The organism is Maribacter taeanensis (assembly GCF_047345145.1).
In the GTDB taxonomy this organism is placed as follows: Bacteria; Bacteroidota; Bacteroidia; order Flavobacteriales; family Flavobacteriaceae; genus Maribacter_C.
Map to the genome: position 1 here is coordinate 115343 of NZ_JBLFER010000001.1, position 115343 is coordinate 230685.

The 115343-nt window shown below is 37.8% G+C and carries 88 protein-coding genes (2 of these 88 running past the window's edge); 44 read left to right on the plus strand and 44 right to left on the minus strand.

Features of this window, described 5'->3' with window-relative positions:
• The 5 genes from ACKWCD_RS00490 to ACKWCD_RS00510 form a co-directional block, all read right to left on the minus strand.
• Window positions 1-994, minus strand: the 5' portion of a protein-coding gene (locus ACKWCD_RS00490) for an SGNH/GDSL hydrolase family protein (RefSeq protein WP_413981957.1). 158 nt of this gene lie to the left of the window's left edge; 994 of the gene's 1152 nt are visible here — the first part of the coding sequence; its start codon is at window positions 992-994; its stop codon lies beyond the left edge, outside the window.
• 55 nt (window positions 995-1049) lie between these two features.
• Window positions 1050-2909: a carbamoyltransferase family protein gene (locus ACKWCD_RS00495; RefSeq protein ID WP_413981958.1), complete on the minus strand. Its 1860-nt coding sequence runs from the start codon at window positions 2907-2909 to the stop codon at window positions 1050-1052.
• Window positions 2910-2926: 17 nt separating this feature from the next.
• Window positions 2927-3076 (minus strand): DUF5989 family protein, encoded by a 150-nt coding sequence (locus tag ACKWCD_RS00500; RefSeq protein WP_413981959.1) that lies wholly within the window; start codon window positions 3074-3076, stop codon window positions 2927-2929.
• A gap of 20 nt (window positions 3077-3096) precedes the next feature.
• Window positions 3097-3498 carry an SxtJ family membrane protein gene (locus ACKWCD_RS00505; RefSeq protein WP_413981960.1) on the minus strand — a complete coding sequence of 134 codons (402 nt, stop codon included), beginning with the start codon at window positions 3496-3498 and terminating at the stop codon, window positions 3097-3099.
• A gap of 248 nt (window positions 3499-3746) precedes the next feature.
• Window positions 3747-5402 (minus strand): glucosamine inositolphosphorylceramide transferase family protein, encoded by a 1656-nt coding sequence (locus tag ACKWCD_RS00510; RefSeq protein WP_413981961.1) that lies wholly within the window; start codon window positions 5400-5402, stop codon window positions 3747-3749.
• Between the two features lie 821 nt (window positions 5403-6223).
• On the opposite strand from ACKWCD_RS00510, the gene ACKWCD_RS00515 reads away from it, so the two are divergent.
• The 3 genes from ACKWCD_RS00515 (at window position 6224) to wecB (ending at window position 10064) form a co-directional block, all read left to right on the plus strand.
• Window positions 6224-7642, plus strand: a complete 1419-nt coding sequence (locus tag ACKWCD_RS00515; protein ID WP_413982997.1) for a lipopolysaccharide biosynthesis protein — start codon at window positions 6224-6226, stop codon at window positions 7640-7642.
• 258 nt (window positions 7643-7900) lie between these two features.
• Complete coding sequence (locus ACKWCD_RS00520; RefSeq protein ID WP_413981962.1) at window positions 7901-8947, plus strand: glycosyltransferase family protein; 1047 nt, start codon at window positions 7901-7903, stop codon at window positions 8945-8947.
• The gene (gene wecB, locus ACKWCD_RS00525; protein WP_413981963.1) at window positions 8937-10064 is read left to right on the plus strand and encodes a non-hydrolyzing UDP-N-acetylglucosamine 2-epimerase; all 1128 of its coding nucleotides are present in this window, start codon (window positions 8937-8939) and stop codon (window positions 10062-10064) included. Before ACKWCD_RS00520 ends, wecB begins: the two co-directional genes overlap by 11 nt.
• Before the next feature lie 19 nt (window positions 10065-10083).
• Here wecB and ACKWCD_RS00530 read toward each other — a convergent pair whose 3' ends face one another.
• The 6 genes from ACKWCD_RS00530 to cysQ all read right to left on the minus strand — a co-directional run bounded on the left by ACKWCD_RS00530 (window position 10084) and on the right by cysQ (window position 15082).
• Window positions 10084-10860, minus strand: coding sequence for a sulfotransferase family protein (locus ACKWCD_RS00530; protein WP_413981964.1), 777 nt, complete (start codon window positions 10858-10860; stop codon window positions 10084-10086).
• 192 nt (window positions 10861-11052) lie between these two features.
• Window positions 11053-12309 carry a sulfate adenylyltransferase subunit 1 gene (locus ACKWCD_RS00535; RefSeq protein WP_413981965.1) on the minus strand — a complete coding sequence of 419 codons (1257 nt, stop codon included), beginning with the start codon at window positions 12307-12309 and terminating at the stop codon, window positions 11053-11055.
• A gap of 61 nt (window positions 12310-12370) precedes the next feature.
• Entirely contained in the window at window positions 12371-13276 is a 906-nt protein-coding gene (gene cysD / locus ACKWCD_RS00540; protein WP_413981966.1) for a sulfate adenylyltransferase subunit CysD, read from the minus strand.
• Window positions 13277-13288: 12 nt separating this feature from the next.
• Entirely contained in the window at window positions 13289-13873 is a 585-nt protein-coding gene (cysC, locus tag ACKWCD_RS00545) for an adenylyl-sulfate kinase (RefSeq protein ID WP_413981967.1), read from the minus strand.
• A complete protein-coding gene (locus ACKWCD_RS00550) occupies window positions 13866-14285 on the minus strand; it encodes a DUF2061 domain-containing protein (protein ID WP_413981968.1) in 420 nt (139 codons plus the stop codon). The genes cysC and ACKWCD_RS00550 overlap by 8 nt, the downstream gene beginning before the upstream one ends.
• Window positions 14285-15082, minus strand: coding sequence for a 3'(2'),5'-bisphosphate nucleotidase CysQ (gene cysQ / locus ACKWCD_RS00555; protein WP_413981969.1), 798 nt, complete (start codon window positions 15080-15082; stop codon window positions 14285-14287). Before cysQ ends, ACKWCD_RS00550 begins: the two co-directional genes overlap by 1 nt.
• A gap of 473 nt (window positions 15083-15555) precedes the next feature.
• On the opposite strand from cysQ, the gene ACKWCD_RS00560 reads away from it, so the two are divergent.
• The 15 genes from ACKWCD_RS00560 to ACKWCD_RS00630 all read left to right on the plus strand — a co-directional run bounded on the left by ACKWCD_RS00560 (window position 15556) and on the right by ACKWCD_RS00630 (window position 38946).
• Window positions 15556-17028 carry a hypothetical protein gene (locus ACKWCD_RS00560; RefSeq protein ID WP_413981970.1) on the plus strand — a complete coding sequence of 491 codons (1473 nt, stop codon included), beginning with the start codon at window positions 15556-15558 and terminating at the stop codon, window positions 17026-17028.
• Between the two features lie 453 nt (window positions 17029-17481).
• Complete coding sequence (locus ACKWCD_RS00565) at window positions 17482-19896, plus strand: GumC family protein (RefSeq protein ID WP_413981971.1); 2415 nt, start codon at window positions 17482-17484, stop codon at window positions 19894-19896.
• 54 nt (window positions 19897-19950) lie between these two features.
• Window positions 19951-20649: an acyltransferase gene (locus tag ACKWCD_RS00570; protein ID WP_413981972.1), complete on the plus strand. Its 699-nt coding sequence runs from the start codon at window positions 19951-19953 to the stop codon at window positions 20647-20649.
• A 54-nt stretch (window positions 20650-20703) separates the two neighbouring features.
• On the plus strand, window positions 20704-22074 hold the full coding sequence (locus ACKWCD_RS00575) for a lipopolysaccharide biosynthesis protein (protein ID WP_413981973.1): 1371 nt from the start codon (window positions 20704-20706) through the stop codon (window positions 22072-22074).
• A 25-nt stretch (window positions 22075-22099) separates the two neighbouring features.
• A complete protein-coding gene (locus tag ACKWCD_RS00580) occupies window positions 22100-23293 on the plus strand; it encodes a glycosyltransferase (RefSeq protein ID WP_413981974.1) in 1194 nt (397 codons plus the stop codon).
• Entirely contained in the window at window positions 23286-24524 is a 1239-nt protein-coding gene (locus tag ACKWCD_RS00585) for a glycosyltransferase (RefSeq protein WP_413981975.1), read from the plus strand. The genes ACKWCD_RS00580 and ACKWCD_RS00585 overlap by 8 nt, the downstream gene beginning before the upstream one ends.
• Before the next feature lies 1 nt (window position 24525).
• Window positions 24526-25824: a hypothetical protein gene (locus tag ACKWCD_RS00590; RefSeq protein ID WP_413981976.1), complete on the plus strand. Its 1299-nt coding sequence runs from the start codon at window positions 24526-24528 to the stop codon at window positions 25822-25824.
• Window positions 25825-25848: 24 nt separating this feature from the next.
• Complete coding sequence (locus ACKWCD_RS00595) at window positions 25849-27183, plus strand: glycosyltransferase family protein (RefSeq protein WP_413981977.1); 1335 nt, start codon at window positions 25849-25851, stop codon at window positions 27181-27183.
• Window positions 27184-27492: 309 nt separating this feature from the next.
• A complete protein-coding gene (locus ACKWCD_RS00600) occupies window positions 27493-30147 on the plus strand; it encodes a beta strand repeat-containing protein (protein ID WP_413981978.1) in 2655 nt (884 codons plus the stop codon).
• 113 nt (window positions 30148-30260) lie between these two features.
• A complete protein-coding gene (locus ACKWCD_RS00605) occupies window positions 30261-31181 on the plus strand; it encodes a glycosyltransferase family 2 protein (RefSeq protein ID WP_413981979.1) in 921 nt (306 codons plus the stop codon).
• 375 nt (window positions 31182-31556) lie between these two features.
• Window positions 31557-32309 (plus strand): WecB/TagA/CpsF family glycosyltransferase, encoded by a 753-nt coding sequence (locus tag ACKWCD_RS00610; protein ID WP_413981980.1) that lies wholly within the window; start codon window positions 31557-31559, stop codon window positions 32307-32309.
• Between the two features lie 341 nt (window positions 32310-32650).
• Window positions 32651-33193, plus strand: a complete 543-nt coding sequence (locus ACKWCD_RS00615; protein WP_413981981.1) for an acyltransferase — start codon at window positions 32651-32653, stop codon at window positions 33191-33193.
• 179 nt (window positions 33194-33372) lie between these two features.
• Window positions 33373-34233, plus strand: coding sequence for an acyl-CoA thioesterase (locus ACKWCD_RS00620; protein ID WP_413981982.1), 861 nt, complete (start codon window positions 33373-33375; stop codon window positions 34231-34233).
• A 71-nt stretch (window positions 34234-34304) separates the two neighbouring features.
• Complete coding sequence (locus tag ACKWCD_RS00625) at window positions 34305-35855, plus strand: long-chain-fatty-acid--CoA ligase (RefSeq protein WP_413981983.1); 1551 nt, start codon at window positions 34305-34307, stop codon at window positions 35853-35855.
• Between the two features lie 235 nt (window positions 35856-36090).
• Window positions 36091-38946, plus strand: coding sequence for a TonB-dependent receptor domain-containing protein (locus tag ACKWCD_RS00630; RefSeq protein WP_413981984.1), 2856 nt, complete (start codon window positions 36091-36093; stop codon window positions 38944-38946).
• 54 nt (window positions 38947-39000) lie between these two features.
• Here the strand turns inward: ACKWCD_RS00630 and ACKWCD_RS00635 are convergent, their stop codons facing one another.
• From ACKWCD_RS00635 to ACKWCD_RS00645, 3 genes are read right to left on the minus strand one after another with little or no spacing between them, the layout of a single operon-like run.
• On the minus strand, window positions 39001-40941 hold the full coding sequence (locus tag ACKWCD_RS00635) for an OmpA family protein (protein WP_413981985.1): 1941 nt from the start codon (window positions 40939-40941) through the stop codon (window positions 39001-39003).
• Window positions 40942-40954: 13 nt separating this feature from the next.
• Complete coding sequence (locus tag ACKWCD_RS00640; RefSeq protein WP_413981986.1) at window positions 40955-41893, minus strand: PorP/SprF family type IX secretion system membrane protein; 939 nt, start codon at window positions 41891-41893, stop codon at window positions 40955-40957.
• Window positions 41894-41920: 27 nt separating this feature from the next.
• Window positions 41921-55813, minus strand: a complete 13893-nt coding sequence (locus tag ACKWCD_RS00645; RefSeq protein ID WP_413981987.1) for a CshA/CshB family fibrillar adhesin-related protein — start codon at window positions 55811-55813, stop codon at window positions 41921-41923.
• 997 nt (window positions 55814-56810) lie between these two features.
• On the opposite strand from ACKWCD_RS00645, the gene ACKWCD_RS00650 reads away from it, so the two are divergent.
• Complete coding sequence (locus ACKWCD_RS00650) at window positions 56811-58874, plus strand: thioredoxin domain-containing protein (protein ID WP_413981988.1); 2064 nt, start codon at window positions 56811-56813, stop codon at window positions 58872-58874.
• Between the two features lie 40 nt (window positions 58875-58914).
• On the opposite strand, the gene ACKWCD_RS00655 is transcribed toward ACKWCD_RS00650, so the two are convergent.
• Window positions 58915-59793, minus strand: a complete 879-nt coding sequence (locus tag ACKWCD_RS00655; protein WP_413981989.1) for a phytanoyl-CoA dioxygenase family protein — start codon at window positions 59791-59793, stop codon at window positions 58915-58917.
• A 264-nt stretch (window positions 59794-60057) separates the two neighbouring features.
• Between ACKWCD_RS00655 and ACKWCD_RS00660 the strand changes: the two genes are divergently transcribed.
• Genes ACKWCD_RS00660 through galK form a run of 4 tightly spaced genes read left to right on the plus strand, consistent with a single transcriptional unit; the run spans window position 60058 to window position 65313 of the window.
• On the plus strand, window positions 60058-61395 hold the full coding sequence (locus ACKWCD_RS00660; protein WP_413981990.1) for a Gfo/Idh/MocA family protein: 1338 nt from the start codon (window positions 60058-60060) through the stop codon (window positions 61393-61395).
• Window positions 61396-61413: 18 nt separating this feature from the next.
• Window positions 61414-62991: an arylsulfatase gene (locus ACKWCD_RS00665; protein WP_413981991.1), complete on the plus strand. Its 1578-nt coding sequence runs from the start codon at window positions 61414-61416 to the stop codon at window positions 62989-62991.
• A gap of 35 nt (window positions 62992-63026) precedes the next feature.
• Window positions 63027-64175, plus strand: a complete 1149-nt coding sequence (locus ACKWCD_RS00670; RefSeq protein ID WP_413981992.1) for a formylglycine-generating enzyme family protein — start codon at window positions 63027-63029, stop codon at window positions 64173-64175.
• Window positions 64176-64182: 7 nt separating this feature from the next.
• A complete protein-coding gene (gene galK / locus ACKWCD_RS00675; protein WP_413981993.1) occupies window positions 64183-65313 on the plus strand; it encodes a galactokinase in 1131 nt (376 codons plus the stop codon).
• Here galK and ACKWCD_RS00680 read toward each other — a convergent pair.
• Complete coding sequence (locus ACKWCD_RS00680; RefSeq protein WP_413981994.1) at window positions 65310-66023, minus strand: LytR/AlgR family response regulator transcription factor; 714 nt, start codon at window positions 66021-66023, stop codon at window positions 65310-65312. The genes galK and ACKWCD_RS00680 overlap by 4 nt on opposite strands.
• Window positions 66024-66381: 358 nt before the next feature.
• On the opposite strand from ACKWCD_RS00680, the gene trxB reads away from it, so the two are divergent.
• Window positions 66382-67368, plus strand: coding sequence for a thioredoxin-disulfide reductase (gene trxB, locus ACKWCD_RS00685; RefSeq protein ID WP_413981995.1), 987 nt, complete (start codon window positions 66382-66384; stop codon window positions 67366-67368).
• Window positions 67369-67448: 80 nt separating this feature from the next.
• Here trxB and ACKWCD_RS00690 read toward each other — a convergent pair whose 3' ends face one another.
• The 8 genes from ACKWCD_RS00690 to ACKWCD_RS00725 all read right to left on the minus strand — a co-directional run bounded on the left by ACKWCD_RS00690 (window position 67449) and on the right by ACKWCD_RS00725 (window position 74419).
• Window positions 67449-67898, minus strand: coding sequence for a hypothetical protein (locus tag ACKWCD_RS00690; protein WP_413981996.1), 450 nt, complete (start codon window positions 67896-67898; stop codon window positions 67449-67451).
• 130 nt (window positions 67899-68028) lie between these two features.
• On the minus strand, window positions 68029-69069 hold the full coding sequence (locus ACKWCD_RS00695; protein ID WP_413981997.1) for an aminotransferase class I/II-fold pyridoxal phosphate-dependent enzyme: 1041 nt from the start codon (window positions 69067-69069) through the stop codon (window positions 68029-68031).
• Entirely contained in the window at window positions 69066-70079 is a 1014-nt protein-coding gene (locus ACKWCD_RS00700) for a dipeptide epimerase (RefSeq protein WP_413981998.1), read from the minus strand. The genes ACKWCD_RS00695 and ACKWCD_RS00700 overlap by 4 nt, the downstream gene beginning before the upstream one ends.
• 101 nt (window positions 70080-70180) lie before the next feature.
• Window positions 70181-70912: a head GIN domain-containing protein gene (locus tag ACKWCD_RS00705; protein ID WP_413981999.1), complete on the minus strand. Its 732-nt coding sequence runs from the start codon at window positions 70910-70912 to the stop codon at window positions 70181-70183.
• 149 nt (window positions 70913-71061) lie between these two features.
• On the minus strand, window positions 71062-72864 hold the full coding sequence (locus ACKWCD_RS00710) for a PspC domain-containing protein (protein WP_413982000.1): 1803 nt from the start codon (window positions 72862-72864) through the stop codon (window positions 71062-71064).
• A gap of 56 nt (window positions 72865-72920) precedes the next feature.
• Window positions 72921-73250 carry a PadR family transcriptional regulator gene (locus ACKWCD_RS00715; protein ID WP_138658582.1) on the minus strand — a complete coding sequence of 110 codons (330 nt, stop codon included), beginning with the start codon at window positions 73248-73250 and terminating at the stop codon, window positions 72921-72923.
• 177 nt (window positions 73251-73427) lie between these two features.
• Window positions 73428-73946: a nuclear transport factor 2 family protein gene (locus ACKWCD_RS00720; protein WP_413982001.1), complete on the minus strand. Its 519-nt coding sequence runs from the start codon at window positions 73944-73946 to the stop codon at window positions 73428-73430.
• Window positions 73946-74419 (minus strand): DUF4870 domain-containing protein, encoded by a 474-nt coding sequence (locus ACKWCD_RS00725; RefSeq protein ID WP_413982002.1) that lies wholly within the window; start codon window positions 74417-74419, stop codon window positions 73946-73948. Before ACKWCD_RS00725 ends, ACKWCD_RS00720 begins: the two co-directional genes overlap by 1 nt.
• Before the next feature lie 189 nt (window positions 74420-74608).
• Here ACKWCD_RS00725 and ACKWCD_RS00730 point away from each other — a divergent pair, with 189 nt between their 5' ends.
• The 3 genes from ACKWCD_RS00730 to ACKWCD_RS00740 all read left to right on the plus strand — a co-directional run bounded on the left by ACKWCD_RS00730 (window position 74609) and on the right by ACKWCD_RS00740 (window position 76899).
• Window positions 74609-75064: a DUF4442 domain-containing protein gene (locus ACKWCD_RS00730; protein WP_413982003.1), complete on the plus strand. Its 456-nt coding sequence runs from the start codon at window positions 74609-74611 to the stop codon at window positions 75062-75064.
• Window positions 75065-75201: 137 nt separating this feature from the next.
• Window positions 75202-75999 (plus strand): TIGR00266 family protein, encoded by a 798-nt coding sequence (locus ACKWCD_RS00735; RefSeq protein WP_413982004.1) that lies wholly within the window; start codon window positions 75202-75204, stop codon window positions 75997-75999.
• A 246-nt stretch (window positions 76000-76245) separates the two neighbouring features.
• Complete coding sequence (locus ACKWCD_RS00740) at window positions 76246-76899, plus strand: DUF2461 domain-containing protein (protein WP_413982998.1); 654 nt, start codon at window positions 76246-76248, stop codon at window positions 76897-76899.
• Between the two features lie 28 nt (window positions 76900-76927).
• Here ACKWCD_RS00740 and ACKWCD_RS00745 read toward each other — a convergent pair whose 3' ends face one another.
• The 5 genes from ACKWCD_RS00745 to ACKWCD_RS00765 form a co-directional block, all read right to left on the minus strand.
• Entirely contained in the window at window positions 76928-78010 is a 1083-nt protein-coding gene (locus ACKWCD_RS00745; protein ID WP_413982005.1) for a serine hydrolase domain-containing protein, read from the minus strand.
• 61 nt (window positions 78011-78071) lie between these two features.
• Window positions 78072-78863: a LytTR family DNA-binding domain-containing protein gene (locus tag ACKWCD_RS00750; protein ID WP_413982006.1), complete on the minus strand. Its 792-nt coding sequence runs from the start codon at window positions 78861-78863 to the stop codon at window positions 78072-78074.
• Window positions 78864-78893: 30 nt separating this feature from the next.
• On the minus strand, window positions 78894-79934 hold the full coding sequence (locus tag ACKWCD_RS00755) for a bestrophin family protein (protein WP_413982007.1): 1041 nt from the start codon (window positions 79932-79934) through the stop codon (window positions 78894-78896).
• 3 nt (window positions 79935-79937) lie between these two features.
• Window positions 79938-81128, minus strand: coding sequence for an enoyl-ACP reductase FabV (gene fabV / locus ACKWCD_RS00760; protein WP_413982008.1), 1191 nt, complete (start codon window positions 81126-81128; stop codon window positions 79938-79940).
• 24 nt (window positions 81129-81152) lie between these two features.
• On the minus strand, window positions 81153-82724 hold the full coding sequence (locus ACKWCD_RS00765; RefSeq protein WP_413982009.1) for a M81 family metallopeptidase: 1572 nt from the start codon (window positions 82722-82724) through the stop codon (window positions 81153-81155).
• A 101-nt stretch (window positions 82725-82825) separates the two neighbouring features.
• On the opposite strand from ACKWCD_RS00765, the gene nudK reads away from it, so the two are divergent.
• Both nudK and ACKWCD_RS00775 read left to right on the plus strand, forming a co-directional pair.
• On the plus strand, window positions 82826-83410 hold the full coding sequence (gene nudK / locus ACKWCD_RS00770) for a GDP-mannose pyrophosphatase NudK (protein ID WP_413982010.1): 585 nt from the start codon (window positions 82826-82828) through the stop codon (window positions 83408-83410).
• A 21-nt stretch (window positions 83411-83431) separates the two neighbouring features.
• Window positions 83432-83935 carry a peptide-methionine (S)-S-oxide reductase gene (locus ACKWCD_RS00775; protein WP_413982011.1) on the plus strand — a complete coding sequence of 168 codons (504 nt, stop codon included), beginning with the start codon at window positions 83432-83434 and terminating at the stop codon, window positions 83933-83935.
• On the opposite strand, the gene ACKWCD_RS00780 is transcribed toward ACKWCD_RS00775, so the two are convergent.
• Complete coding sequence (locus ACKWCD_RS00780) at window positions 83932-85197, minus strand: D-alanyl-D-alanine carboxypeptidase/D-alanyl-D-alanine-endopeptidase (RefSeq protein WP_413982012.1); 1266 nt, start codon at window positions 85195-85197, stop codon at window positions 83932-83934. The two genes, ACKWCD_RS00775 and ACKWCD_RS00780, sit on opposite strands and share 4 nt — an antisense overlap.
• A 165-nt stretch (window positions 85198-85362) precedes the next feature.
• Between ACKWCD_RS00780 and ACKWCD_RS00785 the strand changes: the two genes are divergently transcribed.
• Window positions 85363-85560: a hypothetical protein gene (locus tag ACKWCD_RS00785; RefSeq protein WP_413982013.1), complete on the plus strand. Its 198-nt coding sequence runs from the start codon at window positions 85363-85365 to the stop codon at window positions 85558-85560.
• 29 nt (window positions 85561-85589) lie between these two features.
• Here ACKWCD_RS00785 and ACKWCD_RS00790 read toward each other — a convergent pair whose 3' ends face one another.
• A complete protein-coding gene (locus tag ACKWCD_RS00790; RefSeq protein ID WP_413982014.1) occupies window positions 85590-86531 on the minus strand; it encodes a LysR substrate-binding domain-containing protein in 942 nt (313 codons plus the stop codon).
• Window positions 86532-86657: 126 nt separating this feature from the next.
• Window positions 86658-87077, minus strand: a complete 420-nt coding sequence (locus tag ACKWCD_RS00795; RefSeq protein WP_413982015.1) for a DUF2141 domain-containing protein — start codon at window positions 87075-87077, stop codon at window positions 86658-86660.
• A gap of 316 nt (window positions 87078-87393) precedes the next feature.
• Between ACKWCD_RS00795 and ACKWCD_RS00800 the strand changes: the two genes are divergently transcribed.
• Window positions 87394-89556, plus strand: a complete 2163-nt coding sequence (locus tag ACKWCD_RS00800) for a TonB-dependent receptor (protein WP_413982016.1) — start codon at window positions 87394-87396, stop codon at window positions 89554-89556.
• A gap of 115 nt (window positions 89557-89671) precedes the next feature.
• On the opposite strand, the gene ACKWCD_RS00805 is transcribed toward ACKWCD_RS00800, so the two are convergent.
• Window positions 89672-90277: a carboxymuconolactone decarboxylase family protein gene (locus ACKWCD_RS00805; protein ID WP_413982017.1), complete on the minus strand. Its 606-nt coding sequence runs from the start codon at window positions 90275-90277 to the stop codon at window positions 89672-89674.
• A gap of 114 nt (window positions 90278-90391) precedes the next feature.
• Here ACKWCD_RS00805 and ACKWCD_RS00810 point away from each other — a divergent pair, with 114 nt between their 5' ends.
• From ACKWCD_RS00810 to ACKWCD_RS00850, 9 genes are all read left to right on the plus strand, one after another.
• Window positions 90392-91285 carry an AAA family ATPase gene (locus ACKWCD_RS00810; protein WP_413982018.1) on the plus strand — a complete coding sequence of 298 codons (894 nt, stop codon included), beginning with the start codon at window positions 90392-90394 and terminating at the stop codon, window positions 91283-91285.
• 257 nt (window positions 91286-91542) lie between these two features.
• Complete coding sequence (locus tag ACKWCD_RS00815) at window positions 91543-92715, plus strand: vWA domain-containing protein (protein WP_413982019.1); 1173 nt, start codon at window positions 91543-91545, stop codon at window positions 92713-92715.
• Between the two features lie 258 nt (window positions 92716-92973).
• Window positions 92974-93438, plus strand: a complete 465-nt coding sequence (locus ACKWCD_RS00820; protein WP_413982020.1) for a (2Fe-2S)-binding protein — start codon at window positions 92974-92976, stop codon at window positions 93436-93438.
• A 3-nt stretch (window positions 93439-93441) separates the two neighbouring features.
• Entirely contained in the window at window positions 93442-95802 is a 2361-nt protein-coding gene (locus ACKWCD_RS00825) for a xanthine dehydrogenase family protein molybdopterin-binding subunit (RefSeq protein WP_413982021.1), read from the plus strand.
• 146 nt (window positions 95803-95948) lie between these two features.
• The gene (locus tag ACKWCD_RS00830) at window positions 95949-96755 is read left to right on the plus strand and encodes an FAD binding domain-containing protein (protein WP_413982022.1); all 807 of its coding nucleotides are present in this window, start codon (window positions 95949-95951) and stop codon (window positions 96753-96755) included.
• 182 nt (window positions 96756-96937) lie between these two features.
• Window positions 96938-97642, plus strand: coding sequence for a hypothetical protein (locus ACKWCD_RS00835; protein ID WP_413982023.1), 705 nt, complete (start codon window positions 96938-96940; stop codon window positions 97640-97642).
• Window positions 97643-97778: 136 nt separating this feature from the next.
• Window positions 97779-98837 (plus strand): succinylglutamate desuccinylase/aspartoacylase family protein, encoded by a 1059-nt coding sequence (locus ACKWCD_RS00840; protein ID WP_413982024.1) that lies wholly within the window; start codon window positions 97779-97781, stop codon window positions 98835-98837.
• 7 nt (window positions 98838-98844) lie between these two features.
• On the plus strand, window positions 98845-99978 hold the full coding sequence (locus ACKWCD_RS00845; RefSeq protein WP_413982025.1) for an amidohydrolase: 1134 nt from the start codon (window positions 98845-98847) through the stop codon (window positions 99976-99978).
• A gap of 11 nt (window positions 99979-99989) precedes the next feature.
• Entirely contained in the window at window positions 99990-100232 is a 243-nt protein-coding gene (locus ACKWCD_RS00850) for a hypothetical protein (RefSeq protein ID WP_413982026.1), read from the plus strand.
• Window positions 100233-100291: 59 nt separating this feature from the next.
• Here the strand turns inward: ACKWCD_RS00850 and ACKWCD_RS00855 are convergent, their stop codons facing one another.
• Window positions 100292-100627, minus strand: a complete 336-nt coding sequence (locus tag ACKWCD_RS00855; RefSeq protein ID WP_413982027.1) for a winged helix-turn-helix transcriptional regulator — start codon at window positions 100625-100627, stop codon at window positions 100292-100294.
• A 90-nt stretch (window positions 100628-100717) separates the two neighbouring features.
• Here ACKWCD_RS00855 and ACKWCD_RS00860 point away from each other — a divergent pair, with 90 nt between their 5' ends.
• Window positions 100718-101317, plus strand: a complete 600-nt coding sequence (locus ACKWCD_RS00860) for a nitroreductase family protein (protein ID WP_413982028.1) — start codon at window positions 100718-100720, stop codon at window positions 101315-101317.
• Between the two features lie 118 nt (window positions 101318-101435).
• Here ACKWCD_RS00860 and ACKWCD_RS00865 read toward each other — a convergent pair whose 3' ends face one another.
• Window positions 101436-102233 carry a hypothetical protein gene (locus tag ACKWCD_RS00865; RefSeq protein ID WP_413982029.1) on the minus strand — a complete coding sequence of 266 codons (798 nt, stop codon included), beginning with the start codon at window positions 102231-102233 and terminating at the stop codon, window positions 101436-101438.
• Between the two features lie 57 nt (window positions 102234-102290).
• Window positions 102291-102782 carry a CIA30 family protein gene (locus ACKWCD_RS00870; RefSeq protein ID WP_413982030.1) on the minus strand — a complete coding sequence of 164 codons (492 nt, stop codon included), beginning with the start codon at window positions 102780-102782 and terminating at the stop codon, window positions 102291-102293.
• Window positions 102783-102904: 122 nt separating this feature from the next.
• On the opposite strand from ACKWCD_RS00870, the gene ACKWCD_RS00875 reads away from it, so the two are divergent.
• Window positions 102905-104017: a glycosyl hydrolase gene (locus ACKWCD_RS00875; protein ID WP_413982031.1), complete on the plus strand. Its 1113-nt coding sequence runs from the start codon at window positions 102905-102907 to the stop codon at window positions 104015-104017.
• On the opposite strand, the gene ACKWCD_RS00880 is transcribed toward ACKWCD_RS00875, so the two are convergent.
• Window positions 104004-104378, minus strand: coding sequence for a TfoX/Sxy family protein (locus tag ACKWCD_RS00880; RefSeq protein WP_413982032.1), 375 nt, complete (start codon window positions 104376-104378; stop codon window positions 104004-104006). The genes ACKWCD_RS00875 and ACKWCD_RS00880 overlap by 14 nt on opposite strands.
• Window positions 104379-104524: 146 nt before the next feature.
• Here ACKWCD_RS00880 and ACKWCD_RS00885 point away from each other — a divergent pair, with 146 nt between their 5' ends.
• Window positions 104525-105619: an adenylate/guanylate cyclase domain-containing protein gene (locus ACKWCD_RS00885; protein ID WP_413982033.1), complete on the plus strand. Its 1095-nt coding sequence runs from the start codon at window positions 104525-104527 to the stop codon at window positions 105617-105619.
• Window positions 105620-105622: 3 nt separating this feature from the next.
• Here the strand turns inward: ACKWCD_RS00885 and ACKWCD_RS00890 are convergent, their stop codons facing one another.
• From ACKWCD_RS00890 to ACKWCD_RS00900, 3 genes are read right to left on the minus strand one after another with little or no spacing between them, the layout of a single operon-like run.
• Complete coding sequence (locus tag ACKWCD_RS00890; RefSeq protein ID WP_413982034.1) at window positions 105623-106564, minus strand: sugar phosphate isomerase/epimerase family protein; 942 nt, start codon at window positions 106562-106564, stop codon at window positions 105623-105625.
• Between the two features lie 11 nt (window positions 106565-106575).
• The gene (locus ACKWCD_RS00895; RefSeq protein WP_413982035.1) at window positions 106576-107946 is read right to left on the minus strand and encodes a glycoside hydrolase family 113; all 1371 of its coding nucleotides are present in this window, start codon (window positions 107944-107946) and stop codon (window positions 106576-106578) included.
• Between the two features lies 1 nt (window position 107947).
• Window positions 107948-108559 (minus strand): FMN-binding negative transcriptional regulator, encoded by a 612-nt coding sequence (locus ACKWCD_RS00900; protein ID WP_413982036.1) that lies wholly within the window; start codon window positions 108557-108559, stop codon window positions 107948-107950.
• A gap of 53 nt (window positions 108560-108612) precedes the next feature.
• On the opposite strand from ACKWCD_RS00900, the gene ACKWCD_RS00905 reads away from it, so the two are divergent.
• On the plus strand, window positions 108613-109005 hold the full coding sequence (locus ACKWCD_RS00905) for a glyoxalase superfamily protein (protein ID WP_413982037.1): 393 nt from the start codon (window positions 108613-108615) through the stop codon (window positions 109003-109005).
• Here ACKWCD_RS00905 and ACKWCD_RS00910 read toward each other — a convergent pair.
• From ACKWCD_RS00910 to ACKWCD_RS00925, 4 genes are all read right to left on the minus strand, one after another.
• On the minus strand, window positions 109002-111113 hold the full coding sequence (locus ACKWCD_RS00910; RefSeq protein WP_413982038.1) for a PDC sensor domain-containing protein: 2112 nt from the start codon (window positions 111111-111113) through the stop codon (window positions 109002-109004). The genes ACKWCD_RS00905 and ACKWCD_RS00910 overlap by 4 nt on opposite strands.
• A gap of 2 nt (window positions 111114-111115) precedes the next feature.
• Complete coding sequence (locus ACKWCD_RS00915; RefSeq protein WP_413982039.1) at window positions 111116-112330, minus strand: hypothetical protein; 1215 nt, start codon at window positions 112328-112330, stop codon at window positions 111116-111118.
• Window positions 112331-112409: 79 nt separating this feature from the next.
• Window positions 112410-113864, minus strand: a complete 1455-nt coding sequence (locus ACKWCD_RS00920; RefSeq protein WP_413982040.1) for a mechanosensitive ion channel domain-containing protein — start codon at window positions 113862-113864, stop codon at window positions 112410-112412.
• Window positions 113861-115343, minus strand: partial view of an adenylate/guanylate cyclase domain-containing protein gene (locus ACKWCD_RS00925; RefSeq protein ID WP_413982041.1) — the 3' portion only. Its footprint extends 617 nt past the window's final position; 1483 of the gene's 2100 nt are visible here — the last part of the coding sequence; the start codon falls outside the window, past its right edge; its stop codon occupies window positions 113861-113863. Before ACKWCD_RS00925 ends, ACKWCD_RS00920 begins: the two co-directional genes overlap by 4 nt.

Genomic DNA, 115343 nt, shown 5'->3' on the forward strand with positions numbered 1-115343 from the left:
GATTTTTTTTATAATCATTGTTCATAGGCTGTGTTAAATCAAAATATTCAAAATTGTACTTTGAACAATGCTTTTCTAAAATTTCATTTAAAAATAAAATGGAAGAATTCTCTAATGTGTTATTGTAGATATCGTTCCTCGGTGCATCAATTACGAAAATTATTCTTTTACCAGGATTCTCTTCGTACAACTTAGCTAAAATGTAATCTACAGATTGTATAATGAGCCCTTTGTTTTCAATAGCTTTGGTAACCTCAATATTTGCATTGAATTTCTTTTGACCGTTATCTTTTTTTCCAAAATTTCTAATGGTTCTATCAATGTGTAAATTGATATAGAGATATCTAATGAAAGCACTCTTATTGAGCATTCTCTTTTTCCAGTTGTATTGCTTAAAAGACTTATTAGGTTTGGGTAAGTTTTCAGTTATTGTACTATCGTTTATGTTTAATGTCAACATATGTTTAACCTCTGGATTCAGTTCAGAAATGTTCTCATCAAAGTCATTATGTACTACATTAAATATAAATGTGTCAGGGTTAAAATGTTTCTTTATATATCTACTGTAATTTAGATATTCTGAGAGTGGGGCACCAGATTTCCCGAAACTATAAACATCATAGTTGGATTTTAATTCGTTTCGCAATAAAGAAGGATAAGATTTATCTACATCTACTTGATATGCTTCAATATAGGAGTCGCCAATTATTGCTATTAGGGGTTTTTCCCTTTGTGTTGTATAATCAATTGGTGAATTCCAACCGTAGTTATTTATTCTCCACTGACCCCGTTGTTGTGCTGCCTTTCCGATGGTAAATACGCCTTCCTTTTTTGAGTTCGTATCGAAGCGATAAATCAATTCTTTTTCATCAAAGAAATCCATAGGGGGGTCTGCAGCTGGAATAACCACCCTGAAAAATAGTTCAAGTAGTAGGAGGAGTACAATAAGCGTTGGGACTGTTATTCGAAAAAAATTCCTTAATGCTTTTTTCATATCTCTTCGTATTGAACATAAAAAAGTTCACTTTTACCGATACTAAAATGTTAGGTTAATCTAGTTTAAATTCTTCTTTCCAATTCGTATCGTTAATCAATTCTTTCTGCTGACTTTTGTCAAATAAGTAATTGCCAATTACTAGAAAATCCATTTCAGTTCGCATGAAACATCTAAACCCGTCATCTGGTGTACAAACAATTGGTTCTCCGCGAACGTTGAAGCTAGAATTAACCATCAAGCCATAACCAGTTTGATTTTTAAATTCATTTAGTAAGCTCCAATATCTAGGGTTGGTACCCTTACTCACGCTTTGTATTCTTGCCGAATTATCGATATGAGTTATTGCAGGTACATCTGATCGAAGATGATATAATCTATCATAAAGTTTCATTTCATTATAACCTTCTGGTTTAGGTTTTAACCTTTCCTCTTTTACAGGTATAACGTGCAACATATATGGTGAAGGACAGTCTATATCAAAATAATCTTGTACGTCTTCTTCTAATACCGATGGGGCAAAAGGCCTGAACCCTTCTCTATATTTGATTTTAAGATTCATTTTCTTTTGCATTTCAGGATTTCTTGCATCTCCAATAATACTTCTATTTCCTAAAGCCCTTGGTCCATATTCCATCCTGCCCTGAAACCATCCAACAACATTACCTTCGGCAATTTTTTCTGCAACAATTTTAGTCAATTCATTAAAATCTTCAAAGTATTCGTGCTGCGCATTATATTTTCTAATAACCCCTTTTGTTTCTTTTTCACCATATTCAGGACCTAAATAGGCACCTTTCATGGCGTCTGGCTTGTTATTTACAATTCTTTTTTCGCCTTTCCATAGATGATAGCCCAAATAAGCAGCACCTAAGGCCCCACCTGCATCACCAGCAGCTGGTTGTATCCATATTTCTTTAAATAATTTTGATGCTAATAATTTTCCATTTGCGACACTATTCAAAGCTACTCCACCAGCGAGTACTAAATAATCACTATTGGTAAGTTCTTTGGCTGTTTTAGCAAGTTTCAAAACTATTTCTTCGGTAATTTGTTGAATGGCCAATGCCATATTCATATATTCTTGAGAGATTTCTGACTCTGCATTTCTTGGTGGAAGTCCAAATAAGCTCGTCCACCTCTTATCATTAGTCATTTTAAGGCCCGTAGCGAAATTGAAATACTTCATATTGAGCAAAATAGATCCGTCTTCACGTATGTCAACCAGTTCACTTACTATTTTCTCTTTGAATTCTTTTGTCTGTGGGGCATCAGCATTTCCATATGGGGCTAATCCCATTAACTTATATTCGCCACTATTTACTCTAAAACCTGTGTAATATGTAAAAGCGGAATATAACAAACCTACTGAATGAGGAAATTGCAATTCTTTCTTCATTTCAATTCCGTTCTCCTTTCCATATCCAATAGTAGTGGTTGCCCACTCTCCAACACCATCAACCGTTAAGATAGCGGCTTCGGGGAAAGGTGAGGGATAATACGCACTAGCAGCATGAGATAAATGATGCTCAGGAAATAAAATCGGTATTTTTTTCTTCCCGAGATTATCTAGCTCATCTCTGAGCATCTTTTTCATAAAAAGTTTTTCCTTTATCCAAACAGGAACTGCCGACAAAAAACTAATTAAGCCTTTTGGAGCAAATGCGTGATAGGTCTCTAGTAGCCTTTCAAATTTTATGTAAGGCTTGTCATAAAAAGCAATAGCCGCCAGATCATCATAGTCTAATCCGGCTTCACTTAAAACATATTTTGCAGCATTTATTGGGAAAGCAGAATCATGTTTCTTTCTGGTAAAACGCTCTTCATGTGCGGCTGCTATAATTTCCCCATCAATAATAATTGCTGCTGCACTATCATGGTAATAGGCAGAGATACCTAAAATTGCTGTTGGCATACTTTAAGAATTAGTTTTTAAAATAATGTGTAAATAAATGGACCTATTGCCGAACTACTTGTAAGCACAATTAATACTCCGAACAGCAGTAACACAATAATGATTGGTAGCAACCAAAATTTCTTGCGAACTTTTAAAAATGACCATAAATCTCTTAAGAATTCCATGATTTAATATTTAGTTATTTTTAATAAGGCTTTTCAATGTCTTCTGATGAAAACGAATAATTACGCGTCTTCATTGCTGAATTAGTGCCTTTTTTGAATTCATTTAATTGTAATGAATCTTTACCTAAAAGTCTTCTAAAAATTCCAACGGGAATAACTAAAAGAATGTATACAATTGATAAAAGTATTTTTGATATAAAGGTTCCTAATAATTGCGTAAGTCCAAGCCAAACAACTGCCAATGGATAATAAATCATTGGGTAAGTCATATTGATAATCAGAACCGGAATTGCTATTTTATAAAAAAGAACATTTTTTGTGAAAAATCCAATCAACAGTAAAATAAGCACGGCAGCCATACCAGTATCGGAAGCTTGCTTTTCTGAAATTGTTTTTGGAAAATAATCCCACAGTTTTTTCATTTTATTTTTTTTTGAATAAATAATAGATATCTTTTTTATGCTAAAGAAATATCTTTCAAAACATCCTAATATCTATTTTTTGTAAAAGTAATTGTATTTAGAGAAATAGCGTATTCTAATCTTTCATTTACATTCAATGTTCGATAAAGTGATCTAAACTGTTAATAGTCAATAGATCTCCTCCTGTAGCCTTCCCAAAAAATGAAGCCTTACTGTAATCTTCTCATCATTTTTAGTGAAGGTCACTTTTATCTTTTTCTTCTATACGCCGCATCAATTACAAATAAACCATTTGATTGATGTAAATGATGCATAGCGACTAAACCTTTACGAAAATTGGGATACGCGGTTAGGATAGTTTTTTCTTCATATGTGTCGATAGATAACTTTTCTATTTTGTTTATATTCAGTGCACGTCCATAAGTACCATCAATATTTGCTTGTGAAGGCCTGTAAATTTCATTTTCATATTCAAATATAGCACCTCCATTTCTAGATACTTTAGAGTTAATAATAACCGGATTGTCTTTATGAGGTTCTAGATCTTTTAAATCTGAAGAGTGTACTTTATAAATATATAATTCACTAAACTCGGGAAAATCATAGCCGACTTGTTTATTAACGAACATCCATTTTGTGTTAGATTTATCGTTGTAGAAAAAAGCATCAACCACCTTTTCACCTTCAAATGCTGTTGTATACAGCTCCCACTGATCAGGAAATTTTTTGCATTTATATATTTCTAGACGATTATTATCACTGCATTCAGGCATAAGAAATATATCGTCATTTTCTTTGAAAATAAAAGGGTAAGATAAATGGTAGTCTTTATCCAATACATCAACTACATCTACTAATTCATTTTTGTGAATTTTACCACAAGATATTTTACCTTTAGCTGTGTCGTACTCATAATTTTCGAAAAACACATAATTATTATTTTCATGGTTGAATATGAATGGATCTGCCCAAAATTCATTTTTTGGTAGTTTAAGTGGTTTTAATCTGAATAAGGTCGAATTAAGAAAATCTCCCTTTCCAATAAAAAGAGTCCAACAATTATATCTGATTCCGAAAACTTTATGATTGATCTTTGCTATTACTTTGCCCAGAACTTTGGAATAAAAATGGAACAGATAACTTATTATTGCTCCTAGCTTGGGGATTTTGTAAAGTGGGTTGAAATAAACAAGTGATTTAGTTGGCGAGAATTCACCATTTTGTAATTTCTTAATATTCTTAAATAAAATAGAAACAGAAGCCTCAAAGATTAGCGTAGATGTTTGTACATATGACCAATGACGGTTAAAAAATGCCTTATCTATTACAAAACCACCATCTAATTCCGGTGTTAATTTTTGTAAAGTTACGCCAACTGAGGGTTGATTTAAAGCAACTTCCCAAAAACCAGGAGGTCCACCTCTGTTAATAGAATTATCTGCATGATGAAATGACCAAATACCATATTTTGAAGCTTGCAATATTTCGCCTCTGATGATATTAAATTCATGACGTAAAATAATGTCTAGATTGTATTTTTTAACTTTTTCAACATCATCTGAACCAAAAATGTCTAAAAAGCCCTTTCTTTCTGGTGTTACCTTTATTACACTAATTTTAGCCAATTGTTCTAAAATAGTAGTTTTATTAACCGATAACTTTTCTTTGAAAAATTTACTTTCAATTTTTCGTTGAAAAGCGAATAATAAGGTGCCAAGAATATTTTTAGATTTAATTAATTTTTTCAACCTATTCTTGAACGTATTTGGGCTATCCTCTCCTTCTCGACCATCTTGAATCAATAAAGCTATTTCAAGTGATGGGTCTTTTAGAATTCCTTCGACTATTCTTAATTCCCAGTTGGCTAGTGCTTCAAACTCTTTAATTAATATTCCAATTCTCATTTAACTTCTTCAACTTTTACTTTTGTTAGTGTAAATTGTCTTGTCCGAAAATGTATTGACCATTTCTTAGATTCTAGAAATAGTCGGCGACTCCATTATTGATTTATTTTTTCAAACAATAGTATTTGATATTTTGTTTAGTAGAATTTTTTGGAAGTTCTATGACCTGGGCTTTGGATTATCTGGATTAATTGTGCCACTTTTAATAAAGTTGTAATGATACAAAATTCTTGTTTGTTTCATGATATTTGGTCTTTCCTTTTCCTAAGTGATTTATTCTAAAGGTTTATTCTATAAATACTAACAACCGTATCGATTCTATAAATTTTCAAGAAAAATAAAGTATCTAGGTATTTTTTTAATCAACAGATAAACTATAGTTTCACTATTTATATTCATCTAGAGTTCATGTTTGGAACTTAGTATTAAGGCTTTTGTGGGCTAGAAAAGCTTTTTTGGCTATCTAGTAAACCTACAGAAACTAAAAAATGACAAAATTAGTATTCAAAATACAGAATTCGCAGGTAAAAAATTAACACTAGACGAGTTCATTTAGAAGAATAGCGCAATTGGTATCCTGCGTATAATTTTAAATAAATATATACGTTTTGCATATAATTGTTTTTATTACCATGTTTTATGGCAATAAGCGTGCTTATCAGATAAGCCGCCTATGATTTAATTATCTGATAAAGACCAAAATATTTGAGATATTATATATTTAAGATAATTAATTGCTATAGAATAATATTCAAACCATAACTGTTTTAGCATAAACCATGCAATCTTCAAATCATTAAACTTTTAAATACATTCAAATCATAAAAGTAAAATCACAGTTATACAGGAATAGTTTTTGGGGACTTGCTGGTTCATTAGTTCAGAACCTTTTTTTGAGCCTTTTTTTTATTTTACTTGCCCGTCATTATTCTACCGAAGATTGGTCAACATATTTAATAGCAACTAGTGTCTATCAGATGGTAGCAGCTATTTCTACTATGGGTTTAGGGCAATGGTTTATTCGTGAAGTAGTAAATACTGATGATAAAAATGCGCTAGTAGCACGGTTTCTAAAAATGCAAACCTATTTTGGTTTCTTTTTTTTTATAATCAATTTGATTATTGTCCTTGTTACTTATGATGATTTCACAATGCGATTACTTTCTTTTCTTTTTGCTTTCAATGTTGTCTTTGATAACATCATATATTCTATTAGAAATATCAATATTGCCCAGTTTGAACAAAAGAAAACAGTAGCAGTATTATCTATTGAGGCATGCGCTAAGTTTGTTCTCGCTTGCTTGGTGTACATTCTGCCAATTTCGGTGGTAACACTTGCCATATTACTCGTACTGTTACGATTGGTCACATTAAACTTATTTCTAAGGATAGGTGCTCCCGAGGGGATCAAATTAATGGGTTTTTGGAATGTAAAACTATCACTCAATAACATTATTGTAATAATAAAAGAATATTGGCCATTTGCCATCATAAGTAGTGCTTATATAGTGTACTGGAAAATATGCACCCTGATTATTTCAAAAAAGTTGCCCATAGAAGCTGTTGCCGATTTCGAAAACTCATTTAAAATATTTACGCTAGCACAATTAGTGCCGACAGTGGTTGCATCTACAGTTCTTCCAAGGATGGTAAGTCTTTTCAAAGAAGGAAAGATGGGTGAATTGCGAAAACTATATATGAATTTATTTTGGTTTTTTTGTATCTACGGTGTAGGAGCATATACGTTCATTCATTCTTTCGGCTTTGAGATAATACCGCTATTATTTTCTGAAAAATATGCTGAAACTGCTATTTATACCCAACAAATGTTTTTAACCATGTTGATTATGCCCACCACATTTTTACAAGCTCAGCTTTTGATTACAATGAAACTGGAAAAACTTGATATGTGGTTTAATGTAAAGAGATTATGCATAAACGTGCTCATCTGTTTAGTTGGTCTCTATTATATTAAATCGTTGTCAGTAGTTACTTATGCAATTTTTATTTCTTTTATCATATTACATATCTCTCAAGACATTACGCTTATTAAACGAAAAATGTTGACTGTTCTCGATGTAAGCAAATTCTTTGGGTTAATAGCGTTTCTAGTTCTCGGTTATTTTTGGTTATCAAAATTTTTGAATCCAATTATTCTTTTTTGCGCATTTTGGTTGGTTATAGGTACAGCTTACTACTTTTTAGTGGGAAAATCATTGTTGAATTTCAATAAAAAATAATATAAATAGACTGCGAGTACCAGTGATTTATCATTTTGAAATTTTTAATTGACCAAGTGTCCTTTATTTGTTGCGAATAATCTAATAATTTAAATATTTGCCAACACGAATATTAAATTTGACTTCAATTTTTAATGGTTACTTTACACTATAACAAATATCCAAACAGTTTTCACTTTAAATAAATCGAAATCATTGTTTTCAATCACATATTTTCAAATGGTAGAATTTGATTAATTCAAACGATAAATTTTTTACATGTCCAATTTAAAACCTAGCAGCCATATAAAATTTTATTTACCGAAGGATCAAATTAATGATGCTACATCATATTATATTGATTTAATTAAAAATGCATTTCTCGATTCAGACTTCAGAGTATCTACTTTTCACAAGAACGATTTTGAAATTAACAATTCCGATTATATAGTAGTAGTAAGTTCTTTGAATTTTCTTAATGTTTACCGACGCAACAGGAAAGCTAAGATAATTATGTGGTTTCAAGGATTAACCCCAGAAGAGAGTAAAATGATGAGAGGAAATAGTTTATCCTCAAAAATGCGTTTTTTGGCTTATAATTGGATGGAACGAAAGACAATTCATAATAGCTACTTCAATTTTTTCGTATCTGATAGGATGCAAAGACATTACAGCGAAAAATACAAGTACTATGGGGATAATTTCTTGATCATACCATGCTATAATAAAGGACTTAATAAAGAATATTTTACCTCAAAAATAAAACCGGAATCAAGCTTCGTTTATGCCGGAGGGATTTTTCCATGGCAATGTTTTACGGAAACCGCACATATCTTTAGAGAAATTGAGAAAAAGAACCCTGACGCTCTGTTGACGGTACTAACAAAAGACCAGGAAAAAGCTGAAAAAGTGATTAAAGCTGAAGGCGTATTAAATTATAAGATTAAATATGTAAGCCTAGAAGAAGTTATGGGTGAACTGGGTAAACATAAGTATGGATTTTTACTCAGAGAAGATAATATAGTCAATAACTGTGCTACCCCTACCAAGATGAACACCTATTTGTCGGCAGGTCTAATACCAATTCATACGTATGCAATTGATGCATTTAATGAGCATATTAATTTAGATGGATTTGAAATCAAAGGAAATTTAGAAAGTGAAAAAACCAAATTAGCAGAAGAGATACTATTGCATGACAATATTCAAATCGATTATAATACCTATTATGATGTTTGTCATTCAAATTTTAAAGAGTATTTTGATGATACCTATCATATTGAGAGGATCAAATCTGAACTAATATCAAGAATAAATGCAAATTAAAAACCTCATTATTTTCGGTACTCGGCCAGAGGCAATTAAAATGGCACCTTTGGTTAAGGAGTTTTTAAAAAACCCGAGTTTTGAAACCAAAGTGTGTGTTACCGCTCAACACCGTGAAATGTTAGATCAAGTGTTAGACTTTTTTGATATAAAGCCTGATTACGATTTAAATCTTATGAAACCGGGACAGAATCTTTATGGACTAACCGCTGATATCATAACTGGTTTAAAACCCGTTCTTGAAGAGTTTCAACCTGATTACGCATATGTTCACGGTGATACCACAACTACAATGGGCGCTAGTATTGCTTCCTTTTATGCAGGGGCAAAGGTATGCCATGTAGAAGCAGGTCTGCGAACTTTCGATAAGAAGTCACCCTTTCCTGAAGAAATCAATAGAACGATTACAGGTCGTATTGCAGATTATCATTTTGCTCCTACGCAAACATCATATAACAATTTAATTCGAGAGAATATATCCGATAAAGATATTTTAATAACAGGAAATACGGTTATAGATGCCTTATTGGAAAGTGTCAAAAGAGTTGATACATTGGAAAATTCGGAGATAGAGAATTTAAAAAGGCAGATTGATTTGACTAAGCGATTGATTTTAGTTACTGGTCACAGACGTGAAAATCATGGGGAAGGGTTTATAAACATTTGCTCAGCCTTAAAAGAAATAGGAGAGTTTACCAACAATGTTCAGATAATATATCCAGTACATCTAAACCCTAAAGTTCAAAAACCGGTTTACGAAATTCTTGGTAATAATGATAATATTAAATTGATAGCGCCTCTTGCTTATCCATCATTCGTATGGTTAATGAACAAGTGTGATTTGGTAATTACTGATAGCGGGGGCGTTCAAGAAGAAGCTCCCAGCCTTGGTAAACCAGTTCTTGTTATGCGAAATACCACCGAGCGACCAGAGGCAGTTGAAGCGGGAACTGTAGTTTTGGTAGGAACAGACAAAGAGAAAATTGTTAAGGAAACTTTGAGTTTATTAGGTAATGATGAGCTGTATAATAGAATGAGCAAACTCCATAATCCTTATGGAGACGGTGAAGCGTGTAAGCGGATTGTTCAATTCATTAGTGAGTTAGCATCCAAGTAATCACCAATTTTAAGCTCAGTTACATCCTTTTATTAAGCCGTAAACTTGGATATTTTTCAAAATCTAGCAAGCTATAGCCAAATTCATTGACGGCATTTTCATACAGCTCAATACTTTTTTTCTTTCTACTTTTCTTAAGGAATTGCCAAGCTTTATCCTCATTCCAGAGATCAAAATATTTGCCATTGAAATTCTTGAAATTATTTACGAATGGTATTTCAGTTCCTAAAAAGCCTTCAATTTCTTTGATAACTTTATCAGGAGAATGAACCATCTCTTCATAACTTAAATAAATCTCTTTGTTAATTTGCTTTCGGTCGTTTTGATATATTTGGTGGGCAGTAATCCAATGTTTAATCAAATTATCGATAGGGGTTTTACTCCATTTTTTAGTTGCTAAAGAGACCGCAATGGGATGTCGTGAAATTGTAATAAAATAAGCATCAGGAAATAATTCTTGAAAAAAACGCATCCTTATCAAATTTGGTGGAGATTTTTCCACCCAAATAGACTTCTCTTTGTCCCAATATTTGCCCCATTCTTTTAGTAGTATTTCCTTGTTTTCAGGAGTGATTAAATTACTATTTTCATCTAATCTTGATTTTTCATTAAATGCGAATTTACCAGGTCCTCCGAAATCCATATCTGGCGGAAAAACACTTTGCAGATGCTGACCCTCATCTTCAAATATTCCAGTATCATGAAAACCTGATATATTTTTTGAACCTGCAAGGGTCTTATGTAAAATAGAAGTTCCACTTCTATGTAAGCCACAAATAAAAACTAGTTTCTGCATCTCTGTTGTAAATTTTACATATGAAACTTAAATCTCTAATTCGAAATAGAGATTTAAGAAATAAAATTGCTAAATCAATATGTTGTTAAGCGAAAATTTAGCTCCCTTATTGTGCTAATTCGAAAACAAATACAATAAAAAGTGTATTGAAGTGACTATTTTTTAGGTATGAAATAAGGAAGTTTTTTTGAATTAAACAATCATACCAGCGGCTACAGTTTCATTTGTTCCTTCATCTACAAGTATAATACTTCCGGTAACTCTATTCTCACGATATGAATCAACCATTAAAGGCTTGGTAGTTCGAATTCTCACTTTACAAATATCGTTCATGCCAATTTCATTATCATCTGTTTTACGAGCAAGTGTATTAATATCTATTTTATAGATAATCTCTTTAATCATTGCTTTTTGCTCGTTTGAGGTATGTCTAATACTGTATTTAGCTCTCGGCTTAGCAGGGCTATTGTTCAACCAGCATAACATAACTTCTAAATCTTGCAATCCTTCTGGTTGATTATTTGACCTGACTATCATATCACCTCGACTTATATCAATATCATCTTCTAAAGTAATCGAAACGGACATTGGGGCGAAGGCTTCCTTAAGTTCTCCTGAGGGGCCGTCAATTGATTTAATAACAGAAGTGAAACCAGATGGCATTACGGTAATCTGATCACCTTTTCGAAGCACACCACTTGCCATTCGACCAGCATAGCCTCTATAGTCTATAAAACCTTCACGTTGCGGTCGCAGCACCGTTTGGACAGGGAAACGGGCATCAACCTTATTGATATCACTACTAATGTGCATCGTTTCTAAGGTATGAAGTAAAGGTCCACCTTGATACCAGGGCATGTTTTCTGATCTGTGAACTACATTATCGCCCTTTAAAGCACTAATAGGAATAAATCGGATATCTGTAATCAATAACTTCGAAGAAAATTCTTCAAACTGCTTCAAAATTTTATTATACGTTTCTTCTTGAAAATCTACCAAGTCCATTTTGTTGATACATACGATAACATGTGGAATTCGAAGTAGAGATGCTATAAACGCATGCCGTTTCGTTTGCTCAATAACACCATGACGAGCGTCTACCAATATGATTGCGGCATTGGCAGTAGAGGCACCCGTAACCATATTTCTGGTATATTGAATATGCCCGGGAGTATCGGCAATAATAAACTTTCTCTTGGGAGTTGTAAAATAGCGGTATGCGACATCTATTGTGATACCTTGTTCGCGTTCATCTCTTAATCCGTCAGTGAATAGTGCCAAGTCAACACCATCATGACCTTTTTGTTTACTGGTACTTTCAATAGCTTCAAGTTGATCTTCAAAAATTGATTTTGAATCATACAAAAGCCTACCAATTAAAGTACTCTTGCCGTCATCGACACTTCCTGCAGTAGTAAATCGTAAGAGTTGATTATTTGTTATTTCCATTTTGGGAATTTGAAATTGCTGTTAAATCTCATCAAGATGAGCGTATTATTTTTTTTTGATCTTAAAAATACCCTTGCTTTTTTCGATCTTCCATTGCGGTCTCTGAGCGTTTATCATCAGTTCTATTGCCTCTTTCGGTTTGTCGCATTGATGATACTTCTTGTACAATCTTCTCAAGTGTATCTGCGTCTGATTCGATTCCGCCGGTAATAGTAATATCACCCAAAGTTCGAAATCTAATTTTTTTAGAAACTATTTCTTCATCTTTATCCAAGACTAAGAATTCTGAATTCGGAATCCATGAATTGCTTCGCCACACTACTTCTCTTTGATGAGCCAAGTAGAGCGATGGAATTGCTATATTCTCTCTTTTTATGTAGTTCCAAACATCCATCTCCGTCCAGTTACTAATTGGAAAAGCGCGAAAGTGCTCTCCCTCTTGATATTTACCATTGAAAATATTCCATAATTCTGGTCGTTGATTTTTCGGATCCCATTGACCAAAATCGTCGCGATGGGAAAAGAATCGCTCTTTAGCACGTGCCTTTTCTTCATCTCTTCTTCCTCCTCCAATTGCACAATCAATTTTGTTTTCTTCTATAGCATCCAATAAAGTTGTTATTTGAAGCGCATTACGCGTTGCATTTTTACCTTTTTCCTCTGCAACTCTTCCTTGATCAATAGACTCCTGAACTAAACCCACAATTAAACGTGCATCTAACGCTGCAACTAGATCGTCACGAAATTGTATCGTTTCAGGAAAGTTGTGTCCAGTATCTACATGCATAAGTGCAAAAGGAATTTTAGAGGGATAAAATGCCTTTTTTGCTAAGTGAGTTATTAGAATTGAATCTTTTCCTCCAGAGAACATGATCACCGGGTTTTGAAACTGTGCCCAAACCTCTCTTAAGATGAAGATAGCTTCAGATTCTAATTCATCTAAATAATTTAAATAGTATTTGCTCATGTTGTGAGAATCTTAAATTTTATTTTTAATTTTTTCGATGATTAGATTAACCGCTTCATCTATCGTATGGTGTTCAGTTAATTCAATATCAGGTTGTTCAGGCATTTCATAAGGTGCGGAAATACCAGTCATATTTTTGATTTCTCCCTTGCGTGCCTTTTCGTAAAGGCCTTTAACATCTCTCTTTTCACATACTTCTAGACTGGTATTGACGAAAACTTCTATGTAATTGTCATTTCCTACGGTATCTTTTATTGAAAGTCTGTCCTTTTTATAAGGAGCAACAAAAGCGGCTAGTACTACAATTCCAGCATCAATAAAGAGTTTGGCAATTTCTGCTATACGTCGATTGTTCTCTGATCTATCTTCCGGACTAAAAGAAAGTCCCTTATTTATCCCTTTTCGAATGTTATCACCATCAAGGGCATAGGTTTTTATGTTTTTTTCGAAAAGCCTTTGTTCAAGTGCGTTGGCAATGGTAGATTTTCCAGAACCAGACAATCCTGTAAAGAAAATAAGAAAAGAGTTATGCCCATTTGCTTTTCTTCTTTCTTCTCTACTAATCTTGTATGTATGTGCGACAATATTTTTATCCATTTGATTTTCTAGTTCTTTCGGATAATCCAAAATTTATCTTATACCAAGTTCGCTCGTGAAGATAGTATAATATCATTTTTGTTATTACTTCCAATCCACCTATTTTCAATCCTGTCAGCGGGTTTCCAGAAATTAACCATGATAGTAGAATTGTATCCAAAGTACCTATTACACGCCATGATATGGTTTTGATTAGATGCCTTTTCCGGCTTTCCTGTATTTTAACCTTAAACCAAATCCTTTCATGTATATAATAGAGCACAAGTTTAGTAATAACCTCAGAAAAACCAATTTTCAAACCTGTTAAAGGATTTCCAGTAATCAACCATGATAGTAAAATTGTATCTAAAGTACCTACTGCTCGCCATGTAAAGGTTTTTGCAAGGTGTCTTTTATATGAAACTTCGCTCATTAGCTGCTTACTAGGAAATAGGGGTTTAAAAGATTTTCTTTGTTATAATTTACTTCTTCTTGAGTGTCTTGTGAGATTACTTTCAAACCAACTGCTGAACAAATGGCATGCCCTGCCGCGGTATCCCATTCCATAGTCGGTGCAAATCTGGGATACACATCAGCTTTACCCTCTGCCACCAAACAGAATTTTAATGAACTTCCTTTTGAAACAATTTCAACTTCTTCATACTTCTTCTTCAAATCGTCAATGAAATTCGTTGTTTCTTGATTCATATGTGATCGACTTCCAACAACACGTGCCTTACTCTTACTTTTAGTCATATGTAAAATACGATCAGTTCCTTTACATAGTTCTTGAGGAATGTTTTGATTTTCATCTAAAACCGATTTAAAAGCCTTTTTCTCCGTTACATCTGCATAATATAATTCTCTAGTTACAGGCACATAAATAACGCCGAAAACTGGGATTCCTGATTTACAAAGAGCAATGTTTACAGTAAACTCACCATTTCTTTTTATGAACTCTTTTGTTCCGTCTAAGGGATCAACAATCCAACAAGTTGCCCATTCTTTTCGAATTGAAAAATCCAATTGCTTATTCTCCTCACTTATGATAGGAATCGTGGTTTGTTCTAAGATCTCTATGATTTTTGCGTTTGCAGCACTGTCCGCCATTGTAAGAGGCGAATCATCTCCTTTGAAATCGACATGAATCTCTTCTTGGCTGTAAATTTTCAATATCTCCTTACCGCCTTCAATCGCAGCCTGAATAGCTGTTTGGTATATTGTTTTCATAGGGACTTCTTATTTTTATTCAAATTAAAACAAAGGTTTTTTTTAGAATATTTAAAAAACTTGTTTTTGAATATTATCAATCGAATTTAAATAAGAGAGCTAAAGTAATTTCTTTTACAAAAGAATTGAAATTAAACCTTAAAAAAACGATTAAAATCAAGAAGTATGGTTCAATAGTTACACATCAAACAATACAAAAAGGCTAGGGCTCCCTTATTCTCTTATCGGAAAAACCTTTCTTTTAAGAATTAATAAGAATACTATTATCTATATTTTTTAATTTGAACACTTTTCAAAAAGAAAAAATAGATTTTGTTATCAAAAGTGAAAGAGTTCTTTGTTTTTATGGTTCAATACCAATTAAATATCGATATTATAAGGGTGTAAGTCGAAAAAAAATAACAAACGGCAATATTTCAGTAAATTTGCAAGTTGAATTAGTAGGTTACGAGACCTGACTATATGAAAAAGCTATGAAAAGTCCCTTTATAATTTTTTTAGTGCTTCTATATACAAATTTGATTTCAGCCCAAATTAAAATTGGTAATAATCCTCAAACACTTGACCCAACATCATTATTAGAGTTAGAAAGCGATTCTAAAGTATTGGTTATAAGTAGAATGTCGGAGGATGAAATATTAGATCTTACCCCTTTACAAGGAGCGATGGTTTATAATACGGATGCCTCTTGTATATTTTACTATGATGGTACGAATTGGAATAATTTGTGCGCTGGCAGCAATACAGGTAGTATCGCTTGGGGGGAAATAACTGGTACACTATCCGACCAAGCAGAGTTGGCTGCCGAATTTGAGAATTACGTAAACCTTACCACAAACCAATCAATTGCAGGCGAAAAAACGCTTACAGAAAAATTAACCGTAAATACAGGAACAACAACAGACCAAATAGCTGAGTTTTTGGGCCGTGTTAAAGGAGAGGCTGGTACAGCCCCAGAAGACTTTGTAACAAAAGCGCAACTAGACGCATCTGGGGGTGGGGGTGGAGCTACTTGGGGCTCTATTACAGGTCCTTTGTCTAGTCAAATGGATTTAGCTGCTGAATTTGATAATTTTGTAGATCTCACGAATGCCCAAACGATAGCTGGAGAAAAAACACTTACCGAAAAATTCACAGTAGACGCAGGCACACCAGCTGATCAAGTTGCCGAATTTCTTGGTCGTGTAAAAGGTGAACAAGGTACAGCACCTGAAGATTTTGTAACAAAAGCCCAACTAGACGCATCTGGGGGTGGGGGTGGAACTACTTGGGGCTCTATTACGGGTCCTTTGTCTAGTCAAATGGATTTAGCTGCTGAATTTGATAACTATGTAGATCTCACGAATGCCCAAACAATAGCAGGAGAAAAAACACTTATCGAAAAATTTACAGTAGACACGGGTACACCAGCTGATCAAGTTGCCGAATTTCTAGGTCGGGTAAAAGGAGAGAATGGTTCTGCAGATGAAGATTTTGTCACAAGACAACAGTTGAATGCAGTTCAGGCAACGGGTGCTTCTGGAACACCAGGATCAATCTTCTTCGCTGGAGCCACTACAGGAATTACTGAAAACAATACGCAACTTTTCTGGGATAATTCCCTAAATCAACTTCGCGTTGGTGGGAACGTACCCTTTACTGGCTCAACGAATTCCACCCTAAACATTCAAGGATCGGTCTCAAAACCTATTGCATTTAATACTAATGGATTAGATGAGACACATCATACCGTTATCATGAATCAGGGAGAAGGTACAACTATAAACATGTTCTTACCAGCCCCTAGCACATGTCTTGGCAGAGTGTATATCATTAAGAAAAAACCTCTCATAGATATTACAATTCAAGGGGGCTACTTAGATGCTGATTCCAACCTTACAAATGTGATGAATGGGAACATTTTACAGCTACAAAGCAACGGTTTTAGATGGGAGCAAATCAACTAGCCGAAGTGCTCACCAAACCTCAATCTACAGAACGTCAATAGATTCTATTTAAATATACCCATATTTTGATTCAAATTAAAAATGAAATTTCCGAATCTAATTCAAGCAGTTAATCGATAGTTTTATACGCTAAGCGATAAAAAAGTAAACCTTCATCAACATCGATACCGTAAACACCTTAAAATACTAAGTTCAACGGTTTTTTTAGGGAACTAACCAGCAATCATGTAATTTTGCCTATTACTTTAACTATTTATCACCATTCAATATGATTATCAATAATGACCATGAATACGATTTTTCAATTTAGTTTAAGGAGAAGATATCATAGCTAGTAAAGCGAATCAACCCCAAACCGATAATTCAATGGTTTTTAAAGATCTAGATACAGAACAATTTTAAAAGGCATTTCTTTAGCAACATGGTTATATCAATAAAATTAAAATTCCCCAAATGGACGAAGTAAATAAATCAAGCGCTGACGAGAACATCTTACGTATGCTCTTGGCAATGTTTTTACCCTATTGGCCCTTGTTTGCGTTGTTAATACCTGTTTGTATTATTGGGGCTTGGGGATACTTGAAAACTACTACACCGGTTTATGAAGCGGCTGCCACCCTTATTATTAAGGATGAAAATAAAGGAGTAGATGATTCCAAAGTATTGGAAGCAATGAACCCCTTTGATTCAAAAAAAATAGTAGAAAACGAACTTGAGATTATTAAGTCAAGGACTATTATGACTCAAGTGGTGAAAAATTTACAATTGTATGCACCTGTTTATGAGGATAAATTATATGGCTCAAAAGAAGCCTATACCACTTCACCTATAGTTGTTGAATTAAGAAATCCTGAAAACATCGTTGAACCAGCGAGTGGCAAATCATTAAAATTTTATTTTGAATATGATTCACTCAAAAATTTAGTTAAGATAAAAAACAAGTCTTATCCCATTGATGAGTGGGTTGAGGGACCTGTTTTTGGAGAGACTAAATTTAAATTAAATGCGAATAGATCGAGAACTGCTAAAAGAGCATTATACTTCTCGTTTGTTCATCCAAAGAATCTGACTCGCGGCCTTTTAAGTGGTTTAGAAGCTAGTCCCACCGATAAATTATCAACGGTAGTTCGACTTACTTATCGAGACCCAATACCTCAGAGAGGTGAAAACATACTAAATCATTTGATAGCAGCTTACAATCAAAAAGCCATCTCAGACCGAGATGATCTTGCATCAAATACGCTTACCTTTATTGATGATCGTATGAAAAAAGTTGAAAAAGAGCTCAATGAGCTTGAATCTTCGATTCAACGTTTTAGGTCTGAAAAGGGTGTTGTTGACTTAAGTGAACAAGGAAAACTTTATCTATATGATGTGGGTGAATATGATCGTCAAATAGCTAGCATAAGTAGGCAACTAGCGGTATTAAATAAAGTAGATCAATACGTAATCTCCAAGAAAAATCAAGCAGGTATTGTGCCAGCCACATTAGGGGTTGAAGACCGTGTTTTGTCCCAATTATTGGAGAAACTATATACTTCAGAAATGGAATATGAAAAACTGCGTAAAACCACAGCGGAGAACAACCCGATTCTGACAGCAGTAGCTGACGAAATCAATAAAATAAGACCTAGTATTCGTGAGAATATACGAAATCAAAAAAACAACCTTAGGGCAAGCTTAGGTAGTTTAAATTTTAATGCTAATCAATCCGCTTCAGCGCTTAAAAATATTCCAGAAAAAGAACGGGCGTTGCTTGAAATAGAACGAGGCAAAGAAATTAAGAACGAGTTGTATTCTTTTTTACAACAAAAAAGAGAAGAAACCGCGCTGAGTTATGCACCTAATGGGGGTGATGGTAGAATTGTTGATTTGGCAGAATCGTCAGAGGGGCCTGTTTCACCGAAATCTTCAATAATTTATTTGGTTGCCTTAATTTTAGGTTTTGGTATCGGTTTGGGATATATCATTTTCAAAGAAATGATGAACAGAAATGTGTTATTTCGCTCTGAAATTGAAAATTCTATCAATACACCTGTGGTACTAGAATTACCTCATTTAGATGATGTCGAAGAGTCCAAAAAACCTTCTAGTGCGTTCAGTTATATTACTAATAAACTTGGAATCAATTTTATTTTTTCTTCAAATAAAAAAACCTCTGAAATCAAACAAAATGAAGCCGTGCTTCTAAATCATTTTAGGCAACTTGGTTCTTCAATGGGGCTTTACGATCGTAATTTTACAAAAAAGAAAATTTTAATCACTTCAAGTATTGAAGGTGAAGGTAAAAGTTTCGTAGGTACAAATCTTGCCTATTGCCTCGCTCAATCAGGTAAAAAAGTTGCTCTGGTTGACATGGATTTTTTAAAGCCGCAAACATCGAGGTCCTTTGGAATTCTGAAACATAAAGGTGTTTTAGATTATCTGTCATACCAAGCTGACTACAAGGAGATTTTGACTAATTCTCATGGAAATAAAAACTTATTTATAGTTCCTGTTGGAAATAGGGTTGATGATCATACGCAACTTCTTTTGAATGGAAAATTAGATGTTCTCTTTGAAGAACTTTCTGATGAATTTGATTACGTGATTATTGATTCGGCTCCTGTGAATCTTGTTGCTGATGTAAAACTATTGGCAGATTATTGTGATGAAACGATTTACGTTATACTTCAGGGCAAAACACCGTTGAAGGTTCTAAGACACTTAGACGATTCTGAAACTTTGAAGAATCTTAAAAATGTGTCTGTTGTTTTTAATGGAATAAAACAAAGAGGACTCGTAAAGGGTAATTATAATTATGGCTACGGTTATAACACAAATTTATATGAAGAAGAATATGGTTCTGAAATAGCATCAAAATTGTAAATGAAATCTTGAGAGTTATCGCTTTATTGTAGTGGTTGGAAGAATAAAATAATCATGAAAGAACAATTAAAGTCTTTTGTAAAGCAGTCCCCCTTTCTATTGAAAACAATTAGAAACATACGAGAGGGTAAACTCTTTAAAAAACCATATTCTAAATCCGTAAAGGGAAAGAATAACATCCTGAAAATTAAAACTTCTGCACGATTAAATAATTGCAAAATAGATGTTGTCGGTAATTCAAATCAAATTACCATTGAAAGCGAAAGCCTTTTAAATAATGTTATCATATTTATTAGAGGTAACAATAATCAGATTACTATTTCGAAAGAAGTGAAGTTTAATCGTAGCGGAGAATTATGGATTGAGGACGATTTTTGTGAGTTATATATTGGCGAAAATTCAACCTTTGAGGAGACGCATATTGCTGTAACAGAACCAAATTCAAAAATTACAATTGGCATCGACTGCATGTTCGCAAATGACATTGATATTAGAACAGGTGATTCGCATTCGATTATCGATACCAAAAGTAACAAGAGAATTAATCACGCCCAAGACGTTGTCATAGCCGATCATGTATGGGTAGGCGCTCATACTTCAATACTTAAAGGATCAGGTTTAGCAACCAATTCTATTGTGGCTACAAGATCTGTGGTAACCAAACGTTTTGAAGAGCAGGGGGTGCTAATTGCCGGAATACCTGCAAAAGTTATTAAACAAGATATTACATGGGATAGAAAAAGAATTTACTAGATACTATTCAACCTGAAATTTCCTTTAACAAGACCAAAAACATACCCAATCAGTTTGATTCAAAAACTAATTCAAAAAATCAAAAATGCCTTTTTCGGAGGGCACGAACGAACCGTCAAGGCTAATAAAAATATTTTATTCTCCTTTGTAATAAAGGTGGTTAGTATTGTTATAAGCTTAGTTGTAGTGCCACTTACGCTCAACTATGTTAACCCCTCTCGATATGGTATTTGGCTTACGCTTAGCTCGATTGTAGCTTGGTTCAGTTTTTTTGATATTGGTATAACCCATGGTTTGAGAAATAAATATGCCGAAGCAAGGGCGAAAGGTGATACTAAAAGTGCTCAGATATATATAAGTACTACTTACGGAATACTAGCTATTGTTTTCGTGTCGATTTGGCTATTATTTTTAGTAGTCAATCCATTTTTAGACTGGTCTGATTTATTAAAACTATCGCCAGAATATAGTTCTGATGTTTCAAAACTCGCATTAATAGTTTTCACCTATTTCTGTATGCAATTTGTACTACGAACCATTACAACCATTATTTCTGCAGATCAAGAGCCTGCTAAAGCTTCCCTAATTGATGTAATTGGGCAAATCATTTCTTTGATAGTCATAGTTATACTAGTCAAAACTACCGAAGGCTCATTGGTCTATTTAGGTCTTGCGCTTTGTGTATCACCACTTTTGGCGCTCATAGGAGCAAATATTTTCTTTTTCAAAGGGAAATATCGTGAATTTAGACCGACTATTTCTAAAGTGAAATTCTCATATGCGAAGAGCCTATTTAATCTAGGGGTTGTGTTCTTCATTATTCAAATCGCCGGATTAATACAGTTTGAATCCGCTAATATTATTATATCAAGAAACTTTGGCCCGGCTGATGTTACTGACTATAATATTGTGTTTAAATACTTTGGAGTGTTAAGTATGGGTTTTACTATTTTTCTAACACCATTTTGGTCAGCTGCTACTGAAGCTTATGTAAAAAATGATATTGGTTGGATAAAAGAAAGTATGAAGAAATATAACATACTTAATATTTTCTTTGTTCTAGTTGGCATAATCATGCTCTTTTTCGCCGATTCCATCTATGATTTATGGCTAGGGAAGGATACCGTTCAAATTGACTATTTATTATCGCTGTGGGGTCTTATATTTTTTACGGTTTCCATTTTTGGATCAAAGTATGTGAGTTTCCTGAATGGCATAAGTGCACTTCGCCTACAGTTTTGGGCAAGTATAATAAGTCCTATTTTGTACATAGCGTTAACTTTGCTTTTTATTCAATATTTTGAAATGGGTGTTTATGCACTATTTGTAGCATCAGTTATCGCCAATTTTAATGCTTTCATTTTGGCGCCTATTCAATATCATATGATCATTAACAAAGGCAAAAAAGGTATTTGGATTCGCTAATGACAAACGCATTGAAAACAAAGTAATGAAGAACGATAGTTTTAGAAAAAGGCTTACAGAAAAGCTATGGTATACCTTTAGAGATCGGTTCTATTCGGAGCGAGTTGAAGACATGCCAGTTATTCAAAACATCAACTTTACAGCAACAAGACCTCAAAAGAAAGCAATAATAAGCTACTTAACCACCAGTTACATCGCTGATTGGGGCAACCAAAATATTGGCCGAACACAACCATTAGAAATTTTATCGATAGTAAAAGTTTTATCTGATCTTAACTATACAATCGATATTGTAAATTGTAATGACTTAAATGCCCTTCCTATAGTGGCAGCTAAGGAATATGATCTCATTTTTGGTTTTGGAGAAGTGTTTTATCAACTTACGCTTAAGCACCCAAATGCAATGTCAATAATTTATATGACAGAACATCACCCTGACTTTGCAGACCGCGAAGAGAAAAAGCGTATCGCTTATTTCTACGAACGTCATAGAAAAAAAGCACGAATTGTTAGAAGTGGAAATTTCTATAAATCCCATTATTTTGATCAACGATACTCTGCTGTTATCACGATGAGTGAAGTTGAACCTTACTTAAAAGAGTATGAAAATCTGTTCGCCATATTTCCTACGGGTATGATGAATACGAATTTCGTGTTTGAATCAAAAGAGCACGATACCGCAAGAAAACACTTCTTGTGGTTAGGTTCATATGGTGCAGTGCATAAAGGGCTTGATTTATTGTTAGATGTCTTTGAGAATAGAGAGGATATTATTTTACATATTGCGGGCCTATCAGAAGAGGATGAAAAACTTTTAAAGCCTAGTAAAAAAAGGAATATCATTAATCATGGCTATCTAAATATACAGAGTACTGCTTTTCTTGAGGTGGTAGCGAAGTGCAGCTTTATTGCATTGCCCTCATGTTCAGAAGCTTGCTCGACATCTATTACTACAGGAATGATCCATGGTCTAATACCAGTTGTAATGGAAGATTCGGGTTTCAATCGATTAGAAGAAAACGCTATTTTTCTTAAAGATTTTAAAATTTCTTATTTGGATAAGGAGCTCACAAAGATTTCGGAAATACCTGCTGATGATTTACAAATATTTAGTAAGAAGGTTTATGATTTTGCCAGGCAATATTTTGTTTTGAACTACTTCGAATCCAAATTAAAACAAATCATGAATACGGTCTTAGAAACTCAGAAACATGGTTAAAGTAGTCCACTTACAAACACATTTACCTTCTTCAGGTAATGCTGCTTTTCGCCTGCATCAAGCGTTAGGTAAAGGTGGTGTGCAATCAAGTATGTTGTCTTTAACCTCAGATGTTGGGGCAAACGCTAATCTTGACCACCTAAATTTAAAGGCCTCGATCATTGCAAGATTGAATAGTAAATTTCACAATCGCCATAATAAAAAGGTTATCGAGAAATTTGGTTTGTTCTCGTATCCTGTGTTAGGCAATGATGTTTCGAAACACCAATTTGTTGTTGAAGCTGATATCATTTATGTGCATTGGGTTCTTGCAGGATTCTTGAACTTCTCAGGGCTTGAAGAACTCATGAAATTAGGGAAGCCAATTATTTTTTTTATGCACGATATGTGGACTATAACAGGTGGTTGTCATCATAGTTTTACGTGCACCAAGTTTTCAGAAACTTGCAGTAGTTGTCAAATGTTCGAAAATGCTAAAACAAATGGACTTCCTGCAAAAGAACTAAAGAAAAAGTATCAATTATATAGCAAATACGATAATCTAAACTTTGTTTCGCCTAGTCGTTGGCTTTATGAACTTGCCAAAAATTCAGTTTTAACAAAAGAGAAACCAATTTTTCATATCCCTAATCTTGTTGACGCAACAATTTTTAAGCCTTCGGATAAAAAAGCAGCTAGGCAAATTTTAAACTTGCCACGTACGGGCACCTTAATAGGTTTTGGTGCTATTTCACCAAAAAGCCCCTATAAAGGTTGGTCTTATTTAAGGGAAGCTTTAGAGTTAGTAGCAAAGAAAGAAAGACCAGAAAATATTGATGTAGTTATCTTTGGTAGCGATTATGATGAAGAAATAGAGAAGGCCTTACCTTTTAAATGCCATTTCGTGGGTCGCTTGCGTGATGAATATTCAGCCGCATTGGTTTATAACGCTGTCGATCTTTTCGTGGCCCCTTCTCTCGCAGAAACATTTGGTCTGGTTATTCTAGAATCCTTAAGATGCGGTACACCTGTTGTAGCTTTTGAAACTGGCGGTATACCCGAATTGATAGATCATAAAAAGAACGGCTACCTAGCGAAATACAGAGACAGTTTAGATCTAGCGGAGGGAATTTCATTCTGTCTTACAAAATTGAGCAAAGTTGATGCCTTACCAGAATTTGATACAGAAGTAATTGTTAAACAACATTTAGAGCTTTACAAGCAGATAGCATCAAATAAAGTAATTGGTTGAAATGGCAAATTCTCCTAAAGAAATATTTAGAGTGCTAGGTGCAGATTTTCACCAGAAACCGGTGTACTACTATTTTTGGGGCGGTATTTTACTTTATATGCTTGGTTTTGCTCTTTCTACACTACCAAACCCAATTTATATCATCTGCGATGTATTGAGATTGGTGGGTATATTGATTTTTGCCACTTCTGGCTATCAGATGATATCCTATTCCTTTCAAGATAAATATCTCAAAATCATATTTACGCTATATATTTTTTGGATGGGGGTAACTGTTTTTAGAGGTTTAAAATTAGAATATGAATTTACCAAAGATTTACTTTTCAACCCATTTGGTGGGTTATTTCTATATTTTACACCTTTGTTTTTACTCTTTCCGAAAACCCACTTGTTCTATAAAGCTACCTTTAAAGCACTGATTTTTGCCGCCTTGCTCTTCGGTATTTTCATGTTGTATTCTTCAATTGATCTTCTTGATTTGAAATACGAATTAGGGCGAGATAGGCTTGAATATTATGTTAAATTATTAGGTCTTCCAGTGGGGTTCCTTGTATTGACTTATCCATACCACAATAAACAACGCAGATTTATAGCATTCTTTGTCATATTGTTGGTAGTATTATCAGCAACCTATAGGGCTAGAAGAGGATTAATGTTTATGTCTGGTACGGTATTCATTTTCACCTCATTTATTTACATCCTAAAAAATAAAAAACAATTTTTGACCATCTTTTTTGGTGCATTGTTAACCGTATTGTTCTCCGGTTATGCCTATTCACTTTTTGGCGCAGGAGATTCAGTTATAGTCAATAAAGTTACCGAACGCTTAGATGAAGATACGCGCACTGGGGTAGAGGAATATTATTATGCTGATATGCAGGTACGAGATTGGATTATTGGTAGGGGCATGAGTGGTCTGGTCGCTGCACCCATAGATGTTGATCCCTCAGAAGAGCATCCCGGATATAGAGATGGTGTTGAAACCGATTATCTTACCATCATTTTAAAGGGAGGTTTGATTAGTCTTGGGTTATTGTTATTGATTGCCATACCAGCTATGATCAAAGGTTTGTTCTTTTCAAAAAACTTGCTTTCAAAAGCTGCTGGTTTTTGGATTTTACTTTGGCTTGTCTCACTCTATCCTTCTACTGTAACATCATTTACCTTGAACTATATGTTGGTTTGGATTTCAATTGGAATTTGCTTTTCGGACACCATTCGCTTGAGCTCAGAGAATACTATAATAAAATACTTATCTGGAACAAAGCAAAACGCAGAAGTCAAAAAGAAATATTCGTAAAACGCTCTAGTAACTAAAAATTTTATGTCATTACCTAAAGTACTTATACTTAATCAACCATTTGTTACTGATACTGGAGGTGGAATTACCTTATCAAATCTTTTCTCAGGTTGGGATAAAGATAAATTGGCGGTTGCGTGCCTTGGCTATGTGTTAACTCCTCATATTGACCCAACAATATGCAATAACTATTATCAGCTGGGTGATGATGAGCGAAACTGGGTTTTTCCTTTGAATATCTTAAGTAGAACGTATAAAAGTGGTCCTATAAAATTTACAGATACTTCCAAAAAGAATGTTGTCGAAGAAGCCACTAAATCCAAAACCCGAGTGGGCTTTCTAAACAGATACTTAAATCCCTTTTTGGAGTATACGAGTCTTTCACAAATAATTTCAAAAACAACCTTGTCACCTAAATTTAAAGCATGGCTTGATGAATATTCTCCAGACGTAGTTTATGTACAATGTTCTACTCGTGAAAGTATTTTATTCTGTATTGAGGTTTTAAATTATCTAAAAAAGCCGAGTGTTTTTCATATGATGGATGATTGGCCAATGCTTATTGGTGTGAAGGGTCTTTTTAGTTCATATTGGAAAAATAAAATTGATAAAGAATTCAGGACTTTACTTAAGTCAATAGATACACATCTGGGCATTTGTGATTACATGGCAGACGCATACAAAAAGAGATATGGTTTTGACTTTGTAACCTTTCATAATCCCATTGACCTCGAATTCTGGCAGCAGGGACAAAAACAAGAATATGAGTTGAGTAGCTCACCAAAATTGATGTATGCGGGTCGTATCGGACTAGGTATTGATGATTCATTGAAAACCATTGCTAAGGCTATAGCAATAATAAATGCGGAGATGCAAATGAATATGCAATTTGTGATCCAGTCGCTCGCTCCACCAGTTTGGATAAAAAATTATCCAGTAGTGAAACATAAAAGTTTTGTGCCCTATTCGCAATTACCTTATGAATTTGGCTCTCCAGATTTTTTAATTTTACCCTATGATTTTAGTCCTGAGTCTTTGGCTTACATCAAATATTCGATGCCGACTAAAGCTTCTGAATACATGGCAAGTGGAACACCTATTATAATTTATGCACCACATGAAACAGCTTTGGTAGATTATGCTAATCAAAGCAAATGGGCAACTATTGTAACTGATAAAGAAGAAAATAAATTAATTGAAGGGTTGAAAAAAATGATTTTGGACAAGAATTATCGACGAAAGCTGGCAGAAACAGCAAAGGAGGTGGCAATTCAAAGACATGACATTCGAACTGTAACCAAAGATTTCCAAAAAATATTGGCCGATACGGCGTCGAAAATTAAAAAAGTATCGTATTAATACTAGTGGATATTATCATTTTTTTAGTAGGACTTAACGATTAATCAATGCGATTATCGAAAATCCCATATTTCTACTTTCAAAAAATCTATTTTTACAGATTGATTCAAGTGGAGACTCTAATTTTGCACTAGCACTATTTGATTATTTAGGTTTATTCGTTTTGTGTATACTTAATAATATGATTTAAAGTAGGGTTTTTGCTGGGTTGGCGGTTTTAATAAGAACGAGTACAAATTGAGCAAAATTAGATTAAATATTCATTTTCAACAGATTAGATAGTTTAGAACACTATTAAAGTTATAAATAATGAAAAATAGAGTCCCCTTTTTAACTGTGTTTTGTAAACAGAGTATAGTTATTTTGCTTTTTCTTCTATCGCTTACCAGTTCTATCGCTCAGGTAAAAATTGGCGATAATCCAGAAAATATTGATCCAGCCTCGCTTTTAGAACTTGAAAGTACTGATAAGACCATGGTTCTATCTAGAATCACTACGGCTCAAATGCAAGCAATAACTCCATTACAAGGTGCCGTAATCTATAATCTGGAAGAGCAATGTGTTTTTTATTATAACGGTTCAAATTGGGTAAATCTATGCAGAGATGGAAACGGGTTTTCAATAGTCGATAATGGAGACAATACGTACACGGTTAATGATGGTACGAATCCTGAATTTACGTTTTCAACCAACACGGAAACCATTACCAGTATTAACCAAAATGCCGATGGAACATACATCTATACCAATGAAGCCGGTGAAGAATTTGAAATACCTAATGGTTCTGGAACAGGAACAGGTTCATTATCCATAACTGACAATGGAGATAATACCTACACCTTCAACGATGGTACTATTCCCGCATTTACACTTTCGGCTAATCCTGAAACCGCGACCAGTATTGTACAAAATACTGATGGATCGTATACATATACCAATGAAGCCAATGTTGAATTTGAAATTGCCAATGGGTCAGGCAATGGTTCTTTATCCATTGTAGATAACGGAGATGATACCTATACCGTAAATGATGGTACAAATCCTGAATTTATCATAACTGCGAAACCGGAAACTATTACTAGAATTGTTGAGAATGGAGATGGAAGCTTTACCTATTTCGATGAGGCTAATGGAGAAACAACAATAACTTCATCTTCTTTATCCATTGTAGATAATGGAGACGATACCTATACAGTGAATGATGGTACAAATCCTGAATTTATCATAACTGCGAAACCAGAAACTATTACCAGAATTGTTGAGAATGGAGATGGAAGCTTTACCTATTTCGATGAGGCTAATGGAGAAACAACAATAACTTCATCTTCTTTATCCATTGTAGATAATGGAGATGATACCTATACAGTGAATGATGGTACAAATCCTGAATTTATCATAACTGCGAAACCGGAAACTGTTACCAGAATTGTTGAGAATGGAGATGGAAGCTTTACCTATTTCGATGAGGCTAATGGAGAAACAACAATAACTTCATCTTCTTTATCCATTGTAGATAACGGAGACGATACCTATACTGTAAATGATGGTACAAATCCTGAATTTATCATAACTGCGAAACCGGAAACTGTTACTAGAATTGTTGAGAATGGAGATGGAAGCTTTACCTATTTCGATGAGGCTAATGGAGAAACAACAATAAGTTCATCTTCATTGTCAATTGTAGATAACGGAGACGACACCTATACGGTAAATGATGGCACAAATCCTGAATTTACCATAACTGCGAAACCGGAAACTATTACAAGTATTACCGAAAATGGGAATGGAACATACACCTACACCAATGAAGCAAATGAAACAGTTACTATTTCTTTTAGCGGAACTAGTGAACAAGGTTCTGTCTTTTTTGCGGATGATAATAACGGCTTGGCTGAAAGCAATGGTCAATTTTTCTGGGATAATGCAAATTCGCGCCTAGGATTAGGAACAAACACAAATCTCACCGACAGACTCACATTAAATGGCTCCATCGGTATCTCAGACGGTAGCGTGACAGAACCATCATACCGATTTTCAGCGGACCCCGATACTGGCATTTTCAGGGCTGCCGATGATGAGTTAGGTTTCACAGTTGGTGGAAGCTCAAATATGAAATTGACTAATGGGGGTTTAAATTTGAATGACGCACTACCTCTTACTACCGGCTTTAACGATATGCCCTTATTGATTCGTGCCAAAGAAAACGAACTTTTTGGTCTACAACGAAATAATGGAGAATTAAAATGGATTGTTAATCTATTTCAGCAAACGGAAAGTGTTCGTGGTGGTTTAAGATTTGATGAAGCCGGCTTTGGTACAAGGTTTTTTATTGAAAATGCAAGAAACCCCGGAGGGCCCGATTTTGGAAGAATAGGGATTAATACGCAAGCCCCTCAATCAACCTTGCATGTTGTCGGTACTATGCGTGTTACTGACTTACCTCCTTCGCAGGTCGGAGATACTTTTGTGACTGTTGATGGCGCAGGTAACTTTCGTAAGTCCGCTAATGCACAGCCTGTAGTTACTGGTGGTGGCCGCTGGACAAATGCCACGGAACCACTTTCATTAAGTGGTGGCGTATCCAATATACCCATATTTGATGATGAAGATTATAACGATGGAACTACCGAATTCTACGAGGTGAATTCAAATATTTTAACAATCAAATCAGATGGAAGGTACGATATCGCAGCAACCATTTCCTTGGTAGGAAACGTAAAAGCAGATGGAAGTCCAGGCAATACTCGGGCCAGAATTACGGTAAATGGTTCGGAAGTAGGTGCCATTAATGTAGCAGCAAATAGTGGTTCAACCGAGTCCAATGCATTTTCAAGCATTCATATTAGCGACGTTTTAAATCTTCAAAAAGATGATTTGATACGAATTAAACTGTTGACCAATGTTGAAGAAACACTGGAATTTGCTGGACCACAAACTTCCGTTTTTACCATAAAGAAACTATAATCATAAAGGTGTTAATTTTGATTTTTTATCATTTTCAGATGATATGAAATGAACTTAGTATATGAAGAATAAAATTTCGATGTAATGAGTAATCTTTGTACTAGTGAGGTAATATGAATCAAGTGGTTATAGGTATACCAACTTACAAGAGACCAGAAATGCTTGAGAAATTGATTCTCAGTATTTATGCGAGTCAAATAAACCACGATCTGATTGATGCGATAAACATTGTCGTAGTTGATAATGATTCAGAGCGAACGGCGGAGTTTGTAATAGATGCTCTTAAAAGCAACTGCATTCTCCCTTTTACAATTCACTATTTCAATTACCCCAAAAAAGGGCTTACCCACGTAAGAAATGAGATTTTGAAACAGTCTCTGAAATTTAATCCAGAATATATTGCATTTGTTGATGATGACGAGTATGTCACAGAAAATTGGTTAAACGAACTTGTTAAAACCATGATTAATACGAATGCTGATATAGTTCAAGGCCCTAATTTGCCTGTTTTTGAAAAAGAAGTACCTGATTATATTTCACGTTGGTTTCATGTAGAAAATTTTGAAACCAATACGCAAATGGAACTTGTTGAATCAAACAACCTTTTGATTAAATCAAAATTCCTGGATGACCATAATCTCCGTTTCGATTCCAGATTTGATCAAACCGGTGGAGAAGATACTTTTTTTGGCGTACAAGCACTTGAGAAAGGTGCCCGTATTTTCTGGTCCCACGATGCGATTGTTTATGAAACAATTCCTGAAAAACGAGCTACTCTAAAATGGCTAATGCGCAGAATTTATAGATCGGCATCTACCTTTACTTATATTCTTAAGCTAAAGAAATCGTATGTGATGCTTATCCGTAAATTCTTCATAAGTATACTGTATTTAATATTCGGAATTTGTAGTCTTGCGTTTCTACCTTTTTCTCATAAACACAAATATTTAGGATTGACTAAAATCAGTGAAGCATGCGGTGGCTTTGCAGGAATGATTAATCTCAGGTACAAAGAGTACGCAGAAAATAATTGAAGCAAGTATGTTCAATTGTTAACCTAAAGACCCAGATAGAACCCCACTAATAGTCGACTATTCGTCGAAACGGACTGATAGTTCCTAGAAAACGAACTGAACCTTTGTTCTTGGATAGAAAAAATTAAGTTAAGAAAGGATCGGTTTACTAGTGGGGTTCAGTATGTTTTTTCTTACTTTAATTCATTATGCGTTTACTGCAATTCCAAATTAATAGATATTACGGTTTTCGGTACTATCAAAGTGTAAGTGTCAGCAGTAAATAAGGTAACTGTTAGGAAAATTCTGTCTGTGAACGATTATTTCATCCTTTCACATATAATGGAATCTATTTCCTATAATTATTTTGTTATTTTGTTTTAAATGATTTGAGGCATGGATACGGTTAATATTCTGAACTGCAATATTGCTAAGGTAAAAATGACCGAAGTTATAGGCATGGTCGAAGATTTCATTAAGGTGGGTGAATTCCACTCAGGTGGAGGTATCAATGCAGATCAGCTTGTGAAAATTAATGAGAGTCCTGTATTCAAAGAGATAATGCAAAAGTCAGATATTCTATTTGCTGACGGAATGTCTGTAATTTTTGCCTCTAACCTGCTGAGAACTCCATTGCCAGAGCGTGTTGGTGCAACAGATGTATTTGAAAACTTACTCAATCTAGCCGTCGAAAAGAACTACGGCGTCTTTTTTTTAGGAACGAAAGATAAGATTCTTGAAAAGGCGATTGACCATTATCGTACGACTTATAAAGGATTGAAAATATCAGGTTACCGCAATGGGTATTGGAAGCCCGATGAGGAAGATGATGTGGTTGAAAAAATCAATAGTTGTTCACCTGATTTATTGTTTTTGGGCATGTCGTCTCCTAAGAAGGAAGAATTTATTGAAAGAAACAAGCATCAACTAAAATCTGTGTCTTTTGCATTGGGAGTGGGAGGAGCCTTTGACATTCATGCCGGAGAATATGCTCGTGCACCAGTTTGGATGCAAAAACTATTTCTAGAGTGGTTTTTTAGGCTGCTTCAAGAACCTAGAAGATTATTTTGGAGATATTCTGTGAACAACACCAAGTTTCTTTATTTGCTTTCCAAAGGAATCTTAAAGAGAATGGCAACTTCGAATTAAAAGCTAATATTTATAAAAAAATAATACCTATTTAGATTTCTAAAACGAAAACAAGATTTTTTTATGTCAAATAACTTACTCGTGCCATGATTTGGTTCAAACAATTGTAAAAAATGAAACAACATCATATATATCTGGTTTACTCCAGAGCACCAAAATTGACTTTCACCTCTTGTTCAAACTTATTTGGAGTTTCAATTTCATATAATTTTTCCCAAGAAACAAAGATTTTAGCACCCACATCACTTTAATTTATTTATGTATTCTAAAAAAAGGAATTATCGGCAGATGTTTTTTAAAATGCTAAGTCTAAACCCTTTCACCTACCTAATATGCTAATCATGAAACCTCTTATCAAGAAAATTAGAATCTGGTATTTGCGCAATATAAAGTGGCGTAACTACAAATTTGGGAAGAATTTTTATGTGGGTTTAAGCGTATATATGTGGGCACGAGATGAATTGAAAATTGGCGACAATTTCTATATGGGAAGGGACTCACAGATCGAGACAGATTGTATTATCGGTGATAATGTCATGATTGGTAACAAGGTAGGTCTTGTCGGCAAGTATGATCATAATTATCAAAAAACAGGTGTTCCGATGAGACTCGCTCCTAAAATCAGAGATGAGGATTATGATTGGAAAGGGCTTAATCAGCGAACGATTATTGAAGACGATGTTTGGATTGGTTATGGCTCCATAATAATGAGTGGTGTTACCTTAAAAAAAGGCTGCATTATAGCAGCAGGATCGGTTGTTACAAAAGATACAGAGGCCTATACTATTTTTGGAGGAAATCCAGCAAAGAAAATAGCGGATAGATTCGATAGCGAAGCAGATTTGGAAGCTCATATCAAAGCAGAATCAGATTTTTCAAAATAGGTACTTGACTAGTTTTAAAAATGCCAATGAGTATGTAGTGAGCGGGTAATGAAATAAAGGGTATTTCAATCATCAAGTGCCCAAAAAATCTTTTTTGGCGAACAAGGCTAATCAATGGCACAATTACTTTTTTATCTCTTCCTTAAAGCATTACTTTTAGTGCCCAAAAGCTATTTCCCATGGAATCTATAAAAGATTTAATTGAACTCCTTAGTCTTAAAAGAATAGATGAAAACATTTTCGAGGGTGAAAATTACCAGGCCCCTTGGGGCAGGGTCTTTGGCGGACAAGTATTAGGTCAAGCTTTACATGCTGCCTACCAAACCGTTCCAGAAGAAAGAATAGCACATTCTTTACATGGGTACTTTATTTTGGGTGGTGATTTGAAGTATCCAATCAGATATGAAGTTGATACTATTCGTAACGGTGGTAGTTTTACGACCAGAAGAGTAGTGGCGCTACAAAACGGAAAAGCCATTTTTAATATGGCCGCTTCCTTTCAAGTAAAAGCAGATGGAGTCGATCATCAAATTCCAATGCCCAATTTGATTCCACCTGAGAAATTGACTACAAGTTTAGAACAGTTAGAAGAAATCAAAGATGCATTTCCGAGTGCTTATCAAAGATTAAAGGCGATTCAACCTAAAGTATTTGAATTTAAGCCTGTGGAAAAATTTACCACACAATTGGCAAAAAACGGCTCTCCTTTTTTCCATACTTGGCTCCGTACATCTGAGAAGGCGGAGATTGATATAAGAATGCAGCATCAGTTACTGGCTTACGCCTCTGATTACAATTTATTGACTACTGCTACTTTACCGCATCGAGAGCAATTAAATAAAGGAAAAACCTTCTACGCTAGTTTAGATCATGCTATTTGGTTTCATCGTGATTTTGATATTAGAAAATGGTTGCTCTACAGTATGGATAGCCCAAGTGCATCAAACTCCCGAGGATTTGCCAGAGGAAGTGTCTTCGATCGACAAGGTATTTTGGTAGCTTCCGTAGCACAAGAGGGTTTGATGCGTCAAAGTATTTAAATCAAGCGTTTGGTAAGAACCAATCGATTTGATACATTGTAGGGTGTTCTTTCAAACGATATAAACATCCTATGCTAAATCTCTCCACCTTATTAGAAAACAGCGCTCATAAGTATGCCAACAAGACGGCTTATACCTTTATGGATACAAGTCTTAGTTTTGCTCAAATCAATGGAGCTGCGAATCAGGTAGCAAATGGTCTAGTTGACCTAGGAATTAAACAAGGAGATAAAGTGGCGATAAGTTGTTTTAATCTTCCGTATTTCCCAATTATTTATAACGGAATTTTAAAGGCTGGTGCTATTGTAGTTCCTTTAAGCGTTCTGTTGAAATCTGATGAAATTCAATATCATTTAGAGAATAGTGATGCAAAAGCGTATTTCTGTTTTGTTGGCACGGAAGACTTACCAATGGGACAAATGGGTTATGAGGGTTTCCAAAAAGCTGATGCTTGCAAACATTTTATGATGATTATGCCGAAAGCAGAGATGCCTTCACCAATAGCAGGAACTAAAACTTTGGGAAGTCTTATGCAAGGCCAATCTCCCAGTTTTGATACAGTAGCAACCAAATCTTCTGATACAGCAGTTATTATTTATACATCAGGAACAACAGGAAGACCTAAAGGTGCCGAATTAACACATTCAAATCTTTTTGCCAATACGGTTCTAAGTGCTGATTTGATTGACTGCCGCTCAGAAGATGTTCATTTGATTGTGCTGCCGCTGTTTCACATTTTTGCAATGACTGTGATGATGAACGCCGCACTTTATAGAGGTGCTACTTCCATATTATTGCCTCGTTTTGATGCGGAGACAGTTTTAAATTTGATGAACAAACACAAAGTGACCATATTCGCAGGTGTACCAACAATGTACTGGGGACTTAACAGCTACTTAGATACCAATGATTTTGATATTTCAGATGTACAAACGAATTTGAAGACTTGTGTTTCAGGGGGCGCATCTTTACCTGTTCCAGTGCTCGAGAAGTTCGAAGAACGTTTTGATATCACGATTTTAGAGGGCTTCGGAATGTCTGAAGGCTCACCTGTGGTGACATTTAATCAATCAGATGTAGGTAGAAAAATAGGCTCTGTGGGTACTCCAGTTTGGGGTGTTCAAGTGAAGTTGGTAGATGAAACAGGAGAAAATGTTCCAGTTGGTGAGAAAGGAGAACTTTTATATAAGGGTCACAATGTGATGAAAGGGTATTATAAGAATCCTGAAGCTACAGCAAAAACGATTAAAAATGGTTGGTTGCATTCTGGAGATATCGCTGTAAAAGATGAAGATGGGTTTTATTTCATTGTTGATCGTACCAAAGATATGATCATACGCGGTGGACTTAATGTATACCCTAGAGAAGTTGAAGAGGTTATGATGAAGCATCCCGCGGTCTCTATGGCTGCCGTTATTGGAGTTCCAGATATGAAAATGGGTGAAGAAATTAAAGCTTTTATTGTATTGAATGAAGGGCAAACCGCCACAGAAGAGGATTTGACAGAATACACGAAAGCAAATATAGCAGCCTATAAATACCCTAGAATTATTGAAATTACCGATACACTTCCAATGAGTGCAACAGGTAAAATCTTGAAGAAGGAACTCAGAAAAAGCTAATTTTTTTCTCCCCGGGATATTATATTTCCTAATTGCAGTTTTGTATTTCCAAGTAGCCGTGTCAATAAGTCAAGGATGAGCCATCCTTTTGCGCCTTAAATTTCTTCCCTCTAGATAAAATAAAAGATGTAATTACCGTTTGATAGTTTAAGAAGATAAATCAGAAAAACTGATTGTTGCGAGAACATAGGATGCAATTACTGTTTATCTTTGCCAACTTATAAGAAAAATCCATATGAGTAAAGTTACTTTTCCTTTATTTTTAGTTTTATTTTTTACACTTTCGGCTACTGTTTTTGGGCAAGTTGAGGTCAACGGTTTGGTGAATGACACTTCAGGAAAACCACTCGCTGGAGCAACTATTAGTTTGGAACCATCAAACCAATTTACCAGTACCGATAGGGATGGAAATTTCAAATTGAGTAATATTGATTCTGGAGATTATAGCCTTAGGATTAGTTATTTAGGATTCAAAACCTATAGTGATACAATAAGTATAGGTGCCGAAAATATTTCTTTGACTTTTGAACTGGAAGCAGATCTGTTGAACCTTCAAAACGTAGTAGTAACTGGAAACTTTGATCCAAGAGTGCAATTGGAATCTAGTACCGCGGTAACAACATTAGGTTCGGCAGCTTTACAACGAACTTTTTCTAGAGGAACAGCTGATGTTTTACAAGCCATTCCCGGAACATTTACTGATCCGTCTGCAGGTGAGGTATTTACTAAAGTATATTCACGTGGTATTTCGGCCTCGGCTGAAGATGATTTAGGGTGGTACTATGTTTCTTTGCAGGAAGATGGATTACCAGTTAGTCTTGTGCAACATTCTTACTATACTCCAGAACTTTTTCATCGCTTGGATTTAACAACAGAAAAAGTAGAGGGTATACGAGGCGGAAGTGCGGCAATAACAGCTTTAAATGCTCCTGGTGGAATTTATAATTTCATATCAAAAGGAATAAGCAAAGATTTCGAAGGAAAAGCACAAGTTCAAGGCGGCTTGCAAGGTGAAAGTAATCCATACTATCGTGCAGATGTTGTTTTTAGTGGCCCTTTAGGAAACAATTGGTTCTATTCTGCCGGTGGACATTATCGTCGCGATGATGGGGCTCGTAACACAGATTTCACCTTTAGTAAAGGCGGACAAGCAAAATTCAATTTGACGAAAATTAATGATAAAGGTTATTTTAAGTTCTACGGAAAAATATTAGATGATTTCACAAATAGATGGACAGGTGTAGCCGCAACCAATTGGAATGACCCCCAAGCTGCTTTTGGACAAGATTTTAATACCACGGCTTTAATGATGCCTTCTTTTAATACACCCATACCAGATGGTCGTCGATTGGCTGAAGGTGCTACAAATGATTTTGATCCTTCACAAGGTGTACATGCACAAGACCGTGCTTTCGGAGTTGATTTGCTGCAAGATTTGGGAAATGGGTGGTCCGTTCGTAATAACTTGAAATTCTCGAGAAAGGCAGCTAATTGGCAGACTTCCATCAGTAATAACTTTGTTTCCTTAGATGACTTTCTGGTTTCAGGATTAAGCCGAGATTTTGGAATTTTATTTGGCGGTGATTTTTCCGCTTTCGGAAACTTAGTTTTTCGTGATGCTAAAACGGGCAGTGAGATAGCACAAGTAAATAATTTTGGTTCCTTGGGAATTTTTCAAGGTCAAGCACCTAGTTTCGAATACATTGGGAGTGGTAGATTACCAAATGATGGTATAATGGGGACTGCTGCATGGTACAATGACAATTCAGCGAAAGAGTGGATGGACCAATTGACCTTTCGTAAACGAGCCGAGAACCACGATTTAAATTTTGGTCTGGCAGGTGGTTTTTCAAATTCTTCTCTATTTACACAAGGTAGTTTTGGCTATGTTACCTATGAACCAAATCCAAGAATGTTAAGTGTTACGGTTGAAAACCCAGGTGAACCGGTTCTTAGTCTTTCTGATGAGAATGGAGTTAGCAATTATGGAGGACTTTTCTTTGTGAATTCCCGCGTAGAGGTAAGCCAAATTGCCGCTTTTGTGAATGACCGCTGGAAAATTGCGGAGAAATTTCATTTAGATCTAGGACTTCGTTACGAAACGATACAACATAAAGGTAGCAAAGATCGTTTCTCACCTTTCGATGGCTCAGGCGGAGTAGATGGAGACACCAGTACTTTGTATGATAGTAGCATTTTTGTGCCTACCGGAGAACGAGATGAGTTTGATTATAACTACGCATATCTATCACATTCTATAGGATTGAATTATAAATTTCAGGATGACGCTGCACTTTTTGCTCGATTTTCTGGGGGAAATAAGGCACCTGAGTTGGATTATTACTATAATAATTTTTCAAATGTTCCTATTAACCAAAAAGGCGAAGTCCAAAAGATTAATCAACTTGAAATGGGTTTGAAATGGAACCTTTCCAATTTCTCATTTACTACAACCGCTTTTTGGAGTCAGCTAAGAAATATTGGAGTAAATAATTTCGAATTCGATGAAGGTTCGGGTACTGTGTTTTATACGCCTATACAATTTAATGGTTCACGGACTATTGGGCTGGAGTGGGAGAGTGTATACTCATTGACATCAAATCTAAAACTAGCTTTCAACGGAACATTGCAAAATCCGATTGCTACGGACTGGACCATCTATGATGCGGGTGGCTCTGTCGAGACGGAGGATGATTCTGTTGTTGACTATTCTGATAATGTCCTTCCTTTTAACCCAAAAGTGATGTTTAATCTTGGTACAGAATATCAGAAAAATAAATTTGATGCCTTTTTAAGATGGCAGTTTATGGGAGAGCGTGAAGGAAATATCGCAAATGCATTCCAATTACCTTCATATAGTATTTTTAATTTAGGCCTAGGATATTCCATTAGTAAAAACCTATCTGCAAATTTGGTAGTTACAAACCTTTTCAATTCAGAAGGCTTAGCAAATTTCTTTGGAGCAAATAGTTTTGGTGCTAATGCCAACGGCACTACATCTGATTTTATTCAAGCGAACCCAGATTCAAGTTTTGTTGTGGTTCCCGTTTTACCTAGAGGGAGTTTGTTGAAATTGAGCTATACATTCTAAAACATAAAAAGAGGGCCTAAAGCCCTCTTTTATTTAAGTTCATATCATCTGTATTTAATCAACTACTATAAATTCAGATCTTCGGTTTAGTTGATGTTTTTCTTTAGAACAAGGAACGCCATTACCACAGTCGTTTGTGAGTTGGGTTTCTCCATATCCATCACCTGTAATTCGAGATTTATCAATGCCTTGAGCTACTAGATATGCGATAGTGGATTTTGCTCTTCGGTCAGATAGCGCTATGTTGTAATTGTCATTTGCTCGACTATCCGTGTGTGAGCGCACATCTACTTTTGCACTAGGATACCGTCTCATATAAGCGAGTACTTTCTCTAAAATAACCCTAGCATCCGCACGTATAAATGATTTGTCAAAATCGAAGTAGATAGGCTCAAGTTTTAGATACTTGGCTAGATCAGTACCTGTTGGTGCTTCTTCTATCTGAGATAATAATAGTTCAATGCGCTCAACAGGCGATCCATTTTTATTTTCAAAATTCGCCATGCCTTTTTCATAGGTCGCTTTCTCACCAACAACTTGATAATTTCCTTCGTTGCACTTTCCTTTTAAGGTAAAAGTTCCATCGTTTTTAGAAAGGGTTTTAGAGATTTTTTGGCCCTTGTCATTGTAAACGACTATGTTAGTGTTAGAAAGCATAGCCCCTGTTTTCTTATCCTTGACAATACCTGCTATATCCTTCAAGCATTCGAAGTCAAGAGGTCTTAACTCAAGAAAAGAGTAAATATCATCACTCCCGCGACCATTGATTCTGTTGGAAGCAAAGTAACCTTGTCTAGTATCGTTGTTTATGATAAGTGAAAAGTCGTCATAGATACTATTAATGGGCTCCCCGAGATTAACAATAGTGCTATTCTCTAGATTCTTAACATCAGTAGCAAAGATGTCCATACCCCCAAGTCCTGGGTGACCATCAGATGCAAAATAAAGAATGTCATCTTCCGTAATAAAAGGAAAAGTCTCCTTGCTTTCAGAATTGATCTTGGGACCTAAATTCACAGGTGTTCCCAAAGAACCGTTCTTACGGATCTCGGCTACCCAAATATCGGACTGCCCCATCGTTCCCGGCATATCGGAGGAGAAATATAACTTGTCCTCGGCCTTATTAAGGGTAGGATGGGCAACAGAATGGTCGTCTGCGTTAAATGGCATTGATTCGAGATTCCCCCATTTGCCATTTTTGAGTGTAGCTCTGTAGATCTGTAACCTACTTACCCCATCATCATCTCTTCTGAATTTCCCGTTTATTCCATTGTTTCTGGTGAAATACACCGTTTTACCATCTTTTGTAAATGCCGTAGATGATTCGTGGAGTTTAGAATTTAATTTTCCCGAAAACGGACCAACATTTGTAAAGTCGTTGTCGCCAGATGGCGTTGCTGTGTATAAATTCAAGAACTCTTTTTTGTTCCAGTTATGTACATTTTTTGAAGTGATACTGGTATCTCTCGCTGTTGAGAATACAATATTTTCGTTATGAAAGGAAGGAGAAAAATCAGACTCCGGCGAGTTTATATCGAGACTATCAATAGTATAACCACCAGAACGCTCATCTATTTTTTTTAGATAATCTCTGTTGCTTGAAAAGTTTCTGCCGCGCTGATCTCCTTGCTTTGCTGAATTTAACCTTGCAATCCACTGGTCTGACTCATCATATTTTTTGATGGTTCTGAGACTTACTGCATAACGATACATATGCTCTTTGTCAATGGCATCTGAACCTTGGTTTGCCAACATTTCATACCATTTTGCCGCTTCTTCATAACTTGCATTGAAGTAATAGGCGTCACCCAGATTTTGATATATTTCAGGAGAAGTATTTCCATTTTCAACTAGCGCTTCATATTGACTAATTGCTTTATAGTAATTATAATCAGCGAAGCTCTTATTTGCTTTTGCTATTTTTCTGTCTTGTGCATTTGCTGAAAACAAAGCGATTACTGAGACAAGGCACAGACGTATTATTTTATTTCTCATTGTGTTGAATTTGTTAAAAGAACCTTGGTGTTATTACTCTGTTTCGTTTATTGAATAGTTCATAGCGTAAGAATATTTCAAATGAACCATCGTTAAAGGCCGTATTACCTAGTTCAGTAATTTCTCTATCGTAACCAAGTCCTAGTAGTAAACCATCAGTGATTTGAAAACCTGCCATGGCACTAAGCGCGGCATCCCAGCGGTAAGCGCCACCTAGAATGAACTTTTCATTGATCAGGAAGTTCGCGGAAAAGTCCGCTTGAAGTGGCGCACCCCGGACTGCCTTGAACAATAAAGCAGGTTTTAATTTCAAGTTCGGGTTCAAGTCAAAAACATACCCCGTAATGAAATAGAGATTGATACGCTCCGTTGCCAAGAACGAGCTCGCGGCACTGGTGTTATCGAAATGCTCGGTTTCTAAAAAATTGGGTATTGAAGCTCCGAAGTAAAAATGCTCAGTATGGTAATAGAGACCAGCCCCGAAATTTGGAGAGAATTTATTGTCAATATTTGGAATCCCGCCAGCACCTTGTTCATCCGTAAAACCTTGAAGTCTTGTGAAATCTAAGTTTAGAAGATGACCGCCAGCCTTAATACCGAAGGATAGTTGCGCTTCGTCAGATACTGGAACGGTATACGAGGCGGCTATATCAAAGTAGGTCTGCTGACTTGTTCCGTTTCCAATTTCGTCATTTACCACTGATAAACCTAATCCTACTCTTTTACCAACGGGGGAGTGAATGTTGAAAGTTTGCGTTTTTGGCGCTCCTTCAAGCCCCACCCATTGCGTACGGTAGAGTCCCGCCATACTTAGAACTCCGCGATTGCCTGCATAAGCGGAGTTTATGGCAAGTGTATTGTACATGTATTGGGTATACTGCGCATCTTGCTGGGCAATTGCCGCCCCAGTTGAGGCGACTATTAGTACAAGTGCTATAAAATATTTCTTCATGATTTTATTTCGTTTAATAGTTATGGTTTACTGATTGATGTATAAATATCCTGACTTCGCTTTGCTGACCCCATTGTCATCATAATTGATTACATAGAAGTACACACCAGCTGGTAAGTTCTCACTTTCGTTGATAACTGCACGTCCGTTGGAGATACCCCTAAAGGTGTTCGTTTCATTATCGTAACCTGTAGCACTGAATACTTTCACGCCCCAACGGTTGAAGATCTCCACCGTATTGTTTGGGAACTGTTCAATGTTCTTAATTCTAAAAGTGTCATTGATACCGTCACCATCAGGGGTCATCAGGTTATTACTGATTTCAACATCACAAGCTGAGCCTGCTGGCGGAGTTCCACCAATGGATTCGCATGGGTCTAGTGGATTTGTATCATCAAGAACCTCTTGACCATCATTGATGCCATCACCATCCGTATCTGGATTATCAGGGTCTGTACCTAATAGTTCTTCCTCCGCATTGGTGAGATTATCCCCATCACAATCGCTTGCTCCAAGGGGAGTACCATTTACATGATCACAATCATTGTCATGTTCTGTACCATCATCCAATTCTTGTCCATTGGTTATTAAATCACCGTCACAGTCGGCCGCATGCCAATCGGCACTTGGGGTTAAGCTTGCATTGGCAATAATTAAATCACAATGATTTTGTGGATCGGTACCATCGGTAATCTCCCGACCGTTCGTTACACCGTCACCATCGCAATCCGCAGCATTCCATGAAGCGCTGGGAGCTACAGTTGCACTGGCAAGTACAAAATCACAAGGATCTTCTGGATCTGTACCGTCTATTTCCTCTTGTGCATTGGTAATTCCGTCCCCATCACAATCAGACATTGTAAAGTTTGGACCAAGCGGTTCGGTAATACTTGCTTCAATAAAGTCACAGGCATTTGTCGGATCTGTTCCATCCATACGTTCTTGTTCATTGGTGACTCCATCTCCATCACAATCAGCAACATTCCATGCGGCTTCTGGCGCTAGAACAATATTGGTATATACTAAATCACATTGGTCTAGTGGGTCTGTACCATCAGTAATTTCTTGTTCTGTTGGAACTCCATCACCGTCATCATCCACATCTTGGAAGTCGTGTTTACCATCTCCATCGGTATCCCTAGGCGTGTAAGTAACATCACCACCATTTGGATCACTCTGTACAACATCAGGAATTCCATCCGAGCCGACAGGCCCATCTATTCTTCCGTTTCCATCAGGATCAGTTATACCGTGACCAGCTTCATCAATATCATTGATTCCATCACCATCGGCATCTGTATCTAAACGATCTACAATTCCGTCACCATCGGTGTCTAAGAAATCAAATCCGTTTTGCTCTTCGATATCGGTAATACCATCATTATCATCATCTAAATCCTCATTATTCGGAATTCCATCTTCATCAGAATCCAGTTGAATAACTGTCGGATCATCTGGATCACCATCTGCATCGCCATCAACATCATCTGGGTTATTCGGATCATCAGAAATATCAATCACTGGATTATCTTCGGGATCTCTAGATGTTACCATGGCAACATTCGTGAAGCTTTCTGCATTCATATCATTTTGCGTAATGGTATAAGTAGCAACTATAGTTGCAGTTGTTCCTGGAGCCAAAGTTGCAAGGGGTGAGCCAGATGTAATCGTGGCATTGTTATCCGTAACCACTACATTTGTTAGCGTAGTATTACCTGTATTGGTTACCAACATGTTATAAGTAATCACATCTCCAACATTAGCAAATGATCTCGGAGTTGCCTCTTTTGTCAATGAGATACTCGATTGTTGTGGTGCATCCAATACCGTTGGGTCGTCTGGTTCACCATCATTATTATTGTCTGTGTCTAACGGTTCATTCGGATCATCAGAATCATCTTTAACCTCCATATCGTTACCATCTTTACCGCTTACTGTTGCAAGGTTTGAAACCTCTCCCGCATCAATATCTGCTTGAGTAATAGCGTAAGTTGCAGTGAAAGTGGTATTATCCATATCCCCTGGAAGCATTGATGCAATTGGTCCACCAGAAACGGCAACTATAGGATCATCAATACTGACGTCAGTCAGGGTAATGTTTCCAGTATTTTCAACTCTGAAGGTATAGCTCATCGTTTCTCCCACTTGTGCTAAGCCATCATTGTTTTCATCATTGAACGTACCGACTTTCTCCAAGCTAATCTCCGGATTTGCGGGTAGATCCGTAACCGTTGGGTCATCGGGATCTCCATCTCCATTTCTATCGATATTATCTGGATTGTCTGGGTCATCAGAGAAATCACTAACGCCCATAATAGGTCCGCCAATATTATCAGTACCTGTCACCTGAGCTTGATTTTCTATAGTACCAGCTTCCACATCAGCTTGCGTCAGCGTATAGGTACCTGTGAAAGTGGTATCATCAAATTGAGCTGGATCGAGGTCAATTGGTCCGCCAGAAACCGTAATCAATGGGTCAGTAATTGCAATACCAGTAATGGTTACATTACCTGTATTTCGTACATCGAAACTATAAGTTATGGTTTCACCTGCGTCAGCAAAAGTATCTCCGTTTTCATCGTTAAACATTGCTGTTTTGAACAGGAATAACTCCGGATTAGTTTCAATTTTCACAACCGTATTATCTTCCGGGTCAACCGTAGTTGGATCATCAGAAGTGTCCGTGACGTCTAAATTATCAGGGTCTTTACTTGTAACGGTTGCCGTATTAACTACTTCTTCTGCATTGATATCAGCAAGCGTCAAAGGATAGCTTGCCGAGAAGGTCGTATTATCGCTTTCATCTGGAGCAAGTGTAATCGGTCCACCGGTTACTGTTACTTTTGGATCATTTATTGTAATTCCTGTTAAGGTTACATTACCTACATTTCGAACATCGAAAATATATCCAATCGTTTCACCAATTTGTCCGAAGCCATCTGTGTTGGTATCTACAAAGGCACCAGTCTTGAAGATTTCGATTTTCGCATTTTTCAGCAATGGAATAACCGTATCATCATCAGGGTCGCCATCTGCGTTATCATCGGCATCGGTAGTATCATTTGGATCATCAGAATTATCTGTGATATCTACATTGTTCGGATCTTTACCTGTAACCACGGCTGCATTGGTAATGCTTCCATTATCAATATCAGCTTGAGTCAAAGTGTAAAGCGCAAAGAATGTGTTGGTATTTACAACTCCAGGTTCGATATCCAGTGGCCCACCTGACACGGTGACCAAAGGATCATTTAATGTAACTCCAGTTAGGGTCACGTTACCCGTATTTTCAACGGTAAAGCTATATCTGATTTTTTCTCCAGCATTCGGGAATCCGTCAGCATTATCATCTTCCAATACACCTGTTTTTAATAGGGAGATCGAAGGTTCTTGAGTAAAATCTTGAACCGTTGGGTCATCAGGATTACCATCACTATCGGGATCAACATCCGTAGCATTTGTTGGGTCATCGGAATCATCTGTGATATCTGTTCCACCAGGATCTTTACCAGTTGCAACTGCTGTATTGGTAAAGCTTCCGTTATCGATGTCCTCTTGCTTGATTACATAGCTGGCTGTATAGGTCGCATTGTCTACTGCACCAGCAGCCAAATTAATCGTTGTAGCGGGAGTAACTGTTGCTAGAAGGTCAGTTACGATTACATCCGTAAGGTCAACGGTTCCTATATTGGTAACAACAAAAGTATAGTTGATCGTATCACCCACATCATCGCGACCACTGCCATTCGTGTCAACTAAGGTGGCGGTTTTGGTAATTGAAATATCCGCACATGGGTTAACTGCTTTATCTACATAATCAGCTGTTCCTGCATTTGTTTCGGTAGGAGCGAGGTAGCCTGTACCAGAGGTAACAAGACCATTGTCATCAACTGTTAGTGGTACATCACCTAGTTGCCCATCATCATTATCATCGGCAAAACCAGCTTCTAAAGCATCTGAACAACCATCTCCATCACTATCCGCATTTAAGTAATCGGAAGAGTTATTGTTTCCTGTATCCCTTGGATTCATGACCCCTGTTCCTGAGCTTGTTGGAATACCATTAGTTGTGGTATTGTCCGCGTTATCGTCGTCGTCGTCAGCTCTTCCATCATCGTTTGCATCTGTTCCTCCAGATTCGATAACGTCGTAAATTCCATCATTATCAGCATCCAAGTCTAAATGATTTGGTACGCCATCTCCATCGAAATCATATACATCCGGAATTCCATCTCCATTGGTATCTGTATAATCGGTGGTGGTAGAATCTCCTCCATCACCATCATCCGTAGTATCTTGCCAGTTGGGTATACCATCACCATCTTCATCGCCTGTTGTATTGTTTCCTTTGGATTCTACGATATCTAAAATACCATCGTTATCATCATCCAAATCAATACTATCTACCACACCATCCATATCCGTATCAGGGTCACAAATGGAACCTGGTCCTCCATCGAGAAGGGCAACAACTGCACCTGTATTATAAGCCGCACCAGCAACTAATCCTGTAGCGCCAACTGCTGGAGTTCCTATTCCAAATACACCATCATCACGACCATCAATTAACAATCCGTCGTAGGCTTCGTTTGCATCTGAACATCCGTCAGCATCGCTATCGAGGTCCAAGAAATTCGGAATATCGTCAGTATCAGGGTCATCTTCTGGATAGCTGTTCGGTTTCCCGTCATTATCTGTATCTGCTCCTGTTTTTATTAAACTATTTGCACTATTTGTACCATCGGTATCTGTGCCTACCGTTAATACATTTGTCGGATCACCATCAACTGTGTCATTAAAACCATCGCCATCTGCGTCAACGTAATTGTCTGCAATTCCATCGTTATCTGCATCGGTTCCACCAACTTCAATTACATCATATACACCGTCATTGTCAGCATCTAAATCAAGGTGATTTAGTACACCGTCTCCATCAGTATCTCCTTCGGGATAACTGTTCGGTTTTCCATCATTATCGGAATCCGCACCTGTTTTCAATAATGCATTACCGCTATTTGCACCGGGAGTATCGGTTCCAACAGCTAAAGCATTGGTTGGGTCTCCGTCAACAACATCATTGAATCCGTCGTTATCGGCATCTACAAAATTATCTGCTCTACCGTCACCATTGGTATCAGTTCCACCAACTTCTACGACATCGGGAATACCATCATTATCAGCATCCAAGTCAAAGAAATCTGGAACTCCATCTCCATCAGAATCTCCTTTTGGATAGCTATTCGGGTTTCCATCACCATCAGTATCAGGACCCGTTGGTACTAAAGCGTTCGGTGTATTTTCGGGAGTACCGTCATTACCGACATCACCGTCGAGAACATCATTGAATCCGTCACCATCGGTGTCCACAAAATTATCTGCTTTGCCGTCACCATTGACATCAGTTCCACCAGCTTCTACCACGTCTGGAATTCCGTCATTATCAGAATCCAAATCTTGAGAATCAGGAATACCATCCTTGTCTTTGTCGACCAGAACATCAGAAGTTCCGTCGCCATCACTATCCAATAAGGAAGATGTTGAATTTGTACGTAAACAGGCTGGTTGTGTAGCACAAGGTGTTGTGCCAGTTGGCCCATCGGTATCATCATTATCGACTGAGTCAACAAGTCCGTCTCCGTCAGTATCCGTTGTATCGTCTAATTTTCCATCTCCATCAATATCTACTCCACCAACTTCCACAACATCAGGAATACCATCGTTATCAGAATCAAGATCAAAATGATTTGGAATTCCATCACCATCAGTATCCATGCTAGCGCATGCACCATTGACTAATCCACCACAGTTAGGGAAATCTGGGTCAGAGTGATTTGGAATCCCGTCACCATCCAAATCCATTCCTGGATCTGGTAATCCCATGGTAGCACAATCCCATCCGTTTACACCTTGGAAATTGGCTGCACAGAAATCTGGGTCTTCGTAATCAGGAATTCCGTCATTATCACTATCACCTCCATATACTTCAACTACATCAGGTATACCATCGTTATCATCGTCAAGGTCAATAATATCTGGTACGCCATCATTGTCATTATCATTACAAGCTGAGGTATTGCTGGCATCTGTAACTGCCGTTGAAGTGGCTTGACCAGTTCCTGCCACGGTAGGAATACCATTTGCATCGACCACATCACCTAAGCTATTATCAGCATCAAGGTTTGATGGGGTAAACATGCCTCCTGCTTCGACTGCATCATAACAGCCATCACCATCGCTATCAACATCTAAGAAGTTAGGTATGTCATCTGTATCTGGGTCATCTTCAGGATAACTATTAGGTTTACCATCATTATCAGTATCTGCACCAGTTTTGATTAGCGCATTTCCGCTATTTGCACCTGGTGTATCTGTACCTACGGCTAAGACATTTGTTGGGTCACCATCGACCGTATCATTAAATCCATCACCATCTGCGTCTACAAAATTATCTGCGATTCCGTCACCATCACCATCGGTTCCACCAACTTCTATTACGTCAAGAATACCGTCATTATCTGAATCTAAATCAAGGTAATTCAGAACTCCGTCTCCGTCGTTATCTCCTTTAGGATAAGAATTCGGTTTTCCATCACCATCGGTATCAGGACCCGTTGGTACTAAAGCGTTAGGTGTATTTTCAGGCGTACCGTCATTACCGACATCTCCGTCGACAACATCATTAAATCCATCACCATCCGTATCTACGAAATTATCTGCTTTACCATCTCCATTGGCATCAGTTCCGCCAGCTTCAACAACATCAGGAATACCATCATTGTCAGAGTCTAAATCTTGTGAATCAGGAATACCATCGTTGTCTTTGTCAACAATAACGTCTGAACTACCGTCACCATCACTGTCTAATAAAGAGGATGTAGAATTGGTACCCAAACAAGTTGGTTGATCAGCACAAGGAGTTGCGCCTGTTGGCCCGTCCGTGTTATCATTATCAACTAAGTCAACAAGTCCGTCACCATCAGTGTCCGTTGTGTCGTCTAATTTTCCATCGCCGTCAGTATCGACTCCACCAACTTCTACGACATCAGGAATGCCATCATTGTCAGAATCAAGGTCAAAGTGATTTGGAATGCCATCGCCATCTGAATCCATACTAGCACAAACACCATTTACGATTCCTCCACAAGTTGGGAAATCAGGATCCATTGAATTCGGAATTCCATCGCCATCAAGGTCAGCTTCAGGGTCAGGTAATCCCATCGTCGCGCAATCCCATCCGTTTACACCTTCGAAATTAGCTGCACAGAAATCTGGGTCCTCGTAGTCTGGAATACCATCATTATCGCTATCGCCACCATAGATTTCCACAACATCAGGAATACCATCGTTATCATCGTCTAAATCCTCATTATCAGGAATGCCATCTTGATCATTGTCAGGATTACATACTGAAACTCGTGCACCATCGGTTACTGCTGCGACGTCTCCTGTGTTGTAGGAGGCAGCTGTTACCAGTCCGTTCGCATCCACAGCTGGGGTGCCAGTACCGAATTCACCACCGTCACCTCCATCTTGTGTCTTGCTGTTATACGCCTCATTAGCATCAGAACATCCATCACCATCACTATCTAAAGTAATGTAGTCAAGACTGTTGTCTCCAAGGGTATCTCTTGGGTCGTTTCCTGCCCCACCATTTGCTCCGGAAGGAACACCGTTTGTAGCTAGGTTGTTTACATTGTTGTCATTATCATCATGACGACCATCACCATCGGTATCGGTACCACCGGCTTCAATAACGTCATGAATTCCATCGTTATCAGAATCAAGGTCAAAGCAATTCGCAATGCCATCGCCATCAGTATCAATAATTGGAACCAAAGAAATATCATCAATGGCAAAGTCGTTTCCGATTCCTCCACCTGTATTATTTTCTACGGATAAGACCAATGTAGCTTCCGTTGCGATAAATTTAAAGGCAGCCTTTTTCCAAGTACCGTCATTGAGAATGTCTCCGGAATCAAATCGAGCTACTTCAACTCCTCCAGCAGTTTTAACCATCAAGGTTACGTTACAAGGTATCGGCGCTTGGCCAAACAGTAAGGATGGACCATTCGGTTGATATGCTGGATTAATTAAATTCAATAGGAAAGCTGAATACTCATATTCTTGCCCTACTACCGCATTATTAATGGTTTCTTCATAGAATGTACCTGGACTACCATCTGCGTTGAACATGGCAAAATAGCCTATCTCACCTGGTGCTTCTGGAGTATTATCCTCAGTGTCTAACCAGAAATTTTCAGCAGGTTGACCAGCAGCATAAGAGAACCCTTGGGTGTTCGTCACAATGGCATACCCTCCGTCAGCAGGTCTAGGTGCATCATAGGTATAGGTAGTTGTTGCCGGAGCAGCAAATGGAATGGTATAGGTATTAAAAGCATCTGGATTACCACCACCATTTCCAGGTCCGTTGAAAATCGGGTCAATACGTGTGTCTACTGTACCAAATGATCCAGAAGTTAAAAGGTTACTGGACAAGGCACTTCCACCTGGACATTCGACCGTATCTAAAATACCATCGTTATCATCATCTAAATCTACATTGTCAGGAACACCATCCATATCGGAATCATCACAGGCATCTGCTATTCCGTCACCATCACTATCCGGTCCTTCTGTGCTTACATCAATAGTAGTTGCTTGACCAGCTCCTGCAACAGTAGGTACTCCATAAGAAGCACTTGTAGGGTCAGTTTCAACCACATCACCAAGGCTATTATCAGCATCTAAATTAGCTGCAAAAAATGACCCTGCCGCTTCAACAGCGTCAGCACAACCATCGTTGTCACTATCGGTATCAAGATCATCACCGATACCATCGCCGTCTGAATCAAGACCTTTAATGATTGTATAGTCTAAATCGGTAAATTGGTTAACCGCACATATATCAAATACCAACGAAAAGAAGTTCGTATTGTCTGTAGTCGTTACATTATTTCCTGTTGTGGAGAAGCTAAAGCTATTGATGTTGAAGTAAGAGAAATACGCTGCAATATCGGTGTCAAGAACAACACCAGGCCTTGTTACTTGAGGCCCTTGGAAAGTTACATCTCCAGCAGCTGTTCTGTTTACTTCTAGTGCAGTTATTTCTTCTACAGCGTAGAAACCAGGGTTGCTTAAAGTAATACTTTCGTTTGCATTGGCACCATCGATATCATAGAATATCCCTCCGAATCTATCTAGTGGAATTACCAGATCCGTATTGGAAATTTTAAATTCGATATTGAATTCCATTGTAGCAGATTGCCCTGCGGGAACGTCATATTCCGCTTGCCATGCTGCTGCATCTCCGGTACCATCATTATCAATTGTAAATGTCGTGATGTTAGCATCAGCTGCGGTAATGGTAATAATCGCATCCAATGGAATATTATCAATCGTAATTACATCGCTGAATCTGTATTCATCACCTACAAAAGGAGCGCCGGGTGCTCCTGCGGTTTGTACCACATTGGCTGCATCAAAATTGGCTGCGGGGAAAGTACAACTTGCTGCTACTGCGGGATTGAACCCAAGCGATTCTTCCGTATCTAGAATTCCATCATTATCATCGTCTAAATCTTCGAAATCTTTAATACCGTCTCCATCAGCATCTGGGCGGTCATCTACCGTATCACAGGTGTCAACAATTCCATCAAAATCAAGATCTTCACCAGTTGCTGTAACATTAGGATTTACTGTTGTAGCATAGGTTAATCCCGCTATCGTTCCGTCGGGGTTAACATCCCCAGTACCGATTACACCGCCATGAGTACCGTCACCATTGGTATCAATTTGATTGGCACCGGCAAAAGCAGTACCATATTGTTCATTGGCATCTGCACAACCATCACCGTCGCTGTCAGTATCCTTACTATTTGGAATGTCATCATTGTCAAAATCCGCACTTTCGGTACAACTATTTGAATTTAAAATGAAATCGTCAAACGTTATTTTGTTATCGGCTTCTGACGCTGCTCCGTAGAAATAAATACGGACTTCATAGCTGCTGTTCTGACTTAAAAAGTAGGGGTTGGTGAATGGTACAAAACTGAATCCGTCTCCGGTCGAAGATGGGTTAAAGCCACTGATAAGCACTTCCCCTGGCGTTGCGAAACCGTCATCTGAAATTATAAAGGCTAGTTGATGATTAAATTCCAAGAATGGCGAAACGGACAGTCTTGGTCTGGAATTTTCTGAAAATTGCGATAATTTTTGACCAGGCACAGATGTGTCGGTATCAAAAGTAAAACTTACATAATCATTACCTGTAATTGCTTCTGGTAGTGTAAACCCGGTTACATCACCAAATTGAAATACCGTTTCTGTCCCATTGTGCAAGTTGGTCAAACCACTACCGACCATAAGTTGCGAGGGATTTACAATCATATTTGTGCCCGCCGCAGGTGCAGCGTTTTGATTGTCAAAATTTCCCGCTGGACTATTTCCATTATAGTGTGGGTAACCTATAAAGGTGCCACAAGAAGGGTCTTCAGCAGTATCTAAAATACCGTCATTATCGTCATCTAAATCAACGACATCGGGTATGCCATCCATATCTGAATCTGGGCGATCATCAGTGACATCGCACGCGTCGGCAATGCCATCTGCATCTAAATCTGGTCCTACGGTGGTTACGTCTGTAGAATTTGCCTGTCCAGCTCCTGCAACGGTTGGTACTCCATAGGAAGCACTAGCTGGGTCTGTATCCACAGTATCTCCTAGGCTATTATCACCGTCCAAATTAGCAGTGTTAAACGCGCCAGCTGCCTCAACAGCATCAGCACAACCGTCACCATCACTATCGGTATCTAAATAATCAGGGGTTCCATCACTATCAGTATCTTCACAAACCGTGTTTACCAGCCAACCAATGGTCATTCGCTGTATTCCTGCGGCTTGTTGTTCATACGTCAGTTGGGTAATACTTTTTGAAAGTAAAAGCGGGGAAGTACGGTCCGCGGCTCCGCCTTGCGCCGTATTGGTATATTGTAATGAATTTTCGCAAACCCCACCATCGGTAATAACATAAGTTACTGGGGTAGGCCCTAAATCTTCAAGCAATTCCCAACCACCACCATTTGTAGTATATCTTACGAATTCAGCTCCATTGGTTGCTGCTTCACCTTCTGCGGCAATAATATCGGCGTCAATGGAATTACCAGCTGCATCTACGGCAGAGAAACTTAGTACATAGGTATGATTTCCATTTTGTGTGAAGGCAATATTGTCTTGAATGGAGGGATCCATCAAATAACCGCTTCCGGCTAATGACCCATTTTGATAATATGCTGCATTTGTGGCAGGTGGATTGGTGACTGAAACCACAGTGATGGTAAGTACGTTCCCCTCTAAATCGGTTACGGTTTGTACATCACCAGCATTTGCCCTATTATCAGCAAAATCGGCGTCGTTGAAAGCAATCCATTGAATAACATCGGAAAATTTACCACCTACACTTGTACTATTTACGGTAGCATTACATTCATCGGTATCTAAGATTCCATCGTTGTCGTCATCCAAATCAACAACATCTTTAACTCCATCGCCATCATTGTCTGGGCGGTCGTCGGTATCATCGCAGGCATCTGCAATACCGTCGCCATCTAAATCAGGACCAATTGTAATTACATCTTTGAAAGTAGCCTGACCAGTTCCGGCCGATGTTGGTACCCCATAGGTTGGACTCGTTGGGTCAGAGTCGACAGCACTGTCTAATCGACTGTTAGCATTTAAATCAGCCGTGGTAAAAGTACCTGCTGCTTCTACGGCATCAGGACAGCCGTCACCGTCGCTGTCTGTTTCTTGGCAATCAGGTACACCATCGTTATCAGAGTCTGTATTTTCAAAAACGATAAGCTCGTTTAGGTTTATGATTCCAATAGTTCCTGTTGCCGAATCAAGATTATTACCAGACAATTGAATTCTTACATAGCGCCCTATCACCGCATTTGTATTAATTTGAATAAGATCTGTTCCTGCTACAGTTTGTACTGGAATTTGATTTTCGAAATTAGCATTAGCGCGAGCACCAGCTAAATCGGTTGCATCTGTGGGAAATGGGTTGTTCGAAATTAAAACATAGGCATTCGAAATGCGATCCCCTTGACCTGGTCGATTCACTATTTCTAATCGACTAATGTTTGCTTCACGACCGAAATCCACATCAACATATTCTGTGGCAGTAGGAGGATTGTCACTCGCGTGGAAAAGGGTATTCGTATCACCGTCAATTAAATTGTTAGCAACGAAAGCTCCCAGAGTACTACTTGACACTGCTATACCTTCAGCGGTTATATCAATACCAGGACATTCTATACTATCTAGAATTCCATCATTATCATCGTCTAAATCGACCCTATCTACAATTCCATCCATGTCTGAGTCAATATCTATAGCAATGGTAGCAGCAGTTGCTGAACCTTCCGCCCCGAGCTCATTTGTAACATTAACCGTAAAATTGCGGTTTATTCGGCTTGAACCAGAAGTTGAAAAAGTGACTTGTTGTAATGCATTTTCAAAAGTAGTTTCTATTTGAGGTACTGTTATCGCTTCTAGGACTAATTCGGTTGCAGTTTGTGATTGTACCTGAACACCGGGTGGTAGAGAAGCGGTATTCACATTCAATTGATCCCCGGTTTGAGGGTTGGTCAATTGAATACGCATTTCTTGGATGTCACCTACTACATTAAATATTTTGGTGTCTGTATCTGCAATATTAATGGGGTTGCCTCCTAAAAGGTAAGTCGTGAAGTATGAATTATCTGTGGCCCCAGAGGAGTCATCAAGATCCAAATCAATAGAGGTGCTACTGCCGAAAGCTAAATTATAGTCGAAGGTAATCGGAGCATTAATAGCACCTAAGGTAAATTGAATCCCTAGACCATTATCCGTTGTTGCATTCGTATCCCATGTATTGATTATGTCATTTCCTCCTAGTATTCCTGTTCCCGTAGCCGTGCCAAAAGTAAGATTTACACCATAAAGGTTGGACTCATTGTAGGTTCCTGAGTACCAATGATCAAATTCAAGACTCCCAAATGATTCCGAGAAGGCCACAAAAGAATCATTGGGTCCACCAGGATCTTTGCGAACACCAACTAAAGAGATATTACCTGTGGTATTGTTTGTTGTAGCCAAATTTTGAGGTAAAGAAAAGGCTGGTCCGTTGTCTCCACCCGATAAGAAAGTATCTAAGGTATGATAGAACTTAACAATTTGCGCGTTTGAAGTAGGTGGAGTCAAGGTGACAGAATGATTGAAGTAATCGTTTGGTGCTACGTAACTGATCGTTGTAACCAGTCGAAAATCTTGTGTGGCGTTGTATGCGCCTGCACCATCGACATTGTAAAACATATCAGTAATTACCTGATAAGGATCGTCGGAACTACCAGATCCCGAGAGGGTTTGATTCGATTCGGTCCAGGCTGCATTTACAATTGTACCAGCTGCTTGATTTGCTTGCTCAAGAAAACCCCGAGCATTTGTAGCGGGACCAACAACCTGATTCCCTACAGCCATGAAGATTCCATTAAATAGAGCAGGGTTATCATCGTTTAAAGTCGGCTCATATAATTGATTGACCCCTTTAAAAAGTACCTGAACTTGCCCATTTTGTATTACCGAGATCTGCATACCATCAGAACCATCAGTTTGAGTGCCTCCTCCCAGGTTAATCACTGTACTGGCAAAAACTGGAGGAGAAGAAACCGCTTTCTTACTTATTTTAGTTTTTGAAAGGAGATCCTTAGTTTTAATGAAAGAAGGTTTCCAAATTGAATTGTGAACATTTTCTTTTTTTACTTTGTTTTCAATGGAGGAGTGAGTATCACCGGAGACTTTGGTTTCCAAGTCCATATAGGAATGACCCTGTTGTAACAGTGAAATTGCAGCGGTGCAAAGAAGAAGTATTACTCTTTTCATATTAGGTATAGGTTTGTTGGTATTTGAAATAAAAATCGATAATAAAACGCAATAACTTACATTTGAATAAGAATATTCCTACAATTGTTGTGAAGCAAACAATTATTGTTGTGAAATCATCGATAAACGGAGTTGAAGTTTCGATGAAGTGCTTGCCACGACCCTTGCCCCAACCCTGAAGGGAGGGGTCGAGTTCGGTGTTCCTTTGCCCCGGCCCTAAAGGGTGACTTTTCAACTGGAGATTTTGGTTTCTTTTTTTGGCATCCCTTCAGGGAGCGAGGGTAGGCGGGCTTAAGGATAGAGGACGGGGTGATTTAACGATTTAGCATTGCACAAAAAAAGCGCCGTATTCTCCCAAATACGACGCCCAGATCAAGTAGAACACTCGACCCTCTATAGGCCGCCAGAGTGAGTCTCACAACACTAAGACGGTTACCATAGTTTGTAAGATGAGAAAAGAGGGCTATTGCCCCCTTTTCTTTTGAAATTCGTGTCCCTTCGAATTTCACCTATTCAACCAAATTAAACTCTAGTTAACCAAAGTGTGGTTAACAGTGTTTATAACCAAAGTTCAAACATAAGAATATTCTTACATAAAATGAAATGAATTGTTGTGAATTCCTACAAATATGTTGTGTAAATACGTATAGCTGTTATTTAAAGAAAATATTTATTGTTGAAAATTTTGGTTTGTTCTTTTTTCGTCTTTCTAGTTGGTCCCCTCTCTTAAATCCTCTCCGCCGAAGGTGAAAGGACTTCGTGCTGGGGTATTGTAGGCCCCGGCCCTAAAGGGTGACTTTGTGACTTGGGATTATGGTAGTTTTTAGAAAAGGTTTTTATTATTAGGGCATCCCTTCAGGGATTGAGGGCAATGCAATGATGAAGCACTTTCTTTTTTGGTTTTATACCATTGTAGTACTTTAGTGCCTTATTGAAAGATGCATAGTTTATGAAGGGTACGAAACGGTTTCAATTTTGCTCGCTAATATTGGTTTTTGTGGTTTTATGTCTTATCTCTTCTTGTAAAGAGAATGGAAAACAAGATACAAATCATGCCTACACGAACGACCTGATTCATGAGACGAGTCCTTATTTATTGCAGCATGCCCATAACCCCGTTAATTGGCAAGCCTGGAATGATGATGTTCTAGAGGAAGCGAAAAAAACGAATAAGCTTATTTTAATTAGTATCGGCTATTCTTCCTGCCACTGGTGTCATGTAATGGAGCGGGAAACTTTTGAAGATAAAGAAGTTGCAAAATTGATGAATGAGAATTTCATCAATATAAAAGTAGATCGCGAGGAACGTCCTGATATCGATCAGGTATACCAAACAGCTGCGCAGTTGCAAGGTCAGAATGGGGGTTGGCCTTTGAATGCTATAAGTTTGCCCAATGGAAAACCTTTGTATTTGGGTACCTACCATACCAAAGAACAATGGATGGAAGTCTTAACTAATGTGAACAAGCAATTTTCTGATGACCCGCAAAAAGCAGCTGAATATGCAGATAGGCTCGCGGCTGGCATTGAAGAGACGAACGTATTCACGCCTTCTTCCGAATTTGAAAAATTAACAAAGGAGACTTTGCAATCGGGCGTCGATTCTTGGAAAGAAAACTGGGATTCGGTGCTTGGCGGTGATAAAAGTCAACAGAAATTCCCGGTGCCAAATAGCCTTGATTTTCTGTTGGATTATGCGGTAGTAACCAATGATCAAGAAGTGCTGACTCACGTTAAAAACACTTTGGATCAAATGACCAATGGGGGTATCTATGATCACTTGGGCGGCGGCTTTTTTCGATATAGCACCGATCCACAATGGAAAGTACCTCATTTTGAAAAAATGCTTTATGATAATGCACAATTAATTGGGCTGTATTCAAAAGCCTTCAAAGTTTTCAATGAACCTATATATAAAGATGTAGTTTTTGAAACTATTGCTTTCTTGAATCGTGAAATGAAAAATCCACAAGGAGGATATTATGCTGCACTAGATGCGGATAGCGAAGGTGAAGAGGGTAAGTTTTACATTTGGAAGAAAGCTGAATTGCAAGCAGTTTTGGGTGACGATTTTACTTTATTCAGTGCTTATTATAATATTGAACCGAGTAATGTTTGGGAAAATGACTCTTATATACTTTATAAAAATGGCTCAGACGAAGCGTTTGTAAAGGGGCATCAAATCAGTAAAGAAGAACTAATTCAAAAAAAGAACCTTTGGAAGGTGGCTTTAATGAAAGCAAGAGATGCTAGAATTCGGCCAAATACTGATGACAAAGTACTAAGTTCATGGAATTCACTTTTGATCAGTGGTCTTGTTGAAGCATACGCTGCTTTTGGAGAAAAAGAATTTTTAAATCAGGCGATTTCCATTTATGATTTTATACAGGAAAAGAGCTATAATAATGGTCAACTTAAACATTCGCATAAAGAAGGAAGCAAGGGTACCGAAGGTTTTTTAGAGGATTATGCTTTTTTGTCACAGGCAGCTATCCAGTTATATAAAGTAAGTTTAAATACTTCTTATTTGAATTTTGCGAATTCCTTGACTAAAAAAACACAAGAAGGTTTTTTAGATCCCACTTCGGGTTTGTATCGATTCAATGATAATGAAAACCTTATTTCGAATATTATCAAAACGCATGATGGTGATATTCCTTCACCAAATTCTGTTATGGCCAATAATCTATTTCAATTGGGTCATATTAATTACAATGTTGATTTTTCGAAACAATCGAAGACTATGTTGACTACTTTGTTACCTTATGTAACCGACTATAGTTCAAGTTATGCCAACTGGAGTCATCTTTTGTTGAAAGTATCGCACCCATTTTACGAGATTGCTGTGGTAGGAGAGGATGCTCAAAGTAAAGTAGAGGCCTTACAAAACAAACACATACCTAATACGATAATCATCGGTAGTCAAGATGATAGTGAACTACCACTTTTTGAAGATAGATTTCAAGCAGGTGAAACCTATATTTACGTATGTCAAGATCGTGTTTGTAAATTGCCAGTGAATACAGTAGGTGATGCTATCAAACAGCTAGAGAATTTTTAATACTCCAAATTTTTATAAACGAATTAATAGGGTAGAGTGCTTATGTCCCTCCGAACAATAGCGGAAAAAATTTACCTTCCATTTTGTCGCCTTTTGCAATTGGGGGTACTCCGGAAAGAAGTTCATCATTGGTATTGCTAGCGGTACCATCCGCAAAAACATTTAAGACAAAAGCTCTTCGACTCATTTCAGATTTGTTTTCATACGAACCATGAACCATCAAAGGGTGATGAAAAGTTGCATGTCCTTTTTCCAATTCAATAGCAACAGGATTTTTGAACATTTCTTTTTGTTCTTCGGATAAGTAATTCATTAATCCATTCATATCACCAGCAAGAGAAGGCGCATCCAATAATCCCCATCTATGACTTTTGGGAATATAATGCAAACAGCCATTTTCAATGGAAGCGTCATCAAGGCCTGTCCAGCAAGTCAAATGTTGCATGGCAACGGTCCGTGTCCAATACGAATAGTCTTGATGCCAAGCAACCACACCACCATGTTTTGCAGGTTTGCAGAACAATTGATCATGCCAAAATCGAACGGGTCTTTTCTCTAACAATTGATGAGCAGCCATTATAAATGCGGGATTCCATAATGCATCATGAAATCCTGGGGTAATTCTCCAATGTCCCAATGAATGAAATAGAACGGAGTTGGGATCTTCTGATTCATTGCTATTAAATTCGTAAAACAATTCATGTGCAGGATGTTTAGGATCAATAATTTCCGCTAATTCTGTTTTCAAAGTTTCTATTTGATCTTCGTTCAACATTTTGATTCCAGATAAATAGCCATATTCATGGAAATGGGAAACTTGCTCTTCACTTAATCGGTATAGATCCCATTCTTCCGGAGTTTTTGGAAGTTTGAAAATATTTGAAACCAACTGATGTTTATCTGCTAAATCTTGTATCACAACACTATTTTTAAATGGTTTTAGCGTAATATGGTAAACTTGATTATATCAAGTAAGGTATAAAATCATTTCTAAAAACGGTAAATATTCATTTTTTTGAGTCCATCCAAACGATATATATTTATGATTTTTTCCAAATTTTAATTTGGGAAGGAGCGCCTACCACCAGAATACATCAGACGACTTTACATATTTGTTTTTTTCTTTTTAACTTACAAACAACTTCATAATCAGATTAGTAACCAACAAATAAGCTTCACTACTATGGAAAACGAAAAGAAAGGTATTAGTTCAAGAAAATCAAGAAGAGATTTTGTCAAAAATACAGCCTTATTTACAGGGGGCGCAATGCTTTTACCCAATATGCAAATGAGTGGTATGGCCAACGTCTTTAATGATAAAAAACTAAAGATTGCTTTGGTGGGATGTGGAGGTCGTGGAACAGGAGCAGCGGTTCAAGCGCTAAATGCTGATGATAATGTTGAGCTTGTTGCAATGGCAGATGCTTTTGAAGATAGGCTTCAAGGAAGCTTAGCTAACATTTCAAAAGAAATGGGGGAAACTAAAAAAGTTAATGTCCCTGAAAAAAACCGATTTGTTGGTTTTGATGGAGCTCAAAAGGCAATGGATTTAGCTGATGTTGTGATTTTAGCAACTCCTCCAGGTTTTAGACCCCAACATTTTGAGTATGCCATAAACAATGGCAAGCACGTTTTTATGGAGAAACCTGTAGCAACAGATGTACCGGGAGTTAGAAAAGTTTTGGCGGCTGCAAAAAAGGCCAAAGAGAATAAATTAAATGTAGTAGTTGGTCTGCAACGTCATTATCAAGACAATTACTTAGCGGCAATAGATCAATTGAAACAAGACAAAATAGGAAAAATTGTTTCTGGTCAGGTATATTGGAATAGCGCAGGGGTATGGGTTCGTGAACGCCAGCCGGGTCAAACCGAGCTAGAATATCAGATGCGTAATTGGTATTATTTCAATTGGTTGTGCGGCGATCATATTCTAGAACAACACATACATAATATTGACGTGGCGAATTGGTTTATTGGAGAATACCCAATTTCTGCTCAAGGTATGGGTGGGCGTCAAGTTCGTAATGGAAAAGATCATGGTGAAATTTTTGATCATCACTTTGTGGAATACACCTATCCTAGTGGAGCGGTAATTGCAAGTCAGTGCAGACATCAACCAGAGACCATGAGCAGGGTTTCAGAGTTTTTTCAAGGTACAAAAGGAACTGTTTCAACTGAAGGCGATAATGCAACCCTGAAAGATTGGAGTGGAAATATTTTGTTTGAACATCGTGGTAAAGACGATCCGAATCCGTATCAAGTGGAACACATCAAACTCTTTGAATCAATTCGAAACGGAGGTGTTATTGCAAATGCTGAAAATGGGGCTAAAAGTACAATGACCGCGATTTTAGGAAGAATGGCTACTTATTCTGGTAAAGTTGTGAAATGGGACGAGGCTATGCAATCGAATTTGGCTTTGGTGCCTGAAAATTTAAATTGGGATTCTCCAGCTCCAGTAAAGCCAAATGCTGATGGTTGGTATGATATTCCTACTCCTGGTAAAAGTATTGTAATGTAGTTTTCAAACCTTGAAAGTATGTTTTTAAAGAAATCATTTTTGTCCCTGCTGATTGCAGGGACATTCTTTTTGTCCTGTAAAGAAGAGGTAAAGGAAACTAAGAATGAAGATCAATCATCGAAGCCCAATATCATTTATATTTTAGCCGATGATTTAGGCTATGGCGAAGTTGGTGCTTACGGTCAACAAAAGATTGAAACACCCAATATCGATTTATTGGCTAAAGCGGGAATGCTTTTTACACAGCATTATAGTAGCGCTCCAGTTTGTGCTCCGGCACGTCATATGCTTTTGACTGGAAAACATGCAGGTCATGCTTATATCAGAGGCAACAGTGAATGGAAAGAGCGTGGCGATGTTTGGAATTATATCGCAATGGCAAAAGATTCCACCTTAGAAGGGCAAGGACCAATGCTTGAAAACACTATTACCATGGCTGACAGACTAAAAGAAGTTGGTTATACCACGGGAATAGTCGGTAAATGGGGCCTAGGTGCACCACATACAAAGTCAATCCCTAACGATATGGGTTTTGATTTTTTCTACGGATACAATTGCCAACGGCAAGCACATACCTACTATCCTTTGCATTTATATAAAAATAGAGATCGAGTACATTTGGCAAATGACACCATTGCCCCCAATACGAAGCTGCCTAAAGGTTCAGATCCGCTTGATGCGAATAGTTATGCTGCTTATACTTTGAAAGACTATTCTCCTGATTTGATGTTTGATGAATTGACCGGTTTTGTTAGTAGAAATAAAGACAAACCTTTCTTCTTATACTGGGCGACACCGATTCCACATGTTGCTCTTCAAGCCCCTCAAAAGTGGCTCGACTATTACAAAGAAAAATTTGGAGATGAAAAACCGTATTTAGGCGAGAAGAGTTACTTTCCACATCAAAACCCTCGTGCTGCTTATGCTGCAATGGTTTCGTATTTGGATGAAAATATTGGAAAACTAATTCAACAGCTGAAAGATGAAAATATTTTTGACAATACCTTAATAGTTTTCACTTCGGATAATGGACCTAGTTATGCGGGAGGTGCAGATCCTGATTTTTTTGATAGCGCTAAACCCTTTGCCAGTCAGTACGGCAGAGGCAAAGGATTTTTATATGAAGGAGGTATTCGTGTACCCATGATTGTTTCATGGCCTAGTAAGATAAAAGCGGGGAGCAAGAGCGATCACATTTCGGCGCATTATGATATGCTAGCAACTTTTGCTGATGTTGCGGGATATAAAATCGAAGAAGGTTCTGATGGTATAAGCATGCTTCCGACTTTACTTTCAGAAGCAAACCAAGAAGTGCACGAGTTTATGTTTTGGGAATTTCCTAGCTATGGGGGACAAGTGGCAATTCGTATGGGAGATTGGAAGGTGGTGCGACAAAATTTAAAGAACGACCAACCAACTACTTTGGAATTATACAATTTGAAGGATGACCCAACGGAAACGAAAAACCTCGCGAACACGAATCCGGAAATAATACAAAAAGCTGCTGAAATATTTAAGGCAGAACGTGAAATTCCAGAAATGAAAAATTTTAAAATTCCAATATTACAAGAGGGTTTACTTGCCGAAAAAAAGTAAATTAGCGGCTTCCTAAATTTCAATTAAATCTCTTAATGCGTAGTGTATTTCAACTTTTAGGGTGTATTTTATTTTGTAGCATCTTGTTGCAATGCAAACATGACAAAAAACCGAATGCTGAGCGTACTGGGGAAGAAAAGAAAGAGTTAGTAAAAGCCCTTGATGATAAGTCTACAGAAGTACAAATCGAAAAACCAGAAGGAATTAATTCTCCTGTAGGTATGGTTTGGATTCCCGGAGGGATTATAAGAAAAGGAGCTGTGCCACAAGATAAGATGGCCATGGCGCATGAAAAGCCCGCGCACAAGGTTGCCGTTGATGGTTTCTTTATGGATATTACTGAAGTCACAAATTTACAGTTTGAAAAATTTGTGAACGCTACGGGATATAAAACCATAGCAGAAAGAGCAATTAATTGGGAGGAAATGAAAAAACAACTCCCGGCAGGAACTCCAAAACCGCATGATAGCATTATGCAGCCAGGTTCTTTGACCTTTAAAAGAACAAAAGACCCAGTACAAAATTTTTATGATTTTTCGCAATGGTGGAAATGGACAATCGGAGCTAATTGGAAGCACCCAAATGGTCCAAATAGCAATATAGTTGGTAAAGAGAAGGAACCTGTTGTACACATTGCATATGAGGATGCTCAGGCCTATTGCAAGTGGGCTGAAAGGAGACTTCCTACCGAAGCAGAGTGGGAGATGGCCGCAAAAGGAAATAATAAAACTTCCACTTATTTCTGGGGAAATGATGAAACCAAACTTGCTAAAATGTCAAATACGTGGGAAGGTCAATTTCCAGTTAATAATACAAAAGTTGATGGTTTTGAAAGTCGCGCGCCGGTAAAATCATTTGCACCAAATAGTTTAGGACTTTATGATATAGCAGGCAATGTTTGGGAATGGACTAGCGACTGGTACAACACCAGCTATTATGATGAAGTTTCTAAAATGAATCAAGTCATAGTAAACCCTATGGGTGCCGAACGTCCATTTAACGAAGGAGATCCGTATGCAAAGGAAAAGGTTATGAAAGGAGGATCTTTCTTGTGTAATGCTTCCTACTGTGCCAGTTATCGTATATCGGCGCGCATGGCTACAAGTTTAGATTCCTCTTTAGAACATCTAGGCTTTCGTACCGTTGTTACGGCGGCGATGCTTGAAAAATCCAAAGAAAAATAAAAAAAGAATGCAATTTTTAGAAAATTTTAGTCCCGAACTTACAATAGCTTCCCCAGGAAGAATCAATTTTATTGGCGAGCATACCGATTATAATATGGGGTATGTGCTTCCAACGGCGATTGGAAATACTATTACATTTAAACTTCAGAAAAATGGATCTGAAACCCAATGCAACATTCATTCAATAGGTTATGACGGGTTTTCCTTAGACCTTAAAAACATTGCAATAAGTAAGACGGAGTGGGAAAATTATGTTCTTGGTGTGCTCAATGAAATTTCAAAACTCACTGATAAGGTAAAGGGTTTTGATTGCACAATTGAAAGCAATCTTCCTTTAGGTTCCGGACTTAGTTCTTCTGCTGCAATGGAATGTGGTCTAGCCTATGGTTTGAATAAATTGTTTGACTTGGGACTTTCAAAAATAACAATTGTTGAATTATCTCAACGTGCCGAACATAGTTATGTGGGAACGCAATGTGGAATTATGGATCAGTTTGCTTCGGTTATGAGTAAACAAGGGAATGTGATTCTTTTGGATTGCCAATCTCTTCAATATCAACATATTCCGATTGACATTAATCCTTATAAAATTATAATGTTAAACACCAAAGTATCTCATAATCTAGCTTCGAGTGAATATAATACGCGAAGAAAAGAATGTGAAGAAGGGGTTGTAATTATGAAAAAAGAAAACCCTCAAATCAATACACTACGAGATGTAACTCGAAAAATATTAGAAGCTTCTAAAAACCAAATGAGTACTACTGTTTACAATAGATGTTCTTTTATTATTGATGAGAATAAAAGAGTGCATAAAATGGTGGCAGCTTTCAAAAAGAATGATTTGAAAGAGGTAGGAGCCCTTTTATATGAGGCTCACGAAGGAATTCGAGATTTATATGAAGTTAGTTGTCCCCAATCTGATTTTTTAGTTGAATTTGCCAAGGATAATGCTATGGTTCTTGGCGCTCGTCAGACCGGTGGAGGTTTTGGTGGTTGTACTCTAAATATTGTTCACGAAACCGAAGTCGATAATTTCAGAAAAACTGCGGAGATAGCCTATAAAAAGGAATTTGATATTGATTTAGAAGCTTTTGAAGTGCAACCTAGCGGGGGAACAATGGTAATACAGAATTAGCTCTCTTCTGCATTAAGTAATGCTTCTTCAAGTTGCAATTTCTTGTAACGACTTAAAGGAATTTGTTGTCCTTCAACTTCAACCTGAGCGCTACTAAATTTTTCGACTCTTTCAAGATTTACGATGTAGCTTTTATGAATTCTAAGAAATTTATCTTGGGGTAGTTTTTCAATGAAGGCTTTCATAGTAGAAAGAACCAGAATATTATTATTATCTATCGTAACTAACTTTATATAATCACCTAAACCTTCAATCCACTTAATATCATTAACAACTACCTTAACTTTTTTAAGGTTACTGTTCACATAGATATGTGCTTCATCACCCTTCGTAATATTACTTTTGGCATTTTTGAAAAGGGCTTTTTTAACAGAAGCTGCAAAGCGAGATTTGGTAATCGGTTTTAAAAGATAATCTGTAACATCATAGTCAAAAGCCTTTAAGGCATAATCAGGCTTGCCCGTAATCAATATGATCTGTGGAATATTAGATAAGGATTCGATAAACTCGAAGCCATTAAGTATAGGCATCTCTACATCAAGAAAAATCAAATCAATTTGATTTTGCTCAACATTCTTGTAGGCCTCCATCCCATTGTTGTATTCGGCAACTAATTCAAGATTGGGGTGGTCGTTTATTAGCTTACTAACTGCCATTCGTTGCAGCGATGAATCATCAACAACGATTGTTCTTAGTTTGTTTGTTTCCATTTTCAAAGTCTTTGCAATAACACCTTTACTTATAATTGGGTATTTTCCTTCAACTTTCGGGCCAAAGATAACTGAATTACTCTTTTAAAAAGTGTTAAAAGCCTTGTAAAGATTAGATTTTAGTGGAATTAACAGCTTGTGATTTTGCTTCCGCCTGCTTTTTTAAGGTGAAGTGAGCGATGAGTTAAAAAGTGAATTTTGGTAAAAAAAAATTACGAAAAGCAATTTTTTTCCCTTAAAAACCAATTATTAAGGTTTTTGAGACACATTTTTGATGAAAAACTTTTAATAACTTAACTGTAAGGTTTTTATCAAAAAACCTACTTTTGTTTTATAAATAGTATAGAAGAATAGGAATATGTCAGAGCAAATTGAAAGAGTAAAAACGTTGATTATTGGTTCAGGTCCTGCGGGGTATACCGCTGCGATTTATGCTGCAAGAGCGGACTTGAAACCCTTATTATATACGGGGATGGAGCCTGGAGGTCAATTGACTACAACTACGGAAGTCGATAACTTTCCGGGATACCCAGAAGGTATTGACGGCCCAACAATGATGGTACAATTACAGCAGCAGGCTGAAAGATTTGGTACAGAAGTTCGAATAGGTATGGTTACCGCGGTAGAATTGAGCAAGGAAGTTGGTGGAATTCACAGAGCAACTATTGATGATTCAGATAAGGTAATTGAAGCGGAAACTATTATTATTTCTACTGGTGCTACGGCGAAATACTTAAACATACCAAGTGAGCAAAAGTTACGTGGTGGAGGTGTTTCTGCGTGCGCCGTTTGTGACGGTTTCTTTTATAAAGGTCAAGACGTTGCAATTGTAGGCGCGGGTGATACCGCTGCGGAAGAGGCGTCGTATTTGGCAAATATTTGTAACAAAGTGACCATGTTGGTGCGTAAAGATTATATGCGTGCTTCTAAAGCGATGCAGCATCGTGTGAACAGCCTAAAGAATATTGAAGTTCGATATAATACTGAAGTTGATGAGGTTTTGGGTGACCAAGTGGTTGAAGGTTTACGAATGGTAAACAATCAGACCGGTGAGAAAGAGGATATTGCTATTACGGGACTATTTATTGCGATTGGTCACAAGCCGAATACTGATATTTTTAAGGGCCAGTTAGATATGGATGAAACAGGGTATTTGATTACTGAAGGAAAATCTACAAAAACCAATCTTCCTGGTGTGTTTGCCAGCGGTGATGCTCAGGATAAAGAATACCGTCAAGCGGTAACTGCAGCCGGTACAGGTTGTATGGCAGCCTTAGATGCAGAAAGATACCTTGCAACCGTAGGTTCTGTCGAAGAAGTTGTGGGCGACCAGTATAATGTTTAATTAATGATAGATACATACGAATTTTAGAAAATTAAAAGCCGCTATTGAAAATAGCGGCTTTTTCGTTAATACAGATATGGTTAGTCTATTCGCTTATAGTTTTCAGAAGACTCAGGAATCCCATTTTCATCTAAGGAAATTTGACTAAAACTATCTTTATATAAATGGAGTTCAAATTTGAAAACTTGAACCGTATCCTGAATGGCCATCATAGTTGCTGAACCATATTCGAGTCTTTCCTCCAATTCTTCAGCCGTATTTGTGTAAGACCCATAGCCAAACCATTCGTTAGGATCGTCGGGGGAGTGCCGCGTCCACATGACTTTACCTTTACTATAAATTTTAATTTGCCGATATCCATTTACATTCAAAAGGGTATCTGTAACGTTGCCTTGATCGTAGTTGTAACGATTAACGAGTTCCCAAGTTCCTTCTAATGAATTTGCTGTTGTCTGTTGTTTTGAAGATGTGAATTCAGTAAATGATACAAGAATTAACATCAAAAAAACCAATCCGAGTAGTTTTTTCATTTCAGTAGATTTTAGTGTTATCAGTACTGGGGAACACTAAAAAGTTACGAAAATTTTAACAAATTATCAATATTTATATGAATAATTAAGAATAGTTAAATTAAGGAGTGGTTATTTTTAGGAAATGATATTAAAGTGCATTTAAAAGTTCAGCTAGAACTGTGATATCTTCCCTGGTATGCACTGCTGAAAGTACGATTCGACTCATTAATGGAGAATCTTCATTCGGATAGTTGAAATTGGTAATCAGAACATCATTTTTTTCAAGAAAAGAAGCAATTTTCGGGTTTGAAAAATAGAAAGCCGGATAGTTATCTAAATAGTTTAATAACTCCGGATTTTTCAAAGACTTCACAAACCATTGAATATTTTGGTTCAACAATTTTCGTTTTTCTTCGAATACCTTTTTACCATTTAAAAGAGTTGCTATTGCAGCGGGGGATGCTGGACTCGCTCCACCAAAGAAATCAGTATTCTTGAATTGTTCTATTCGGTTTTTCGAGCCAAAGATTCCTCCAGCTTGTATGCCATAGCCCTTTCCTAAAGAGCAGCAGACGATTACTTCTTTTGCATTGAGTTGTTTGGCTCGTTCATAGGCGCCACATCCATTTTCTCCCACAATACCTATTCCATGAGAATCGTCGATAACAAGAATGATTTTTTCCAATGGAAGCCTTCTGAGTCCGGCAAAATGTGGGTACCCACCTTCTAACACTAATATAGAATCCATAAAAGCTACTGGAACTTTTTTGCTCTTATTAAAATGGCTGCTAATAGCTGTGCTTAAATCGTCAAAACTTTGATAAGGTTCCATACCAGGAATATGGACCGCTGAATGAGACTCCGGAGCATAAAATAATTCGTAGACATCAGAATTCAGACTTCGTGCGACCAATTGTCCTGCCAAATACCCGGAAGACATTGTAATACAACTTTCACTACCTACTAGATTTGCTAAATACTTTTCAGCCTCTTCAAAAACTGAGATTTGCACATTCGCCTTTCGAGACGCGCCATAGTTAGTACCATAGTTTTTGAGGTTCTTGATATAGATATCCTGAAAAACAGCATCGGTTTGTAGTCCTAAATAGGAGGTGCCTCCGAAGTACAAATAGGATTTCCCGTCTACGGAAATAGTTCTTCCAGGAAATGCGTCTACAGAATAGGTCATGAATTCAAGGTTACGCCGCTTCCTCCTAATGAAGGGAAGATTACTTTACCATCTGAAGAAATGACAACTCCTTGAGCGATATCGCCATTCAGAAGCATAGCCCCGTCCATGTCAACATAATCTAGTTGTGGAAGTAGTTGTGCGATTGCCGAGATACCAACCGTAGATTCCGTCATGCAGCCTACCATTACCTTCAGTCCCATTTCTTTAGCCTTTTTAATCATTCTTAGAGCAGGAGTAAGGCCTCCGCATTTGGTAAGCTTAATATTGATTCCTGAAAAATGGAGTCCACATTTTTCAACATCGGTTTCAACGATACAACTCTCATCGGCGATTACGGGAAGCACACTTTGGTGCATCACCTGCTCCATACCTTCCCAGTCATCAGCTTTTAAGGGTTGCTCAAGAAATTCTACTCCCAAATCTTTAAGTAAGGGGGCGTTGAAAATGGTCTCTTTTGCCGACCATGCACAATTTGCGTCGATACGGAATATGGCATCAGTGTGTTCTCTGAGCGCTCTGACAATGGCTACATCATCTTCCGTACCCAATTTGATTTTATAAATGGGCCAAGGGGTTTCTTTCATTTTAGCTACCATTTCATCAATAGACGCCAAGCCAATAGTATAGTTGGTAATAGGGTAGTGGTCTGTGCTTGTTTTCCAAATTTCATGGAGCGGTTTACCCTCTAGTTTTCCATATAAATCATGGGCAGCCAAATCAAGTGCACAAATAGCAAAATTGCTCAGTCCTTCAGAAATCAAAAAACCGTGCAAGATTTCTGGTGTAGTAAACGCAAAAGTTGCCAAATCACTTTCAATAGCTGTAATTTCAGCCATCATACTTTCTATGGAAATTTTATAATATGGATTGGCGGTTGCTTCGCCATATCCTGTTTTTCCGTCTAAAGAAAGACCAACTACTAGAGTGTCTTGCGTATCGTGGGCTTCTCTTGAAATGCGGAAAGTATGTTTGAGATTGAGGGTGTACTTTTTTAAAGTTAGTTGCATTGGAAAAAATAGATTTCCTCTAAGATATAGAAACTATTTTCCATGAAAAAGAAGAAGCCCGTCAAAGTTTTGACGAGCCCCTTACAACCTAAAAATGGGTTCTAGTATTTGTGAACACTGCCAGAAACCGATTTCTTTTTTTCGACATTCGGGTCACCTGAATATGAAATGTTTCCACCGCTACTGGCGTCAGCTATAAGAGATTTTGAAACTTGTATTTTTACATTTCCACCACTACTGGCGTCTGCATTACATGTTCGTGTTTCAAGGTTCTTTGCATTTATGTTGCCTCCGCTGCTCACGTCAACCACAGCTTCATCTGCGGTACCGGTAATACTAAGATTAGCCCCGCTACTAGCATCGATGTCAATTTCATTGGTGGCTACATCTAAATCTAATTGCGCACCACTGCTTCCATCTACTTCAAGTTCACTTGTCTTGATAGTGTTTTTTGTAGTTAGATGAGCTCCGCTAGAGCTTCGAAGTACGGTAACTTTTGGCAGGGAAACATAAATGTTTTTGGTAGCTCTTCCAATATTTTGCTCAGCATGAATGCGAAGCTTACCATCTCTAATATCAGTTTCAATGAGATCTATCACATTTTCATCGGCTTCTACCTCAATGCTGAATTCATCTGCTTGGGTAACATAGACCATTAAGCCCTCTGAGGCGGATACTTTTGTAAAATCTTCGGAAACTGTTCGTGTGTCGGTTACTACTACTCCGTTTCCTTTTTTACCTGTCCCAAAATTTCCAATTTGAATATCTAATCCACAGGAGGATAAAAATAAACTCATTAAGAGAGCGATTGCAATTCTTACTAATGTTGTCATGACTGTTGTTTTTGTACTGAACTTGTTTCGGTATCTGTAACAAGTTCACTGATTAATTGATTGTTTTTTGTTGATGTAAAATTGTTGTTTTTATTCCTTTTTGAATAATACAATTAACTGAACTGTCAAATACAGGTGATGAATTGTATTTAAACAGTGTCACTATCGTTTGCTTTAACTTTTACGCCATTTTCATTGATTTCTATATCAACATTTTCGTTGTCAGAATCATCATCTTTGGCTTTGATATCGATGCCATCTTCACCGATTTTCATTTTAAAAGACTCTTCGCCATCTTTGATATCGATGTCAATACCGTCTTCATTGATGATTATCTTATTGTTTTCTTTTCCTTCTTCTTCTTCTTCCTCTATCTCTTCAGGGCAATCTTGACATTCTTGCACCCCGTTTTTATTCATTTTCCATAGAAAATCTGCCAAATTATTTATAGCTCGGTCCGTTTCGGTTCTCAAAGTCCATGTTCTCTCATTCGTTGGTGAATACTTAATGAATTGACCTTCTGGTACATATAGATTGACACGTATTTCTTGGCCATTAAATGTACTCTCGTCAGCAGTGGTTAAGAAATTATTCAACCTCAAATTTTTCCCGTCCAATGTATAATCATAAACTATTTTTTTCGCAATATCTCTAGCCGCCTCATAAGACGATCCATTTGCTTCTTGACGTATGGAAATTCGCAGGGTCGAATCTTGAGACTTCTTAATATTGAACCGCACATCATCTGACAACAAAATAGGATTTCCTTCATCATTATAGAGCATAACAGAGTCATCCATTCTCATGATTTCACGTTCATCCCATAATTCAGTGCTTACCAATTGAATGTTCAAAGTGTCGTTAACGCTATTAAGATAAAGCTCATTTTCAGTAGTTACACTACCAGTAAAAGCATGTGAAGCTGCTTCCCGCACTCCTAAAACTATTAGTGAGATTAGTGAGATTAGCCATAAGCCCAATAAGGAGAACTTAGCAATATTGCCAATTGATTTCAAATTGTTCACAAGTATCTTTAACCCTAAATATAACAGGAAGAAAAATGGAATTCCGATGGCGAAGAAGAGCAGCAAAGATATAAGCCATACTGGTGTTCCCGTTATATTTTTGAGTATACCATCTACTCCAGGCATATGAAACCAATCTAAGGTTCCTACCGTAAGCATACCTATGAACATACCTATAATCGTGGCAGCACCAACAATAATCAAAATGATGCCAATGAACTTTCCAAAAATTTTGAAGAAGAACATAATGATATCACCAATGGTATCGAAGAAGGTTTTTCCTCCATTTTTTACTTTGTTGCCAACTTCGGAATAGTCGACGTTTTTTACTTTTTCTGCAACATCATCAAAGCCTTCCTTGACCTTACGCTCTATATTGCTGATGTTGATATCCTCCCCCCGCATATCCAACTTTTGCGAGGTTGTAGTTGCTTCGGGAATTAAAATCCATAGTAAACCATATAATAAGATGAAACCGCCTCCAGAACCAATGGTAAGGACAACCCATAGTAAACGAACCCATAATGGATCTACGCCGACATAGTGAGCAAGACCAGATGAGACACCTGCTACATACTTCATTTCGGTATCTCTGTATAGTTTCTTACTTCTTCTTTGTTCTGATGAGCGTTTTGCTTTTGGTTCATCTTCGAAGATATCTTCATCTACCATATAATCTTCGGGTTGCCCCATGATAGTTATGACTTCGTCTACTTCTTTTTCGGTAATAACCTGTCTTTCGTTTTCCAATTTTTCATGGAAGAGTTCTGCGATACGTGCTTCGATATCCGCTAGTATTTCGTCGCTACCAGGAGTATTGGCAAAGGATCGTTTTATCGATTCTAAGTAAAGCCGCATTTTATTGAATGCCCCTTCATCAATATGAAAGAGGATGTTGGCTAGATTTATATTTACTGTCTTGTTCATTTTTTGATGTTTTCACCTTGAACTTGTTTCAAGGTCCGTTGATTTATAGACTAATGCTATTTATTTTTAGTTACCAGATTTGTTGCGCTACGTAATTCATCCCAGGTGGAATCTAATTCTTTTAGAAAAAGTTTGCCTGTTTCCGTCAAAGTATAATATTTCCGTGGCGGCCCTGAGGTTGATTCTTCCCAGCGATAATTGAGGAGTCCCGCATTCTTCAACCTTGTTAATAGCGGATAAATGGTGCCCTCTACCACTAGCATTTTTGCGTCTTTGAGGGTACTAAGAATCTCGGAGGCATACTTGTCATGTCCGTTAAGGATAGATAGTATGCAGTACTCCAACACTCCTTTGCGCATTTGTGCTTTTGTGTTTTCTACGTTCATAACTTCTTTTTGCTTTTTATGCCGAGTCTTCTCTTTTGTGTTTGATGTGATTGTCTGCATAGATTAACTGTTCGTTTTTTGAATGATAAATAAACATCCTGATTGATTTTAATTGATGAAAAGCTTTTGTTTTTTGATTGATGAATAAACTCTTAATGGTATGATTAACACCTTGTTTTATTCTGGTTTATATTGATGGTCGTAACTTAATTCGCGTTTTACTTTCCATATATTGTTTTTTTTTATCCACACATGAGTGAATTTAGCAACGTCTCCTTTTTTGTATTCCTTATTCTGATCCAGTGATTCAAAGCGGTGGATACCATGCTGAATTGCTCCATAAAGTTCTCCATTTTTATATAGTGGAAATACTTTCAAACTGTTGGCAATCAGAATTCTTTTAGATGGTTGCGGCTCTTCGGAATTCCAATTTGCACAATTCTCCTTCATTGGGTTAAGAAAAGCATCTCTCCCTTCGCTAAGTCCACCTTTATCGTGGTAAAATTCAAAATCTTCGGTAAAAATACCTTCCAACGTATTCGTGTCGCAGGTATTGAATGCCGCGTTGAATAAAATACTATCCTGCTTTTTAAGCATCTGGTACAGCTCAGAGTTTTCGGCTTCCTGACCTGAGACAGTTATGATACTTAATAGCGTTATTACTATTACTGTGACGATATGTTTTAGAAGTAGCATTACTTTATAAATTTTATAGTGATTGGATACTCAAAAGTCTGTCCTTCGTTTGTTCGAATGGTTGCTAAAATGGTATATACAATATTGACGATGAACAAAGCTCCTTGTAACAATCCCGCTATGCCTACTGGTAATAACCAAGAACCAAATCGAAAATCATCGCTATCAAAACTGATATTAATGTCGTTTAGATGATTAAAACCAAAAGGGTCAAAATCAAAAACATCAGGAAAGAAACCTACGAAAAACGGAATGCTGATAATACCCAAAACAATAGAGTAGAGGAGTAGGCTTATTTGAAAGTTCAAAGCCTGCTTTCCGTTATGGTCCACAAACTCATGTTCTTTCTTATTGGCCGTCCATAAAACTAAAGGGAGGATGAAATTCCCAAATGGAATAAAGAACTTAGAAAATGTAGAAGCATGTATTACGGCTGCTAAATTTCTTTCGTGCTTGGTCAATGTTTCAGTCATGATTTGATTCTTTTTTGATGACCCTTCGACTTGCTCAGGGCAGATGAATTTAGATATGCCTAATATCTGTCTATGCAAATATATGGTTAAAAAACAGTACTATGCAACACATAGTACTTAAATTTAACATAAAATTAACAAATAAATTGTTATTTATTTTGAGTATTTTTAGCCTATAAATATTTGAAAATGGCAGTATCTACGGGCAAAGTCAATACTTTTATGTTCTTTAAATTACCTTCTGCATGGTGGAGTGGCGTTCGTCTGAAATATATGGATGATACGAAAGCAGTGGCCAGTGTGAAGTATGGATGGCGGAATCAAAATCCGTTTAATTCCATGTTTTGGGCGGTACAAGGTATGGCTGCTGAGCTCGCAACAGGGGCAATGGTAAGTAGTCAAATAGCAGAAAGCGGAAAGAAAATCTCCATGCTGGTACAAAACAACACGGCAAACTTTACAAAAAAAGCAGTTGGTAGAATTACCTTCACGTGTGAAGACGGTCATTTGATAAAAGAAGCTTTAGCAAATACGATTACTACAGGAGAGGGGCAAACCATATGGATGAAGTCCGTTGGCGTAAATTCAGATGGGGTAGTGGTTTCTACATTTAAGTTTGAGTGGACGGTTAGGTTGAAAGGATAGTCGAGAAATAAATATTGATCAGACTGTAACAAAATGTGTAATCGTTTCAACTAATAAGCATCAATCAATAACAGATTCCCACCGCAGTTTATCCTGAGCGAAGACGAAGGGCGGGAATGAAATTAAAATCACTAGTTATGAACGCACACGAAATAGATTACGCCATTTATGGTGAAGAGATGCAATACGTCGAAATAGAATTAGACCCACAAGAAGCAGTAGTTGCCGAAGCTGGTAGTTTTATGATGATGGATACTGATATTAAGATGGATACCATTTTCGGGGATGGTTCCAATCAAGAAAAAGGAGTGCTAGGAAAGATTTTTTCGGCTGGAAAGCGCATGCTAACAGGCGAGAGTTTATTTATGACCGCTTTTTTGAATATCGGACAAGGGAAAAAGAAAGTAAGTTTTGCTTCTCCATACCCTGGAAAGATTCTTGCCATCGATTTATCTGAAAAGCAAGGCAAGTTTATTTGCCAAAAAGACGCTTTTCTCTGCGCTGCGAAAGGTGTTCAGGTGGGAATTGAATTTTCAAAGAAGCTTGGCAGAGGATTGTTTGGTGGTGAAGGCTTTATCATGCAAAAACTAGAAGGTGACGGAATGGCTTTTGTACACGCTGGTGGAACTATGGCTAAAAAAGAACTTAAAGCTGGAGAAGTTTTAAAAGTAGATACAGGTTGTATCGTAGGATTTAGTCAGACTGTAGATTATGATATTGAGTTTGTTGGGGGAATCAAAAATACGGTTTTTGGTGGCGAAGGTTTGTTCTTTGCCACACTTCGTGGTCCTGGAACAGTCTACATTCAATCTTTACCCTTCAGTAGATTGGCTGGTAGGGTACTAGCTTCCATTCCAAGAGGTGGAAAAGACAAAGGGGAAGGCAGTATTTTAGGAACGCTTGGCGATATTGTTGGTGGTGACCGAGGATTTTAGGCCCCACCCCTAAACCTGCCTGCCGGCAGACAGGTCCCCACCGCAAAGTCAGAGGGGACTTTTATAATTGTCAAAATTTAACGTCTTTGCTAGGAGTTCGCCCTTCAGCGAACGACGAAGCAATCTGTTTAATTCGTGTCTAATAGGTTTATTTGGCTTTTGAGTAAATTTCAACAGATTGCTTCGTCGCGAAAAGCTCCTCGCAAAGACGATTCTTATTTAATATATTGCATGGAAAATCAATTAATGGATTTCCAAAACCAAATCAACTTCCTAAAGGCTCTTCAAAAGAATAACAATAAAGAATGGATGGATGCCAATCGCAAATGGTATAAACAAGTCCGAGATGATTTTATTGGATGGTTAGATACCATGAATGCCAAACTAGCGGATATAGATGATGAATACTATGACACCCCGGGAAAGAAAGGCATCAACCGCATCAATAATAATCTGATGTTTCACCCGAATAAACCTATTTATAAAGACCATTTTGGTGCTGGATTGGACAAACGACCTGGCACAGGAGATTTCTACATTGAAATCGGAATCGAACGTTGTATGTTCGCTGGTGGACTTTGGCGACCTGACTCAAAACGATTAAGAAGTATCCGCGATGCCATTGATTATGATGGAGAAGAGCTGAAGAAAATCCTGAATAAAAAATCATTCAAAAAGACCTTTGGCGGACTTTGGGAAGACGTAAAGCTTACCAACTCACCTAAAGGTTTTTCAAATGACCATCCACATATCCATTTGTTACGAAACAAAACCTTTGCCGTCGCTACTGAATTTTCTACTAAAGAGATTTTTAAAAAGAATTTTGAAAAACAAGTCGTCAAAGTTTATGAAGAAATGCTTCCGTTTCGTAGGTATCTGAATCAGGCGGTTACGGTTTGATACTGAAAATACCTCTTTAGTTCAAATTCTATTCGGTGTCTTCCACTTTTTCTAAAGCCAAATTGAGTAGTTGAAATGCTTGTTGACCAACCTCTACCCTTGATGTATTTGTTAGTACCGCCGCAACAACTTTTTTTTCTGGTACAATGAGCAAAAATGACGAACAACCCATTTGACCTCCTGAATGACCAATTACCGCGCCTTCATTTGGTTTGGGGTTGTAAAGGAACCATCCGAAACCATATGCATTTCTTTCTTTTTCAAGGCTATGGTGTTGTCGCATTAGGTCAAGAGTTTCTTTAGAAACAAAAACGTCATTCAATACGGCTTTTCCGAACTTCAAAATGTCTTCTATTGTAGTGTAAAGACCACCTCCAGGAATACGATTACTCAGGTTGTTTTCGGGACCTTCTTTGGCTTTTCCTTTACCTTTTTTTCGATGATATAATCGAGATTCGTGTTCCACTTGAATTCCGAATTTGTCGACTCCTGTATTCTTCATTCCTGCCTTGTCCCAAATATTGTGCTGCATATATTTTTCAAAAGTCTGTCCGGAAACTTTTTCAATAATTACTCCTAAAACGGTATAACCGTAGGTAGTGTAGCTATATTTAGTTCCGGGTTCGAACACTAATTCGCGGTCTTTAAATATGTCTATGGCCTCATATAGGCTTGCATACTCGGTTTGAGTGTTTGACTCCTTAGTATTCTTATAACCTGATATGCCTGAGGTGTGCGAAAGTAAATGACGGGTTGTAATCTGCGTTCCCGAATGTTTTGGATAATCGGGAATATAATTTTGTATGGGTACATCTATATCTAACTTCCCTTTTTCTACCAACTGCATTGCGGCCAATGCAGTCATAGACTTGGCGATAGAAGCCATTCTAAGCTTCGTATGGGTTTCAAACGGCCGTTGTGCTTTTTTATCGGAATATCCCCTTGCTGAATTCCATAGAATAGAATCTCCAATGGAGTAACCGATGGCCCCACCGACGGCCATATTTTCGTTAACCAAACTTTCAAGTATGGTGCTAGCTTCCGGCCTATTTTCTTGGGCCGTAGTTATTAAAGAGACTAAAAAGAGTATTCCGAATGCAAAGTGTTTCATGATTTGTTTGTTTTTTGATTTAGGTCAAAAATAGAAACATAGCTTTGTATACTAATCCATTCTATAGGGTTTGGGGCGAATCGTTAGGTTTTAGGGGCGAATCTTCTAATGCTAAAATGTCTTTTTTATAAGTCTTAGAAATTGGGATTTCCATTTGAGTTAAAAGTAAGGTGTTGGAATTCTTCCATGCTATAAAATGTAATGGATTGATAAGGTGAGAGCGGTGTACTTTTATCAAACTAGGTTCTTGTGGTTGTATCTCTTTCAGTGTAATTCGTAATAGCTTTTTTCTTAAAACATCATTTTCTAAAAAAGATACTTCTACATAATTGTCAGCGCTGGAAATACAGACTAAATCTTTTAGACGGATATTCAGTACATCTAATTTATTGGCTCCTCTGAGCACAATTTTGCTATAGCTTTCACCCATTGCCTTCCTGCTCAACCACCAACGTAAAAAGAGGAGGATGGGAAGAATGATAAAAAATATGGGGTAGTATACTTGAAATGTAAACTTTGAGAAACTATAATCACCGTTGATGATATCTGTTTTGTAGTAGGCGAAACTGCCTAGAAGTAAGATAACACTAAAAAGGAGGATGAAGATAATTTCGTAGAGAAGATTCCATTGGTTTTTCTTCTTGAAAAACCAATTTTGTATAAGAACTAAAAGCATATATCCCACAAATGTGATGAATCCGTAAGGAGGTAGGATTTGAAGCCTGATTGGAAAGGAGAGTTCCGACGTGTCGAAAGGCGCAATAAGTACTTGAAATAGATAGAGCCAAACAGCTATAACGACGGCAACAATAATATGATGTTTATAGGAGGTGTTCAGATTTAGATTCCTCATAAAAGCATTTGTTTCGTTCAGAAGAATAAATTACATCAAGACACCATTTTTAGCCTTAATTGGCGCGGGCAAATCAGTTTCTCCAAGCATTTCACGCAAATCGATTTCAATGGTTCTGCAGAGGGAGAGCATAGGAATATCGTTTCCTAGTCCTTCGAATGGGTTTTCGGAATAGTCACCCACCAATTCCATCATGACATATACCCAGCCTACTAGGACTGTAAAGGGAATAGATAGCCAAACCCCAAATTCCCCGAGCTTTGCAAATTCGGAAACCATCCCTAAGGGTAGCAGAAAAATAAAGATTCCAACGAAAACCAAACTCATACTGCCATACTGTCTCGGCAAGGGAAATTTTTTAATGCGTTCACATTGTCCTTGAAAAGTGTAGAAGTCATTGAGTAATTTTTGCATTTCCATATGGCGAAAATCATCGATAATATCCTCCTCCCGTAGTTGTTTCAAATCTTGACTTTGTTGGTCTATAATTTGAGTTGCTGTGTTTTTATAATTGATAAGTCTTTCATATTCATCATGAGGCAGGAATTTTTTAAGTTCCAATTCGCTCACTTCATCACCTAACAAGCCTACGCCAAAATCTTTCATTCGTTTTTCTATCATGCGCTTAAAGTGTCTGCCCTGATTAACATGTTCCCAAGATGTAGGTATCAATAATTGACTACGTAATGCATATAGCCAACCTATATGGCGGTAAATAAGTTTTTTTCGATAAGTGTTTAATTCAGTTTCACTGCGTTTTTCCGAACGAAACTGATTGCTTAGAAAAGCCTTTGAACTAGCACCCCACGAGCGGCTACCATTTATGATAGCACCCCAGATTTTACGTGCCTCCCACAAACGGTCATAAGCACTATTGTTTTTGAAACCGACATAAAATGCTACTGCTGTACCAATTACAGATAAGGGTAGCCAAGGAATCACTAACCACGCCTTTAAAGAAGTATACTGATAAACAAGAGCCACAAGTGCTGCCCAAAGCGAAATCCATATGATATGCACTCCACTGAATCTTAATATTGACTTTAGGCCGAAGTTCTTTTTTACATACATAGGTTATTCCTTTAATCCGGGAATCGCTACTATTTCATTCGTGTCTTTGAGATAATCAACACCTTCAACATGGAAACCGAACAGATTGAAAAAGTCCGTTCTATAACCTTCTAAATCTCCTATTGCAGAAAGATTTTCAGTAGTGGCTTCTTGCCATAGTTTTGCTACTTGTTCTTGCACGTCAGCTCTCATTTCCCAATCGTCGATACGTATTCTTCCTTTGTCATCTGTTGGAACAACATCCAAAAACAAACGCTCTTTGTAAAGTCGATGTATTTGCTCAATACATCCTTCGTGAATACCTTCTTTCTTCATGATTTTATAGAGCAAAGAAATGTACAGGGGAATCACAGGAATAGCAGAACTAGATTGCGTTACGAGCGCTTTATTAACTGAAATATAGGCCTTTCCATTGATTGACTTCAAGGAATCAGTGATGGTAAAAGCCGTTTCTTCCAAGTGGTCTTTTGCCATACCGATGGTTCCTTTTCTGTAAACCGGTTCGGTTAGTTTTGGGCCGATGTAGGAATAGGCAACTGTTTTAAAATTTTCGGAAAGTAAATCTGCTTTCTGCAAAGCGTTAATCCATAGTTGCCAGTCTTCACCGCCCATAACGGTCACGGTATTTGAAATATCATCACCTTCGGCGGGAGCAATCGTAATATCTTTTACTTCCCCTGTGTGAAAATCTACCGTTTTATTCGTGTATGAGCTCCCAATGGGTTTTAAAGTCGATTTATAACGAACTCCAGTTTCTGGATGTGTGCGAACAGGCGAAGCTAAACTATAGACTACCATGTCTATTTTGCCTAAGTCTGCTTTAATTAGCTCTAAAGTTTTTTCTTTGATTTCATTTGAAAAGGCATCGCCGTTAATGCTTTTAGCATAAAGCCCTTCTTTATGTGCTTCCGTTTCAAAGGCTGCGGTATTGTACCAGCCTGTTGATGCTGTTCTTCCTTCTGAAGGTGGTTTTTCAAAAAACACCCCGATAGTTGACGCATTGGATCCAAAAGCACTTGTTATCCTTGATGCCAGACCGAAGCCGGTTGAAGCACCGATTACCAATACTTTTTTAGGACCTTCATTTTGGCCTTTCGATTTTATATATCCGATTTGTGCTTTTACATTTTCTGCGCAACCCATTGGATGTGCTGTTGTGCATATAAACCCGCGGGTTCTAGGTTCTATAATCATATACTATTCTATTACTTTTTATTTTTATTTAAGAGCATTTGATGCTCTTAGTAATCTTGCTTTCAAATCAGGACTTTCCATATCGGCATCCAATGGAAACATTGGTCTTTTGATATTCTTGTACCCCAAACGTTCTAAATCTTGGTCTACACCTCCTGGAGTTAATGCCATAATCCATCCTTTTCTCATATCGTAGAGCTCTGGAACTAAATACCCTATTTTGACTACTAAGATATCTGATTCACGGGGATTCAATCCTAAATCTGTAAAGTCTTTTTCTTGATGGTAAGGTTTCCGCTTTTTAGTCACGATAACATTGATACTTCCAATTTTTACTACTACTTCAATTTCAGCGTCTCGGTCACCTTCTTTAATTGCTGTAACTGTTCCTGTTAGTTTAATGGGAGGGGCATAACGATTGTCTACCATAGCTCCTGCCAGAGCAGAAACTTCTCCTCCAATACCTACTTTCAAAGCTTCATCAATCAATTCCGGACCGGGAATGGAAGCATAAATCAAAGATGATCCGTTTTCAGATTTAAACTCGGGTCTAGCTAATAGTTGTTGCAAAGTCCAAGTGACATCACCGGCACCACCCGCTGTAGGGTTATCCCCCATATCGCTGATAATAAATGGATGTTCTTTATGTGTTATCGCCATTTTTAAGCTTTCGTTCAATGTGGCAACAGGAGCTACAAATTCAAATTCATTTCGAACATCCCAAAAAGCATTGGCCAACTTTTCAGCTCCTGTAGTAACTTGTTTCTCGTCATCTCCTGTGACCATAACGACAGCATGGTTACGAGCTTCATCAGCCCACGCATAACCAATCCATATGGCCGCATCGATTACACCTTCCTGATTTTCAACGGACGGTATTTGAGCGTAGAGGCTTTTACCCGGTTCAATACGTGTACTTGTTTTTTCTCCTGGTAAAAGTATGGGAACGGGAATCCATGCTTTGTACTTTGGTTTTCCTTTTCCACTTTCCAAACGGTCTAATAAATTTGTAATCGCTCTTGCTTTTGATTCCAAGGCATCTTCATGGGGTGCCATACGGTAACAGGTGATTAAATCTGAGTGCTCAGCCAAACGCTTCGATACATTGCCATGCAAATCCATAGAAGTAGAAACCAAGACTTCTGTGCCGATAACCTCCCGAATGCGTTTGATTAAATCGCCTTCAGCATCTTCTAATCCCACAACGCTCATCGCACCATGTATGTCAAAAAACAATCCGTCATAGGGACCATTTTCTTTAAGCATATTTAAAGTCTTGGACACCATGGATTCATATGCTTCTCGATTAACGATTCCGCCAGGTAAGGACTTTCCCAATAAAGTAGGAACCCAATCAGCACGTTTTCTAATCTCAGTACTGTCAGCAAAAAAAGGATAGCGTTTGAAAATGGAATCACCAATTCTTGCATGAAATGCTTCCTCATGGGTTTGAGCAGGGGAGAAGGTACTTGATTCTATGCCAATTCCTGCAATGGCAATGCGAGGAAGGTCTTTCTTTACTAGCTCATCATGAGTTTTTTCCTTACAACTGAGAACTAGAATGATAAGAAGTAAAACAACAACTGAATTTTTCATAGAAACAAGTAGATTAGTCCGTACGGATTTATGAATATAGAGATTTTTACAAATAATTTGCATTAGTAGTATCTTTAAAGCGCTTTTAAATCTCAACTATATTGAAAAACGGAAAAATAAGAAACATTGAAAAAATCCTCTTGTCTGACAATTGGTATACCTTGAATAAGTACAAATTCGATTATCAAAAAGAAGACGGTACCTGGGAAACCCAGGAACGTGAAGCTTATGATAGAGGTAATGGGGCAGCTATTTTGTTGTACAACAAAGAGAAAGGAACTGTTGTGTTGACAAGACAGTTTCGAATGCCAACCTATGTCAATGGTAATGAAGATGGGATGATGATTGAAGCTTGTGCAGGACTGCTTGACGGAGACAATCCTGAAGATTGTATTCGCAAGGAAACAGAAGAGGAAACGGGTTATCGTATCGATAACGTTGAAAAAGTGATTGAGACCTATATGAGTCCGGGTTCGGTAACTGAAATATTGTACTTGTTTATTGGCCAATATGAGGATGAGATGAAAGTAGGCGAAGGTGGAGGTTCAGAACATGAGACCGAAAACATAGAAGTATTGGAATATCCTTTTGAAACAGCAATACAAATGATGAAAACTGGTGAAATACGGGATTCAAAAACCATTATGCTACTTCAATATGCCCAAATTCATGGGATAGTTTCTTGAGAAAATTGCGACTATACCTTCATGGAATCATTGCATAAAATAGCCTTAGGCGGAGGCTGCCATTGGTGTACCGAGGCTGTTTTTCAATCTCTGAAAGGAGTTGATAAAGTAGAGCAAGGTTTTGTGGCCTCTGAGAAGGAGAGTTCTAGCTTTTCTGAAGCTGTAATTGTCCATTTTGATAGCAGTAAAATTTCCTTGAGAGATATAATCGCTATTCATTTACATACCCATAAAAGTACTTCCGAGCATTCGATGCGTAGCAAATATCGTTCGGCGATTTATGTTTTCAGTGAAAAGGATGAGCTACTTACAGTTAAAATTTTATCAGATTTGCAAGAGGACTTTGAAAGGAATCTAATTACGCAAGTACTTACCTTTAAGGCATTTAAGCTTTCCGATGAAATGTTTCACAACTATTACTATTCAAATAAGCAAAAGCCTTTTTGTGAAACCTATATCAATCCGAAATTGAAGTTGCTTTTAAATTGCTTTTCTGAACTTGTAGACTCGAAGAAGCTTGTTTAATAGTTATCTCGAATATCCTCAAAAATCTGCTCCATTCGCTTTTTTACTTCGGATGAAGGTTGTCTGAAATGATTATTCATAAAGCTGAAAATTAATGTTCTACCTGATTTTGTTATTAGATATCCACTAATGTTATGATTGTTACCAACGCTTCCTGTTTTGGCAAAGAGGTACGGTTTTGGATTTCCAGGATACCAGTCCTTTAAAGTTCCTTCACCTCCGACAGGAAAAAAACTAAATAAACGTTCCCTCGGAATATCCTGATACATTTTACTTAAAACATGAACCATAGACTCTGGGGTGAAGAGATTGTATCTTGAAAGTCCCGAACCATCAACCCATCTGGGTTGCTGTTTTAAATCGGCCAGTTCATTTTCTATGATGTATTCCCTAACTCGAGAACTACTCAATGTGTCTGAAAGTGTTGAAGAGCATACCAGCAGCAGCTGTTCCGCTAAAAAATTGTCGCTTTCTATCATCATACGTCTATATACAGAATCAACGGGAACACTATAGGCAACCTCTTTTTCTCCTTCAGGCATTTTCTCAACGATTTTTACATCCTTGCTAAGAAGCCTTCCAAGTAATTTTTTAGTTAGTGAAGTATCGGTTTTAAAGGGAACTTCTAAAGTGTCTTTTCGTGAAAGTCCATAGTAGAATGTATTCTTTTGCAATTCCCTATTTCGGTTGAAATTAATGCGAATAACACTGTCCTGAAAGTAGGCGGGAGTTACTTGCATAGGGCTAGAGGACGATATTGTTGTAACATTACCATGTAAGGGCAAAGGTCCCTTTTCAGGTTGAAAATAGTACTGGTAGTCTTCCCAGGCCCAACCTGGACCAAATTTTTCATCTTGAAAATTGTTGAGGTGGATTAATATGTTATCATATTTTTTTAAAAAATCGAGGATTTTATTATGTTCAAAATAAGAATGTAAAAGCGTAGGATCACCCGTGCCCTCTATGTAAAGTGTATCATTTTGATGGATATATTTTAAAGCAGGAATGCTGTCTGATACTAGTTTTAGGCCAGTAAACAAAGTGAAGATTTTCGTATTGCTTGCAGGAGTAAAGTACTTTTTATCGTTAAAATTTAGCAATGTGTCCTTATTTTCAGAATCTACCACTAAAAATCCTGTAAATTGATTCTCATATAAACTTGAGTTTAAAAGCTTTTGGCTGTTCTTTTTGATTCTATTTTTTGTGGTTGAACAGCCTATGAATAAGGATGAAAATAGGAAGTATAGTATGATTTTTTTCATTTGGCTTAGCGTAAATTGAATAGGCGATTCAAAAGATGTATCTCTCGTTAACATGAAATTATCGAATTTTTAACAAAAATGCAGCAATAACATATATACTTTTCTGTTTAACTTTAGGACGTCGAGACGCCCAAAGAACTACTAATTAATTAAACATTTTGAAATATGGCTAGAGCAATGCTTGAGTACACGAAAACAGTACTCAAAAAAGTGAGCTTCGATACGAAGCTTTTTTGCAAAGAACTTAAAAAAGCAATTTCAAACTTACTCCCCGAAGAAATTGAGGAACTCAAACTCTGGATACAGCAGTTCGTAACTGATAAACCAGAATTACAAGAAAGTCTAATTTATTTAAAAGCATAACCTAAAACCCAGCCATTTGGCTGGGTTTTTTAGTTCTTATTTATAGGGCTAATTATCTTCACATCTTGAAAGGCAATAGCGCCTCTTACAATGCCTGAAATAACGTCACGCAAAGCTTCGGTAATTTGAATCTTCAATTCGCTTTTGTGATAAATTAAACTGACCTCTCTCGCTGGCGAAGGGTTGTTGAAATACTTTAAATTTTTCTTTTTGACATCATCCAATTCTAAAGTATTTAAATAGGGGAGCAGGGTCATACCCATATCTTCGTCAGCCAAGTTTACTAAAGTTTCAAAACTTCCACTCTGTAGTTGAAAATGTTCTTTTGACAAGTCTTTTGGAGCCTTGCAAAGGTTTATCACGCCATCTCTAAAACAATGTCCGTCTTGCAAAAGCAACACATCAGAAACGTCCAAATCTTCAGGTTTTAAACTCTCATAGGCACCCAGCCTATGATTTCTAGGTACATAACCAACAAAGGGCTCATAATATAAAGGGCGCTCTTTGATGAATTCGATTTCAAGCGGTGTTGCTGCAATGGCAGCATCAATATGACCATCTTGAATATTACGAATTAGACTTTCTGTACTTTGCTCTTTAATAATCAGATTCACCTTCGGATATTTTTTGATAAATGTCTTAAGAAACATAGGTAGTAAAGTCGGCATTACTGTAGGGATAATTCCCAAAATGAAATCTCCTCCAATAAAACCTTTATCCTGATCTACGATATCTGTAATTCTTGAAGCCTCATTGACAATATTTTTGGCTTGAGCTACTATTTTATCACCTACTTCAGTTATCCCGATAGGTTTTTTACTTCTGTCGAATATAAGAACATCCAATTCATCTTCTAGCTTTTGTACCTGCATGCTTAGGGTAGGCTGGGTTACGAAACTTTTCTGAGCTGCCAGGGTGAAATTGCGATATTCAGCAACAGCTAAAACATATTGTAATTGGGTGATGGTCATTGCGATAGTTTTAATGCATAAAAATACAAAAAACCATAAGATTAACTTATAGTTTTAACTTAACTTTTTAAAGCAAAAAAGCTCACCTTGCGGCAAGCTTTTACTTTTTTGATTGATGAATTTGTTCTAGAAGCGAATTCTGATTTCTTGGTCTTCGTCAGTAACTTCAAATTTTGAAGTTTCAAAGCTTGGAGGGCCGAACATATTCATTTCTCCTGAAGTGCCATAGTTTTCCTTTGGCATACCGTTCGCTTCGTAGTCCATCTGCTTGTTGTCGTTTGCGTCGTGCATAACCATTATGGCGAAAGGACCTGGTTCAACGTTTTCAAAAGTTAAAGTTACTTCTCCAGCTTTCGCCGGAGCTTCGGCAGTTAAGATGCCATTGCTTTTCATGAAGGTATCTGCAGTATGCAACCCAGCGAGAATAGTACCTCCCTCAGTCAGTACATTTTCAACAGTTACAGTTACTGTCACTCCTTTTTTGTCTTGTGCAATTCCTGTGAAACCGATAAGTAATGCTCCGATAATAAATCCTAGTTTTTTCATGATAAGTAAGTTTTAATGTCATTCCTGCGCTTGGGCTGAACTTGTTTCAGTAAAGGCAGGAATCTGTTGATTAATAGTTTAATTCGTTACTGATGATCCAAAGATGCAATGCTCTTCTCGACTTTTTAAATGCATATTACTGAGTTGTCGAATTTTGTAGCTGAATTGTAATTTGATTATTCGACTGCAATTCAGTCCTGAAAAATTACAGTTCGGTCATTCAGTTTTTTCTTGGCTATTTATAGTTCTCATTTTTGCTTCATCAAACAAATCAAACGGACCCTGAAATGAATTTAGGGTTGCTAACGCAACAGTCATGAGAAAACCAATCTTAACAATCACATTCTTATTTTACTCCTTAATAATACTCGCCCAGACCACCATTTCCGGAACAATTACCGATGGAAAAGACAATCCCATAGAAGGAGCAAACATCTATTTGGAAGGTACCTATGATGGAGCGTCCTCTGATGAAAATGGAAAATTTAGTTTTGAAACTTCGGAAACAGGAACTCAGAACCTTATTGTTTCTATGATTTCATTTGATACTTATATGCAAGCGGGAGATGTTTCCTATTTAAAGGATTTGAATATTAAACTACTGGCAGCTATAAATCAACTGACAGGAGTAACCCTAACTGCTGGAAGCTTTCAGGCGGGAGATAATTCCAAAGTATCTGTTCTAAAACCATTAGATATTGTAACCACGGCGGGAGCAGCTGGCGATGTGGTAGGGGCCCTGCAAACCTTACCGGGTACATCTAATATCAGCGAAGACGGTCGACTATTTGTGCGCGGTGGCGGTGGCGGGGAGACGCAGGTCTTTGTCGACGGACTCCGTGTTTTTCAATTTTTTAATGCTACTCCAAATAATATTCCTACCCGAGGTCGTTTATCGCCTTTTCTTTTTAAGGGGATTACATTTAGTACCGGTGGCTATTCCGCAGAATACGGGCAAGCACTCTCTAGCGTACTTCTTTTAAATACCACCGATGAGCCAGACCAAGAAAAAACCGATATCGGGGTACTTTCGGTAGGTGCCAGTTTGGGCCGTACAGAGATATGGGGTAATAAATCCCTAAGTTTCAACGCACAATATACTAATCTAGCACCCTACTATTGGATAATCCCTAACGAGCAGGGTGCCAGATGGAACAAACCTTTCGAATCCATTGCTGGGGAGGCGGTTTTTAGAAGCAAGACCAAAAAAGGAATGTTCAAATTTTATACCGGTTTCAATCAAGCTAAGGTTGATGTTGACCAAGAGGATATCAATTTCGAGGATTTCGTGAATTTTAAATTAAAGAACAGTAACCTCTACGTCAATAGTACATACAAGCATTTTTTTGATAAGGAATGGACAATGACGGCAGGTGCCAGTATTTCTTCCGATAGAAATGATATCGGTTTTGGAGAGAATGATATCAATGGCAATGAAACTGCAGGACATATAAAAGTTAAAGTCAAGAAGAATTTTAGTAGCCGATTTCAATTGAATATTGGTGCGGAACACTTTATTTCGGACTATGAAGAGACATTTGCTACTCCTGACGGATTCGGTTTGGATTCCGGATTTAATGATAACCTTAGTGCTGGTTTTGTCGAAGCGGATATTTTTTTAAGCAACAAATTTGCGATGAAACTTGGTGTACGGGGAGAGTATTCCAGTTTTTTGGAGGACGCCAATATCGCTCCAAGAATTGCTCTGGCTTATAAAACCAGTGATAAGGGGCAGTTCTCTTTGGCTTATGGAGATTTCTATCAAAATCCGTTGAGTGAATCCCTAAAGTTCGACCAGAGCTTGAATTTTGAAAAGACTTCACACTATATTTTCAACTATCAATACTTGTCGGATAGAAAAACTTTACGTGCAGAGGCTTTCTATAAGGATTATGACCAACTTGTAAAATTCGATACCCAAATGCCGCAAGTAAATTCCCAGTTCAACAACCTAGGAGGTGGTTACGCTACGGGTATAGATATCTTCTGGAAGGATAATAAAAGCATCAAAAATCTAGATTATTGGGCATCCTATTCCTACCTCGATACAGAACGTGATTTCCGGGATTTCCCAGAGCGGGCCACGCCTAATTTTGCCCCCACACATAGTCTTTCCTTGGTGACCAAATATTGGGTTGAAGATTGGCGGTCACAGGTCGGAATCTCCTATAATTATGGTTCGGGTAGGCCTTACGACAACCCGAATACACCAGAGTTCTTAGCGGAAAAAACGAGGTCTCTCAACAGCTTGAACGTGAATTGGGCCTATTTGATAGCCCCACAAAAAATACTGTTTTTCTCCGTGAGTAATGTAACTGGGTTTCGCAATGTCAACGGCTATCAATATGCCAATACTCCAAATATGGATGGGATTTTTGAACGCCGCGCTATTCGTCCGACTGCTGATGCTTTCTTCGTGGTAGGTTTCTTTTGGACTATCAGCGATGATAAGAGTAGCAATCAGTTGGATAATTTGTAAGGTTTTTTAAACGCAAAGGGCGCAAGGGTTTCGCAAGGTTCGCTAAGAATTTTTGACGGCTATAAACTCTTTGCGTCCTTTGCGCTTTTTCTTTGCGAACCTTGCGTTTAAACAATTAAGAGTGCCCCCAATTATCGGGGTCATCATTTTGGTTGGGGGAGAGTCCTAAAATATCTCCCTTTGTACTAGCACCCAATCCAATGACACTTCGATTCACATAGTTGAAATAACTGACGACTTGATTGATTTCCAGTATTTCGCCTTCGGTGAATCCTGATTTTTTGAGTGCGGCAAAGTCTTCTTCAATGATACTTTGAACATTCATTGTTAGCTTTTTAGCATAGGCGGCTCCATCGTTGTGTTTTACATCAAAGAAGGAATCTAGAGCGTCATTCTTGACAGCTTCCAAAAATTGATTTGATTTTGCATCATCATTAAGAAGACGTTGTAGTCCAGCAAAATGGTGGTCCAAGCAATACTCACAGTTGTTGAGGTGGCTTACATAACATCCAAGAGCTTCTAGATACCATTTAGGCAAAGTGTTTCCGGAATGATGCAATACAGCTTTATACAAGACCATATGCCCCTCAAGCGTATGTGGACGAAGACTGTGAATTTTCAAAACATTATCCACATTGTTATCAGGACCTTTTACTCTCTTGTAGAGGCTTTTTAGTTTGCCTTCGGCTTTATCGAAATCGATTGTTTTTATCCAACTCATTTATTAAGATTTACTAGTAATTATATCCTAAGGAAATATACCAATTTAGAATCCAAAACTTGTCACAGCAATTGAATTTAGGTATCTTAATCCCTTAGCATTAATTTATAGTATATGAAGAGTGAAGAACTTTCCCAAATCAAAAAAATGCTACAAGAGCAAGGCTATATTGATGATGGGGCTATTGCTATGTCTATATTTCTAGCCATGAAGTTGGAGAAACCTTTGTTGGTTGAAGGTCCCGCTGGAGTAGGGAAAACGGAGATAACCAAAGTAATGGCAAAGGCACTGCAAACAGAATTAATCCGTCTGCAATGTTATGAGGGATTGGATAGCACCCATGCTTTGTACGAATGGAATTACCAGCACCAATTACTCTATCTTAAGATGCAGGAGAGTAAAGAACAAGATGTCAAAGCCCTAGAAGAAACGATTTTCTCTGATAAGTTTCTTTTGAAAAGACCAGTTTTGAATGCGATTACACATCCAGATAAAACGGTCTTGCTGATTGATGAAATTGATAGGGCGGATGAAGAGTTTGAAAGTTTTTTGTTGGAAGTACTTTCCGATTGGCAAGTAACCATTCCGGAAATAGGAACCATAAAAGCAACCAACAAACCTCAAATTATCCTAACAGGAAATCGAACCAGAGAACTTTCCGAAGCCCTTCGAAGAAGATGCTTGTATCTATGGATTGACTACCCAACTTTTGAAAAGGAGTTGGCGATTGTGAAGTCCAAGGTCCCAGAAATCGACCAAAAATTAGGCGTTCAAATCTGTTCTTTCATGAAGGAATTACGAGAAATGAAACTCGAAAAGACTCCAGGTATTTCTGAAACTATTGATTGGGCTAGAGCACTGGCTGGCATGCACTTAACACATTTAGATAAACAAATAGTTGAAGACACTTTAGGTGTTGTTCTGAAAGACTGGCAAGATATGCGACATACGGTGGATTCACTTTCAGAGTTGTTAGAGCGGACTGGGGTTACTTCTCGGATTGGGTGATGCTCTGTGCGGGTAATTTAAACGCAAGGTTTGCAAAGTTGAAAAGCGCAAGGGGGGCGCAAAGAAATAGTAATGGAATCGAAAAAGTCTTTACCCCGACCCTAAAGGGAGGACTTTTTCTTACTTGCCATAAGGTTAGCCATTTTTCAATCCCTTTAGGGCATGGGTAAATGAAAAATGGCGGCTCAAAAGGCTTTGCAAAATGGAAACTAAATTTAAAAACTCTTGCGCCCCTTGCGTTTAGATAAAGTAAAGATATGCCAGCAACCGTAGCACATCAAACCGAACTCTCCGCAAACGTAGTTTTGCTCTGTCGTTTTCTGCGCAAAAAGAGTTTCAATTTGACCGCTACGGAAGAGGCCGATGCGCTAACAGCAATTTCTTACCTACCAATTAATTCGGAAGACTATTTCCGGGAAGCACTGCGTTCAGTTTTAACGAAGAGCCAATTCCAACAGTCCAAGTTCAATGAATACTATTACGAATTCAAAGACCAACTAAAAAAAGCAACGGATTCCAAAGTCAAAGAACTTCCTGAAGAAAAAGAAAAACCTGAAAAGAAAACCAAAGCTGCACAATTCGATGCTTTAAAAAATTGGTTGAATTTAAGTCCCTCCGAAGAAGAAAAAGAAATTGCTGCTTTTAGTGATTTAGAAGTGCTTACACGAAAGGACTTCCTCGATTTAAGTGAAGATGAAATGCGATTGATGATGCGGGTTTTGCAAAAACTGGCGCGTAAGATGGCGCATCAAAAAAGTAGGCTTCGAAAGAAATCGAAAAGAAGGCAACAACTGGACTTAAAACAAACCATCCGTCAGAACATGCGCAAAGGAGGAGAGATTCAGCAATTGGTTTTTTCCGAAAAGAAAAACCGAAAACTAAAGCTGGTACTCCTATGTGACGTAAGCCGTTCTATGGATTTATACAGTCGCTTTTTTATCCACCTTATATATGCCTTTCAAAATGCCTATGACAAAATAGAGACGCTTGTCTTTAGTACGGCCTTGCATAAGGTTAGTGAAATATTAGATAATAATGAGTTTGATAAAGCTTTCCGAACCATTTCAGAGCGCGTTCCTCATTGGTCTGGTGGTACGACGATAGGCTCATGCCTTCAAGACTTTACCCAAAACTATGGTCATGGTATGCTCGATAAGAAAACCATCGTCTTGATTTTATCCGATGGATGGGATACCGGCGAGCCCGAGGTCATGAAAGAGGCCATGAAGACTATCTATAAAAAATCGAAAAAAGTAATTTGGTTGAATCCCTTGGCGGGAAGTCCCGATTTTTCACCTGAGGCTATCGGTATGAAAACAGCGCTTCCCTATATAGATGTTCTCGCATCCGCACATAATTTGGAAAGCCTAAAACAGGTTTTGCAGCAACTCCGAAGGAAACGGAATTTGCTGAACAGGCAACTTTGCTAGCCTTCCCTTATGAAGTAATTAAGCAAATTCCCAATTAATTGAGAAATTGTCAAAATTCTTCTCAAAATAATTGTAATAAACCAACTCTTCTTTTTATCTTGATAGACCAGTATGGTCAAATGACTTCCACTGTCATTTCGAGCGGAGTCGAGAACAAACAACGGACAGTTTTGAACGCATCTCGACGGCGCTCGATGTGACATAAGAATGTAATTTGACCTCTTATTTTAACGAGAAACACTTTAAATCTTATTACATATGCAAATTTCAGTAAAGATTAATGGTAAAACGTATAACCATGATATCGAGCCGCGCATAAGTTTAGCTCAATACCTTAGGGAAACGTTGTACCTTACTGGTACACATATCGGTTGTGATACCAGCGGATGTGGTGCATGTACCGTTCATGTGGATGGTGCTGCTGCTAAGGCTTGTACGCTTCTAGCGGTTCAAGTAGATGGCTGTGAAATCAAAACCATTGAGGGAATGGCCGACGGAAATGAAATGCATCCGATTCAGGAGGCTTTTAAAGATAATCATGGATTACAATGTGGATTCTGTACACCTGGAATGGTCATGACCGCAGCCGATATCCTAAAGAACAATCCGAATCCGTCCGAAGAAGAAATACGGCACGGACTCGAAGGTAACTTCTGCCGATGCACGGGCTATCACAACATTGTCAAATCGATACAGCAAGCCGCTGAAAAAATAAATGCATAAGCTATGGAAACGTATATAGGAAAACCTGTAAAAAGAAGAGAAGACGCTCGATTTCTAAAAGGGGCTGGTAAGTATACCGATGATATCAAACTGCACGGAATGACCCATGCGGCTTTTGTTCGAAGTCCGTATGCACATGCAAAAGTGCTGAGTATAGATACTTCCGCTGCTGAAAAAGCAGAAGGGTTCGTGGCCGTTTATACGGGTGGCGATGCTTGTGGTACATTCGGAGTTCCTTGTGGATGGCAAGTCGATTTCAAGAATGGTGAGACAATGCGTGAGCCTTTGCATCCGCTTTTGGCGAAAGACAAAATCAATCATTTGGGGGAAGCAGTCGCTATTGTAATTGCCGAAACTTTGGAGTTGGCGCGAGACGCTGCCGAATTGGTTCAAGTGAGTTATGAAGCTTTACCAGCAGTTACATGTCCTAAAAAAGCAATGGAGCCTGGTGCGCCGAAAGTCCATGACCAGTGGGGAGATAATGCCGCTTTTGACTGGTGTATTGGCAATGATAGGGCAGAGGTAGAAGCGGCTTTAGCGAATGCCCATCATGTTACGGAGATGACCTACAAGAACCATCGTGTAGCTCCGAATGCTATTGAGCCACGAAGTTATATTTCAGATTACGATGTAAATGCAGATAAATGGACTTTATATACCAGTACTCAGAATCCGCATTTGGTGCGATTACTATTGTGCGCTTTTGCTTTGGGAATTCCCGAGCATAAAGTGCGTGTGGTATCCTATGATGTGGGTGGTGGATTTGGAAGTAAAATATATCATTATACGGAAGAAGCCTTATTGACTTGGGCATCGAAGGAAATCGGAAGACCTATTAAATGGACATCCGACAGAACGGAAGCTTTTTTGACCGATGCACATGGGCGTGACCATATCGTCCATTCTAAAATGGGCTTTGATGCGAACGGAAAAATCGTTGCACACCTAACGGATGAGTATTGTGCCATGGGCGCCTACCTTTCGACTTTTGCACCGGCAGTTCCAACCTATTTACATGGAACACTTTTTCAAGGAGTTTATACGACTCCTTTAATTCATTTAAATGTTGTAGCACCCTTTACACATACGGTTGCAGTTGATGCCTACCGCGGTGCGGGAAGACCTGAAGCTACCTATTTGCTGGAACGAATTGTATCGAAGGCAGCCAAGGAAATGAATATGGACCCTGCCGAACTGCGCTATAAGAACTTCATTCCTCCATTTAATGGAACTTCAGAACCTGGGTATCAAACTCAGGTTGCATTGCAATATGATAGTGGCAATTACCACGGAGTTCTCAAAAGAGGATTAGAAATGTTGGGTTACGAAGATTTCAGAAAGGAACAAGCGGAAGCGCGCAAGAATGGAAAATTATTGGGAGTTGGAATATCTACCTATATAGAAGGTTGCGGAATTGCACCTTCAGCTGTAGTGGGGTCTTTAGGCGCTCGCGCCGGACTTTACGAAGTAGGGCATGTTAGAGTACAACCTACTGGAAAAGTATCTGTATTTACAGGAGCACATTCCCACGGACAAGGTCATGAAACCGTATTTGCGCAATTCCTAGCTGATAAATTAGGAATTCCTATGGATGACATTGATATCGTACATGGGGATACCGACCAAGTCGCCTTCGGAATGGGAACCTATGGTTCTCGGAGTTTGGCAGTAGGGGGGAGTGCAATTATCAAAAGTGTAGAAAAAGTGCTGGAAAAAGGAGCCAAAATAGCCGCTCACAAACTGGAAGCAGCCGAAGAAGATTTGGAATATGCAGAAGGCAAATGGACAGTAAAAGGAACGGACAAGTCTATTTCCTTCGGAGATGTCTCCTTGACGGCTTACGTACCACACGATTATCCGGAAGGTGTAGAACCCGGACTTGATTTCTCCAGTTTCTATGACCCGACAAATTTCACCTATCCCTTCGGAACCCATATCGCAGTGGTTGAGGTGGATGCAGATACCGGAAAAGTAGACTTACAACGTTTCGTCGCTTGTGATGATGTGGGTAATGTAATGAATCCGATGATTGTAGATGGTCAAATTCATGGTGGCGTAGTGCAAGGCGTAGGCCAAGCATTATTAGAGGAAGTCGTGTATGACGGAGAGGGCCAAATGGTAACCGGTTCCTATATGGACTATGCGATGCCAAGAGCAGATGATGTTCCCATGATTGAAACCGATAGAACCACAACCCCTTGCCCACATAATCCATTAGGCGTAAAAGGAGCAGGTGAGGCAGGAGCGATTGGCTCAACACCAGCCGTGGTAAATGCCGTAGTAGATGCCTTAGCGCATTTAGGAGTTACCGATATTCAGATGCCAGTGACACCACAGCGCGTTTGGAAGGCGATGCAAAATTAGCGCCGCACGCTAAACGCTCTGCGCCTCACGCAAATATTAAAAGCGTACAGCGTGCAGCGTAAAGCGTATAGCTTTTTAAAAACAATGGTTCTTAAAATTCCAATAGTACTCGTAAGAGAACATTTAAATTAAAACACACAGTAAAAATGATACCAGCAAAATTTGATTATATAAAAGCATCTTCCGTGAGTGAAGCAATTAGTTTGCTTGACAAGCACGGCGATGATGCAAAATTGCTTTCTGGGGGACATAGTTTGATTCCCGCCATGAAGTTGCGCTTAAGTCGTCCGGAAATATTGATTGACATCAGCGGCATTTCAGGAATGAATTCCATTACTGCCGATGGTAATGAGATTGTCATTGGGGCGAATTGTACCCATGCGGATATTGTAAACTCCGATTTGATAAATTCGGATTTGAATATTCTAGCGCAAACCGCGAAACACATTGGTGATATACAAGTCCGTAATCGCGGAACGATTGGGGGAAGCTTGGCCCATGCAGACCCTGCTGCAGATTACCCTGCGGTAGTTTTGGCCTGTGATGCCAAAATAGAAGTAGAAGGGAAGAGTGGTAAAAGAACCATTCCTGCAACGGAATTCTTCTTGGGTATTTTCACAACGGCCATAGCAGAAGATGAAATCATCACGGCGATTCGTTTTCCTAAAGTAGCGAATGGCAATTATCAAAAATTCTTTCAGTCCGCTTCACGTTTTGCAGTCGTGGGCGTAGCCGCAGTTAAGGAAGGCGATGCCGTCAAAGTGGGAGTAACTGGAGTAGCAGGAACACCCTATCGCGCAACCGCCGTAGAAAATGCCTATTCGGGCAATTCAGATGCTGCATCACATGCAGTTGATGGAATGGAAGATGAGTTGATGAGCGACCATTTTGCCGATGAGGAATATCGGGCACATTTGGCTAAAGTAATGGTGAAGAAGGCTTTGGAGGCTTAGCAACTAGATGTCCGGTCGAGCGCAGTCGAGACCTACCTAGGTTGGAAAAGGTTTAATTAATGCCCTGATGCTTTTGTATTAGGGTTTCTTTTTGATATAGGTTTTACATCTCGCTAGACGTTCTCTATTTTTAAGGGATTATATTTTGTGATGTATTTAAACAAGCTTTTATTAGAAAACTAATGAACGATAATTTAAACATGGCTTTGAGGTCAGAAGTATTAAGAAATTCTCTTAAAATCGAAAGTGTAGTTAATAGTTTATTGCTTTCCTACTTGGCGATTTTCGATAAGGAAAGAACAAAGAACTTTGGAAACAAAGCAGGCATTCCATTTAAAAGTAAAATTGATTTACTTTTTGATTTGAACATTCTATCGAAAGAGGAACATTTTAACTTGGAGCTCCAAATGATTTTTAGAAATAAATTTCTTCACGATTTGGAGTTTAATTCGTTTACATATGGCATTGGCAAGATGAACAATAGTGTTGTAAATAAGCTAAAAAAGTTTATTGAAGATGAGAAAGGAATTGATACCGAAGAAAAGTATACAACTGCCTACTCAAATTTATGTTTCAATAATGCAAAAATACTATCAGATAAAATTAATGAGAGAATGGGAAAAATAAAAAAGAAAAGCATACTTCTCCATGGCCTAATGGACTCGATTGGTACTACAAATACTTTATCGACTAACCTTGTTTCTGATATTTTCAAAATATTAGAAAATTCAGAATTGGAGGACCCAAAAGTTTTGAAATTATCCGAGAGTATTTTTAAAGTATGCAAGGAATTTACCGATGAAATGGAAAGTAATTCAATCTTGAAAAAAAATATTGAAACTATGAAGGGTACTACCGATCAGGAAGTTATCGACTTACTTAAATAAAACCCCGCTAGCGCTCGTCTGCGACGAGTGCCGTCCCAGCTGTCTCGTCCTAAAATAAGTTTACAGATTTAAACCATTTTTGCAATTCAAAAAGTATTTAACTTAGTATTACTACTAGTCCTAATTTTAAAAATATATGATACACAAAGTTATCCTTAAAGCAATCACGGTCCTATTCGTTTCTTTTTCCATTCCATCGGTTTCCGCACAAAGTGCCTTTCAAAAGACTTACGAGAAAACCAGTCGTCCATCCGTAGAAAATATTCGTATCGATTTTAACGACTCCGATGGCAATACCACTTTCTTACCCATTTCGATTATCAAGGGTGAAAAAGAAGGCCCGGTTTTCACCATGGTTGCTGGCGTGCATGGGTATGAATATCCACCTATAATGGCTGTGCAAGGATTGTTGCAAGACATCAAAGCAACGGAGTTGACGGGTACTTTAATCGTTATTCCCATTGCGAGTACCAACTCCTTTTTTACACGTACGCCTTTTAAGAATGCTAACGATGGGGTCAATTTGAACGGGGCCTTTCCTGGAAATTCAGAAGGTACGGTAACCCAACAAATTGCGAATTTAATTACCACAGAGATTATTCCGAAAACCGATGTTTTTTTAGATATTCATGGGGGAGATGCCAGTGAAGATTTGTTGCCTTTTATTTGTTATTACAACAATGAGCGCAAACCCAAACAAACTCAATTGGCTAAAGAGCTTTCGGAGGTTAGTGGTTTTGAATATATCGTTTCCTATCCATACACTTTAAAGGACAGCGACCCGGCCAAATATGTTTTTAAACAAGCCGTACAAGATGGAAAAACTGGAATTAGCATCGAAGCGGGCAAGTTGGGCAATGTACAGCAAGATATGGTTGATTTGATAAAAACCGGAGTGTACAATATGCTCAATAAGATGGGTATTTACGACAATGCTACTGAAATCGATACACCGAGAATTTGGCTGAATAGCCAAGACTATATAAGTTCGCCGCAGGAAGGTATTTTTTATAGTGTACACCTCGCAGGAGACACGGTTCTAAAAGGGGAGCTAGTTGGTATCATCAAAGATGAGTTTGGAAAATTACTATCTGAAATAAGGTCACCTAAAGCAGGAATTATTTTATACAAAATAGGCACTCCGCCAGTAAGCAAAGGGGAGACTATCATGTGTATTAGTAGCTTTGATGAATAGCTTTTTGATGAACTCTGAAATAGTACATTTACGAAAGACACTTCATGAAAATCCTGAATTATCGGGTTTTGAGTATGAAACCGCTAAACGGATACGGGATTTTATTGAAAAACACCATCCCACGGAAATACTTGAAAATTTAGGTGGTACAGGGCTAGTAGCTATTTTTAAATTCCCTAAAAAAGGTCCGTCGATTACCATTCGTTGTGAATTAGATGCGCTTCCGATTCAAGAAGAGAATCAATTTGAACATCAATCAAAAAACAAAGGGGTTTCCCATAAATGCGGACATGATGGTCATATGGCTATCGTTTCCGGTTTGATTTTTTGGTTAAAGAACCAATCATTTGAATCAGGAGAAGTGATTCTCTTATTTCAACCTGCTGAAGAAAATGGGGAAGGAGCATATCGGGTACTTCAAGATGAACGCTTTAAAAGCCTAAAAACGGATTATGTATTTGCTCTTCACAATATCCCTAAAGAACCGCTGCACAGCACTATTCTAATGCAAAAAGGTTTTTCTGCGGAAGTTCAAAGTTTTATCATACGTCTAAAAGGAAAAGAATCACATGCAGCGGAGCCGGAGAATGGGGTAAATCCCGCATTGGCGCTTTCTGAGATGATAAGAGCTTTTTCACAACTGGAAGTAGCAAAACCTGAAGATGAGAATTTCACTCTGATAACTCCCGTACATGTTAATATGGGACAAAAAGCCTATGGTATTTCTCCCGCAAATGGAGAGTTGCATTATACAATGAGAACATGGAGTGGGGAGCAGATGTCCGCTTTAAAGTCTCAAATACATGCTACTGTACGAAAGCTATCCGAAGAACATCAACTAGCTTTTGAAATCGAATGGCTTGAATATTTTCCTGCAGCGGCCAATGATAAAGACAGTAATGCTTACGTTGCGAAAGCAGCGCTAGAAAACAATTTCCAAATCATAAAGAGACCATACCCCTTTAAATTCGGTGAAGACTTCGGATGGTTTTCACGGGATTACAAAACAGCCATGTTTGGATTGGGGGCTGGTTTAGATACTCCCGCCCTGCACAATGCAGATTACGATTTTCCAGATGAGCTATTGGAAACTGGGATTTCGATGTTTAAATCTATTATTTCAAACGTATTGAAAGCGTAAGGAAAGCTCAAATGAAACCCTCTTGGAAACGAATTATAGTACTCTTGGTCATCATTGGAGTGATGTTATTGATTCCACTAGTTGCCATGCAATTCACAGAAGAGGTCAACTGGGGATTGGGTGATTTCGTAATTACGGCGTTTTTACTTTTCGCAACAGCATTATTAATTGAACTTTTTAGTCGAAAAATTCCGAATAGCACCTACAGACGCCTACTAATAGCTTTGGTGCTTTTATGTTTAGTACTACTTTGAATGGAATTGGGGGTAGGTATCTTTGGTAGCGCCATTGCAGGTGACTAACGGATAATGTATCAAACTTTCTGTGAGTTGGCTAGCTTTTCTCCCCAGTTAGAAATGGATTTGACTACGGGCACTAAAGTTTGGCCGAGGTCGGTAAGGGAATATTCAACCTTCAAAGGTGGTTTGGAAGTGTACACCTTTCTTTTGATTATTCCGTCTTCTTCTAAGGTTTTTAACTGCAAACTCAAAGTCCGTTCAGTCACAGTGGGCATTTTCTTCCGCAGCTCGTTATACCGAAGAGCCCCATCTATCAGATAGAATAAGATTACGGTTTTCCATTTTCCACCAATAATACCCATGGTCAAACTTGCGCAACATGGGTATTCTTTTCCGTTAAATTCATACATGATACATACTATCCTTTTTGACCGTTATTGCAAAGATAAATTACTATACTTATTTTTGCAACTATAAAAAATATAGTTAAATAAGCATATATGAGTTTTATACAAGCAATGGAGCAGCGTTATACCACAAAAAAGTACGATGCAACCAAGAAAATTGAAAAGAATACAATCGAAGAGCTTAAGCGCATTTTACAATTGAGTCCATCATCGATAAACAGTCAGCCGTGGAAATTTACATTTGTATCGGATACTAATGTCAAGGAAAAACTTTCAGAAGTATCTTGGGTAAATACGGAGAAAGTGTTGGACAGTGATACCGTAATCGTATTTAGCAGAGTTAATGACTTAGAAGTTTTTGAGACGCAAATTGAAAAAGAGCTTCCAAAGGGAGCCGTAGATTATTACAAAGAGTTCATAAAACCTTTGCCGGAAGCCGAAATTAAGTCCTGGTTTGACCGTCAAGTGTATTTAGCCGTTGGCGTCTTGCTAAGTGCTTGTGCTGAAATGGGAATCGACGCAACCCCTATGGAAGGAATTGAACCCGAAAATTATGATAGGATATTAGGCAACACCGATTATGCCACTATAGTAGCTGTTGCAATCGGGTACAGAGACCCAGAAGATTTCAATCAACCGAGTAAAAAGCCAAAATCTAGACGAGCTTTGAGTGAGGTGGTTGAGATGATATAGGTGTGATTTAGAAAAAAAGCAGCATATGAAAATTATCTTTATTACTGGAAGTATCCAAAAGTGTTGGGTAGACATCAACGGCTAAGGCATTTTTCGCCATCAAACAATTCGTAACAAGTCAGCCCTTCTTTCGAATACTATCGATAAGTGCTTTTTTGTGCTTTTTGTTCAAGTTAGAGTTCTGAACGGCTTTTATGGTTTCATTCTTTTGAACTTGAGAAGGTTTGGGACTGCGGTCATAAAAAAGGTCATCTTCATATTGCTGCATAACCGCTTTTGTTTTCTGGTCTAAGCGATGCCAAGCTTCTTCCTCTTCTTGGGTATCCACAAAATAGGTGCCCCATGGGGATTCTGTTTTTTGGTTTTCAGTAAATCCAAAATGGTTGTGAAGGTGATATACCTCTCTTTGTAAGTCTTCGGAACTACTTTTCGAGGTATTATCAAATTGATTGGCGATTTGGTTCATGAACTTTTTAAGCGCCTGTGATTCGTTTTCTACCGCCAGATGCTTTTTGAAAAGATGTTCGATAAGCACCGACAAACAACTGAAAAATTCATGTTTCTCTAAGCTCATCAACACTTTCCAACAAATGCTAAAAGGTAAAGTGTTGATGTCTCGAACTTTTTTGATTTCCTCAGCGACTTCGTAGAGAAATTGTTTATTTCCTTTATGGAGCATATAATTCAAATCATGTTCAACCAAAATTCGCCAAAGACCATTATCATAGCCAGGATTTCTTTTTTGTACAAGCCCACGAAAAGCCACAATTACTACTACATAACGTTGTAGTGTGGGCAACTTCATGATTTTTTTCCAATGGTAATTTTTATGAAGTTCTCTTTCTTCAACCAACTTTTCTTTTTGAAAATCCAAGGTTAATGGCCGAAGAAATTTTATTGCAGATGCATTGGCCATGATATACGATTTTGAGTGTAACTAAAGTAAAAACTCAAAATAAAATCTAATATTGTTTTATTTAAGTTTGATGTAATCTATTTCCAAGGCGAAACTTTCTTCCTTTTTATTCCCGATTAAAAAAGCAATTTCTGTCATTTCCTTTCCTGAGTAATTTGGGAGGTCTAACAAACGTCCACGAAAAGCGGGATACATTTCTGAGAAATCAATAGTAAGAGTTTCCCAATCTCCCGAAGTCTTGATGTTTGCGATATACGAGTATCTTTGTTTAGCATCCGCTTTTACTCGAAACTGATACGGTTTTCCATCACCTTTTAAGCGTATTTGAATTTTGCTGAATTCCGAAGTATCTCGGATTTCGAAGCGATAACGGACAGAGGAGAATCCGCCATAATTCTCTAAGGAAACAATTCCTCTGAAAAATCCATGTCCTTCAGAGTTGATAGAAAATACGCCTTGCGACAAACCTCCCATAACACCATCATTGATTACCTTCCAATCTTCAATACTTACTTTGTCATTGAAATCAAATAGGGGAGTACCTTTCATAAGAGCTAGAATGAATAAAATTTTAAGAACCAAATGCATCGTATTTGAAAGATACGATATATTCGTTTTAACTTTCGGAATGATTCTTGTAATAGAAAATAAGACCGCAAAATCCCTTCAAGATGCAAAGAATACTTCCATTACTTGGGCTGCTCTTGGTTTTTGCCTGTAGCCCAGAGGACAATATAAATGGTATTGAAACTATCGCGAATACTGATATGATAGAAGAATCTGAATCTTCAAATATCCCTGAGGGGCCTGTTTTTGATGACCGAAATAAGGAAACAATACTCACTTATTTTGAATCCCTAATTGCTAACGAGCAACTCATTGTAGGGCAGCAATGCGGTGATGCCCCTGATTCTACCTGGTGGTATTACAATACCTATGTAGACCAATTGGCCGATGAAACTGGTAGGCATGTGGGGCTAATAGGTGCAGATTTTGGATGGTTTGAAGGTGACAATTACCCAGTTCAAACCTTAATTGACCATTGGCGTGAAGGGGGTTTAGTTACCGTAAGCTGGCATGCTGATAACCCCTTTGTAGATGCAGTAGATGTCTATTGGGACACTGTAAATGATAGTGATCAAATCAATCTAAAGTCTTTATTGAAAGACCAGTCACAAACAAAAGCATGGACGAGCTATCGCACAGAACTTGATAAAGTTGCTGGTGCTTTGCAAAAGTTACGAGACGCTGGTGTTACGGTAATTTGGCGCCCTTTTCATGAAATGAATGGAGATTTCTTTTGGTGGGGAACCAATGCCAATGGAAATCAACAGACCAACGAAGCTGATTACAAAGCCCTTTGGATTGATTTATACAATACTTTCCGATGGGACTATGGATTAGACAATCTAATTTGGACGTATTCTGTTGTGCCTAGCGAAACTTGGTATGCAGCAGTAACGGCTTATTATCCAGGTGATGATTATGTAGATTTGGTAGGAATGGATTACTATGGAAATCAACCGGATTTCCCTCATTACGAAGAATTAAAAGCTCTAGGAAAGCCGATCGTAATGTCCGAATCAGGCCCACGAGAAGCGGGCTACGGCAATTGGGATATGATGGAATTCGCTAGTTTGCTAAAAGGGAAAGTTGCTTATTTTCTACAATGGCATAGCTGGAATGGGGCTAAAGTCGCTATCAAAGACAACAAGAATTTCATTGAGATGATGAATAGTAAAGCTGTTATTACAAGAGGAGAAATACTACCTACTTCTTTTTAGGTTTTCGCTTCTTGCTACTCTTCGCTAAAGGATTAAAATCTAAACACATTTGTATCCAGTAGTTCAAGTCATCATCTAAGTCAAAGCCATTTTCGGTTATAAAAACATAGCCTTTCATTATTCGGCCGGTAAAATTCATTTCAGTACAATGTTCTTTTGCCAAGGCCTTTTCATAATTATTTTTTCCCACACGTGCCATTAAGAGAGATGAATTCGTGCCTTTATCAATGTGCATTCCAAAACACATTTTATCATCCACCATAAAACAGAGTCCTCCCATCATTTTCTTTTCAGAGTAAGAAACCGATTTCTCTTTTAGTACTTGCCTAGCCCTATCTGCTAAAAATTCATCGTATGCCATTTGTTGATACTATTTATAGTTTTAAGACGTAGCAATCGGAAATTAATAGGACATTTATTCAAAAAAGCTACTCTAAATTCAAGATACTACTAAAAACAGACTTTTTCATCAGTTGCTTATCCTGAAACTTTTATATTTACGGCAATATGATGCACCCACGGAACATACGACGGATTAAGCAGATCTTACCATTTGTGGCTTTCTGGGTTATTTTTTCATCGGTTTATTCATTTGTGGAATATGGAATAATAGGAAACAACGAATATTATCCTTCTACCGGAAATCTATATGATTTTAAAGGGAACTTCGTATTTGGTCTTGTAGTATGTATCATAGTCGGATTACTTCAAGGGTATATAGAAGTTTTCTGGTTGAGAAAACGTTTCATAAGACACCCTTTATGGGTGAAAATCACCTTAAAGACGTTGTTCTACCTGTTCTTTATTTCTTTTTTTCTAATAATCTTTTCAACCCTAAACAGTCTTATAAACTTTACTGAAGGGAACCTGAATCTTGCGTTTGGTGAGCTACAAAAATTTGCTGGCAGTTTTGCTTTCTGGAGTATTATCATCTATATAAGTGTTGCTGTTGCCATAGCCATATTATTTTCAGAAATGAGTCAGCACCTAGGTGATGGGGTACTATATAATTTTTTATTTGGGAAATACCACAGACCTCTTTGCGAAACTAGGATATTTATGTTTTTGGATATGAAAGGTTCCACTACCATAGCCGAAAATATAGGTCATAAAAAGTATTTTGATCTTTTAAAGGAATATTATTCTGATATGACCGATGCCATTTTGGAAACCTCAGGTACGATATATCAATATGTAGGAGATGAAATAGTAGTTTCATGGACAAAAAAGGAAGGAGTTTATCAGAACAATTGTATTCGCTGTTTTGAAAAAATCTATAAGGTTATTGAGCAAAAGAAGGATACCTATTTAACCCAATTTGGAACTGTACCAGAGTTCAAAGCGGGCTATCATATTGGGGAGGTAACCACCGGAGAAATCGGGATCATCAAAAAAGACATCATTTATACCGGTGATGTTTTGAATACTACTGCTCGTATTCAATCTGAATGCAATGCATACAATGCCCAAGCTTTAATTTCTGGAAACCTACTTAATGAATTGCAAAAAGAGAATCCTATTGAATTTGCCCAGATTGGGGAGCTCACCCTCCGCGGAAAAACAGAACCTATCCAACTATACAGTGTGATTTTTGGTGAATAGCTCTTAAATGAAACTCTTCCAAATCCTTTCTATCAAAGCTTTGGTGGCTTTAATACCTTGAGGTTCACTCATGTTTTCTCCTTCAAATTCAATTCCGATATGTCCGTCAAAATCAGAGTTTTTGACAATACCTAGAAGCTTTGGATATTCAATTACCGTTTCATTTCCGTTGGCATCGAATGCATATGATTTCGCGCTAACTCCTTTTGCATAAGGTAAAAACTCCTTAAGACCTTCATCTGGCGGATAAATATTTGTACAGTTTTTTGCCGTTTCTGTACTTCCCCATTCCGCATTTAGACACCAGTTGCCAAAGTCTGGTAAAGTTCCTAAATAAGGGTTGTCCACTGCTTTTATTATTCCAGTCATAAAACTTGCATTCGAGGTATGTAGCCCATGATTTTCTATAATGATATGTATTTCTTCCTTTGCAGCATATTCTGTGAGCCTCCCTATTCCATCTAGCAATGAAGCTTCCAATTCATCAGGACTTCCCTCGCCAAATGCATTTACCCGAACGGAATGGCAGCCCAATATTTTAGCAGCATTGACCCATTTATAATGGTCTTCAACTGCTTTTTTTCGTTTGTCAGTATCTAAATCACCCAGTTTTTCTTCTTCGTCTACCATCATGATTAAGCTCTGAACTCCTTCATCTGAAGCTCTTACCGCCATTTCATTCCAAAACTTTTCATCCGTCGCATTGTCAGCGTAAAATTGATTTACATATTCGACCGCGGATATTCCATAGTCGTTTTTAGCTATGCTAGCAAAGTTAACAGGGTCAAGTGTTTTAGCAAAAAACGCACGATTTAGAGACCATTGGGCCAAAGATATTTTAGGCATATTACTTTTTGATTTATTTCCACAAGCATACAAAGAAGGCATTGAAATAGCCGCAGCTGCAAGCGTAGTTTTCTTGATAAATGTTCTTCTACTATTCATAAGAATAACTTTTAAAGTTTATCATTTGAGTTTTTCCCAAACCACTTTGCCATTACGTTTTCCGCAGGCTTAAAACGGGGCGAAAAATTAATATCTGTTTTGGCACTTTCTTCGGTGGTCCTAGTATCCCATTCCCAAAAATAAATTCCAGCAAGCCATGGTTTGTTCCAAGTTTGCTTAAACAAGGCTTCATAGGCCAATTGCTGTGTTCTGTCAGATTTTTTTTTGGTAATACCACTTAAAAACGGACTCCATTCCCAGGGTTTTATAGTAGCATCTGCGTCGCTCTTGTAACCCGCTTCCGTAAATAGAATGGGCTTTTCGTGTTTTTTATGGAAAATTTTTAGTGTTTTTAGATGTTTCTCCCAACCCTTTTCAATGGTTTCTAAATCAGGATTTTCTTCCTTTGTGAGAGGAAAATAGGCTTGTATTCCAATATAATCAAGCTTGTTCCAGAATGTAATATGTTCGTATTCATCATACCAATTGGCAGCATAGGTAAGCTCTCCTTTATAAATTTGCCGTATTTCGTCTACTAGACTATTCCATTTTTCTGGTTGTTTTTTGATGGAGGTCTTTAGCTCGGTTCCGATACAGAACAATTCGGTATTTGTTTCGGCTGCAATTCTGGCATAGCGCAACATATTGGTGCGATAAGATTCAAACCAAGCATCCCATTCTTTGGCAGAATCTAAGGTGATATTGGAACGCCATCCGTCGTGCATCCGTAAATGGGGTTTTAGTTGTACTCGAATTCCTTTTTGATGTAAATCAAGGATGGCCCTGATATGACTGGAATCTCTTCTCGTATAAATTTTTGGATTATCTGGAATATCAACTAATTTGGTCCTTTCACTTTTTTGAAATAAAAAAGGTACCACAGCAACCCACTCTACATTTGCGCGAACAAGATCATCAATAGCCTTTGTATTGTCCTTTGACCAGCCAAAAACACTCATGCCACGATGTTTTTGGTCTACTTCATACAGATTGTTGACTACTCCTGTTTCGTTCATGGCGGAAGTATCCCATTGATAGGAAAACCCCTCATAGGCATTCGCAAATACAAGGGTTTTATAGCCAACAAAAATTAATACAAGGGGAAGGGCAAATCGATACGAAATCTGTTTTAAGGCGATGCCTTTTCCTCTCGAATGATAAACTCTAATAAAGTGTTTAGCGCCTAAGAAAAGAGCATAACACAATAAGAAAATGACGTGAAATCCGATTAGGAAATTTCTATTGTCAGCAATTTCAAAAAAGAATTTAGCACTGTCTAAAAGGCTCCGATCTCCACGGCTTAATAGTAGAACAACTATGACAAAGCCTAGTGCCCAAAGAATGACATAAACTAATACAGCATGTTTAATTTTAGTCTTCATTTCAATCTGTATTGTTCTTTTTCATGGCTTTTGCCACAGCTATAGAACTGGCATCACCTTCCTCCAGTTCTGAAATGATTTTTGCATGGTCGTGTTCTCTCCCTTGCGAAAGCTTATAAGTTGCTTGAATGTCTTCTATTTTTATTTCAAAACCAACTACGCCTTTAATTTGGCGCATTGTCTTGGCTGACATATCACGCGATGAAACGGGTTTTTTTGAATTTGCCTCATATTTGTCAACCAGTTGGTGTAGCGACTCTAATAAAGCTTCCTCTGTTTGGATTTTTAAAATCCCGTAGACATGAACCGCAATATAATTCCAAGTAGGTACTTCTTCCTCTTTGTACCATGATGAGGAAACATAGCTATGTGGGCCATTAAAAATGCAGAGTACTTGTGAATCTTCTTTGAAGTGTTTCCATTGCGGATTGGCCTTCGCTATATGCCCGACAAGAATATCTTTTCCTTCGGAATCTACATCCAATTCTAAAGGAATATGAGTTGCCCACGGTTTTCCATCAACTTGATTTACCAGAATTCCGAAGCTATTATTGACCAAGAAATCTTTGATTTCGTTGATGTCTTCGTTTTTATAGTGATTGGGAGTGAACATGTGTGTTGTTTTATTGCTTTGACAATTTACTCATAAAGAACTAAATTTAGGCTATGTCAGAAAAAGGATATCTACACCAAATCCATCCAGTACTACCTGTAAAAGATGTCGTGGAGGCTCTTGATTTTTATGTCAACCGATTAGGATTCAGAATTGGCTTTGCCGATGATTCCAAAAATCCAACTTATGCGGGAGTTTTACGAGATGGAGTCGAAATTCACCTACAATGGCATGACGCCAAAGAATGGGAGCTTGAAGTTGATAGACCCATGCTTCGGATTGTAACTCAAAACATTGAAGCATTGTATGAAGAGTATTCAGAAAAGGATGTGTTTCACGCGCATACACTTTTACGCGAAACTGCCTGGGGAACACGGGAGTTCGCCTTTTATGACCCTTTTAAAAACGGACTAACTTTTTATAGGGATACAAATACTGCTTCTTAGTAAAACTTTGCCAAGGTAATCACCAAAAGGCATAAGAAGAAGAAAGGAAAATAGACCGCTTTGAAAATTTGATTTTCATTAAAATCGAAAATAGCAGCTTTACTTTTGGCATAAGTAATGAGGTTCCAAGTTGTTAGAATAATCATTAGGTAGGTTACGAAATAGAAGTACTCCATATAAATCAAATCGGCCGTAATGATTTCTTTTCTCAAATCGATATGAGAGAAAATCAAAACAAAGAAAAATGCCGCCATACCCTCAATAATGCCTTGGCGTTCTTCTGTCTTTGAGCATGCGATAAGCAGAATGTACATCATAATCAAGACCACAAAAATGGGAATCAAATAGGTAACAAAAGTGTTCAGTAGAATACGCCTCAGGTCAACATTGTAATGTAAAACAGGTACCTCTTCAAACAAGGTCTTTGAACCAAAGCCAAAATCGGTATCATAAGATTCAACGGAGTAGTTGAAATAACTCTTCATGATATTATTACCCGAAACCTTTACATTTTGATTCAAACCTGGTTTTTTGGTTGGGTTGGTGAACTCGTAGCTTTCCAAATCAGGGGTAAAGATGAGGTGGTCTTCATTGCTGATAGGAACAATATCCATACTGATATGCCGCTTGTCAAAAGGGAAATTTTCGTAATTCAGATATTGTTGCAAGGTCACCCTAAAATCCCAACCAATCAAGAGATAATCAGGACTACCGGCAATGCCTTTTACTTTTTTGCGGTAGATTTCTTCTACGAACGAAGCTTCAGCAAAAGGGGAAGTTTGCGGAAAACGGAATCCTTCTTCTACTTTTTCAACGAGTTCTACCGGGTATTTTTGCCAAACCGTACCACCAATATTCAGGTTATAACTATTCTCGAAAGCCATACGTTGTACAAAAATTCCTGTTGGAATAGCCGTGCTTTTGGGAAGTTTTAATTCTTCGCGACGCGTTTCTTGTTGATTTATAAAGCTTCCCAGACTAGATACATCAGCAATTGGTGGACTTTCTTCAGCATTTATTCTGCGGCTTCCAGTATGTTCTAAATAGCCAACCAAAAGAATATTGAAAATTAAAAGAAAGGTCGCCAAAGCACTTAACTGCCATATTTCTTGTCTATCAAGGTGGTCTTTATTGAAATAGATGGCTATAATCATCAAAAGAAAAGCAGAGAAGAATAAAGCTAGTTTAATGTAACGATGATTCAATGCAGCTTTGCTTCCCAATAGTTCGTTTTTTGAGAATGCGAGACCAATTCCCCAACCGTTAGAAGGGATTTTATCATAAAAGAACAGTTCTGTATCATTGTTATCGTCTGCGGTAAACTCCACATTTCCTGATTCTCCCTTTAGGAGTCCTTCATAGGCTGACTTTAAAATGGTATTCTCCTCCGCGTCACTAATGCTTTTGAGATTAGTAGTTCCGATATAGTCATTTACAGGATGTGATAAATACGTACCCTCTTGGGAAGTAATAAGACCGTAACCTGTTTTTCCCAAACTCAAGGAAAGTATTAGACTCTTAAATCCGCTCGTGACAAAACTCATGGTAATGGTTCCGCGAACTTGTCCTTTTTTAGGGCCAGATGTGTAGTGAAAAGGAATTCCATAATCGATATACCAATCTTTGGCGGCGTTTGCGTAGTAGGGCTCTACCCATTTCGCTCCATTATCGCGAACCCCAGTATACCAAGACGTACCTTCAGCATTTGCATCTGTATAATCATAGCTTTCTCCAACAAATATATAATCAGATGACCCTTTGTTGTAATAGGGGCAGTACAATCTTTGTTCTTCGGAAAACCCAAAGGGTTGGTAACACGCAGTAATACCTTGTAACTCGGGGATTTTAAGTGAGGATTCTTTAATAATCTTCTCTATTTCTTCCTTGGTGTATTCGTTCGCCCCGAAATCGGCGGCCAGTCTTTTTCCTTCATCTACTATACTTGTAAGAACAGCATCTACTTGTTCTTTTAACGTGGTCATGGTAGTCAATCCTTTTTCCTGAACAATTTGATTTCGCTCTTGCGTAAAGGAATAGAGTTCGTAAGCATGGTAGACCAAGGCTACGAATAGAATAACTGCAATCGCATATAGAATTTTCTTCACCATTTTTAGAAGTACAAACCGAAATTAACATTGAACCGATGATGCCATTCACCAGTGCCATCTCCTGTAGTCAAAGCATCCGTTGAATTGGGAGTCAACCACGGTTGGTTTCGACCGCTGGCATAATCTACATAAATATACAGTGGTTTTATGGATATTAAGGCACCTAAAATGTTCATTTGAGTGTCTTCCCAAGTGGCAATTGATTTATCCATATAGGTGTAATCGTTATATAATTGAATGGATTGAAATCGACCTTTGTTCACTGGAATCGTGTAGGCCAAGCCCACAGAATAGGTGCTGGCCTTCGCTGCCACATTATATGGAAAATTATAAGCGGCTTGCTCTAAAAAGTCACGACTTTCGCCAACGACATTCTTCGGTTTGTTATTATACGTAATGAATTGTGTTTGTAAATTCCATCTTTTGTAATCCAATTGATAATGGAGTCCTAATGCGGAATGATTTCCGGTATCTTGGGTGTCAATATTCCAAATACCTCCGTATTGCAGTGAAGTGCCCACAAGATGTTTTGCCTCTTTTCCTAATTTATAATTAAAACGGATGTTGAACTGGTTCACTTCTTTGTTTCTCCCAGAAAAATCATAAGAATACCGATTTGGAGAAACGGGATTGTTATCGCCTAAGGTTAATGCCTCTGCGTTTTTGTAAAAACCAATATCTAATTTGATCCTATCATCTTCATAATCATAGCTGATGCCCATATCATGGTCATCTTCAAAACCTAAATAAAACGGAAGTTGAAAAAACCAACTATGCGAATTGAACTGTTGTGGACCGAAGTAGGCGGGAATCAAACCTAATTTTAAATGGTTTTTTTCGTTGAGATTGTATTGAACCCAACCATATTTTAGAAAAGCTCCCCCAAATGCCCCGGAGTAAAAACGTTGGTCGATGTGAATCTCCATGGGTCCGTAAGTGGCGTCAACATTAATCCGGAAAACCTCAAAACCGAAGTCTCCGCCTCTTTTTTGTTGGTTAGGCTTCCAAGTTGAGTTGTTGTAGTTATAGCGAAGTGCCCCGCCTAAGTCCAATTTTAATTTTGGTTTGGAGATGCTGTCATTTTGAGAGAATGATAGTGCTGAAAATCCAAAAACAAAGAAAAGGAGTATTGTATTTCTATGTCTGACAGGCGAAATACTTTCCGAGAAAAGGGAATAATATAATGAAAAATAGGAGAGAATTACGTTCTTTTTCAAGGGGTCAAATACGCTAATAGGTTGGTTAACTACTTGTGAAGATACCAAAAATCAGTGTCACATGTATTTAGAGTGCTAATTAACTATCCTCTAGTTGCTTCTCAAGGGAACTTCTTCGGTTATCCATCACTTCATCCATTTGGAAAGCCATTTTCGGATTCTTACTTACCATCTCCATAACTTCAGAAGGCATAATGAGCATCACTTTGATGTCAGATTTAGCTCGTGCGGTCATGGAGCTAGTTCTACTTGATAACAGTGCCACTTCTCCAAAGAAATCACCTTTATGAATGGTGTTTATAATTACATCTTTTCCGGCTTCCCCTTTTGCAGATAATATCACTTCGCCTTCCAGAATTACATACAGACTTCCGGTAGGGTCACCCTGATTGAGAATCGTTTCATTTTTTCCGAAGTATAAAATTTTACTACCGTCCATCAAATCTTGTGACTTTTCTTTTTCAATAGGAAAATAATTAGGAAGCTCGTTGATAGTGTCTGCCAGCATTTCATCATGTTGTTGTGCAACACTAGGCTTATTATCTGCTTGATGTAAGGTGAGTTGTGGATAAGGTATCGTTAGTTGATAACGTTGTGCCGTATACCAAACTCTGCTCATAAGGTCATCGGTAATCTCTTCATGATACCGAAAACCATCAATGGCAAATTCTATTTCATATACAATTCCTGAGGGAGAATAGTCTATGGTTTTAATTTCAGGAGCCGGATCGTGTAAGATATCAGGTGTACCCAAGCAGGTTTCCATAAGGGCTTCTTTCACTCGGTTGGGAGGGTCTTGATATGAAAAACGTACTTCGGCACGTATAATGAAAGTGCGGTTGGGCTTACTGAAATTCATGATGACGTTTTGCGCCACCTTTTGATGTGGTATGACTATCAATTCCTCTTCTCTAGTCAAGATATGTACTGCGCGCCAGTTCATTTCTACTACCCTTCCACGTTCCTCTTCTACTTTTATATAGTCGCCTACTTCAAAGGGTTTTTCATAGACGAGAGAAATCCCGGAGAAAAGATTTCCTAAGGTGTCTTGTAGCGCAAGTCCGAGTACAAAAGAACCTAGCCCTAAAGCAGTTATCAGCCCGCCTAGTTCTACATCCCAAACATAGGAAAGCACGATGGCACCTCCTAAAAGCACAAGAAAAACACGAAAAATATCTAAGAATAGTTGTGGTACTTTTCCTGAGCCATCTTTCTTGCCACTGAAGAATAAATTCGTAATAAGGTCAAGCCCTACATTAATAACTAAAACCCAAATTAGGGTTTGAAGCACTTTGATGGTTACTGAAGCCCTATCAAAATCGAGCACTTGAACCAATAAGATGACCAATGCAATTAGCGGAATTATAAAAGACTTTACCGTTTTTATGGGTTTGATAAGCCTTGTGTCTCGATTTCCTGCGAAATATCCAACTTCATTAAGTATCAACATAATAATCGGAAAAATCACGATAAGACCTACTGCCCAATACCAGAGGTTACCTAGTTCTAGAAAAGAATTCCACAAATCTGTCATACACTTGTATTATCGATGAGTTTGTAAACTACCTTATCATTTTTTACCTTAAATCCGGAATCAACAAAAGAATAGGAGTCATCAATTCTTTCTACGATTTCCTTCGACACCAAAATCTCATTTTCTTGTTCAAGCTCATTTATATGAAAGAGTTCACTGACCAGATTTCCCCAAACATCGAAGCTAAAACGTTCGGTACCAACAACTCCTGCAATAACGCTTCCGGTATGAATACTTGCTTGAATGCCAAGTTCGATTTGATTGTTGAGATTGATTTGGTCAATAAGCTGTCTTGCTTCTTTGGCAAATTGTAGTACGCGCTTCACATGGTCTAAGCGAGGTTCAAACAGTCCGCATGCTGCAAAATAGCTATCTCCAACAGTTCGCAAGCGTTCCACATGATTGTTTGTAGCAGAATCATCTAAAGCCTCAACAATGGCATTCAACATCTGGACTGACTCGTGCGCTCCAACATTTTGAGTCAACTGGCTAAAACCAACAATATCTATTACAACCAAAGAGACATTTTGATATTCATCTGCGAAGGCTCTTTCACCATTTTTCAAACGCTTTACAAACTCTTGGGGAATAAAATTGAGCAATAGCTTTCTATTTTCTTCAGATTGTTCGGCAAGCTGTGTTTTTTGCGTATCGAGTTCTTCAATCATTTGGTTAAAGGAGCTGCCCAATTCTCCAAATTCATCTTTGGAGTTAATATCAACGCGGTGGGAAGTGTCTCCCTTTATGATTTTCCTTGAAGCTTCAGTAAGCTTTTCAATGGGCTTTACAAAGCGACCTGATAAAATGAGTGCTAGTAAGGTTACCAATAATACCAATACGGTTGTTGTTGTCAGCAATCGCTTATTGAAATCACCGACAGGTGTAAAGGCCTCAGCTTCATCTATTTCTGCCAGAACAGCCCAGTTTAACCCTTCTAGGTCTAAGGGTGCGTATGAACTTATAACATTCACATTGCGGTAATCTTGAATTATTTTGGTATCTGTCTTACCTTCGAAGGCTTCCTGTACGCCTTGTGTATTTATCTTTTGTTGTAATATGGTTGTGCCGAAGCGATACATTTTATCCACATCTTCATTGCTTTCCCCAATTTTTAATAATGCATTTCGATATCCTGTAGTGTCTTGCAAATAAAAACGAGAAATTGAACGCATATAGAGGTCTTCGCCCACCAAATAGGTTTCGCCGGATTGTCGAAGTCCGTTTGCTTCCCAAGATTGATTGCCTGTCATGATTTTGTTGATTTCATTGACGGGTAGTTGAAAGATAAGCGCTCCTATGGTTTCTCCTTCTTTTGTCAAAGGCACTCCAACGAATCCTGCAGGGGCTCCGTAAGAAGGTCGGTATGCTGCAAAATCCATCCAAGTTGCGGTTTGAATGTCATTATTCATGCGAAGATTTCTAGCAAGCTCCGCTAGGTTACTATTTCGATAAGGTCCTGCATATAGATTCGTTGCGAAG

Excerpts from the sequence above, each read along its gene's own strand:
- ACKWCD_RS00775 (WP_413982011.1), top strand. The coding sequence starts at position 83,432 with ATGGAATCATTGCATAAAATAGCCTTAGGCGGAGGCTGCCATTGGTGT.
- ACKWCD_RS00495 (WP_413981958.1), bottom strand. The coding sequence starts at position 2,909 with ATGCCAACAGCAATTTTAGGTATCTCTGCCTATTACCATGATAGTGCA.
- ACKWCD_RS00865 (WP_413982029.1), bottom strand. The coding sequence starts at position 102,233 with ATGGCCAATGCATCTGCAATAAAATTTCTTCGGCCATTAACCTTGGAT.
- ACKWCD_RS00605 (WP_413981979.1), top strand. The coding sequence starts at position 30,261 with ATGAATCAAGTGGTTATAGGTATACCAACTTACAAGAGACCAGAAATG.
- ACKWCD_RS00875 (WP_413982031.1), top strand. The coding sequence starts at position 102,905 with ATGCAAAGAATACTTCCATTACTTGGGCTGCTCTTGGTTTTTGCCTGT.
- ACKWCD_RS00660 (WP_413981990.1), top strand. The coding sequence starts at position 60,058 with ATGGAAAACGAAAAGAAAGGTATTAGTTCAAGAAAATCAAGAAGAGAT.
- ACKWCD_RS00710 (WP_413982000.1), bottom strand. The coding sequence starts at position 72,864 with ATGAACAAGACAGTAAATATAAATCTAGCCAACATCCTCTTTCATATT.
- cysC (WP_413981967.1), bottom strand. The coding sequence starts at position 13,873 with ATGGATAAAAATATTGTCGCACATACATACAAGATTAGTAGAGAAGAA.
- galK (WP_413981993.1), top strand. The coding sequence starts at position 64,183 with ATGCAATTTTTAGAAAATTTTAGTCCCGAACTTACAATAGCTTCCCCA.
- ACKWCD_RS00885 (WP_413982033.1), top strand. The coding sequence starts at position 104,525 with ATGATGCACCCACGGAACATACGACGGATTAAGCAGATCTTACCATTT.
- fabV (WP_413982008.1), bottom strand. The coding sequence starts at position 81,128 with ATGATTATAGAACCTAGAACCCGCGGGTTTATATGCACAACAGCACAT.
- ACKWCD_RS00640 (WP_413981986.1), bottom strand. The coding sequence starts at position 41,893 with ATGAAGAAATATTTTATAGCACTTGTACTAATAGTCGCCTCAACTGGG.
- ACKWCD_RS00880 (WP_413982032.1), bottom strand. The coding sequence starts at position 104,378 with ATGGCATACGATGAATTTTTAGCAGATAGGGCTAGGCAAGTACTAAAA.
- ACKWCD_RS00840 (WP_413982024.1), top strand. The coding sequence starts at position 97,779 with ATGATACACAAAGTTATCCTTAAAGCAATCACGGTCCTATTCGTTTCT.
- ACKWCD_RS00730 (WP_413982003.1), top strand. The coding sequence starts at position 74,609 with ATGGCAGTATCTACGGGCAAAGTCAATACTTTTATGTTCTTTAAATTA.
- ACKWCD_RS00505 (WP_413981960.1), bottom strand. The coding sequence starts at position 3,498 with ATGAAAAAACTGTGGGATTATTTTCCAAAAACAATTTCAGAAAAGCAA.
- ACKWCD_RS00625 (WP_413981983.1), top strand. The coding sequence starts at position 34,305 with ATGCTAAATCTCTCCACCTTATTAGAAAACAGCGCTCATAAGTATGCC.
- ACKWCD_RS00630 (WP_413981984.1), top strand. The coding sequence starts at position 36,091 with ATGAGTAAAGTTACTTTTCCTTTATTTTTAGTTTTATTTTTTACACTT.
- ACKWCD_RS00690 (WP_413981996.1), bottom strand. The coding sequence starts at position 67,898 with ATGAAAAAACTACTCGGATTGGTTTTTTTGATGTTAATTCTTGTATCA.
- ACKWCD_RS00780 (WP_413982012.1), bottom strand. The coding sequence starts at position 85,197 with ATGAAAAAAATCATACTATACTTCCTATTTTCATCCTTATTCATAGGC.
- ACKWCD_RS00870 (WP_413982030.1), bottom strand. The coding sequence starts at position 102,782 with ATGAAAGGTACTCCCCTATTTGATTTCAATGACAAAGTAAGTATTGAA.
- ACKWCD_RS00755 (WP_413982007.1), bottom strand. The coding sequence starts at position 79,934 with ATGTATGTAAAAAAGAACTTCGGCCTAAAGTCAATATTAAGATTCAGT.
- ACKWCD_RS00845 (WP_413982025.1), top strand. The coding sequence starts at position 98,845 with ATGAACTCTGAAATAGTACATTTACGAAAGACACTTCATGAAAATCCT.
- ACKWCD_RS00905 (WP_413982037.1), top strand. The coding sequence starts at position 108,613 with ATGTCAGAAAAAGGATATCTACACCAAATCCATCCAGTACTACCTGTA.
- ACKWCD_RS00500 (WP_413981959.1), bottom strand. The coding sequence starts at position 3,076 with ATGGAATTCTTAAGAGATTTATGGTCATTTTTAAAAGTTCGCAAGAAA.
- cysD (WP_413981966.1), bottom strand. The coding sequence starts at position 13,276 with ATGAGCAAATACTATTTAAATTATTTAGATGAATTAGAATCTGAAGCT.
- ACKWCD_RS00810 (WP_413982018.1), top strand. The coding sequence starts at position 90,392 with ATGAAGAGTGAAGAACTTTCCCAAATCAAAAAAATGCTACAAGAGCAA.
- ACKWCD_RS00580 (WP_413981974.1), top strand. The coding sequence starts at position 22,100 with ATGAAGAACGATAGTTTTAGAAAAAGGCTTACAGAAAAGCTATGGTAT.
- ACKWCD_RS00750 (WP_413982006.1), bottom strand. The coding sequence starts at position 78,863 with ATGAGGAATCTAAATCTGAACACCTCCTATAAACATCATATTATTGTT.
- ACKWCD_RS00835 (WP_413982023.1), top strand. The coding sequence starts at position 96,938 with ATGAACGATAATTTAAACATGGCTTTGAGGTCAGAAGTATTAAGAAAT.
- ACKWCD_RS00550 (WP_413981968.1), bottom strand. The coding sequence starts at position 14,285 with ATGAGCGAAGTTTCATATAAAAGACACCTTGCAAAAACCTTTACATGG.
- ACKWCD_RS00615 (WP_413981981.1), top strand. The coding sequence starts at position 32,651 with ATGAAACCTCTTATCAAGAAAATTAGAATCTGGTATTTGCGCAATATA.
- ACKWCD_RS00790 (WP_413982014.1), bottom strand. The coding sequence starts at position 86,531 with ATGACCATCACCCAATTACAATATGTTTTAGCTGTTGCTGAATATCGC.
- ACKWCD_RS00695 (WP_413981997.1), bottom strand. The coding sequence starts at position 69,069 with ATGACCTATTCTGTAGACGCATTTCCTGGAAGAACTATTTCCGTAGAC.
- ACKWCD_RS00585 (WP_413981975.1), top strand. The coding sequence starts at position 23,286 with ATGGTTAAAGTAGTCCACTTACAAACACATTTACCTTCTTCAGGTAAT.
- wecB (WP_413981963.1), top strand. The coding sequence starts at position 8,937 with ATGCAAATTAAAAACCTCATTATTTTCGGTACTCGGCCAGAGGCAATT.
- ACKWCD_RS00720 (WP_413982001.1), bottom strand. The coding sequence starts at position 73,946 with ATGCTACTTCTAAAACATATCGTCACAGTAATAGTAATAACGCTATTA.
- ACKWCD_RS00700 (WP_413981998.1), bottom strand. The coding sequence starts at position 70,079 with ATGCAACTAACTTTAAAAAAGTACACCCTCAATCTCAAACATACTTTC.
- ACKWCD_RS00635 (WP_413981985.1), bottom strand. The coding sequence starts at position 40,941 with ATGAGAAATAAAATAATACGTCTGTGCCTTGTCTCAGTAATCGCTTTG.
- ACKWCD_RS00860 (WP_413982028.1), top strand. The coding sequence starts at position 100,718 with ATGAGTTTTATACAAGCAATGGAGCAGCGTTATACCACAAAAAAGTAC.
- ACKWCD_RS00680 (WP_413981994.1), bottom strand. The coding sequence starts at position 66,023 with ATGGAAACAAACAAACTAAGAACAATCGTTGTTGATGATTCATCGCTG.
- ACKWCD_RS00560 (WP_413981970.1), top strand. The coding sequence starts at position 15,556 with ATGAAAAGTCCCTTTATAATTTTTTTAGTGCTTCTATATACAAATTTG.
- ACKWCD_RS00725 (WP_413982002.1), bottom strand. The coding sequence starts at position 74,419 with ATGACTGAAACATTGACCAAGCACGAAAGAAATTTAGCAGCCGTAATA.
- ACKWCD_RS00705 (WP_413981999.1), bottom strand. The coding sequence starts at position 70,912 with ATGACAACATTAGTAAGAATTGCAATCGCTCTCTTAATGAGTTTATTT.
- ACKWCD_RS00920 (WP_413982040.1), bottom strand. The coding sequence starts at position 113,864 with ATGACAGATTTGTGGAATTCTTTTCTAGAACTAGGTAACCTCTGGTAT.
- ACKWCD_RS00910 (WP_413982038.1), bottom strand. The coding sequence starts at position 111,113 with ATGGTGAAGAAAATTCTATATGCGATTGCAGTTATTCTATTCGTAGCC.
- ACKWCD_RS00665 (WP_413981991.1), top strand. The coding sequence starts at position 61,414 with ATGTTTTTAAAGAAATCATTTTTGTCCCTGCTGATTGCAGGGACATTC.
- ACKWCD_RS00855 (WP_413982027.1), bottom strand. The coding sequence starts at position 100,627 with ATGTATGAATTTAACGGAAAAGAATACCCATGTTGCGCAAGTTTGACC.
- ACKWCD_RS00765 (WP_413982009.1), bottom strand. The coding sequence starts at position 82,724 with ATGAAAAATTCAGTTGTTGTTTTACTTCTTATCATTCTAGTTCTCAGT.
- ACKWCD_RS00570 (WP_413981972.1), top strand. The coding sequence starts at position 19,951 with ATGAAAGAACAATTAAAGTCTTTTGTAAAGCAGTCCCCCTTTCTATTG.
- ACKWCD_RS00785 (WP_413982013.1), top strand. The coding sequence starts at position 85,363 with ATGGCTAGAGCAATGCTTGAGTACACGAAAACAGTACTCAAAAAAGTG.
- ACKWCD_RS00620 (WP_413981982.1), top strand. The coding sequence starts at position 33,373 with ATGGAATCTATAAAAGATTTAATTGAACTCCTTAGTCTTAAAAGAATA.
- ACKWCD_RS00595 (WP_413981977.1), top strand. The coding sequence starts at position 25,849 with ATGTCATTACCTAAAGTACTTATACTTAATCAACCATTTGTTACTGAT.
- ACKWCD_RS00815 (WP_413982019.1), top strand. The coding sequence starts at position 91,543 with ATGCCAGCAACCGTAGCACATCAAACCGAACTCTCCGCAAACGTAGTT.
- ACKWCD_RS00740 (WP_413982998.1), top strand. The coding sequence starts at position 76,246 with ATGGATTTCCAAAACCAAATCAACTTCCTAAAGGCTCTTCAAAAGAAT.
- ACKWCD_RS00735 (WP_413982004.1), top strand. The coding sequence starts at position 75,202 with ATGAACGCACACGAAATAGATTACGCCATTTATGGTGAAGAGATGCAA.
- ACKWCD_RS00510 (WP_413981961.1), bottom strand. The coding sequence starts at position 5,402 with ATGAGAATTGGAATATTAATTAAAGAGTTTGAAGCACTAGCCAACTGG.
- ACKWCD_RS00530 (WP_413981964.1), bottom strand. The coding sequence starts at position 10,860 with ATGCAGAAACTAGTTTTTATTTGTGGCTTACATAGAAGTGGAACTTCT.
- ACKWCD_RS00830 (WP_413982022.1), top strand. The coding sequence starts at position 95,949 with ATGATACCAGCAAAATTTGATTATATAAAAGCATCTTCCGTGAGTGAA.
- ACKWCD_RS00535 (WP_413981965.1), bottom strand. The coding sequence starts at position 12,309 with ATGGAAATAACAAATAATCAACTCTTACGATTTACTACTGCAGGAAGT.
- ACKWCD_RS00715 (WP_138658582.1), bottom strand. The coding sequence starts at position 73,250 with ATGAACGTAGAAAACACAAAAGCACAAATGCGCAAAGGAGTGTTGGAG.
- ACKWCD_RS00745 (WP_413982005.1), bottom strand. The coding sequence starts at position 78,010 with ATGAAACACTTTGCATTCGGAATACTCTTTTTAGTCTCTTTAATAACT.
- ACKWCD_RS00670 (WP_413981992.1), top strand. The coding sequence starts at position 63,027 with ATGCGTAGTGTATTTCAACTTTTAGGGTGTATTTTATTTTGTAGCATC.
- ACKWCD_RS00590 (WP_413981976.1), top strand. The coding sequence starts at position 24,526 with ATGGCAAATTCTCCTAAAGAAATATTTAGAGTGCTAGGTGCAGATTTT.
- ACKWCD_RS00895 (WP_413982035.1), bottom strand. The coding sequence starts at position 107,946 with ATGAAGACTAAAATTAAACATGCTGTATTAGTTTATGTCATTCTTTGG.
- ACKWCD_RS00820 (WP_413982020.1), top strand. The coding sequence starts at position 92,974 with ATGCAAATTTCAGTAAAGATTAATGGTAAAACGTATAACCATGATATC.
- ACKWCD_RS00805 (WP_413982017.1), bottom strand. The coding sequence starts at position 90,277 with ATGAGTTGGATAAAAACAATCGATTTCGATAAAGCCGAAGGCAAACTA.
- ACKWCD_RS00900 (WP_413982036.1), bottom strand. The coding sequence starts at position 108,559 with ATGTTCACTCCCAATCACTATAAAAACGAAGACATCAACGAAATCAAA.
- ACKWCD_RS00850 (WP_413982026.1), top strand. The coding sequence starts at position 99,990 with ATGAAACCCTCTTGGAAACGAATTATAGTACTCTTGGTCATCATTGGA.
- ACKWCD_RS00645 (WP_413981987.1), bottom strand. The coding sequence starts at position 55,813 with ATGAAAAGAGTAATACTTCTTCTTTGCACCGCTGCAATTTCACTGTTA.
- ACKWCD_RS00565 (WP_413981971.1), top strand. The coding sequence starts at position 17,482 with ATGGACGAAGTAAATAAATCAAGCGCTGACGAGAACATCTTACGTATG.
- ACKWCD_RS00520 (WP_413981962.1), top strand. The coding sequence starts at position 7,901 with ATGTCCAATTTAAAACCTAGCAGCCATATAAAATTTTATTTACCGAAG.
- ACKWCD_RS00890 (WP_413982034.1), bottom strand. The coding sequence starts at position 106,564 with ATGAATAGTAGAAGAACATTTATCAAGAAAACTACGCTTGCAGCTGCG.
- cysQ (WP_413981969.1), bottom strand. The coding sequence starts at position 15,082 with ATGAAAACAATATACCAAACAGCTATTCAGGCTGCGATTGAAGGCGGT.
- ACKWCD_RS00800 (WP_413982016.1), top strand. The coding sequence starts at position 87,394 with ATGAGAAAACCAATCTTAACAATCACATTCTTATTTTACTCCTTAATA.
- ACKWCD_RS00600 (WP_413981978.1), top strand. The coding sequence starts at position 27,493 with ATGAAAAATAGAGTCCCCTTTTTAACTGTGTTTTGTAAACAGAGTATA.
- trxB (WP_413981995.1), top strand. The coding sequence starts at position 66,382 with ATGTCAGAGCAAATTGAAAGAGTAAAAACGTTGATTATTGGTTCAGGT.
- ACKWCD_RS00825 (WP_413982021.1), top strand. The coding sequence starts at position 93,442 with ATGGAAACGTATATAGGAAAACCTGTAAAAAGAAGAGAAGACGCTCGA.
- ACKWCD_RS00610 (WP_413981980.1), top strand. The coding sequence starts at position 31,557 with ATGGATACGGTTAATATTCTGAACTGCAATATTGCTAAGGTAAAAATG.
- ACKWCD_RS00795 (WP_413982015.1), bottom strand. The coding sequence starts at position 87,077 with ATGAAAAAACTAGGATTTATTATCGGAGCATTACTTATCGGTTTCACA.